Source organism: Pseudomonas sp. DE0157 (genome assembly GCF_007678615.1).
Classification (GTDB): Bacteria; Pseudomonadota; Gammaproteobacteria; order Pseudomonadales; family Pseudomonadaceae; genus Aquipseudomonas; species Aquipseudomonas parafulva_B.
Map to the genome: position 1 here is coordinate 1 of NZ_VEJN01000017.1, position 106,199 is coordinate 106,199.

The following is a 106,199-nucleotide window of genomic DNA, read 5'->3' on the forward strand; positions in this document are numbered from 1 at the left end:
CAGCGCTTGACAGGCATCCATGCCTGTCACCTCCCTCCGCAAGCCCTGCGCTCGGCCTCCTGAAGTCGCGATCTGCGACGCCTGAGCTACCGCGCACTTAGAAGCAAGAGCAAAAGCATGGGAACGGGGACGGGCATGGGATGAGGACAGGTATGCTGCGGGCTTGGCAGCAGCAAGCGCTTGCGCGATGGCTACGCACAAGTCCCTGACCCGCGGACCAGGCCACCTCCCGCGCTGCAAGCCGAACCACATCCTAATGTCGCGGTCTTCATAAACGAAGGATCCGCTTCATACCTTGGCCCGGTGGGTTTGCCACCGCGCTTGTGTCATCATGCCCCAACCGCCGGTGAGTCTCCTTATAAGCCCTCTATGAACAAACCCTACGCATTGCTGCTTGCCTTCGCCCTGCTCCAGGGCTGCCAGAGCCTGCCCGCGCACAAGGCCGAGCCTGCTGCTGACGTCGGTAAACCCGAAGCCGAGAAGCCCATGGTGTACGGCTCGTTCAAGCAGGATACGCTCTATAACCTGTTGGTGGCCGAGCTTGCCGGGCAACGCAATCGCTTCGACATCGCCCTGGCCAACTACACCGATGAGGCCGCGCGAACCCAGGATCCTGGCGTCTCCGAACGCGCCTACCGTATCGCCGAATACCTGGGCGCCGATGAACCTGCGCTGGACAACGCCCTCATCTGGGCCCGCAATGACCCGCAGAACCTCGATGCGCAACGCGCCGCCGCCATCCAGCTGGCCCGCGCAGGCCACTATGACGATGCCATGGCCTATATGGAAAAGGTCCTGCAAGGCCAGGGCGATACCCATTTCGATTTTCTAGCCCTGTCGGCTGCCGAAACCGACCAGAGCACACGTGATGGTCTGCTGCAGAGCTTCGAACGCCTGTTGGTCAAGTACCCTGACAACGGTCAGTTGATCTTCGGCAAGGCCCTGCTGCTGAACCAGGACGGCAAGGCCGAAGAGGCGCTCGAACTGCTCGAATCGCACGCGCCACAAAACGGCGAAATTGCACCGATCCTGCTGCGCGCTCGCTTGCTGCAAGCCCTGGACCGTGGTCCAGAAGCCCTCCCCCTGCTGCGCAAGGCGATTCGCGAAAACCCCGACGACAAGCGCCTGCGCCTGACCTATGCCCGGACCCTGGTCGAACAGGACCGCATCGCCGACGCCAAGGGCGAATTCGTCAGCCTGGTCCAGCAGTATCCCGAGGACGACGAGCTGCGCTATTCCCTGGCGCTGGTGTGCCTTGAAAACAAGGAGTGGGATGAAGCCGAAGGCTACCTGCAGGAGTTGGTCGAACGCGACAGCAACACCGATGCCGCGCACCTGAACCTTGGCCGCATCCACGAAGAACGCCACGACCCGGCAGGTGCCCTGCGCCAGTACGCCCTGGTAGGGCCAGGGCCCGACTACCTGGCCGCGCAACTGCGCCAGGCCGACATCTTGATCGCCAACGGCCGCGGCACCGAAGCCTCTCGCCTGCTCGCCGAAGCCCGCGAAGCCCAGCCCGACTACGCGATCCAGCTGTTCCTGATCGAATCGGAAAGCTACAGCAACAATAACAAGGACGCCCAGGCCAACCAGGTGCTGCAACAAGCCATCCAGCGCTACCCGGACGACCTCAACCTGCTCTACACCCGTGCCATGCTCGCCGAAAAGCGCGATGACCTGCCCCAGATGGAAAAGGACCTGCGCGCCATCATTGCCCGCGAGCCGGAAAACGCCATGGCCTTGAATGCCCTTGGCTATACCCTGGCCGACCGCACCAATCGTTACGCCGAAGCCCAGGCCCTGATCGACAAGGCGCATCAGCTGACCCCGGACGATCCCGCAGTGCTCGACAGCCTGGGCTGGGTGAACTATCGCCTGGGCAACCTCGACAAAGCAGAGGATTACCTGCGCCAGGCCTTCGCCAGCTTCCCCGACCATGAAGTCGCCGCCCACCTGGGCGAGGTGCTGTGGGCCAACGGCAAGCGGCGCGAAGCCCGCCAGGTATGGGCCAAGGGCTTCGAAGCCCAGGCCGACAGCCCTGTGCTGCGCAAGACCCTCCTACGCCTGACCGGATCCGAGACCCTTTAAGACCATGCTATTGCGCCATTTCGTAACCTTCACCCTCATCGCCCTCCTGGCCGGCTGTGCCGGCATTGGCAGCCGCGAAGCCTTGCAGGGCCACGGCGACCCACAGCAGTGGCGTGCCCACAAACAGCAGTTGAGCAGCCTCAACGGCTGGCAGATCAACGGCAAGGTGGGCATCCGTGCCCCACGCGACTCGGGCAGTGGCACCCTGTTCTGGCTGCAGCGCCAGGACTACTTCGACATTCGCCTGGCCGGGCCGCTGGGCCGTGGGGCCGCACGCCTGACCGGCCGGCCTGACGCCGTGGTGCTGGAAGTGGCCAACCAGGGCCGCTACGAAGCCACCAGCCCCGAAGCGCTGCTGGAAGAGCAACTGGGCTGGAAGCTGCCTGTTTCCCACCTGGTCTGGTGGGTGCGCGGCCTGCCAGCGCCGGACACCAAGAGCAAGCTGACCCTCGACGGCGACAGCCGCCTGGCCAGCCTTGAACAGGACGGCTGGCAGGTCGAGTACCTGAGCTATGCCGAGCATAAAGGTTACTGGCTGCCCGAACGCCTCAAGCTGCACGGCAAGGACCTGGACGTGACCCTGGTGGTCAAGGACTGGCAGCCCCGCCAGCTGGGGCACTGAGTCGATGCAAGCGCTTACCCTGCCCGCGCCGGCCAAGCTGAACCTGTGGCTGCACATCATTGGCCGCCGTGCCGATGGCTACCACGAGCTTGAAACGGTCTTCCAGTTTCTCGACCACGGCGACGAGCTGAGCTTCGCTGTGCGTGAGGACGGCATGATCCGCCTGCACAGCGACCTCGATACCGTGCCCCATGACAGCAACCTGATCGTGCGTGCCGCTCGCCAGCTGCAGGCCCAATCGGGCACGCCCCTGGGCGCAGACATCTGGCTGAACAAGGTGCTGCCAATGGGTGGCGGCATCGGCGGCGGCAGCTCGAATGCCGCCACCACCCTGCTTGGCCTTGCCCACCTGTGGCAACTGGATTGGGACGAAGATCGCCTGGCTGCCCTGGGCCTGGGCCTGGGTGCCGATGTACCGGTATTCGTTCGCGGTCATGCCGCCTTTGCCCAGGGTGTGGGCGAACAGCTCACGCCGGTCGATCCGGAACAACCCTGGTATGTGGTGCTGGTTCCGCAAGTGTCTGTAAGCACAGCAGAAATTTTTTCACATCCGCAGTTGACACGTGATTCTCTCCCCCTTAAGATGCGCCCCGTTCCCAAGGGAAACAGTCGAAATGACTGCCAACCGGTGGTAGAGCAGAATTACCCGGAAGTTCGCAACGCGCTGAACGCACTGGGAAAATTCACAGAGGCTCGACTAACCGGAACTGGAAGTTGTGTGTTTGGGGCCTTCCCAAGCAAAGCCGAAGCTGATAAAGTTCTGGCCCTTCTTTCAGCGACCCAAACAGGGTTTGTGGCGAAAGGAAGCAATATTTCGATGTTGCATCGCAAGCTGCAAAGTCTGGTCAAGAAGTCGAGTGCCTAGCGCTCGCAGCAACAGATACAGGGGCGTCGCCAAGCGGTAAGGCAGCAGGTTTTGATCCTGCCATGCGTTGGTTCGAATCCAGCCGCCCCTGCCATTTTCCTTATACTCATCCAGGTATACCCTCAGCCTTCAGGTACTGCGCGTGTCCAAGATGATGGTCTTTACGGGGAACGCTAACCCCGATCTGGCTCGGCGTGTCGTACGTCAGCTGCATATCCCTCTCGGTGACGTCTCTGTCGGTAAATTCTCCGACGGCGAGATCAGCACTGAGATCAATGAAAATGTCCGCGGTAAAGACGTCTTCATTATTCAGCCGACCTGTGCACCGACCAACGATAACCTGATGGAACTGGTAGTGATGGCCGACGCCTTCCGCCGCTCCTCAGCTTCCCGAATCACCGCCGTGATTCCTTACTTCGGATACGCCCGCCAGGACCGCCGTCCGCGTTCGGCACGTGTAGCCATCAGCGCCAAAGTCGTCGCTGACATGCTCACTGTCGTGGGTATCGACCGTGTACTCACCGTCGACCTGCACGCTGACCAGATCCAGGGTTTCTTCGATATCCCGGTCGACAACATCTACGGTTCGCCCGTACTGGTCGACGATATCGAAGACCAGCGTTTCGAGAACCTGATGATTGTCTCCCCGGACATCGGTGGTGTCGTGCGCGCACGTGCTGTCGCCAAGTCCCTGGGTGTCGACCTGGGTATCATCGACAAACGCCGTGAAAAGGCCAATCATTCCGAAGTGATGCACATCATCGGCGACGTCGAAGGGCGCACCTGCATCCTGGTAGACGACATGGTCGACACCGCCGGCACCCTGTGCCATGCGGCCAAAGCCCTGAAAGAGCACGGCGCTGCCAAGGTTTACGCCTATTGCACGCACCCTGTCCTGTCGGGCCGCGCGATCGAGAACATCGAGAAGTCGGTCCTGGACGAGCTGGTGGTGACCAACACCGTTCCGCTGTCCGCCGCTGCTCAAGCCTGTGACCGTATCCGCCAGCTGGATATCGCACCGGTTGTCGCCGAAGCGGTTCGCCGCATCAGCAACGAAGAATCGATCAGCGCGATGTTCCGCTAAGCGGAACGCTCGCTGACGAAAAGCGCCCCGCCCCAGCACATCTGCTGGGGCGGGGCTTTTTTGCCATCCCCGTTGGCGCTGGTCGCAAACGCCCTCGGGGGGCTATTTTGGAGAAACAAAATGACTGATTTCACTCTGAACGCCCAAGCGCGTACTGACCTGGGGAAAGGTGCGAGCCGCCGCCTGCGTCACTCCGCCAGCATCCCAGCCGTAGTCTACGGTGGTGATAAAGAAGCTCAATCCCTGACCATCGTGGCCAAGGAAATCACCAAGCTGTTCGAAAACGAAGCGGCCTTCAGCCACGTCATCGAACTGAACGTTGACGGCGTCAAGCAGAACGTCATCATCAAGGCCATGCAGCGCCACCCGGCCAAGCAGTTCATCATGCACGCCGACTTCATCCGCGTCGTTGCAGGCCAGAAACTGACCGCCAAGGTACCGGTTCACTTCATCAACGAAGAAGGCCCGGTCAAGAAAGGCGGCGAAGTTTCGCACGTTGAGTCGGAGCTGGAAGTTTCCTGCGAAGCTAAAGACCTGCCTGAGTTCATCGAGGTCGACCTGGCCAATGCTGAAATCGGCACCATCATCCACCTGTCGGACCTGAAAGCTCCGAAAGGCGTAGAGTTCGTCGCTCTGGCCCACGGTGATGACAAAGCAGTTGCCAACGTTCACGCACCACGCGTGTCCGCTGAAGCTGAGGAAGAAGGCGCTGCCGAGTAATCCACTCGCACGCCGGCGTTGATCGGGTTACAGTGCCGCGCGCCCTGTAACCCACCAACTCCAAGGAAGAGCCCCTGACGTGACCGCCATCCAGTTGATCGTCGGCCTGGGTAACCCCGGCCCCGAATACGAACAGACCCGGCATAACGCAGGGGCTCTTTTCGTTGAACGCATTGCCAGCGCCCAGCGCATCTCGCTGACCGCTGACAAGAAATATTTCGGCCTGACGGCTAAATTCAGCCATCAGGGCAACGATGTTCGCCTGCTGATCCCCACCACCTACATGAACCGTAGCGGCCAGTCCGTGGCGGCGTTGGCCAATTTCTTCCGGATTAAACCGGAGGCCATCCTGGTGGCGCACGACGAACTCGACCTGCCTCCCGGCGTTGCCAAGCTCAAGCGCGGCGGCGGCCATGGCGGGCACAACGGCCTGCGCGACATCATCGCGCAGCTCGGCAACCAGAACGACTTCCATCGCCTGCGGCTCGGTATTGGCCATCCAGGCGACGCCAAGCTGGTCTCCAACTTCGTCCTGGGCCGCGCACCGCGCGCCGAGCAGGAGAAGCTCGACGCCAGCATCGACTTTGCCCTCGGTGTGCTGCCGGACGTGCTCGCTGGCGACTTCGCCAAGGCGATGCGCGAGCTGCACAGCCAGAAGGCCTGATTTCCTTTAGAGAGGGGAATACCCATGGGTTTCAATTGCGGCATCGTCGGCCTGCCCAACGTCGGCAAGTCCACCCTGTTCAACGCCCTGACCAAGTCTGGCATCGCGGCAGAGAACTTCCCTTTCTGCACCATCGAGCCGAACAGCGGCATCGTGCCCATGCCCGATGCGCGCCTCAATGCGCTGGCTGAAATCGTCAAGCCCAACCGCATCCTGCCCACCACCATGGAATTCGTCGACATTGCAGGCCTGGTGGCCGGTGCTTCGAAAGGCGAAGGCCTGGGCAACAAGTTCCTCGCCAACATCCGTGAGACCGACGCCATCGCCCACGTGGTGCGCTGCTTCGAAGACGAGAACGTGATTCACGTTTCCAACAGCGTCGATCCCAAGCGCGACATCGAGATCATCGACCTCGAACTGATCTTTGCCGACCTCGACAGCTGCGAAAAGCAGTTGCAGAAAGTGGCCCGCAACGCCAAGGGTGGCGACAAGGACGCCCTGGCGCAGAAGGCCATTCTGGAACAGCTGATCCCGCATTTCACCGAAGGCAAGCCAGCGCGCAGCCTGATGAAGAACATGAGCGCCGATGAAAAGGCCCTGATCCGTAGCTTCCACCTGCTGACCAGCAAGCCGGTGATGTACATCGCCAACGTTGCCGAGGACGGTTTCGAGAACAACCCGCACCTGGACGTGGTGAACGCCATCGCCGAGGAAGAAGGCGCGGTGGTCGTACCGGTGTGCAACAAGATCGAAGCGGAAATCGCCGAGCTGGACGACGGTGAAGAAAAGGACATGTTCCTCGAGGCCCTGGGCCTGGAAGAACCTGGCCTGAATCGTGTGATCCGTGCCGGTTACGAGTTGCTGAACCTGCAGACCTACTTCACCGCCGGCGTGCAGGAAGTACGTGCATGGACCGTGCGCGTAGGTGCCACTGCCCCGCAAGCGGCCGGGGTGATCCACACCGACTTCGAGAAAGGCTTCATCCGCGCCGAAGTCGTGGCCTATGACGATTTCATCCAGTACAAGGGTGAGAGCGGCGCCAAGGAAGCCGGCAAGTGGCGCTTGGAAGGCAAGGATTACATCGTCAAAGATGGCGACGTGATGCACTTCCGCTTCAACGTTTGATCGACGCTTAACCGCAGCGTAAATAAGCAGGAGCGTTCAGCAGCCCAATTGAGGGTCTGCCGAACGCTCCTGTTTTTATTCAAGCCCGCAAAAAGCGGGAGCACGGCGCCAGTGCGTGCGGCTTACTCACCTCCCCCAGACCGCTGCTCGCCTGCCAGCATCACCAGCAAGACGATCACCATCACCGCGGCACCCAGGTTGTAGAGCATGCCGGACACAAACGCATGCACATACTGGCCGGCTTGAACGACCAAGCCTTCCCCTGGCAGCGCCGCCGCGAAGAAAATCCCCACCACGGCCACCCCCAGCGCCGCACCGACCTGCTGCACTGCCCCGCACCTACCACGATCAGTACCGGGATCAGCCAAACGGGCACCAACTGTGCGCCTGCCGCCTGGACCTGGGCAATCAGCAACCCGATCGACAGCGCGTACAGCAAGGCCCCTACCATGATCGCTCGTATTCCCCAGCCCGCAACCAGCCGCGGGGCAGCAAGCGATGCCAGTACGAAACCCACACTGCAGGGTGCGAAGATACTGCCCGCCATGAAGGGATCCAGACCCAGCCCGCTCTGCATCAGCAGGGCGAAGCACAGAAAGAAGGAACTGGATGTGGAATAGACCACCAGCACCAGCAGCGTGCCCAGTGCAAAGCGGCGCTGCGTCAACAGTTGCATGTCCACCAAGGGCAACCTGCCGGTCGCTCGTCGCCGTTGCTGCTGGCGCTTGAACAGCGCGAGCAAGCCCAATGCCAGGCCGAGCGCGAAGAAACTCCAGGCAGGCCACCCCTGCCCCGGTCCTTCGATCAGCGGCACGAGCAGCAATGCCAGGCCGACGCTGACCAGCGCCACGCCTGCCCAGTCCAGGTCCGGGCGCTGGGGCGCGCGGGTCTCGGGGATGTAGCGCGCCGCCACGAAAGCCAGCAACCCAATGGGTACATTGATCAAAAAGATGCTGCGCCAGCCTGATCCGAACAGGTCAGCATGTACCATCCAGCCGCCCAGCACCTGGCCTGCGATGGCAGCCAGCCCCAGCGTCATCCCTAGCAAACCGAAGGCGCGGCGGCTGTCCTGGGCGTCGAAGTTGACCCGAATCGAAGCATAGACCTGAGGGAACAGCAGCGCGGTGGCCAGCCCCTGTACAGCCCGTGCACCGATCAGAAAAGCAGCACTGGGCGCCAGGCGCCGCTGGTGAGGCGTTTGATGCACGACCTGCCGCACGCGGCCTTCGTCCTCAACCTGCGCTGGGATGTACTGGGGTTCAATGGGCTAGCCGACGCACTCTTCGGCTTCGCCGCGCACCCGCCTGAGCGCCGCAACCTGCTCTGGCTGCTGTTCACCGACCCGACGATGCATGGGCGCTTGCACGACTGGGACAGCCAGGCCCCGATTATGCTGGCAAGCTTTCGTCGCGACTTCGCCCGGGCCACGCAGGAAGCCGATATCCACGCATTGGTGGACGAACTGGAGCATGTCTCGCCGGCCTTCAAGGCCGGCTGGCGCTCCCACGACGTGCATGCATCCTGCAGCGGCGTACGCCAACTGGTCATCGATGGGCAGGCCCAGCTGTTCGAGCATACCTCGCTGACCGTCGATGAAGACCGGCACCTTCGGCTGGTGGTATACGCACGCCAAAATGGGCTGCCAGGCAGCCCATGATTCACGCGTCGTTTTCAGCTTCGGCCGGGCGTTGCCCGTCCTGCAACAGCACCATGCTCTGCGGCGCAGAGAGGGCGATACCTTCGTCGCGCAGGCGCCCCAGTATGGTGAACAGCAGGTCACTGCGGGCACCGCCCACCAACCGCGGCCCTGCCACATAACCACTGACGCCAATCACCATACCGGCATTGGTCAGGTCCTTGAACGACACCGACGGCGCCGGTGCTTCGAGGATGGCCTCGTGCTCCTGGAAGGCGGTCAGCAGCAGCTCACGGACCCGGTTGGCGTCGGTGTCCAGGGGCAAGGTCAGGGTAATACCGACCACGCCAAGGGCATTGCCCATGGTCACGTTGCGCACGTTCTGGGAGATGAACTGCGAGTTAGGGACGATCACGGTGGAGCGGTCCGACATCTGGATCTCGGTGGCGCGCACGTTGATGCGACGGATATCCCCCTCGACACCCGCCAGGCTCACCCAGTCACCCACCTTGACCGGGCGTTCGGTAAGCAGGATCAGGCCGGAGATGAAGTTCTGCACGATCTGCTGCAGGCCGAAGCCGATACCGACCGACAAGGCACTCACCACCCAGGTCAGGCTAGTGAGGTTGATGTGCAGGGTCGACATCACCAGCATGGCCAGGAACAGGAAGCCCAGGTAACCCACCAGGGTGACCAGCGAGGCGCGCATGCCGGCGTCCATGTCGGTTTCCGGCAGCAGGCGCTCACTCAACCAGCGCTTGACCACACGAATGGCCAGCATCCCGCCTACCAGTATGCCAAGCGCCAGCACGATGTCCTGGGGCACGATGTTCAGGTTGCCAAGTAGCTTGCCGCCCGTGCCATCCCAGTCACCCAGGCTCAGCAACAGTTCGCTGGGGCTGGTGCCCGACGGCATCAAGGTCAGCAGCAGGGCCAGGATCACCACGACGGTGCGACCAATGCCGGCGAGCACCGTGCTCGCCTGCGCCTGGTGCCGTGGTGCCAGGCCCAGCGTCGAGGCCAGCGCCAAGCCACCCGGTTGGCGAGGCGAGAGCAGCATTTCGCACAGATCACTCAGGAACGTTGTGAGCAAGTAGGCGCACGTGACGACCAGGCTTACCCATAGCAGCTTGGCTGTGAGGAAATAGGCCAGGGTGAGGTACCCGGTGATCAGCGATAGCAGGATCGCGGCTAGCCACACCACCATCACGAACGGGATCAAGCCGGCCAGGCCCGTCGCCCGGTCAATGCCATGCCGACGCCGAGCACGGCGGTAGGTCATCAGGGCGCCGGCGAAAATCAACGCCACCACCAGTGCAGTAAGGCCATTGACCGCCACGGTCAGGGCCAGGCTGACGCCGATCACACTGTTGATCCGCTCCAGGGTCATCATCACCATCAAGGCCAGCGCCAGCACCTTGGGGAACCAGCCCAGGGCCTCGGCCACTTCGTCGGCAATCGCCGGCAAACGCCAGGAGGGACGCTGCAACATCAACAGTGCCCGGCCAAGGCCGGTAATGAAGGCGCTGAACACCACCAGGGCAAGAATATGGTCGGTCAGGCTGGCCAGGTCCGAACCCAGTTGCGCACTGCTTTCAACGCCCCAGCGCAGCAGCGATACCGAGCCGGCAATGGTGCCCAGGGTTGCCAGGCTTACGCCCACGGCCAAGGCACTGCGACGCAAGCGTCCCTCCGGTAACCAGCGCACCATGGACCTTGCCAGCAGCCGCTCCAGCAAACCCCGCACCAAGGTCCATACCAGGATCGAAGCGATCAGGCTGGTGAAGAACAGCCAGCGGTGTTCAGCGCTCAGGGCACTGTCGAGCGCGTCGGTGATCTCGCCGCGCAGGTCATGCAGCCGTGCCACATCGTCCTGGGTCGGGCGGATCATGCTCTGCCAGAACGCAGGGCTCAACGGCGACGCTGCCCGGCTGGATATCTGCGAGTTGAACAGGCTGCGGCGCAGGTTGACGATCTGCGTGGACAGGTCCCGCGCCGACTGGGTCAGCTTGGTGGCCTGATCCTGCTGGGTCGCCAGGGTTTTCTTCTCGGCCTCCAGCGCCTGGCGCTGCTGGGTCAAGGTCGCAGGCTCGTCCGGCTGAGCGGGGCCGATGACCTTCAACTGATCGTCCACCTTCTGCGCATCGGCTGCACGCTGGGTGCTCAAGGCATCGGCCTGGCGCTGGACCTGCACGGCCGCCATGCGCAGTTGCGCCAGCAGGTCGTCGTTGGCATCACTGGTGACGCCCTGGCGAATCTGGTCCAGTCGGTCGCTAAGCTGGTCGACGCTCGCGGTTTCGTCCAGTGCCGGTGCGTCAGCGGCAGCCTGCGCCGTCGTCGCAGGGGCAGGTGCCGACCAGGCTGGGTTGGACACTGTCACAATCAGCGCCAGCAACAGCATCACGCTGTGACTAAAGCGGGAAAGGCTGACACGCCTCATCGAACATTCCTCTTTCCAATTCGATCTGGCGAGCGATTCTACGCCGCTTCGGGCCATCAGGAGAGGGCTGTTTCGCGCGCCAGCAATTGCCGTTTGCGCTCGATCCCCCAGCGGTAGCCGCTGATGTCGCCGTCCCGGCGCACCACCCGGTGGCATGGAATGGCCACGGCAATACGGTTAGCCGCGCAGGCCTTGGCCACTGCCCGCACCGCCTTGGGGGCGCCTATGCGCTCGGCGATGTCGCTGTAGCTGACCCGGCAGCCAGGGGGTACTTCACGCAGCGCTTGCCACACGCGCTCCTGAAAGACGGTGCCCTGCACATCCAGCGGCAGGTCCAGGCCGAGCGCCGGCGCCTCGACGAACCCGATGACCTGCGCCACGACCTGTTCGTACGCGCCATCGGCACCGATCAGCTCGGCGTTGCAGAACTGGTCTTCCAGGGCGTGCACCAGCGCCTCAGGATCATCGCCGAGCAAAATCGCGCAGATGCCCTTTTCGCTCTGGGCAACCAGGATGGCACCTAGTGAGCACTGGCCCACGGCGAAGCGAATGGTCACCCCGGCACCACCTGCGCGAAACTGCCGGGGTGGCATGCCCAGCCGCTGCTCAGCCCCGGCATAGAAGCGGCTGCTGGAGTTGTAGCCCGCCTCGAAAATGGCATCGGTGACCGAGCCCTGCCCATGCCCCAGGCTGCTCCTCAGGCGCTGGGCGCGGAAGGCCTCGGCGTAGGCTTTGGGTGTAAGGCCGGTTTGCGCCTTGAACAGCCGATGCAGGTGGAACGGGCTGACGGCCAGGCGCTCGCCCAACTGCTCCAGGCTGGGCGGTAGCTCGCACGCCTCGATCAGGCGACAGGCATCGCTGACCAGGCGCCGCGTACGCGCCGAAATGGCAGGCCGGCCCATGCAGCGCTTGCAGGCGCGGTAGCCCGCTGCCTCGGCCAATGCCGGGGACTCGAAGAACTCCAGGTTGCTGCGCAGGGGGAGCCTGGCCTTGCAGCCTGGATAGCAGTAGATGCCGGTGGTGCGCACGGCATAGACGAAATGGTCCGCCGCCTCGGCAACACGTGCCGCAACGGCCTGCCAGCGCTGCTCGGGAGTGGTGTAGGTTGTCATGTTCGTCTTCCAGACTCAGTGCAGTTCGGCAAGCGCTCAGGCCCGCCACAAGTACCAGGCGGCGACGGTGCGATAAGGTCGCCAGGCGCCGCCCAGCGCGCGCATCTGTGCAGGCGTCGGTGCTTTTTCCAAGCCCTTGAGCCGCCGATAGCCCTCCCGTACGCCAAAGTCATCGACCGGCAACACATCCAGACGCTCCAGGCTGTAGATCAACAGCATCTCCACTGTCCATCGCCCTACCCCGCGCAGCGTCACCAGACGCTCGATCAATTCGTCGTCGGGCATGTCCAGGGCCTGCTCGCGGGTTGGCACCACACCGTCCAGGCGGCCTTGGGCAATGTCCAGCAGTGTGGCCAGTTTGCTGGCCGAGAAGCCGCAGCTGCGCAAGGCGGCGGGGTCCGCTGTCAGCAGTTGCGTGGGGGTGGGGAAAGCCTCTTGCCCAAATAGCGCCAGCAGTCGCCCGAGGATGGCGTCGCCTGCACGGGCGTGCAGTTGTTGGTAAGCGACCGACCTCACCAGTGCTTCGAAGGGTTCACGCCCTGGGGTAGTACGGTGGCGGCAGGGGCCGACGGCGGCAATGTGCCGCGCCCAATCCGCATCCAGGCCACCCAGGTATTCGGCCGCTTGCCGGTAGGCGAGAGGTTCGGCGTCGATCAACATTGAAGCGGCTCCATCGATCAGTGGAGATGCCAGCTTAACCCAGCCACTCATCGGCCGACTGCCGGATCTTGCGCAAGTAATTCCTGAGGCAGCATTGCCCGCCATGGCCTGACCCGCATAGAATTGAGAACCATTCACAATCACATCCGACAGGAACCGACCGTGGCGACGATGCAGCTTCCCGACACGCTCAAACCGACCGAGGTCGCCCTGCTCTACCAATCCCACCATGCGTGGTTGCGCGGCTGGCTACGCAGTCGCGTCGGTTGCAGCGAACATGCGGCCGACCTGGCCCAGGACACCTTCGTGCGCCTGTTGCGCGCCCGGCAGACCTCGCCGTTGAAAGAGCCTCGCGCCTACCTCAGCAGCATCGCCCGCGGCCTGATGATCGATCAGTTTCGTCGCCGTGCGCTGGAGCGGGCCTACCAGGACAGCCTGGCGCACCTACCCGAAACCGATATCCCGAGCGAAGAACACAGGCTGGTCATTCTCGACAGCCTGGAGCGCCTCGATCGTGCCCTGCACCAGCTCAAGCCGCGTGCTCGCCAAGCCTTTCTGCATGCGCAACTGGACGGGCTGAGCATCATCCAGATCAGCTTGCTCCTGGGCGTTTCGAAAGCGACCGTGGAGCGCGACCTGGCCAAGGCGCTGAAGACTTGCTACCGGTTGCGTTATGCCGACGCCTGACCAAGCACCCGCCCAGGCTCGGGTCGACCAGGCCATCGACTGGTTGGTGAGGCTACGCTTCGGCAGCCCAGGGCCGGATGCCCAGGCGCAGTTCCAGCAATGGTTGTCGTTGCACCCTCACAATGGGTTGGCCTGGCAGCGCGTCAGCAACCTGGGCGATGAGCTCGCCGGGCTACCCAAGGACCTCAGCCGTCGTACCCTGCAAGGCAGCGAGCGCCAGGGCATCAGCCGGCGCGACCAGCTCAAGCTGGGGGCCTTGTTGGTGGTCGGCAGCGGCCTTGGCTGGATGGCGCGCGAGCCGCTGGGCCTGCCGGAGCTGCTGGCCGACAGTGCCACTGCCACCGGCGAGCGCCGACAATTGCAAGGCAGTGATGGCAGCCGCATCCAACTGAACACCGCCAGTGCCATCGACCTGCGCTTCACGGCGAGCCAACGCCGCCTGGCGCTTCTGCGCGGTGAAGTCAGCCTGGACAGCAATTCTGACGACAAACGCCCGTTCTTCATCGATACCCGAGTAGCCACCCTGCGCACCCTCGACGGGCAACTGCTGGTGCGCCAGAGCGATCACGGCTTGCTGGTGGCGGTGCGCCGGGGCGAAGTCACGGTGATGACCGGTGCTACGCCAGTGCGGGTGCATTCCGGCGAGACCTTGCGCGTGCAGGCCAATGGAAGCCATCAAGCCGTCACCCCGCCCAGTGACCCCTGGGGCTGGACGCAGGGTGTGCTCAGCGTTCGGCAAATGCCGCTGGCAGATTTCGTCGCTGAGCTGAACCGATACCGCCCCGGTCTGCTGCGCTGCGCCCCAGCGGTGGCGAAACTGATGGTTTCTGGGACCTACCAGCTGGCCGACACCAATCAGATCCTGCAGCTACTGGCCCGCAGCCTGCCAGTGCGCATCGATTACCACACCCGGTATTGGGTCAACATCGACGCCGCTTAGCTCACTGACACGGCTCAGTTGGTAACCACCGGAGCGAGCTGCAATGCCGTTCCTGCAGGCAAACCCGCTAGCTTTCAGAGGGGGTGCAGGACGGCTGCTCACGCCGATAAGACTGCCGTGCAAAGCACACGAAAAGCCCGGCCATCAATGCCAGTGCCATGGGCAGCCCGTGGGGCGCCACGTCCATGGCCGCGCCGCTGATCAGCGGCCCCACCAGGCTGCCGACGCCCCACAACAAACCGACGCTGGCATTGGCGGTGACCAGGTCCTGCCCTTTGAAACGCTGGCCTATCAACACCAGTGCCAGGGTATAGATGCCGCCCGCGACAGCACCCAGTACTACCAGCAAGGGCCACAACAGCCACGTCATGTTCAGCAACCAGGGCAACCCGATGCCAATGGCCATGGCCACTACCCCGCACGCCAGGTGCAGGCCGGTGCGCTCGACGCGGTCGGCAAGCCAGCCCAGCGGCAGCTGGAACAGCATGTCCCCTGCGAACACCACGGTCACCATCAGCGCCGCCACACCCACGGCGAAACCGTGGCTGCTGGCGTACACCGGCAAGAGCGAGAGCACCACGGCATCGAAAAACGAGAAAAACAGCACAGCCACGCACAGCGCCGGGGCCACGCGAAAGAAGCCGGCCAGGCCGAAGCTCTTGTCGTCTTCAGCGTGCAGCACCCGGTCATTGGGCACCGTCACCACGATGCACGCCAACGCCAGGCCATAGCAGGCCGTGACCACGCCGGTAATCCAGGGGCTGTGGGCACCAAGCACCGCCAGCATCGCCGGCCCAAGCACTTGGAAACCGGTAAAGCTGGTGGCGTAGAGGGCCATGATCTTCCCCCGGTTATGCTCCTGGCACAGCTCGTTGACCCACGACTCACCAAGAATGATCGCGATGCCCATGCCAAGGCCCAGCGCTAGGCGCAAGATGGCCAGACACCACAACGAGGCAAATGCAGGTTCCAGCAGGCCGATGCTCAGTGTGCACAGGCTGAAACACAGCAAATAGAGTGTGCGTCGCTTGAAATACCGGCAGCAGGCATCAACCAGAAAGGCCGACAGCATCATGCCAGCCGCCGGAATGGCGGAAATCATCCCGATTTCGAGGGTGCCTGCGCCAGCCTCGTGCAGGCGCAACGACACCAGGGGTAGGGTCGCGCCCAGGCTGAACCCCACGACCGAAACGGCGAACAGTAAGCCCGCCAGCAAACGCATGTTCATGAACCACTCCCAGCAAACCGATAAGACGTGCAGACAAAAACGCACCCACCAGCACGGCGGACGCTGTTCGAACGCTGATCAGTTCAGGTGTGGCGAGAAGGTGAAGGCAAACAGGACGCTGCGACGGCGCTTGAGCACGGTGTCGCTCGGCCAGGCACGGCGCAGCCCATCCGGGGCAGGCTGACGGCGACAGGGCAAGGACAGGAAACGGCGCATTGCTTTGGCTACTACGCAGAAAGTGAGCAAGAGGCGGCACTCTAGGCCAGAGCAGGCGATACCGTCAATTGCCTCAGTGCCTGTGGCGTCAAGGGGGCATCCCTGCCCCTTTCTGAGCATCAGCGCTTGCCCGTGCTCGGCAGCAATACCGCCAGCACTCCGAACAGGGGCAGGAACGAGCAAAGCCCGTACACGTATTCGATACCGCGCAGGTCAGCCACATAGCCCAGCAATGCCGCGCCGATGCCGCCAAAGCCGAACATCAGGCCAAAGAAGATGCCCGCGATCATGCCTACGCTACCGGGCACCAGTTCCTGGGCATACACCACGATGGCGGAGAATGCCGAAGCCAGGATGAAGCCGATCACCACGCTCAGTACCGTTGTCCAGAACAGGTCCGCGTAAGGCAGTGCCAGGGTGAACGGTGCCACGCCCAGAATCGAGAACCAGATCACCGCCTTGCGCCCGATGCGATCGCCGATGGGCCCGCCAAAGAAGGTGCCCGCCGCGACCGCGCCCAGGAACAGGAACAGGTGCAACTGCGAACTGGCGACCGATACGCCGAACTTCTCGATCAGGTAGAAGGTGAAGTAGCTGGTGAAGCTTGCCATGTAGAAGTATTTGGAAAACACCAGCAGCCCCAGCACCACCAGCGCGGCAACCACGCGCCCGCGGGAGATGCCGTGGGTAGCCTGTACCGCCTTGCGCGCCTTGGCTTGGCTCAGGTGCTCGATGTACCAGCGGCGCAGCATCAGGGTCACGGCGAGAAAGAACAGTGCAGCCACGCCAAACCAGGCGACATGGGTTTGCCCGAACGGGATGACGATGGCCGCAGCCAGCAACGGGCCCAGGGCAGAACCTGTGTTACCGCCTACCTGGAAGGTCGATTGCGCCAGGCCAAAGCGGCCCCCGGACGCCAATCGCGCAATACGCGAGGTTTCGGGATGGAATGTCGAAGACCCGATGCCCACCAGGGCCGAGGCGAGCAGAATCATCGGGAAGCTGCCAACGAACGCCAGCATCACGATACCGATCAGCGTGCACACCGTGCCCATGGGCAGCAGGTTGGGCGTAGGCCGGCGGTCGGTGAAAAAGCCCACCCAGGGTTGCAGCATCGAGGCGGTGATCTGAAACGTCAGGGTGATCATGCCGATCTGGGCGAAGCTCAAGTTGTAATTGGCTTTGAGCATTGGGTAGATGGCCGGCAGCACTGACTGGATCAGGTCATTGATCAGGTGCGCCAGGGCGCAGAAGCCGATGATGCGCATTACCAACGGCGTAGCGGTGCTCGCCTGCGCTTGGGTGGACGCCGGGGCGGCGCTGGGGATGGCCATGGCCTGGATCTCCGTCGGAAAGCTGGGCTCCGATTATCGGGATACAAATAGATACATAGCTACCTTTTTTTCTACATCAGGTCTGGCCAGCCCTTTCTTCCAAAGCTCTGTGGATGCTCCGACTGGGCCGAGAGCGTCCGGGGCTCGAGCCGGTAAATACCGAAATTGAAGCCGATCAACCATACGATTTGGGGTTTTCAGGGGATGGATAACGCTGCGCGCACCGCGATCGCTCGCTAAGTTTTTGAAAGCGTGCAAATTTTTTTTATAAAGCGTGTTGACAGGGGGGCCGTTCAAGAGAATAATGCGCGCCATCGGCTACATAGCTCAGTTGGTTAGAGCATAGCATTCATAATGCTGGGGTCCGGGGTTCAAGTCCCTGTGTAGCCACCAAACAAGACGAAGGGCTTACCGCAAGGTAAGCCCTTTTTCTTTGCCCGCCAGAAAGTCAGGTGGTCTTCGCGAGCCTGCGCAATCACCTCACACCGCTCATCGCCAAAAAGACAGCTACCAGGCTAACCACGCCCAGTGCGCGAGCGACATGGGCGCGCGATAGGCCACGTTAAGCCACAGCGGGATTGCTGACTCACCTGGGCTTGCTGCAAAAGGATGACGCCGCGCTGCCGTCACCGCCCCAGGTGCGGTAGCCGGCCGTGTCCAGATGAATGCGACCGCTTGGGTAGCGGCCAAGGCCCATGCCCCACGCCTGACCGTGCTGCTGCCAGAAACGGCACAGCGGGTTGGGGTCGGCCCAGGGCGCCAGCAGGACATCCACGGCGAATGCCTGGGTATGCGCACTGCCGATCGCCCCGCCGGCACAGCGGTTGAGGCCTGGATCACGGTAAGCGGAGACCACTTCGAAATCGGGCAAGGCCCCCTGCTCACCCAGCGTTCGGAGCAACGACAGCGTAGCGCGCACGGCCGGCCAGTTTTGCTTGGGCGGCACGGCAAACGGTGAAGCCCGGCACAATTTCCAGTCCGAGGCCGAGCGCAGCAGCTGATCAATGGGCACCACGCCGTAGACGCGCGCCTGCACGAGCATGTCCCGAAAAGGCCGTGTCGGGTGCTCACCCGCCCACTGGGCGAACATCCTCAGGTCGCGTTCATCGGCCAGGGCCCCGCTGGACGCCGAATTTACCGCCAGCAACAGCGCGGCAACCACACTCCGTTTCTTCGACATGGCACACCCCTGCACGTCTCGGCAGCGGCCCTGCCGCTGGCTCAGTCCGGGAACAACGTGCAGGCCATCACCAGCGCATCCTCGCGACCACCCGCAGCTGGATAATAGTCGCGCCGGCGGCCGATTTCATTGAAGCCGAAACGCTCGTACAGGCGATAAGCCGGGTTGCTGGCCCTCACCTCCAGGAAACACTCGCGACCGTTGAGCTGGTAGGCGCGCGACATCAGGTGTTCGAGCAGCCGCAAGCCCAGGCCGCGCCCCTGGTTTTCCGGCTTGACGGTGATGTTGAGCAGGTGAGCTTCGTCGATGATCACGTTGATCACGCCGTGGCCAACCTGTTGCTGCCCATCGAACATCAGCCAGACTTCATAGGATTTCAGGGCATCCAGAAAGATGCCGCGGGTCCAGGGGTGGCTGAACGCGGCATATTCGATTTTCAGCACGGCATCCAGATCCGCCTCGGTCATGGGGCGAAAGCTGATCGAGTCACTCATTCAACGGGTTTCCAGCGCGCCATCAGCTGGCGCATGGCTTTCCAGACGTCCGCTTTACGCTGCGGCTCGTCCATCAACAGTTCCAGGCCCGGCAAGGCCCACGCCTCGCCCAGGCCGTCGAGCTTGAGGGTTTGGTAATAAGCCTGGTCGTCGGCGCCGGCAGCAAAGCGCAGCGCCGGCGTACCCACCAGCCACAGGCAGGTGCAGGGCGCTTCTTCCAGACGCGCCTGGACAAAACCCTGTACAAAATCGCGGGCTGCGTCCGGACCCTGGTCCATGTTGCCGCGCATCAGCAGCGGCCAGCGCACTGGCTCACCCACGATCTGCGGGGCATCGGGTAGGCCAGCGGCGCGCAGCATGTCCTTGAGCAGCAGGTAGGACGGGTCACGGCTCTGGAAAGGCTGGCCGGTGGCCAGCTCGACCAGCAATAGGCAATCGCCAGCGCGCAGCAATTGCAAGGCAAAGCGCGGAGGCGGTACCGGCACTGGGCGAGGGGTCGCAGCCTGCTCGGGCGCCTCCACAGGCTTGGCCGCGGCCTTGGCGGAAACGCCAGGGCGCGGGACCTCGATCTTCGGCCGCTCGACGACCCGTGCCTGGGGGGCAACAGGTGATTTGTCGGCTATCTGGCGTGGCGGCGGCTCGAAATCGATGTCCTCGGGCGGCGCTAACGGCAGCAGCAGCTCGGGCCGCGACGGCGCGGCGAACGGCAGCTCGGCGCGCGGCAGCCAGTGCACCACTTGCATGGCGGACAGGTAGGCGCGACGACGTTGTTCGGTAAGCAAGGCGGTCATCCGAGGGGGTTGGGACAGGTGCGCATTCTAACGCCGATGACTCGCCAGTGCCGCATCAGCTCGGCGGTTTTTTACGCATCCCCTGCCTGCCTGGGCAAGCCATAGGAGGCGCGCGGTTCGATCAGCCTGTCGCACGACAGACCAAGCGGATAAGAACCAACCCGTCGGATGCAGTACAATCGCCCCCTTTTTCTTGGCCACGAGTCCAAGCCGATGATCGAACCCAAGCGCGTCCTGCGTGCCCTAGCCGAACACTGGGCCCTGATCGAGCCGCTGTGCGAGCGTTTCGACCAGGGCACCCTCAGCCTGGTGGAGCTGCGCCAGCATGTGGCCCGCCAGCAGATCGAGAGCACCCCGCAGGACATTACCCAACTGCTCGATGTGTGGATCCGCCTGGACATCCTGGTACCCGTTGCCAAGAGCCCGAACCGCTTCGAGCTCAATGCCCAGATCCACGATTTTCTCGCCTACCTGCGCCGTGAACATCGCCTCGGCCTGTGCCTGGAGATCGAGGCCTACCTGCGTCACCTGGAGCGCCTGGCCGGGCACATCCAGGATGCCTTCGACAACCGCGACAGCGACGACCTGGCGCGGCAACTGCGGTTGCTGGACATGCGCGTGCGGGATGTGCTGAAGAAGCTCGACAACGATGAGCAGGCCCTGGTGGCCGTCGCCGAGCGGGCCAAGACCAGCAGTCGCCAGATACCGCTGCGCCAGCGCTATGCCGAGGTGCTGGCCACCTGGGACGAATACGTCGAGCCGATGATCCAGCTGGTCAACGCCGACGGCGCCTTCGAGCAAGGTGTGCGCAAGGTCGAGACCGTGCTGCTGAAGCTACTCGGTGAACAGGCGCGCCTTGGCCACCTGGTCGACGACGACATGCTGCTGCGCACCCATGCGCGCATTCTGGAGATGCAGACCAGCGCCCAGCTTACCCTGCGTCATGCCCGTGAGCTGCTGCTGCCGCTGCGCGAGGAAGCACGGCGCCATAACGCGGTTACCCGTGGTGCAGCCCTGGCACTGTCGGTGGTGCGCCGCAAGGGCCTGGACGCGCTGCCCCAGGCGGCCATGCCGTTGTTTACCCGCCCGCAAAGCACCTTCCTGGGCAGCGCCAGCCAGGTCGAAGCCTATGTCTATGCCTTGGCACGCTTCGAGCCCAAGCCAGCGCGTTTCCCCAAGGCGCACAAGAGCACGTCCGACGCCAAGCCTCGCGCACCGCGCACGGTCAAGGAAATGACCGAACGCTGTGAACAGGCACTGCCTCTGCCAGACCTGATGGTGTGGCTGCTGGAGCAGGAGCCCGAAGGCGCCACCGACGAACTGCTGTACTGGTTCTCACGCCTGTCACGGGAAAAACGCTTCAACCGCGAGCGCCTCGAGCGGCGTGACTACGACACCCAGGAACACCGCGTCAGCCTGCGTTCGTACGCCCTGACTTCCAGCCGCGAAGACGCCGCCAGTGCGTCCCCAGAACCCCACGCGAGCCCAGCCCATGCATCTTGATCTTTCCGAACTGTCCCAGCTCGCACCGATCTTCCGCGAGCTGTTCAAAGGTTTCCACATCAGCCGCCGCGACCCGGAGCTGTACGCGCAGTTGTCCAACTTCCAGGACCAGTACCGCAGCCTGTTCAAGGCCCTGGGCTTCGAGCTGGTGTGCGACACCCGCGGTTTCTACTACTTCGTGCCGGACATGACGGCGGCGCAGGTCAACAAGACGGCGCAGCGCCTGTCGCTGTTCACCTTCATTCTGGTCGAGCACCTGGCCGATCAAGGCCGTGACCCGATCGCGGTGCTCGACGGCGGCAGCGTTGGTCGCGACGAACTGCCTTCGTTGCTCGACAAATACCGTGACCTGTTCCTGCAGGCCGAGGTGCAGACGGTCGAGGACTTGGAAGAAAAGATCCTGCGCCGCATGACCCAGCTTGGCTTCGCCCATGAAGAAGGTGGCATCTACCGTTTCCTGCCGCCGATGCACCGGTTCCTGGACGTTTGCCTGGCCGTGCAGCAGGACCGGGACTTGGCGGCGACGCTGCACAGCGCCCTGCCCTTGCCCACCCCAGTGCTGGCCGAAGACCACGCCGAGCCAATGCTCGAACACACGGACGATCCGCTCGACCTGACGCCGTTCGAGGCTGAGGAAGACGAGGAACAGGCCCTGGCTCGTGCCATCCGCCAAGAGCAACAGGAGATCGACGCATGAGCCAGGAACGCTACGGCATCCGCCGCTTCGCATTGCTCAACACGGCAGGCTACAGCCTGGGTTTGTTCCCGCTGGAGCACCCGCTGTCGGTGTACGGCGCCAACAACCTGGGCAAGTCGGCATCGATCAACGCCCTGCAGTTCCCGATCCTGGCCCGCATGTCGGACATGAGCTTTGGCAAGTACAGCCTGGAGCAGTCGCGCCGCTTCTACTTCGCCAGTGACACCTCGTACATCCTCTGCGAACTGAGCCTGCCCCACGGGCCGCACGTGATCGGGGTCGTCGGCCGTGGGCCGGGTGGCGGCTTCGGGCACCAGTTCTTTGCCTACCAGGGCGAGCTGGACCTGGCGCACTATCAGAAGAACGACACGTGCCTGCGCCAGAAAGAGCTGTTCACCAACCTTGAAAGCAAGGGCATCAAAGCCTACGAGCTCAAGCCGGACGAGCTGCGCCGCCTGTTGGTCGGCGGTCATACCTCGGTGCCCCTGGACCTGACCCTGATCCCGCTGCGCTCGACCAGCGAGCAGAGCCTCAAGACCTTCCGCGCGTTGTTCATCAACCTGCTGCACATGCGCGAAATCACGGCGGCCAAGCTCAAGCAGCTGTTCCTCGATGCCTTCGAGCACAGCCTGCGTTCTGGCAGTGTCGACTACATTGCCGCCTGCGAAGAAGCCTTCCGCGATGTGCGACGCATGGAACAGGACTACAACGCCCTGGTCGCCGCCGGCCCACTGGTCGAGGCACTGGCCGGCGGCGTTGCCCAACGCGACATCCTGCGCGGCAAGCTGCACCGTATTTCGCCGGTGCTCGACAACCTGCTGGGTACCTGGCAGGACTACGCCATGGCGCGCAAGGAAGAGCTGGTCATCCAGGCCGAGCATTACCGGGGTGAACAGGACCGCTTGCAAAACGATCAGCGCGGCGGCACCCAGGAGCTGATGCGCCTTGAGCGTGAAATCACCGGCATCCAGCGCTGGCTAGGCGAGCTGTCGGTGTTGCGCCATCGTTTTGCTTTGGTCGATGACGTCAAGGTGCTGGAGCAGCAGTTGCTGGCGGCCAAGGATGCCCATGACGAGCTCGCCGGCGCCCTGGCCCAGTCCCGTCAGTTCAGTGCCGAAGACCTCGACCAGCGCGTTGGCGACCTGGAAAAACGCCTCAGGCAGGTCAAGCAGCAGCTCGATCACGCCGACAACAACAGTTATGCCCGTTTGCGCGAAGAGTTCTCGCAGCAGGATGTCGACCGCCTGATGCGCCTGTTCAACGGTGCCCTGTTCAGCCTGCCATTGGGTGAGCGTGGCATCGAGCTGGACGACAGCGACCTGTGGGTGAAATCCCTTGAAGCGGTGCTCGACCGCTTCAAGGGTGAGCGTTTCGAGGTGCCTGGCCTGTCCATCGACCTGTCCCACATCGACCCACCGGCCTTGCAGGCGCTGGCTGACCGCGCCGCGCTGCGTGATCAGAAGGAGCGCCTGGACAAGGAGCTGCGCCAGCTCAAGACCCAGCAGGCAGTGAGCGCCGACCGCTCGGCTTCCAAGGCGCAGACCGAAGCGCTGTACCAGCAGGTACTCGACGCCCAGAAAGCCCTGGAAGACTACCGCCGCAGCCAGACCCTGGCCGCCGAAGAGCCTGCCAAGCTCGAACAGCTCGCACAAATGGAGGCCGCTCAGGATGAACTCAAGCGCTCCAGCGATGCGTTTACCGAGCGGGTACAGCAGCTGTCGGCCAAGCTGCAACTGGTGGCGCGCCAGTTGGGTGACCTGGAGTCCAAGCAACGCACCCTGGACGATGCATTGCGCCGCCGTCAGTTGCTACCGGCCGACCTGCCCCTCGGCACCCCGTTCATGGAAGCCATCGACGACTCCATGGACAACCTGCTGCCACTGCTCAACGACTACCAGGACAGCTGGCAGAGCCTGCAGCGGGTGGATAACCAGATCGAAGCGTTGTACGCGCAGGTGCGCCTCAAAGGCGTAGCCAAGTTCGACAGTGAAGACGACATGGAGCGCCGCCTGCAGTTGCTGGTCAACGCCTATGCCCACCGTACCGACGAGGCATTGACCCTGGCCAAGGCGCGTCGCGCTGCCGTGACGGACATTGCCCGTACCCTGCGCAACATCCGCAGCGACTACGACAGCCTCGAGCACCAGCTTGCCCTGTTCAACCGCGAGATCAACCGACGCCAGGTGTCGAACCTGGAAAGCTTCCGTGTGGTGCTGGCACCGAACAAGGAGGCGCTCAAGCACATCGACCAGATCATCCACAGTGCTGGCCAATATGAAGAAGGCGAAACCCTGTCGGTGTTCGACCTCACCCAGAACGCCGACCAGGACAACCGGAACGAGCAGGCCAAGGAATACCTGGCGCGCCTGGTCGCCGCGAACCATAACCAGCTGGGGTTGAAGGACCTGTTCGAGCTGGCGTTCGAGATCACCAAGGTCAACGGCCAGCCGATCATCCACGCCGACATCGACGGCGCGGCGTCCAACGGCACGACCATGACCATCAAGGCGCTGACCAACATGTACCTGTTGCTGCACCTGATGGACCGCGACTTGGCTGGGCGTGTGCGCCTGCCGTACTACCTGGACGAAGCGGCGGACATCGACGAACGCAACCAGGCGGCATTGCTGGAGACCAGCCTGCAGCTGGGCTTCGTGCCGATCCTGGCGAGCGTCAAACCGCAGGTTTCGGCACACGTGGCCATCGACCTGGAAGGCGGCAGCGGCCCCAACGGCATCTACATCGACGAATCGGACTGGAAGTTCATCAGCCCGCTGGAGGAGGTGAAGGTGGTGGTACGCGAAGATCAGGGTGAAGTGGTTATCTGACGGAGATCGTGGGGCCGCGTTGCGGCCCCGACAATGGATGTTGCGAAGCTGAGGTTCTGGGACTGACACGCCTCCCATCACCCCCACCTCAACACTCACAACGCATCCAACTCAAATCGACCCAGACCTGCCCGTCACTGAGCCCACGGCAGAATCGGAATCGCCGTCACGGCATTCTGCGGGCTGCCTTCGACGATGCGATCGCTGTACACCAGATACACCAGCGTATTGCGCTTCTTGTCCAGGAAGCGCACCACCTGCATGGTCTTGAATACCAGCGAGGTGCGCTCCTTAAATACCTCATCGCCATCCTTGAGTTCGCCCTTGAAGCTGATCGGTCCTACCTGACGGCAGGCAATCGAGGCCTCGGCGCGGTCCTCGGCCAACCCCAGTCCACCCTTCACACCCCCCGTCTTGGCTCGCGACAGGTAGCACGTCACACCTTCGACCTTGGGGTCGTCGAAGGCTTCCACGACGATGCGGTCGTTCGGCCCTAGAAACTTGAAGACAGTGGACACCTGGCCGATTTCCTCGGCGCCAGCCAGCATCGGCAACCCAAGGGCTGCCACGACAAACAGTTTCTTCAGCATGTTCATACCAGCACCAGATTGTCACGATGCACCAGCTCAGGCTCGGCGCTATAACCCAGGATAGACTCGATGACGTCGGAGGATTGCCCGATGATCTTCTGCGCCTCCAGGGCACTGTAGTTGGCCAGGCCCCTGGCCACTTCCAACCCATCAGGGCCCACGCACACCACCATCTCGCCACGTCTGAAGCTGCCCTGGATGGCCTTGACGCCCACTGGCAGCAAACTCTTGTTGGCCTGGCGCAGTGCCTGTACCGCACCCTCGTCCAATACCAGCGTGCCGCGGGTCTGCAAATGGCCCGCCAGCCACTGCTTGCGGGCTGCCAGCATGCCACGCTCAGGCGACAGCAAGGTGCCCAACCGCTCACCGGCCTTGAGACGATCAAGCACGCGCTCGATGCGCCCGCCAATGATGATGGTGTGGGCACCGGAGCGTGCCGCCAAGCGCGCAGCGCGCAGCTTGGTCTGCATACCGCCGCGCCCCAGTGCACCACCGGTGCTGCCGGCCACGGCGTCCAGCGCCGGATCATCGGCACGGGCCTCGAAGATCAGTTGCGCGTCGGGGTTGTTGCGCGGGTCGGCATCGAACATGCCATCACGGTCGGTCAGGATCACCAGCAGGTCGGCTTCCACGAGGTTAGCCACCAATGCCGCCAGGGTATCGTTGTCACCGAAGCGAATTTCGTCGGTCACCACGGTGTCGTTTTCATTGATCACCGGCACCACGCCCAGTTCGACGAGGGTGCGCAAGGTGCTGCGCGCATTGAGGTAGCGCTTGCGGTCGGACAGGTCGTCATGGGTCAACAGGATCTGCGCGGTATGCTTGCCATGCTCGCCAAAACTCGACTCCCAGGCCTGCACCAGGCGCATCTGACCGATGGACGCTGCTGCCTGCAGCTCGTTCATCGCACTGGGGCGTGACGTCCAGCCCAGCTGGCTCATGCCGGCGGCCACGGCGCCCGAGGAGACCAGCACCAACTCCACGCCCGCTTCACGCAGCGCGACCATCTGCTCGACCCACACGGCCATGGCGCCGCGATCGAGGCCTTTGCCATCGGCGGTCAGCAGCGCACTGCCAATCTTCACGACCCAGCGCCTGGCGCCCGTCACCTTGCTTCGCATCGTCTTCCAACCTATGTCGAATCTGTAGATACCGTGGATACAAAAACGCCGCTCAAGCGAGCGGCGTTTAGTGTACTGCAACCGATCAGTCGCGCACGTAAATGATTTCCGGGCCGTCTTCGTCGTCCTCGAAGTCATCATCCCAGTCATCGTCATCGCCGATGTCGTGCACGCTCTTGACACCGGTACGGCGCAAGGTGCGAGCATCGTCCAGGGCCTGCAACTGGGCCCGCGCCTCGTCCTCGATGCGCTGGTCGAGGTCGGCCAGTTCCTCGGCATAGGCCGGGTCGTTGGCCAGGCGGTCGGCACGGTCTTCGAGGTAGCGCATCAGGTCGTGGCTGAGCTTTTCGGTACCTTGCTTGGAGATGGCCGAGATCACGTACACAGGGCCCTCCCACTGCAGGCGCTCGACCACTTCCTTGACCCGCTCGTCGCGCTCGTCATCCATGACCATGTCGGCCTTGTTCAGCACCAACCAGCGCTCACGCTCAGCCAGTGACGGGCTGAAGCGGGTCAGCTCGTTGACGATGACTTCGGCGGCATCGGCCGGGCTGCTCTCGTCCAGCGGCGCCATGTCCACCAGGTGCAGCAGAACACGGGTACGCGCCAGGTGCTTGAGGAAGCGGATACCCAGGCCAGCACCGTCGGAGGCACCTTCGATCAGCCCAGGAATGTCGGCGATGACGAAGCTTTTCCAGCGGTCGACACTGACCACGCCCAGGTTCGGCACCAGAGTAGTGAACGGGTAGTCGGCCACTTTCGGCTTGGCGGCCGATACCGAGCGGATAAAGGTGCTCTTGCCCGCATTCGGCAGGCCCAGCAGGCCCACATCGGCCAGCACTTTCATTTCCATCTTCAAGTCGCGCTGCTCACCCGGCTTGCCAGGGGTGGTCTGGCGCGGTGCACGGTTGGTACTGGATTTGAAACGGGTATTGCCCAGGCCGTGCCAGCCGCCCTGGGCGACCATCAGCTTCTGCCCCGGCTTGACCAGGTCACCGATCACTTCCTGCGTGGAGGCATCGATCACAGTAGTGCCCACTGGCACACGCAGGAACAGGTCTTCGCCCTTCTTGCCCGTGCAGTCGGTGCTGCCGCCATTGGCGCCGCGCTGGGCTTCGTGGTGACGGGTGTAGCGATAGTCGACCAGGGTGTTGAGGTTCTCGTCTGCCACCATGAACACCGAGCCACCGTCACCGCCATCGCCGCCGTTGGGGCCACCGTTCTCGATGAACTTCTCGCGGCGGAAGCTCATGCAACCGTTACCGCCGTCACCGGCCTTGACCCGAATGGATACTTCGTCAACAAACTTCATTCAAAAACCGCCTCTCGCCTTCCGACGAGTTGAACACTGATAAACATGAGGCTCTTGCAAAAATGAGCGCGGCGGCCCCGTACGACCGTAGAAACCCACGCCGGCAACCCATACAAACAGCTTTGCAAGAGGCTCACCACAAACGAAAAAGCCCCGTCGCATGACGGGGCTTTTGGAGCGACGTCGCGATTAGGCTGCGACGATGCTCACGTAACGGCGGTTGAACTCGCCTTTCTTTTCGAACTTGATCACGCCTTCGATCTTGGCGAACAGGGTGTGATCTTTACCGATGCCCACGCCGTAGCCTGGGTGGAATTCGGTGCCGCGCTGGCGGACGATGATGTTGCCTGGCTTGATAACCTGGCCGCCATACATCTTCACGCCAAGGCGTTTCGATTCTGAGTCGCGACCGTTACGAGTACTACCACCAGCCTTCTTGTGAGCCATGGTTCAATTCTCCAAATAAATTCAGGGGATCTAGGGGATTAAGCCTGGATGCCGGTGATTTTGATCTCGGTGAACCACTGGCGGTGGCCCATGCGCTTCATGTGGTGCTTACGACGACGGAACTTGATGATGCGAACCTTGTCGTGGCGGCCTTGCGAAACGACTTCGGCCACTACTTTAGCGCCAGCAACAACTGGAGCACCGATGGTGACTTCTTCACCGTTGGCGACCAGCAGAACGCGATCGAAAGTCACGGACTCGCCAGTGGCGACTTCCAGTTTCTCGACCTTGAGGAATTCACCTTCAGCGACTTTGTACTGCTTGCCGCCGGTAACGATTACTGCGTAAGACATGGTATTTCTCCGATAATCCTGCTCACCCAGCGCTTTATATGATGAGTATTGGCTGGCATGGCTGCACAGGGCTGGAACGGCCCGGCGCAATTGCGTAAGGCAGGTGCTGCCCAGGAAGTTAGGGTGCGCGATTGTACGCAACACAGGTTTTGCTTGCAAGTGCAGCGCCCGACCGACCGGCACCGTGCCTTGACACACCGGGACCCGCAACCTAGCATGCCGCGCAACCTCACTGGAGCAGCCGATGCAACCCCAAACCTTCTACCGTGCGGTGGCTGACGATTTCAGCGCCGTCGACGAGATCATCAAGAAGCAGCTGACCTCGCGCGTGCCGCTGGTATCGAAGATCGGCGACTATATCACGTCGGCCGGCGGCAAGCGCCTGCGTCCATTGCTGGTGTTGCTGTGCGGCAAGGCTCTGGGCCACCGGGGCGACGACCTGCGGCTGCTGGCGGCCACCATCGAGTTCCTGCACACCGCTACCCTGCTGCACGATGACGTGGTCGACATGTCGGGCATGCGCCGCGGCCGCTCCACGGCCAACGCCCTGTGGGGCAATGCCCCAAGCGTGCTGGTCGGTGATTTCCTCTATTCCCGTTCGTTCGAGATGATGGTCGAACTGGGGTCGATGCCGGTCATGCAGATTCTGTCCAGGGCTACCCGGGTCATCGCCGAAGGCGAAGTGCTGCAGCTGTCGCGGGTACGCGATGCCAGCACCACCGAGGAGGTCTACATGGACGTCATCCGCGGCAAGACTGCCATGCTGTTCGAAGCCTCTACCCACAGTGCTGCGGCGCTGGCCCAGGCCTCCGATGCCCAGCGCGAGGCCTTGCGCATGTTCGGTGACCACCTGGGCGTGGCCTTCCAGCTGGTCGACGACCTGCTTGACTATGAAGGCGATGCCGAAGCACTGGGCAAGAACGTGGGCGACGACCTGGCCGAGGGCAAGCCCACCCTGCCTTTGATCTACACCATGCGCGAGGGCACTGCCGAGCAGGCAGCGCTGGTGCGTCAGGCCATTCAGAAAGGCGGCCTCGAAGACCTGGAGCAGATCCGTGCCGCCGTAGAGGCATCGGGTGCACTCAAGTACACCGCAGCCCTGGCGCAGGATTACGTCAAGCGCGCTATCGAGTGCCTGGAAGTACTCCCTGCCAGCGAATACCGGGATGCGTTGGTCGAGCTCAGCCAGTTCGCGGTCGCACGCACCCACTGACGGCACGCCCTTCCCCACACGCGGTTCGTCCCCGAACCGCTACGGACTTTTGTCCGGACATAATCACTTCTGAAACCAGACCTTCTACAATGGCGGCTTTTCCGCCTGTCTGTTCGAGGAACCGAAGTGAGTACGTTGCCACCCTGCCCCAAATGCAACTCCGAATACACCTACGAGGATGGCACGCAGCTGATCTGCCCTGAATGTGCCCACGAATGGTCGGCCAACGGCGAAGCCGAACCGGCCAATGACGATGTGGTGAAAAAAGATTCAGTCGGCAACGTGCTACAAGACGGCGACACCGTGACCGTGATCAAGGACTTGAAGGTCAAGGGCTCGTCCCTGGTGGTCAAGGTCGGCACCAAGGTCAAGAACATCCGCCTGTGCGACGGTGACCACGATATCGACTGCAAGATCGACGGCATTGGCGCGATGAAACTGAAATCGGAATTCGTGCGCAAGGTCTGATTTTACCCAGATCCGCCAATTGGTTCTTGCTATTTTGATAATAAGAATTATTCTCATTGGAAAGTTATCCAAGGAGAGTAGTCATGACTTATCTGATCGATGCCTGGCTGGACCGCCCTCATCCGTATCTGCGCATTCTCCATCGGGAGACCGGTGAAGTGTGCGCGGTGCTCGAAGCAGAGGCGCTGGACGAACTGCGCGACCAGGGCGATCTGGACCTGCGCGGGCTGAATTCGAATGAGCCGGGGGTGCTGAAGGAGCTGGTGCGCAACTTGTTTCTGTTCTGCTATGCACGGGCATTGCGCCCGGTGGGAACAGACTGGAACTGACAGTTCTAGCGAGCCGGGAAAGGGCCGCAACGCGGCCCCAGCGGTATTACAGAACGTCGAGCAGTTCGACGTCGAACACCAGCACGCTGTGCGGCGGGATGCTGCCGACGCCCTGGGCACCGTAGGCCAGTTCGCTTGGCACATACAGGCGCCACTTGCTGCCGGCGCTCATCAATTGCAGGGCTTCGGTCCAGCCTGCGATCACACCACCGACCGGGAATTCGGCTGGCTGACCACGATCATAGGAGCTGTCGAACACGGTGCCGTCGATCAGGGTGCCGTGGTAGTGCACACGCACCTGGTCTTCGCGCGATGGCTTGGCGCCTTCACCTGTGCTCAGCGCTTCGTACTGCAGGCCCGAATCCAGGGTGACGATACCGTCGCGCTTGGCGTTGTCGGCCAGGAACTGCTTGCCGGCTGCCGCTGCAGCCTCGGCCTTGGCGGCCGCCTGGGCTTGCATCACTTCACGGATAACCTGGAAGCTGGCCGACAGTTCGGCCTCGCTGACGCGGCTGTCTGCACCGTTGAAAGCGTCGGTCAGGCCGGCCACGATCGCGTCCAGGCTCACACCTGGCGGCGGGTTGTCACGCAGCTGGCCACCCAGCTGACGGCCGATGCCGTAGCTGACGCGGGTTTCGTCGGTAGACAGGGTGATCTCGGACATTGTCATGCTCCACTGCAGGGCGCAGCGCAGCCACGCCCTTGATGAAAAGGGCGAGCAGCCTAGCATATCGAGAGACACCTCGCTGCACGCGGCAGACCACCGCGTGCAGCTGAAGTTGTGGTTAGTGCTTGGTGAGCTTGTCCAGGTAACCCATGCAGAACGCCGAGACGACGAAGGTCATGTGGATGATGACGTACCACATCAGGTAATCGGTGGAGATGTTCTGGGCATCCATGAACACCCGCAACAAGTGGATGGACGAAATGGCCACGATCGACGCAGCCACCTTCATCTTCAGCGAGGAGGAGTCCATCTTGCCGAGCCAGTTGAGCTTTTCCTTGCTCTCATCGATATCCAGCTGCGAGACGAAGTTCTCATAGCCGGAAATCATCACCATGACCAACAGGCCGCCGACCAGCGACATGTCGATCAGCGACAGGATCACCAGGATCAGGTCGGCTTCGCTCAAGGCGAAGACGTTGGGCAGAACATGGACCACTTCCTGGAAAAATTTCAGCGCAAGGGCCAATAGGCCCAGGGACAGGCCGAAGTAGATGGGGGCGAGCAGCCAGCGGGAGGCATACATCGCATTTTCGAGAATACGTTCCATGGAGGATGGGGACTCGTAGGTGGCTGGAAAAACGACCGCGAGTATAGCCAGCCGCCTCATGCAGCAAAAGCTGGATGACTGCCCCAGCCTTTTCAGGTCTCAGGATGAAACTGATAATCGCCGAGGTTTTTGGTGCGCTCGCCGTTCATGCGCCGCAACTGCGCCTGCAGGTGCAGGCACCAGATGGGCGGGTCTTCGTTGAGCTGATACCCGTGCAGAGTCAGGCTGTCGACGATGGCATTGAGTATGGACTCGGCCACTTGCGGCCCGTGAAACGGCCCCTGGGCCTTTACCGCCGAGGGTTGTTCACCGGCCATGCCGGCGGCGAACAACAATGTCCACATACCGGTATCGCCAGCCAGGGGCCGAATGCTGCATTCGATGCGGGTCACAAGGCCCAGGCACTGACGTGTAAGGCTGAGGTTGCGCATGGCCGCGTCCTCTGAAAGCTCTGTTCAGCCCTGCGAATGGGCTGTCTTCATCCTGAACACTGATAGCGTCCTTGGTTCAGCATAGAAGAGCGCCAGCAAAAGATGGAAAACCGGCGCCGAACGGTAGCCATTGGCCGCCAGCGCCGGTTTATTGACTCAAGCAGGTTTAGCTTGCGCAATTACCTCTTCAAGACGTTCCTTCTCCGCCTTTTCGATATCTTCCTCGCTGATCATCTCGGCAATCTCGCGCAGCCGTTCGACCACGCGCGCATTGACGCTGCCTTCGGTAAACTGCCCTTTCTCGTCAGGCACACCCGCCTCCTCACCTACCAGCAGGCTCAGTGCCTCATCTGCCTGGCTGACCGCATACACGTGGAAAGTGCCGCTCTCAACCGCCTGCAGCACCCGTTCGTCGAGCATGAGCGTGGCCACGTTGGCACGTGGAATGATCACCCCCTGCTCACCGGTCAGGCCACGGGCTTCGCAGAGCCTGAAGAAACCTTCGATCTTCTCGTTCACACCACCGACCGCCTGCACTTCTCCGAACTGGTTGATGGAACCGGTGATCGCAAAGCACTGCTTGAGCGGGGTGCGCGAGAGGGCCGAGATCAACGTGCAGGCCTCACCCAGCGAGGCGCTGTCGCCGTCCACGTAACCGTAGGATTGCTCCAGAGCGATGCTGGCCGAGATCGCCAGCGGGAATTCCTGGGCATAGCGACTGCCCAGGTAGCCGGTCAGGATCATTACCCCCTTGGAGTGGATGGGCTGGCCCAGGTTGACCTCGCGCTCGATGTCGACGATACCGCTGCCGCCCGGGTACACGGTGGCCGAGATACGCGCGGGCATGCCGAATGCCGAGTCGCCCACCTCCAGCACGGTCAGGCCATTGCATTTGCCGATGGCCGCGCCCTGGGTATCGATCAGAATGATGCCGGCCAGCATATCGTCCAGCACCCGCTGCGAGACCCGCCCGGTGCGCGTCGCCTTGGCCTTGAGTGCACGTTCGATATGGCCAGCATCGGTCATTTCGTCGTTGGCCAGCTGACGGATGAAGTCGGCCTCGCTGACCAGCTGGAACAGATCGCCGATCCGGGCCGAGAGCCGTGCCTGGTTTTCAGCCAGTCGAGCGCTGTAGGTGGCCAGTCGGGCTACCGCGTCGCTGGTCAAGGGCGCCATGCCCTCCTCGTTGGTACGGGTGCGCAGCAGTTGGGCGAACTGCTCCAGATTCTCGTCGACCATGGGCATGTCTTCGTCGAAGTCCACCAGCACCCTGAACATCTCCTGGAAGTCCGGGTCGTGGTCCTGCAGCGCGTAATACAGCTGACGCGAGCCGATGATCACCAGCTTCACGTTGAGCGCAATTACCTGCGGGGTGAGGCTGACGGTTGCCACCCGGCCCAGTTCGCCCAGGGGTGACTCCATCTTGAGCTTGCGCGATTGCAACGCGCGTTTGAGCGCATCCCAGACAAAGGGCTCGCCCAGCATCTTCTCGGCTTCCAGGATCAGGAAGCCACCGTTGGCCCGGTGCAAGGCCCCTGGACGCAACTGCCGGTAGGAGGTGTAGAGCGCGCCCTGGTCGGTGCTGTACTCGATGCGACCGAACAGGTTGTCGTAGGTCGGATGCGGCTCGAACACCACCGGCGCCCCGCCGTCATGATGATGGCCCACGACCAGGCTGGGTGCGTACTGCTCTTCGAGCATCTTGCGCGCCACGGCGTCAGTCTTGCTGTCTTCGACCAGTTGCTCGACCACCGTGCGCAACAGGTTCAGTTGCACCGATTGCAGGTAGGCACATACGGCAGCGTTTTCGGCGTACTTTTCCGACAACGGTGCCAGCAAAGGCTCAAGCGCCAAGGTGATGGTTTCTTCGTTGAGCTGACGCAACTGGTTGTTCGATTCACGCTTCCATTGCGGGAGGCTGGCCAGCTCTTCGTTCAAACGCTCCTCGAGCAGGGCGATGTCTTCGTGAAACTGTTCGCGCACGTGCTCAGGCAACTGGGCAAACTCAGCCTCATCCAGAGCCTTGCCGTCTGCCATCGGCGTGAAGGCCACGTTGCTGGCATCGCGGTACAGGGCCACGTCCTTTTCCAGCGAAGCGCGCTCGATCACATCCAGGGCGCGGTCGTAGCGCTGGTTGAAGGCGCGGTCGATGGCGCCTTTTTTCTGCTGATACGAGGGGTGCTCGAACACGGCCGGGAACGTCGCCAGCAAGTTGTCGATCAACCCGTTCATGTCGGCGATGAAGTCCCCGGCACTGCCCGATGGCAATTCCAGGGCTCGCGGCTCGCGGGTGTCGTCGAAGTGATTGACGTACAGCCAATCGGATGGGGTCTGCTGACGCTTGCCCTCGGCCTTGAGGTAGCGTTTGACGAACGAGAAGCGGCCGGTACCGGGCTCGCCCATGACGTATACGTTATAGCCGGGGCGCGGCATGGCCACGCCGAATTGCAGGGCCTCGACAGCACGCTCCTGGCCCAGTACGCCGCGGAACGGCTCCAGATCGTCCGTGTTGGTGAAAGCAAACTGCTCGGGAGAGAAACGCCGGGTGAGGGCTTCAGGCGCAAGACGCAGGCGCGCAGCGACAGGATCGGGCATTGGGTTTCCTTACTTCGGCGGGGCAGATACGCAGCATTCTGGCGCTGCCTGCGCGCGGGTTGCAAGGCTCCTGGGGATTTATGTCGCAGGTGCGACGGTGTCTTGTACAAGCAAATTTTTCGCAATCAGTAACGCAACCTTTGGAACATGCCTAAACTCCAACTTGCGCGGGTGGGTGAAATGCTTTCCCGACCTGGCACCCGAGTTGCCAGAAACCTGACCCTTGGTTTAAGTCAAATAGAGAATAAATGCTATGAAACGGATTCTTCTGGGTACTCTGTTCACCGTCGCTTCGCTCAACGCCATGGCCGACGCGCCAGGCGGCCCGAACTGCGGCTGGGGCAACATGCTGTTCGAAGGCCAGCGCGGCACTCCGGCACACTTCCTGGCTTCCACCACCAACGGCACTTCCGGTAACGCCACTTTCGGCATGACCTCCGGCACCAACGGCTGCTCCACCAAGTCTGCACTGACCTACGGCGGCAAATCGTGGTTTGCCATGAACGGCATGATGAACGAGCTTTCCGAAGACATGGCCATGGGTCAGGGTGAAGCACTGACCACCTACGCCGTGGTACTGGGCGTGGCGCCGGAAGACCGTGCGCACTTCGCATCGGTTACCCACGACCACTTCAACCAGATCTTCAGCAGCGCCGACGTCAATGCTGAAACCGTGCACAGCAACACCCTGGCCGTTCTGAAGAACGACCCACGCCTGGCCAAGTACGCTACCGAAGCCTAAACGCGCGTTTCCCGCCCCGGTTCCGGGGCGGGTCTCTCTTTCTTCGGCATCGTCTGGAAGTAGTTGCCCGATATGCTCAAACGCCTTGCCTCTCTGGCGCTGTTGCTCTGCGCCCCTGTTCATGCTGCGCCGATGCTGGATCAAAGCCGTCTCCAGCAGTTGGCCAGTACCCCCTACTGGATTGCTTTGGGCCATTACGAAACCGGCAAGCTCGGTGGCTGGCGCAGCTACGTGGATGATGACGCCTTCTTCCTTGCCCAGGATGGCGCACACCATCCGGACCGAGAGCTGAAAGCGACTGTACAGGCGCTGTATGCCCCGGCAAGCCTGGGCGACAAGCACGCCCAATGTGTATTCCCGGCCCGTACACGCTGGCTCAAAGAGCAACTTGGCCTACAGGATTTGCCGCAACCCCAGTGCCAGGAATTCAAGACCTGGTACCAGTCGATCGACCCGCACAGCGCCGCGTTGATCTTCCCGGCTGCCTACCTGAACAGCCCCTCGTCGATGTTCGGGCACACGCTGCTGCGCATCGACCAGTCCACTACCCGCAGTGACGACACCACGCTGCTCAGCTATGCGATCAACTTCGGCGCGTACATCGAAGGCAGCGACAACAGCATTCTGTATGCCTGGAAAGGGTTGGCCGGTGGCTATCCCGGGCTGTTCGCGCTGATGCCCTACCAGGAGAAACTGTCGGAATACCGCAGCCTGGAAAACCGCGACCTGTGGGAATACCAGCTGGACCTCACGCCAGAAGAAACTGGCCGCATGGTCGAGCACGTCTGGGAACTGAAACAGATTCAGTTCGACTACTTCTTCTTCGACGAGAACTGCTCCTATCGCCTGCTGGAGTTGCTGCAGGTGGCTCGGCCAGGCCTGGACCTGACCTCGCAGTTCCCGCTGACCGCCATACCGACCGACACCGTGAAGGCGGTGAAGCAATCGGGCTTGGTCGCCAGTGAAATCTACCGGCCATCACGCGAACGCGAACTGCTGGCGCGTGCTGAGCCACTGGACCATGACGAGAAACGCCAGGTGCTGGCTGTAAGCGCCGACACGGCGCAATTGCAAAGCCCCGCATTCAAGGCACTGCCCCGTGAGCGGCAGGCCTTGGTACAAGACGCCGCCTACCGCCTTGAGCGCTACCGAGCCAATGGCCAGGAACGTGACCCCGGCCAAGCCAAGCGCAGCTTCGAATTGCTACGCGCGATCAACACCAACCCGCCGCCGCCGTTGGCCATCGAGCGCCCGGGCTTGCCCGAGGACGGCCATGATTCGCGGACCTGGCAATTGGGTGTGGGCACTCGCCAAGACCGCGCCTATGCCGAGTATGGCCTGCGCATGGCCTACCATGATCTCAACGACAACGCCTACGGCTTCCCATTGGGGGCGCAGATCGAGATCCTGCAACTGAAAGTGCGTCAGTACGAAGGCAATGACTGGCAAGTGCAACGCCTGGACCTGGCAACCATCCGTTCGCTGACACCGCGCAACGAACTGCTCAAGCCTTGGTCGTGGCAAGTGGCCGGCGGCCTTGAGCGAGTGCCGGGCAAACACGATGACGAGGTGCTGGTGAGCCACGTCAATGGTGGCGCCGGTGGCACCTGGCAGCTGGGTGATGACCTGCTGGGCTTTGCACTGGGCACGGTCCGTGTAGAACACCACAACGACTTCGCGCAATTCATCGCGCCTGCCGCAGGTTTCAATGGCGGGCTGCTGTGGCGCAATGGGCTTGGCAACATGACGCTGGAGGCCAAGGGCGATTACTTCACCAATGGCGAGGTGCGCCGAAGCGTCAGCCTGAACCAGCAGTGGGAAATCAGCCAGAACCTGGGGCTGCGCCTGAGTGCCTCGCGCCAGTTCAGCCACCTGTCCACAGCGCAGAACGAGGTGATGCTGGAAGTGAAGTGGTATCACTATTGATGGGCTGGTTTGTTGCGAAAGTGTTCATGTTTACAGCGGAACTGCGGCCAGTGGCCCGCCTCGACCAGTCTTTGACACGGTTTTGACAGCACGCCCACAACTGGCCTTCTAGACTTTACCTCGATGGCATGAGGGCAAGGTCTATGGGGCGGTTCTGGTGGGGTCTGTGCGTGGTGATGCTGCTGTCGGGGTGCGAAACGACTCACGAGCAGATGCTTGGCCAAGGGTTTCCCCCTGCCTACGCCGATGGCTTCGAGGACGGGTGCAGCAGCGGCCGTCAGGCCGCGGGCGTGCCGGCGGGTGATTTCCGCAAGAATGTGCCGCGCTATCTTCAAGACCGGCAGTACGAGGCTGGCTGGGACGATGGCTTTCGCCAATGCCAGGCCATGCAGGAGCGCGCCGAACAGCAGCGCTACCACGAGCGTTTCTGGGACGAACGGGACCGTCAGTGGCAGCAGGAGAAAGACCGCGGCGCCGCCCGCGCCTGGCGCTGAAGGTGTCGCAGCTGGACATCGCTTGAAACCCTGCCCCTGCCATGATGGTCTTCTGCACAAGGAGGCACTCATGAGCCGAGCATTCGTCAACGAAGACCAAGCCGCCGCCCAGGCCGACCAACCGGTCGAGCGGCGTGTCAGCGACCAGCGTAATTACGTCACCGCCAACGGCCTGCGCCAGCTGCAACGGCGCCTGACCGAACTCAATACGTTGCGCAGTGAATTGCAGGCTCAGGGCGAGCGTGCCGACAAACAGCGGTTAGCCGAAGTCGAGCGGGATCTGCGGTATTTCGCCGCCAGGGTGCAAAGTGCCCAGGTGGTGCCGGCAGCTCTGTCCACCGAAAAAGTGCAGATAGGCAGCCGCGTCAGGTTCATCGACGATCAGGACCAGGAACACTTGGTGTGCCTGGTTGGGGAAGATGAGGCTGACGCGGCACGTGGCCTGATCAACTGGGGATCACCTCTGGGCAGGGCCTTGCTGGGCGCAGCCCCGGGAGATGAAGTGACATGGCGCCGGCCTGTCGGTGAACAGGCCATCGAGATCATCGAGATCGAAGCGGCGGGCCAATAGCCCACCGCAGCCGGCCCGGCGAGGCCGCTCAATACCCGAGTAGCCGGCGATGGGCTGCGAAGCCTCACCCCATCAGACGACCCCCTGGGCCAGCATTGCATCAGCCACCTTCACGAAGCCCGCAATGTTGGCCCCTTTCACATAGTTGACCCGGCCATCGTCCTGCTCACCAAAGTGAACGCAGGCGTGGTGAATCGACTGCATGATGCCATGCAGCTTGCTGTCAACTTCGCCGGCAGTCCACAGCAAGCGCATGGCGTTCTGCGACATTTCCAGGCCCGACACCGCAACGCCACCGGCATTGGACGCCTTGCCGGGCGCATAGAGGATGCCCGCCTCGAGGAAGATGTCCACAGCCGCCAGGGTCGTCGGCATGTTGGCGCCTTCTGCAACGCAGATACAGCCGTTGGCCAACAGCGCCTTGGCATCCTCGATGTCCAGTTCGTTCTGCGTCGCGCATGGCAGCGCGATGTCGCAGGCCAGGCTCCACGGCGTCTGGCCCTTGCGGAACTCCAGGCCGAACTCCTCGGCCAGCTCGCTGATGCGGCCGCGCTTGACGTTCTTGAGGGTCATCACCGCTTCCCACTGCGCGTCGGTGAGGCCCGCTTCGGCGTACAACGTGCCTTCGGAATCGGACAGCGAGATCACCTTGCCCCCCAGGTCCATGACCTTGCGCGCCGCATACTGCGCGACGTTGCCCGAACCCGAGATCGCCACGCGACGACCGTCGATGCGCTGGCCCTGGCGCTTGAGCATCTCCTCGGCAAAATACACACAGCCATAGCCCGTGGCCTCCGGACGAATCAGGCTGCCGCCATAGGTCATGCCCTTACCGGTCAGCACGGAGGTGAACTGGTTGGCCAGACGCTTGTACTGACCGAACATGTACCCAATCTCACGGGCGCCTACCCCGATATCCCCGGCCGGTACATCGCAGTCGGCGCCGATGTGACGGTACAACTCGCTCATGAAGGCCTGGCAGAAGCGCATCACTTCGGCGTCGCTCTTGCCCTTGGGATCGAAGTCAGACCCACCCTTGCCACCGCCCATGGGCAGTGAGGTCAGGGAATTCTTGAAGACCTGCTCGAATGCCAGGAATTTCAGAACACTGAGGTTCACCGAAGGATGAAAGCGCAGGCCGCCCTTGTAAGGGCCAATGGCGCTGTTCATCTGGATACGGTAACCGCGATTGACCTGGACCTTGCCCTGATCGTCCACCCACGACACCCGGAACAGCACTGCACGCTCAGGCTCGACCATGCGTTCGAGAATGCCCGCTTGCAGGTAGTGCGGGTTGGCTTCCAGAAAGGGCCACAAGGTGCGCAGCACCTCTTCGACAGCCTGGTGAAACTCCGGTTGGCCAGGGTCCCGCTGTTGCAGGCGTGCAAGGAAATTGTCGACGGATTCGATCATGGTAGACATCTCACCAAGAGGATTGGACTTATTGGTTTTTCCCGAATGTACCAAGAAGCAATTGCCCTGCAACAGGGCGAAATGTCGTTTTATTGAAATAATTTGGTGCGTTTTATGTAAATGTATACAAACCATCGGGAAAAATGGGGGCGATCGTTCAACCATCACACGCCAGATCCCAGGCGCCTGAAGGTCTGGCGTAGGCTCTCACGACCTACCGAAAGAATCGCGCCAGTTGTGCTACACGCACGAAAATGGGGCCTCTGAAGGCCCCATTTCTGTGCAGCAAAATCTGGCTTATTGCGCCAGCTTCTTGTGCCGCACACGGTGCGGCTGTGCAGCGGCGTCGCCCAGGCGCTTCTTGCGATCGGCTTCGTACTCGGTGTAGTTGCCTTCGAAGAACACCACGTTCGAGTCGTCCTCGTACGCCAGGATGTGAGTCGCGACGCGGTCCAGGAACCAACGGTCGTGGGAAATCACGATAGCGGCGCCGGGGAAGTCCAACAGTGCCTCTTCCAGGGAACGCAAGGTTTCGACGTCCAGGTCGTTGGACGGTTCGTCGAGCAGCAGGACGTTGCCGCCCTCTTTCAAGGTCAGCGCCAGGTGCAGACGGCCACGTTCACCGCCCGAGAGGTCCTTGACGAACTTCTGCTGGTCGCCACCTTTGAAGTTGAAGCGGCCCACGTAGGTACGCGACGGGATTTCGTAGTTGCCGATACGGATCATGTCCGAGCCGTCGGAAATCTGCTGGAACACGGTCTTGGCACCGTCCAGGTCCTCGCGGCTCTGGTCGACACAGGCCAGTTGCACGGTTTCACCGATCTCGATGCTGCCCGAATCCGGCTGTTCCTTGCCCATGAGCATGCGGAACAGGGTGGATTTACCGGCACCGTTACCCCCGATCACGCCCACGATTGCACCCTTGGGCATGGCGAAGGACAGGTTGTCGATCAGGACGCGGTCGCCATAACCCTTGGTCACGTTCTTGAATTCGATGACCTTGTCGCCCAGGCGCGGACCGGCCGGGATGTAGATCTCGTTGGTTTCGCTGCGCTTCTGGAATTCCTGCGACTGCAGTTCTTCGAAACGCTGCAGACGTGCCTTGGATTTGGACTGGCGAGCCTTGGCGCCTTTGCGCACCCACTCCAGTTCTTCCTTCATGGCCTTTTCATGGGCGCTTTGCTGCTTGGATTCCTGGGCCAGACGGTCGGACTTGGCTTCCAGCCAGCCCGAATAGTTACCTTCATAAGGAATACCAGCGCCGCGGTCGAGTTCCAGGATCCAGCCTGCGACGTTGTCGAGGAAGTAACGGTCGTGGGTGATGGCCACCACGGTACCGGGGAAGTCGTGCAGGAAGCGCTCGAGCCAGGCGACCGAGTCAGCGTCCAGGTGGTTGGTCGGTTCGTCGAGCAGCAGCATGTCGGGCGCCGACAGCAGCAGACGGCACAGGGCGACACGGCGCTTTTCGCCACCGGAAAGGTGCTCGATGCGTGCATCCCAAGCCGGCAGGCGCAGCGCGTCGGCGGCCACGTCCAGCTGGCGTTCCAGGTTGTGCCCGTCGGCGGCCTGCAGGATGGATTCGAGCTTGGCCTGCTCGGCAGCCAGCTTGTCGAAGTCGGCGTCCGGCTCGGCGTAGGCCGCGTAGACCTCGTCAAGGCGCGCCTGGGCGTCCTTGATGACGCTGACGGCTTCCTCGACCACCTCACGGACCGATTTGCTCGGGTCCAGCTGAGGCTCCTGGGGCAGGTAGCCCACGTTGATGTCAGGCATCGGACGGGCTTCGCCGTCGAATTCCTTGTCGACGCCCGCCATGATCCGCAGCAGCGTCGATTTACCCGCGCCGTTGAGGCCCAGCACGCCGATCTTGGCGCCAGGGAAGAACGACAGGGAAATGTTCTTAAGGATTTCCCGCTTCGGCGGCACGACCTTGCTCAGCCGATGCATGGTGTAGACGTATTGAGCCAAAACCAAGCCCTCTAATTCAGATAGGTAAAGACATCGACGATCGCCCCAGCGGGTCGGCCAGGGTCGGGTGTCGTTGAACAAAGTGGACCATTCTACGCCAACGCGCAGTATTTGATAGGAGGCGCCGAGCGCAACAACGCGCCGGCATCACGGCGCTGTACACGCCTGGATCTGCCGGCGGTGCAGGCTTGGAACGGTCGTCGAGCAGCAGCGATCATGCCCTGCGGCCGCGCCTGGTGAGCAGCCCTTGCTCAGACGTGACGCTGGCGCACCTTGCCCCGTGGCAGTCGGCAACGGTCGCCTTGCTCGGCCAGGCGCGCCGCCCAGGCGGACTTGACGCAGAACCCGCCCGAGCGCGCAGGCTGCGCAGCGCCGACACGATTATCAGAGGTGCCGGACGTGACCGATGCCGCCGTCGGCGCATGTGGGGCGGCGCCAACCACTGCAGCTGGGACGGGAGCCTTGGCAGACTTGCGCAGCTCGGCCAGCGACGGCGCCTTGCTTTTGGTAGAAGTGGCCGCCTCGGGCTTGGCCAGTGAGCGCTGGCACGATTTGCAGGACACGTCCTCGGTCACGGCAGAGCTGACAAGGGTCTGACTGCTGCGCCCACAGGCGGAATCGAGGCCATTGATGGAAAAATGAGTAACCAAAACCGAACATCTCCCAAGCATTGTCATGTAAAGCGGGCGGTATTCTCGCACAGCAGGCATGCGCTTGCCGAATAGGGGCGGTCAGAAGCATGAATGGCACTGGCACTTTGCCATAATGCGAGGCATGCTAGCCGGTTTCGAGTGGTCGGCTTATAGTGCGCCACCGCGCATCGGTTACCTCATAAAAAAAGCATACGCCATGCCCGCCCCCTCCCTGCCATCGCCAGGCCCATCGCAGGATCGACGCTTGATCACACTCACTCCACCGCCGTCATCGCGTAGCGTGTCCAAGGCGCCCGCTGCCAGCCTGCGCGGGTCGATCAAGGGTGCGCTGGCATTGCTCGCCCTGATTCTGCTCGGGCTGCTGCTATGGCAGCTGTTCGCGCAGTTCAGCCTGACCCAGGCCGAACTGCGCAACAAGCGCCTGGAAGACACGACCGAGCTGGCGGACCACCTGGGTCTGAACATGGCGCTCAAGGCGCAGCAGGCCATCAACCTGCTCCAGCCCTACCCAACCGTGGCGGCATCGGCAGCTGGGCCCCTGGTGGTCACGCTGCGCGAGCGAGTGCCTGCGCTGCGCAGCGTGGTCTGGATAGACGATGCCGGGCAGATCGTTGCCGACAGTGCACCTGCCAGCGGCGACCACGCAGTCATCGGTGAGGTGCTGAGGCTCAACCAGGAGCGGCCGTATTTCTTTACCAATGCGCCCAGCAACGCCAACGTGTACCTGTTGCTGAGCCAATCACCAGGCCAAGGCCATTGGCTACTGCGCTTGTCGCCTGATTATTACCGCGCGCTTACCGGCCACCTGCACGAAGCTGACCATCTGCTATGGCTGCTGGAAAACAGCCGTACAGGCGAGGTGCTGCAACGCGACCTGGCCGCCGAGCGCCCCGACGCGCCCTTGCAGAGCGTCATGCTGGCGTTCATCGACAACAGTGCCTGGCAACTGCGCGGCCTGTTCGACGCTGACCGGGCGCGCAATGACCTGCTGCCTGCCTTGATAGGCAAATGCCTGCTGGTGCTGTTCTGCGCCCTGCTCCCAGTGCTGGCGCTGGTCAACATGCGCCGCCGGCAGCGGGCCTTGCAGGAAGACCGCAGGCGTTATCAGGAGATCTTCGAAGGCACAGGTGTGGCCCTGTGCGTGCTGGACCTGTCCAGTTTGCCCGGCCAACTGGACCGCTATCACGTGCGCAACCGCGCCGCGCTCAAGCACAGCCTGATGCTGGACCCTCACCTGCGCCGCTCGCTCCTGGCGCAACTGAAGATCACCGAAATCAACCAGGTAGCGCGCCAGTTGCTTCAAATCGAAGACCACCAGCAGGCCTGGCAGCGCCTGATCGACGACAGCGGTGACGGCCAGGACAGCGTTGGCATGCAACTGCTCGAGGCCTTGATCGACCAACGCCCGTCCCTGGAGCTCGAGGTGCGCCTGCCTGCTCCGCATGGCGACGCACTGCACTTGTGGCTCACAGCGCGCCTGCCGCAATTGCGCCGCAACTACCAGGCCGTGATCCTCAGCATCAGCGACATCACCAGCCGCAAGAAGGTGGAGCTGTCGTTGCTTGAGCGCGAGCGGTTCTGGTCGGACGTGGTGCGTACCGTACCGGATCAGCTCTACGTCCAGGATATCCACAGCCAGCGGATGATCTTCAGCAACCGCCACCTGGGCCAGACGCTGGGGTATGACCGCACGGAACTGGCCCGCATGGGCGACCGCTTCTGGGAGCTGCTGCTGCACCCCGAAGACGCCGCGCATTACCAGGACCTGCGCCAACAGCAGCTCGACAACGGCCATGACTTGCCGCTGCACTGCCAGCTGCGTTTCCGGCACCATGATGGCAACTGGCGCTGCTACGACATACGTGAGCAAGTGCTGGCTCGTGACGCCGACGGCCGGGTGACGCGCATCATCGGTGTAGGCAAGGACGTGACCGTACAGATCGAGGCGAGCCAGTCGCTGCGCGACAGCGAACAGCGCTATCGGATGCTGGCCGAAAGCATCAGTGACGTGATCTTCTCCACCGACAGCCAGCTCAAGCTCGACTACGTAAGCCCCTCGGTGCAAAGCGTGCTGGGCTATCACGCCGACTGGATCTTCGCCAACGGTTGGCATTCGATCATCGCCAACCCCGCCCAGCTCACGGGCATCTACGGGTTGATGGAGCGGGTAAGCAAGGCGATGGACGACCCGGCTCAACTGGCCGAACTGCGTGGCCAGTTGCCGACCCAGCTGTTCCTGTTCGACTGCCTGCGCGCCGACGGCCGCAAGATCCCCATCGAGTTGCGCCTGGTACTGGTCTGGGATGACGACCAGCGTTTCGAGGGTGTACTGGGAGTAGGTCGCGATATCAGCCAGCAGCGCCGTGCAGAGAAAGACTTGCGCATGGCCGCGACGGTTTTCGAGCACTCGACCTCGGCCATACTGATCACCGACCCTGCCGGCTACATCGTGCAGGCCAACGAGGCATTCAGCCGGGTCAGCGGCTACGCGGTCAGCGAGGTGCTGGACCAATTGCCGAGCATGCTGGTCATGAACGACCAGCAGCAGGCGCACCTGCGCTACATCCTCAAGCAGCTCAACCAGCGTGGCAGCTGGGAGGGCGAAGTGTGGCTCAAGCGCCGCGATGGCGATCACTACCCGGCCTGGGTAGGCATCACTGCCGTGCTGGACGATGAAGGCGACCTGGCCAGCTACGTGTGCTTCTTTACCGACATCAGCGAGCGCAAGGCCAGCGAACAGCGCATTCACCGCCTGGCCTACTACGACGCACTCACGCACCTGCCCAACCGTACGTTGTTCCAGGACCGGCTGTACAATGCCCTGCAGCAGGCCGAGCGGCAGAAGGCCTGGGTGGTGTTGATGTTCCTGGACCTGGACCGTTTCAAGCCTATCAACGACTCCCTTGGCCATGCCGCGGGCGATCGCATGCTCAAGGACATGGCGCTGCGCTTGCTGGCTTGCGTAGACGAGGACGATACGGTCGCGCGCATGGGCGGCGATGAATTCACGCTGCTGCTACAGCCCCGGCCTACCCGCGAGCTGGCGTTGAACCGCGCCATTCACGTGGCCGAAAACATCCTCGGCAGCCTGGTCAAGCCGTTCGTGCTGGAGAACCGCGAGTTCTTCGTCACGGCCAGCATCGGCATCGCACTCAGCCCGCAGGATGGCGGCGAGTTGAGCCAATTGATGAAGAACGCCGACACCGCCATGTATCACGCCAAAGAGCGCGGCAAAAACAACTTCCAGTTCTACCAGGCCGAGATGAACGCCAGCGCCCTGGAGCGTCTGGAACTGGAAAGTGACCTGCGCCATGCCATGGAGCAGAACGAATTCATTCTGTATTACCAGCCGCAATTCAGCGGCGACGGCAAGCGCCTGACCGGTGCCGAGGCACTGCTGCGCTGGCGGCACCCCACCCGCGGCCTGGTGCCACCGGGCGACTTCATTCCCGTCATCGAAGAACTGGGCCTGGTGGTGGACGTCGGTGATTGGGTGCTGCGCGAAGCCAGCCGTCAGCTGAAGGCCTGGCACAAGGCCAAGGTGCGTGTGCCGAAAGTGTCGGTCAACATCTCCGCGCGCCAGTTTTCCGATGGTCAGCTGGGTACGCGGATCGCCAACATCCTGGAAGAAAGCGGCCTGCCACCGGCGTGCCTTGAGCTTGAGCTGACCGAAAGCATCCTGATGCGCGAAGTGAACGAAGCGCTGCAGATTCTGGCCAGCCTCAAGAACCTGGGCCTGAGCATTGCAGTGGACGATTTCGGGACCGGCTATTCTTCGCTCAACTACCTCAAGCAGTTCCCGATCGATGTGTTGAAGATCGACCGTACCTTCGTCGACGGCTTGCCCGAAGGTGAGCAGGATGCGCAGATCGCCAGGGCGATCATCGCCATGGCCCACAGCTTGAACCTGGCGGTCATCGCCGAAGGCGTCGAGACTCATGAGCAACTTGAGTTCCTGCGTGAGCACGGCTGCGACGAAGTACAGGGCTACCTGTTCGGACGACCGATGCCGGCGCATCAGTTCGAGGCACAGTTCGCCAATGAGACGTTGTTCATGTTCAATTGAGCCGCCCTTGACCCTGCCTTCGCGCTGCGGTTGAAACGGCAGCGAGGCCCCTCACGCCTGGTCGCGCACCACACGCAGGCAACGCCAAAACCGGACCTGAAAGTCAACTCGAATGCCCGCCCAGCCCAGCAACGGCGCGGGATGCAACATGAGCCCCACTGGTCCGCGACTTGATGCCACTTCATATGCCAGCGGCGGGTCAATGGGGTAGAATGCCCACCCACTTCACCCCCGATCCTTGAGGACCGCCATGTTCAGCCGTGATTTGACCATTGCCAAGTACGACGCCGAGCTCTTCGAAGCCATGCAGCAAGAAGCCCTGCGCCAGGAAGAGCATATCGAGCTGATCGCCTCGGAAAACTACACCAGCCCGGCCGTCATGGAAGCCCAGGGTTCGGTACTGACCAACAAGTACGCCGAAGGCTATCCAGGCAAGCGCTACTATGGTGGCTGCGAATACGTCGACGTGGTCGAGCAACTGGCCATCGACCGCGCCAAGCAACTGTTCGGTGCCGACTACGCCAACGTCCAGCCGCACGCTGGCTCCCAGGCCAACGCCGCTGTCTACCTGGCCCTGCTGTCGGCCGGTGACACCATCCTGGGCATGAGCCTGGCCCATGGTGGTCACCTGACCCACGGTGCTTCGGTCAGCTCGTCGGGCAAGCTGTACAACGCCGTACAGTACGGCATCGACGGCAATGGCCTGATCGACTACGACGAAGTCGAGCGCCTGGCGGTCGAGCACAAGCCGAAGATGATCGTTGCCGGTTTCTCGGCGTACTCCCAGGTACTGGACTTCGCCCGCTTCCGCGCCATCGCCGACAAGGTCGGTGCCTACCTGTTCGTCGACATGGCGCACGTGGCGGGCCTGGTCGCCGCCGGCGTCTACCCTAACCCGGTGCCCTTCGCCGACGTCGTCACCACCACCACGCACAAGACCCTGCGCGGCCCGCGCGGCGGCCTGATCCTGGCTCGCAAGAACGAAGAGATCGAGAAAAAGCTCAATTCCGCGGTCTTCCCAGGCGCCCAGGGTGGCCCGCTGGAGCACGTGATTGCAGCCAAGGCCATCTGCTTCAAGGAAGCTTTGCAGCCAGAGTTCAAGGCCTATCAGCAGCAAGTGGTGAAAAACGCCCAGGCCATGGCCAGCGTCTTTATCGAGCGTGGCTTCGACGTGGTATCCGGTGGTACCGAAAACCACCTGTTCCTGCTGTCGCTGATCAAGCAGGACATCTCGGGCAAGGACGCTGACGCGGCCTTGGGCAAGGCGTTCATCACCGTCAACAAGAACTCGGTGCCGAACGACCCACGCTCCCCGTTCGTCACCTCGGGCCTGCGTTTCGGCACCCCGGCCGTGACCACTCGCGGTTTCAAGGAAGCCGAGTGCCGTGAGCTGGCTGGCTGGATCTGCGACATCCTCGCCGACCTGAACAACGAAGCGGTGATCGACGCCGTGCGCGAGAAGGTCAAAGCCATCTGCAAAAAGCTGCCGGTGTACGGCAACTGATCGCTGATTGCTAACTGGAAAGCCCGGCCAGGTGCCGGGCTTTTTTGCATCCTGCGTTAGGAACCCGTTCCGGTTATCCCCTGTGCGCATCAGCATAGATTTCTGAGTTCGTCCCTGAAACATTGGAGGCATGCGATGACCCACAGCGTGGAGACTCACATACGCGTCTAGCGGTAACACGTTTAATCTGGTCCAGCAGGAAGCTGGGCTTGTTGCGATGCGTGTTCAATCGTCTGCATGCCTGTGCTGACGGCCACGCACCCGCTTTCCAACTCCCCAAGCCAGGCACAGACCCTGGCTATTGGAATTGCCTGGATTCGATACAGTAAGTCAGCAAGTCCTGGTCACTGTCGACATTGAGTTTGCGCATCGCCGACACCTTCTGCGCGCTGACTGTCTTGTTGCTGCGCGACAGTTGCCGGGCGATATCACCTACGGTCATCCCAGTGACAAAGAGCCGGATGACCTCGAGTTCTCTGGGGGACAGCTGATTGAAGCGTGCCTCGACCTTCACGGCTTCGCGCACCACGGATGTGGGTGCCGGCAATGGGCTTCGGTACCGCCGCCGCTTGCGGATGGCACTCAGCGCTTTTTCGATTTCATCATGCAGGTGATTTTTCTGAATGACCCCTGCCACACCCAGTTCCTGAAGCCGGGACAGAATCAACCCGTTAGAAATCATGGTCAGAATGATGACCTGGGTGTCCGGGAAGTGACGCAAAATGTACTCGATAAGTTTGAAACCATCCCCGTAGGTGCAATCCCCCGGCATATTGAAGTCGGTGATCAAGGTGCGAGGGTTGTGCAGGCGCAGTTGATCGATCAATTCAGATGAGTTGGTGGCTTGACGGACGACTTTATAACGCCCGATGCGTTGAATGACTTCACGCACCCCCAGCAGAACGATGGGATGATCGTCAGCGATGACAACCTTGTGATGAGGCATGCAGAAATACTCCAATAGGGGACAAGGCTCATCCGGGAATCTCGTCTGACAAGCGTTGCGCGACCTGGGCAAGCCGCTCGCACAACGCACGGACTTGCCCGCCCAGGCGTGCGTCCAGCGGCAGTTCCTGCAACATGTTTTCCAGTCGCTGGCATGCGGTGTACAACGCGGTCGCGTTGATGCTGGCCAATGCACCGCTCAAACTATGCAACCGTTGTTCGACCAGAACTGCATCGCGCTCGATCACCCCCTTTTCCAACTGTTTGATGTCGCTTGCCAACGTCTGGGCAAGCAATTGGCGCATGGGCTGGGACAATTGAATCCAGCCTGAAAAATCCTCACTGCCCGGGTCGGTTGCAGCCTGAGTACCAGTCGATCCAGGGCAGTGGTTCATCAGTACCTGCCGCAGTGCACCAAGGCTCAGAGGCTTGACGATCCATGCGGTCATACCCGCTTGCAGGCAACGCTCACCTTCTTCGCGCAGCGCATTGGCGGTGATGCCGATGATGGGTACGTCCACGCCTGCCTCTCGCAGCGTGCGGGTCAGCGCGTAGCCGTTCATTTTGGGCATGTTGATGTCGGTGATGACCATGTCGAAACGCTTGGCGTGCCAGAGTTGAAGTGCCTGGTGGCCATCAGCCGCGACGGTTGGGTAAGCCCCGATGGCTTCGAGCTGCTCACGCATGACCGCCTGGCTGACTGGGTTATCCTCAGCCACCAAAACGCTCAACTTCAATGGTGCAGACGGCGCCTGCGACCCCTCTTTTTGCACAGGCACCACGGTCGACGAGGAGGCTACAACGGGCAGGCGTATGAACAGTGAGAAGCTGCTCCCAAGGCCAGGCTCACTGACCACGCGCATGGTGCCGCCCATCGACTCACTCAAGCGTGAACAAATGGAAAGCCCAAGCCCGGCACCTCCTCCTTCCTGCCCTGCCGATACCTGGTAGAACGGTTTGAACAGATGCTCCAGGGCCTTTTCGGGAATCCCTTTTCCGGTATCCGTCACCTGCCATTGCAATAACACATCCTGATCGCCGCGCTCTTGAACGATCAAGCGCAGGCGTACGCGTCCAGAGGGGGTGAACTTGATCGCGTTGCCTAGCAAGTTGTGCAGGATCTGCCTGATCCGCCCGGCATCCCCTTCTACCTGTGCAGGCACATGGGCGTCTATTTCAGCTTCAAGCTGCAGCCCTTTACTTTGAGCTGTGGCTTCGAAACTGGCCTGTGCGTCGTCGACCAGCTGACGCGGATCGAAAGCGGCATGCTCGAATGCCATCTGCCCAGACTCGATCTTGGTCACATCCAGAACGTTACTGATCAGCTGGAACAGCACTGTCGACGAGTTTTCGATGATTTGCAGGTAATGCCGCTGGCGCTTACTGAGCTCGGTCAGCGAGAGCAGTTCAAGATTGCCCAGCACACCGTAGAGCGGGGTTCTAATTTCATGGCTCATGGTAGCCAGGAAAACAGTCTTGGCCTCATTGGCAGCCGTTGCACGCTGGTGGGCCTGGTTGAGCTGCAATTGCTCGTCGACGTGGCGGGTGATGTCATTGCAGCCGCAGAGGAACACGTCTTCTCCGTCGTAACGGGTAGCGACCGCTACCACCTGGACGTAACGCCCGTCTACCTGCAGGCACAGTTCGCCCGGCGCCTGGTCGCCGTGGTTATCGCGCAGCAGTTGAAGCACCGCTGCGGTAACACCCAGTTGTACCGCGCATTCGTTTTCCAACAACACCCTGTGATCGTGGCGCCTCACAACGCACAGCCCGACCGGCACGTTGTGAAGGATGATGCGGCTGAAGGCCTCGCTTTCCGCCAGCCGGACTTGAGCTCGCTGAGCGGGTCGAACGATGCGCGACTTGTACCAGTGATTGACCCAGAGCCCCAGCAGGATCGCAGCGATGATTGTCAGCGCCAGGCCAAGCAGCGGCCATTTGGCGTAGCGCAGAAAGTCCCCGTAGCTGATGGCATACAGCCCAGTCCACGCGTCTCCCGACGACGACATCATCTTGAAACGCAAGCCGCTCCGGTTGAAGCTCAGGCCAAGCGGGGCCAGATCACCCTTGCCGCGCTCTCCCATCAAGACCTTGCCATCTGGGGAAATCAGGGTGAACTGGTTGTAGACCGATAGCCTGAGCACACGCTCGAATTCATCGACCTGCTCCGTATCCATTACCGCAGCCAAAACCATTTGCCTATCGCCCGTCGCACTCGGCTTGAGGGTGTGCTCGGGCGCCAACTTCAGAAGCGCGACCATGCGCAGGTTGTCGTTGTAAAGGCGTGCTGGCGCTCGCACCCAATGGACACGCTGGTCGGGCAGCACGTCGGGTTGAGCCAGCAAGTGCACCAGGCGATCGACCACGGTTACATAATGGCGAGGCAGCAGCGGCTGATGTTGACGCTGGTCGCCAGCAGCGGGCACGGCAATGCTTGCGCCCGCTCCCCGTTCGAGCACGAACAGTTGTGGCGATGCGTAGAACGAGCGGGCCCAGAACCCCCCGTAGTAGTCGGTCAGACGCAACCCCAACCCCAAGGCGCCGCGTATTTCCTGGTCCCGGAAATCGCCGGTGTAGGCCAGGGTGAAGGGTAAGGAAAGTTCGAATCCCTTCGCCTTGAGCAGTGTCTTGCCGTCGATGCTCGTTGAATCGAGCATTGTGACACCCTGCTCCACGGGTGGAGGAAGCTCGCCACCGGCTGGCATGCTGTTGGCCAGATTCTGCAGGAAGATCTCGTGCTCATGGATGATTTCGATCACCCGGGCAAAATGCAGCTCCAGCCGCTGCTGCTCCGATTCAAGCAGGCGCGACACTGCCCAGTAACACGTACTGGACAACAGCAGCATGAGCCCGCTGAGCAGCAGGATTGCCTTGTTCAGGCGCTGAGAGCTGCGCGCAAGTTTGTCCATGCGCAAGCTTGCATTTTTCATGGTGTTGATCGTCGACATCACTCTATGAAGGTGAGAGTGCTCCAACAGACACAAAATTCATGCCATATAGCGACATATTTACGTAGCTGAAACGTTTATTCGAGCATCCGATTCTTTATTCAACGCTCTGCCCGTTTAGCAAATAGAGCATGTTGTCTCGGTCCACGGCTGGAGAGATGATGAACCCCTGCACCTGGTGACACTGGGCCTTGCGTACAACTTCCAATTCCTCTCGCGTTTCAACACCTTCTGCTACTGTCACCAGCCCCAACGCGCGCCCGAGGTGGACGGCACTGGCCAAGGCGATGGCCATGTCGGGGTTGCATGCACAACCACTGACCAAGGAGCGATCAATCTTCATTTCGGTGAAAGGCGTGGAGATCAGGTTGGAATAGGAACTGTACCCTTTGCCGAAATCATCCTGTGCCAGGCCGAAGCCCATCATGCGCAGCCGGCACGTCCCTGCAAAGTAATCGCTGGAGCGCCGGGTGGTCGACGTTTCTGTCAACTCGAAGGTGATGGTCCTGGGGTCGGCGCCTCGTCCTCGAACCTTTCGGTGCAGCGTGTCGACCAGATCGGGACGGTCCAGCAGGTGCGTGGGCAGATTGATCGAGACCGGTAGCCTGTATCCTTCTGCGGCCCAAAGCGATTGAGCGCTAAGCGTTTGCTCAAGCATGTTGCACAGCAGCGGCAAATCAAGCCTTGCAGCCTCCAAATCGGGCAGAAATGCCCGCGGCAGCAAGAGACCTTCGGCTGGATGCAGCCATCTGGCCAGGGCCTCGGCACCGACGATCCTGCCGTCGAGCAGGGATTTCTTGGGCTGAAACCACGCCTGTATCTCGCCCGCCTGCAGTGCACGGGTAAGCGCGCTGGCCGAATGACCACCGGAACAGGATCGAGGTTGCAAGTGGCCTTGAGCGCAGGCGCTATCCATGTAGCGACGCAGTGCAGCGACATGATGCGCCTGCACGGGCTTGCTGATCATGCCGGCCAGGCGAATACCGAGGTTCTCGGCGACCTTGCCAACGCCGGCGAGCACGCGCGCAGAAGCCGCGGTCATCAGCCCCAGCGCCGGAGGCGTCGGTAGCAGGCTCATCTTCTGGATGAACTGTACGCCGTCCAATTGCGGCATCATCAGGTCAGTGACGACAAGGTCGTAGGCCTGGTTGCGCAACTGCTCGATCGCCAGGTTGGCATCGGCTTGCAGCGCGACGTCGAACCCACCGACGGACCGGAACAGCTGTGCCAGGTGCTGGTGTTGAAAGGGGTGATCCTCGACGATCAAGACGCGATAGATCATCAGGCCGCGCCCTTACGGTACGGCAGCAGGCACTGGTAGAGCGCGTGCAACGTGAAGGGTTTGACCAGAAACTGGTCCATTCCGGCGCCCAGGCAACGCTCCGCCTCATCGAGCATGGCGTTGGCGGTTGCGCCCACAATGGGGATGGCATGGCCCTGTTGCCGCAGGTGCTGCGCCAGCTGGTACCCGTTGATCCTGGGCATGTTCACGTCGGTCAGCACCAGGTCGAAGACTTCCTTCTGACACAGCGCCAGCGCTTGCTCGCCATCATTGGCAAGAGTGACCGTGCAGCCGAGCTTCTCCAGTTGATCCCGCAGGATCAGCTGGTTGATGACATTGTCCTCAGCCACCAGCACATGAATGCACAGTTTGGTTTCGATCATTGCTTGACGGGCTGTGGCGCTGTGTCGGGCCTCGATGCCCTGGGCCTGGCTCACCGCCTGGTTAAGGCACTGAAGATTGTTCAGCCCCACCTGCCAGTATTGAGTCGAAGGGCGAGAAAGCGCGTGCTCATCGGCGCAGGCCAATACCAATGGGCCAGGCCATTGCCTGATGACAGCCGAGCTGGCAGGCCCTGGACATAACTCGACCAGTACGATGCCCGGCTCATGACGGACGTCCGGCACGGCAATCGCCTGCGCCCGGGCACCCCAGCGACGCAGCCACCCAGCGGCATGATCGGCCAGTTCGGGAACAGGTGAATAAACCATCACGCCTTGGTTGAGCAATGGCTGGGCCCAGCTCTGATCTTCATCGAGCGCCAATTGCCCGAGCGGCAGCGTGAACGAAAAGCTGCTGCCCAGGCCCGGCTCGCTGAACACACGAATCGACCCGTTCATCAACTCGACCAGCCGCTTGCAGATGGACAGGCCCAGGCCGGTCCCTGCCACCGTGTTGGTACTGGGACCACTTTGAAAGAAGGGCTCGAACAGGTGCTGCTGGTCCTGCTCGGGGATGCCCTGCCCCGTGTCCACTACCTGCCAGCGCAGCATCATGCGCTCCCCTTCGACCCCAACCAGGTGAAGCCTGACCATGATTCGGCCACTGCGGGTGAACTTGACCGCGTTGCTGAGCAGGTTGCCAAGGATCTGGCGGGTACGCGTCGTGTCGCCCAATACCTGCTCAGGAAGCTGCGGGTCCATGCAACTGAGCAACTGCAACCCTTTGGTGTGCGCAGCCCCCATATAGCCCTGCATAACGTCCTGGGTCAGCTCGACGGGTGAGAACGCACTGACTTCCAGCGCCAGTTGCCCGGCCTCGATCTTGGACACATCCAGCACATCGCAGATCAGCTGCAGCAAGGTGGCCGATGAGCCTTCGATGGCATTGAGGTACCCCCTTTGCTGGCTATCGAGGTGGGTGCGCGAAAGCAGTTCGAGCGTTGCAAGCATGCCGTAGAGCGGTGTGCGGATTTCATGGCTCATGGTGGCCAGAAACAGTGTTTTCGCTTCATTGGCAGCATCGGCCAGCGCCCTGGCCTGTTGCAGCGAAAGCTCGGCGGTTTTTCGTTCGGTGATGTCGCTGAAGGCGCAGATCAGAACATCTTCGCGTCGATAGCGGGTAGGTGCATAACTCAGACACAGGTGACGACCATCGGCCATTTGCAGCTCTTCTGTGCAACTGGTCTGCGCAGGCTTGCCAAACGCACGGGTAATCCAGTCCTGACAGGCTCGGGTTCGCTCATCGCCCATTACAAGCCACTGCTCGCTCAGCCGATTGGCCAACACCACCGCACCGTCACGACGACGCAATACACACAGCGCAACCGGGGCGGTGCGGATGACGGCACTGCTAAACGCTTCGCTTTCGACCAATGCCTCGATTCGAGCAGCTGCCGGGCGGATGAGTCGCAAGTCGACCCGGCGGACCAGCCACAGCATCAGCAGTGTGACGGCGACACTGATCAATACTGCCAGCCCGAACGGCAGAATCAGCACTGGGACGATAGAGGCCAAGGGTGTGCTGTAGATGATCTGCCAATCCGAATGGTCGAGCTGTTTGCGAATGCTCAGGCGGTCTGGGAGCCAATAGCCGCCTTCCCAACCGAAACCATCATCCACGTGCGTTGCCGTATGGCGCTGGGAAGTCAATTGCTGCTCGCGGTCCTTGCTGGCGATGATCTGGCTTGCACTGTCGACCAGCTGGAATTCACCCGCCTGCTCATGGCGCAACGCTGCCACCAGCTGCGGGCCCTCTACTTCAAGCCCCAGCCAACCTGAAGCGCGGTCGCGCTCATCCATGGCAATGAAAATGTAGAGCGAGGGCGGTTTATCGTCTCCAGGGTCCGCCAGCCAGATTTGCTCGTTTCCTGGTTCGCCAGTCGATCCGCGCAGGCGTTGCAGCACGGCGCTGGGAACCTGGGGTGGGACCTCGGGCCGGCTGTAGAGCCACTGCACCGACGCATCCAAAGCGTGCGGCACGTATACCAGGTTGGTCTGCTTGGTGCGCAAAAAATCCAGCATGCGCGGCGTCAGCCACAAGCTCCAGGTACCGCTGGGCTGACGGAGAACAATATGGACTTCCTCGCCCGGGATGTAAGTTTCGCTATCGCTGGCAGTGGCAGCGTGCTTGACCGTCGAGAGCCCCAGCGACTTGAGCAAGGTCTGACGGCTGACAAAGAAATCCTGGGCGTTGAAGATGGCCTCGTTCATGTACCTGCGCCGGGACGAAATCTCCTCGTTCAGGGTCATGCGCATGTAACCGTAGGCGCCGACATAGACACCCGCTACGAGGGTGATCGCAAACAGGCGTAGAAGATTACGCGCCGCAATAGGCGTTGACAGGTTCCACTGGGCGGCAGGTAACAGGTTGGCTAGCTTCATGCAGCCAGCCTAGGGGCGGCACCGACAGACCTGAATAGGACGAATCTCAATCTGGCGATACGCCACGTGGCCTTGCTCAAGGGCTGATGGACACGGGGTGTGTGATGGGCCGCTCACCGCGTTGTGCGTTACCCTCGTCATCGAGCCATGAAAAGCGAAACGTCGCGTCGCTAGGCACGGTGGCCGGTGCCGTCTGCCGTTGCATACTGAACGGTGCCAGCAAAGGCGCATCCAGAGCGATCGAGCCCTTGCCTTCGCCGATCTGCGCGTGGGAGAGGGAGATGTAGAACGGCGTTGGATTGCGCAACTGGACACTGCGACCTTGGGCCGTGACCACCAGGTGCGAAGGTGCTAGCTCAGCCTTGCTCGACAAACCCTGGGGCCGGTAGATGACTTTCAACTGAGTGCGGAGCGTGATCGTCAGACGCGTCGCACCCTCGTCCAGCACCTCGGTTGGCCGAGGTGGAATCTCGTACACATTAAGCCAGTACAACGACTCTCGATCCTGGGCAAGCACCTGCCCGGTCGTGACGAGGCGCACGCTTCGCTGCTGTTGGGGTTCAAGCCTGAACATCGGGGGAAGCGGCATGATCGGTGCGCTCGCGGTGTCCGGCGTGACAGCCAGGTCCCCATTGTCGACCCAAGTCTGGACCACGACCGGATAGGCGTTTTGATTGACCAGTGCCAGTGAGGTTTCGCGCTGGCCTTCATGCACGATGACCCTCGTGCGCTCGGCAGTGACCCCAGCGTTGGCGAGCGTGCTGATCAGCATAGCGACCAGCAGCAGACGTTGCCCACAGCTACTGAACACGTATCACCACCTGCGCTGTGGCCTCGACCCGGCCAGGCCTTACGGTAGGCAGGGTGCCGGTGGAGAGTTTCTCCAGACGCGCTCGGAATGTCTCGGTGTATTGGCCGATGCCATTGACGGTACCGGTCAGGTTAGCAGCGCTGCTGATCACCGGGTACCAACCCCGGCTAGCCGCACCACTGCCATTGGCAGAATCCTCATTGGCCAGCAAATTGATGGGCGCACCGCCGCGCAGCAGCCGTATGCCTACGCCCTGCGCCACACCTGCCTGGCCATAACGGTCCGCCAGCAGGTAGGTCAGGCCGCCCTGGGCATTGACCAGGCCCAGGGAAGACGACGCAGCCAGGGCACCGGAGGAAACCTTGATGCCAATGGCCGTACCGTTGGCGCTGGTGCTGTTCACGATGTTGCTCTGGCAGCGAAAGTTGATCTGAAAGGGCATTTCGCGGCGGCCGCCCGCGTTGATTTCGCTCACGCTGATCGAGGGAAACACGACATAGGGGGTGACACTGGTGACGCTGCAGGTGGGATAACGCTTGAGCGTGACCTTGTTGTACAAGCCCAACGCACCAGGCCAGTTCCCGTACCAGCCACTCCAGTTTCCATAGTGCGTTTGACCCACTGTCGGATAGGCCAGCCCAGGCCCCTTGATGGCGATATAGGCCGCCGGCTGTGCGTAGCCGTAAAGCTGCGATGAAACCGTTTCGCTGTAGTAGTTGTAGCTGGGATCTTTGGGTGCACTGAACAGCTCCGCGCGAACGGCACTGAGGTTCTTGGCCTTGACCAGCTGATACCCGCGCGAGTCGGTGTCCAGCCCCGTGAGCCGCCGCTCCTGCCAGACGTCGGTGAACAGTTGGCCGGTTGCCAGGTGAGTCAGGCGCAACAGCACATTCGTCCAGGCTGTCCGGTAGGCGCTGCGCAAGCCCAGGGTGTTGCCGACGCTGTCGCCCCCCTGGAACCAGCCGCTGTAGACGTCGTCACCATTGGTGGAAAACATCTCGTAAACCGCATCCCGGGCCTCGCAGCGAAAAAACACGTATTCCGGGTTGAATCCGGCCGTAGCACCGTATTGGGTGAAAGGCGCTACCGAGCTGGCAATCAATGAACCGTAAGGCTGAAAGCTGGGGTCGCTGACGTTGATCACGCTAGGTAAGCCCAAGGAGCCATTGCAGGTATCACAGCCACCGGCCCACGCACCGGCAGTGCCCTCCCCGGGGCGGATGGCATCGTTGGCCGTGGTAGTGGCGGCGCCCACATAGGTGACCTTGTAACAAGTCGCCCAGGCGTTCTGAACGGTTGCGAACACAAAGGCTGCCAACAGCCAAGCCCTGAACGTCATGAGGGTTCCTCGTTAGGCGTGCATGTACTTTTCAGATGAATGAAGCCTTGGCTGTCATGGGCGTTGCTGCTGTTGACGTCGAAGGGCAACAGGCATGCCTGGTCGGGGCCTGAGCCCCAGCGGACCTGCAGGCGCCCGCTGTCGGCCTGGGCGCGTGCATACACCTGCCCGCCCTGTCCCACCATGCCAATGACGGTGCCCTGCTCGTCCAGCACATCGGCGCCCAGCGCAATGGCACCGCCGCCTGGCAAGCTGGCCTGGATCAACAGGGCATGGCCGATCAAGGTCTTGAAATCGACCAGCACCGCAGCACCGGCGTAGGGCGCGACCTTTCGTTCCGTTTCGATCAGCTCGGCCTGGTCACCCATGCCGCTGGGGTCGAGCCCTACCGGGTTGTACCGGTAGGGTGACAGCGAAGGCACCACCGCGTAGCCATCCGCGTTCACACGAGCCCCCTGCCCGCCCCGGATGATCGCGCCACCTGCGCCCTTGGCCCGCACCAGCGCGAAGGTGTCCCCCACATAGGGCCCCAAGGTCAGGCCGCCTCCATGCAGGACGGCTGCCCCGCGAATGCCACCATTGACCTGCCGGTAATCGGCGCTTTGCGAGTAACCGCCGTTGAATGTGGCAACGGCGCTTTGTGCCTGGAGATTGCCCGTCCAGTTCGTCCCGCGTCCGGCGCTGTCACGACTGGCCGCGATTGCGTAGCTCATGTCGCGCTGGGCTCCCAGGGTGCCGTTGATGCCCGTCTGGAAACTGCTGCCCTTGGTATCACCTGAGCGCTGCGTCAGCATCGAGCTGATACTCGGTGCCCGGGTCGAGCTGCCCAGGGGCATGGAGAGCGTCAGCGTCAGGGTATTGGTGCGATTGCTGGTGTCGTGCTGGTCTGCCTGGTTGGCGAAATCGGGCACGGCAGCACTGGTCACCGTGTCCCGGTACCACGTCGTGCGCTGGCGTGAATAGGCCAGGCTGTAATTGAGCTGCCGCCAGGTGTTGGAATAACCGAACTGCACCTGCGTATCACGGCTTTTGCCGTCGTAGTAGTCGCTGCTCGAGCCAGACAGATACAGATTTCCGTATCCCCCCAGCCCTTGGTTGACCAGCAAGGTCAGTTGATTGCGCTGCTTGAAACTGGTCGAGTCCCAACTGTCACCCCGCTCGGAGGCCTGCCGCGCACCCAGCGCATCAGCCAGATCCCGGTACCCTTGGGTTGAGTATCGATACCCGGCAAGGTTGAGGGTGGTGTTGGTGGGCTGAAAGGTACGGCTGTAGCTAAGCCCCATGCGCCAGCCTTGCTTGCGCTGTTGGTTTTCAACGGTGGCACTGGAAAACGTGCTGTTGACGCCGAAGGCGCCATAGGGCGTTGCCAGTACGCCACCGCCCAGCACAGCCAGGTAGTCCTGCGCTACCCGAGCGCCCAGGTTGGCCGAAATAGTATTGTTAAGGCCCCTTTGGTAAGTAGCCTCGGCAAAAGCCCCTTGGTTCGCACCGGTCTGGCGTACCTCACCCAGCGTGGCGCTGTAGCGAGAGATGCCCGGGCGGATGGAGTCGGGCACCGCCGCATACGGGACAGTGAAGCGTGTGATGCTGCCGTCAGCCTCGATTACCTGCACGTCCAGGTCACCGTTGTAGGCCGTACCGTACAGGTCGTCGATAACAAAAGGGCCCGCCGCCACCGTGGTTTCGTGCACCTTGCGGCCATTCTGACTGATCACCACGCGAGCGTTGCTCACCGCTGTGCCGCGCACCTGCGGAGCATATTGACGCTGTGAGTCGGGCAGCATGCGATCGTCGCTGGCCAGGCGCACGCCCCGAAAGCCGATGCTGCCGAACAGGTTGCCTTCGGTGAAGCTGTCGCCGACCGTCAGTTCGCTCTGCCAAGGGGCAATGGCACGCTGTGCATACGTGCGAATGCTGTTCCAGCGGCTGACCGCAGTGCCCCCAAAGCTTGAGTAGCTGTAGTTGGACTGGTGCCGCAAACGCCACAGCCCAACGTTCACGCCCGTGTTCAGACCCAGGTAGCCGTAGTTGGCCGCCTGGCTTGCTGATGCTTCGTAGCGAGAGTTGTAGAGGCTTGCGTCGTAGTTGACGAAGCCCATCGTGCCGCCTGCGTCCCAGTCCTGCGGATCGACGTAGCCGCGCGGCTTGATGTCGAGTAATGCCTGGGGCACGGAGAGGTCCAGGCGCAAGCGAGCTGAGTCGTATTGAAACGTTGCCCCCGGTAGCCGCGTGCTCAGCGCCAGGCACTGGGCTGCGTCGGCGGTAGGTGTTTCAAGCGTGCGGGCGTTCATGTGTTGATGCAGGTACCGTTCGGAAAAACAGGGTTCGACGACATCGTCTTGCAGTCTGAAACTCACTTCGCTTCGGTTGACGTAAAGCGTGTTCACGTACACATCGACCAGGTAAGTACCCGGGTCGATCTGCTGCGCACGATTGAAACGCTCCAGGCTGCCACCGGCCAGACCCGAGCCAAGCAACAGGCTGTCGTCGAAGCGGTACTCACCCTCGCCATGGGCCAGCCGGGCCATCATCCAGGCGAGGCCGCACAGCAGGACCGAGGTGCGCCGCAGATTAGCGCTGCAAGCCATGAGTGATGCCCACACGTGCACCGTAGTCGTTGATCAACTGCGCGTTGAGCTGCGCCGCTGTACCTGTGAGCGCTCCGGTGGCCTCTGGCGTCCACTGCACCGAACCGTAGGGCGGCACCATGGCAGCGCGCAGTTTCACCTGTCTGTTGCCGACAGTGATCGTCGCGGCCCCGAACGAGGCATGGAAGCCCGTCGGATTGTCGACGAGCACGTGCCAGCTGGCGCCGCTTTCGACCAGACTGAAACGTAGTTTTTCAGGCAACTGCTCGACCGTGCCGGCGATGCCAGTAGGGCGGTAGAACAGCTTCAGGCGATTACGAAGGATCAGCAGCATCTGGCTTCTGTCAGCCTGTGCGGCGTTGCGCGGGGGGATCTGGAGCACGTTCAGATAGAACACCGACTCGCGGTCCTGAGGGAGCGCCGCGCCGGTATAGATGAGCCTCAAGGATTGTCCACTGCCAGGAGCCACGCGTGACACGGCCGGATTGACCATGAACGGCGCCTTGGCGGTTTCTGGTGTAGAAGCAGGGTCATCGATATCCACCCAGGCTTGCACGACATTGGCGAAGGGGTCCTGATTGGTGAGCTGCAGGGTTTTTTCCTTCGCATTGCCGGGGTAAATGACCCGTGTACCCGTCACTACCACGCTGGCCTGGACGAGGGTCGCGCCCGTCATGCCGAGCACGAAGGCAAGCGCAATGGCGACCAGCCTGAGCCGGCCCACTGGCAAAGTTCTCATGCAGATACCTCGAAGGACTGCCGCCCTGGATACGAGCCCCCGGGCGGCAGTCGGAAAAAGTGGCGTGCGCCAATTACTCGTAACGCAGGGTGTAGGTAACCGCGCCAAGCACAGGGCCCGCAGTAACGGTGGCGGCCTCGGACACGTAACGCACGGCATAGTCGTGGCTTGTGGAGGTCTGGCCGGAACTCAGGATGATTTGTCCGGCGCTGACGGCCGCACCCCCTGCCAGGTTCACCGGGCTACCGCCGGGTGCGTCGAGCAACTGCAGTGCAACGCCGGTCGCGCCATTGGTGGCGGTGTTGGTCAGGTTGCCCAGCGATGTCGGATTGGTGGCCTGGAACAGCGTGGTGAATTGCTCGTTGGCGTCGGTCGGCGCGGCGCAGCCGGTCAGGCGCAGGGTGAATTTGGTCTCCCCGGTGTTTTTGCCGGTGCTGCCACTCAGCGCACTGGCTGGCACGCTTTGCATGACAACGGTTGGCTCGGTGTTGCCATCGACGACAGCAGAGCAGGTCTGATCGGTGACTTCTCCGCTGAAGGTGATGGTGTTGGCCGCGTTCGCCAGGCCGGGAACGGCCATGGTTGCAGCTGCAGCGAAAGCGATAGCGCGAATATTCATTACAGCGTCCTGTGGTTGTTATGTGGGCTGCGCATAGAATGCAGCCCTGGCGCTGTTGGATAACTCAGACGAGTCTTAAAACGGCCACACGCGCTCGATTGCCGCATCGCGCTACAGCGCTGCACTTTTTCCAAGCAGGTACGTTCTTGACCAGAGACCAACTCGAAACCCGGCAGACACCCCTTTATTTCGCCACCGTGCTGGTGGCCATCGCCTTCGGCCTTGTAGCCGATGCCAGTGCCTCTGTCCTGGAAGCACTGATCACGCCAGCCATCGCCGTGCTGATGTACGCCATGTTCCTGCAGATACCCTTTCTGCACCTGCGCGCGAGCCTGGCCAATCGGCGGTTCATGACTGCCTTGCTCCTGGCTAACTTCGTGCTGGTGCCCGTCCTGGCGTGGGCGTTGACCCGTGGGCTGACAGGCCACCCGGCCTTGCTGATCGGCGCGCTGCTGGTCCTGCTGGCGCCCTGTATCGACTACGTGGTGGTGTTCACGCACATGGGCAAGGGCGATGCACGGCTCATGCTGGCCGCCACACCCGTGCTGTTGCTGCTACAGCTGGTGCTGCTGCCGCTTTACCTGGCGCTCATGCTTGAAGACGGCGACCACATAAGCCTGGCGCTCGGGCCTTTCGTGCAGGCGTTCGTGCTGATGATCGTCGTGCCGTTGGCCTTGGCGGTGCTGACCAGTGCACACGTGGCCAAATCAGAGCGGGTCAGTCGCTGGAACGACGCCTGGGCCTGGATGCCGGTGCCGGCGATGGCACTCGTGTTGTTCGTGGTGATCGCTTCGCAGATCGGCATCGTGTTGCAGGCGCTGGATCAACTGCTGCCCGTGGTGCCGGTGTTTCTGGGCTTTGCGCTTTTGGCACCGGTGATTGGCTGGGCGACGGCACGGCTGATGGGCTTGCCTGTACAACAAACGCGCGCCGTGATGTTCAGTGCCTCGACGCGCAATTCGTTGGTGGTGTTGCCGTTGGCGCTCGCCTTGCCAGAGCAGATACGAACGCTGGCAGCGGCGGCGGTGATCACGCAGACAGTGGTCGAGCTGATCTGCGAGCTGGTGTACGTGCGGGCGTTTCCAGTGGTCGCCCGCACGTAGGCGGGTTCAGCTGACCACGTGCAGGTAGTGCAGGTGGCGCTCGTACTGGTCGAGGATGTCGCCGATCACATCTTCACGGCTCCAGCCCATGACATCGTAGTCCTGCCCGCCTTCGCGCAGGTACACCTCGGCACGGAAGTACTTGCGTGCATCGCTGTTGTCATCGGCATCGCGCATGACGAAGCTCGGCGTATTGAAGGCGCGGGGGCGAACCTCGTATTTGAAGCGGCCCTCACCGGCATGAGAAAGCTCCAGCGTGATGCGGCCGTCTTCGCGCTCCTCCACCGTCACTTCGTAGCCTTGTTTGCGCAGCTCCTGTGCCACTTCCTCGCACGCGGGCTTGACCACCTCTCCAATGAAGCGAGTGACATGAGCCCTGCGCGGCATCATCGCGATATTGCGCAACCGACGCTGCCAGCCGCCGTGGTTCTGACGGCCCTGCCGCTGGCCCGGCAACGCCTGGGTTCGCAGACCACGCCGCGTGGCGTCCAGCCCCAGTGCTTTGAACAGCCCCCAGATGGAAAACAGCAGAATGATCGCGAACGGCAGCGCACTGGCGATGGTGGCGGCCTGCAAGGCCTTCAAACCGTTGGCCAACAGCAGGGCAATGGCTACTGCGCCCATGCTGACCGACCAGAACACACGTTGCCAGAGCGGTGAATGTCCCCTGCCGGACGAAGCCAGCATGTCCACCACCAAGGCGCCCGAGTCGGCTGAGGTGACGAAGAACACGACGACCATCAGCACCGCCAGCATCGAAATGGCTGTGGACCAGGGGAAATGCTCGAGAAACGCGAACAAGGCTAACGAACTGTCCTGATCGACCACCGTGGCCAGGTCTTTGATACCCCCGTGCAGGATCATGTGAATGGCCGAATCGCCAAATACAGTCATCCACAGCAAGGTGAAACCTGCCGGTACGAACAGCACGCCACAGACGAACTCGCGAATGGTGCGGCCACGGGAAATCCGTGCAATGAACAGCCCGACGAAGGGCGACCAGGACAACCACCAGCCCCAGTAGAGCAAGGTCCAGCCACCAATCCAGTCGGTGGGTTCATAGGCGAACAGGTTGAACGTCTTGTTGACGATATCGGACAGGTACGCACCTGTGTTCTGCACATAGGCCTGGAGCAGGAAGACCGTAGGCCCGACTGCCAGGACGAAGAGCATCAGTACCACAGCAAGGCCCAGGTTGAGCTCCGAAAGAATCCGGATACCCTTGTCCAGGCCGCTGGCTACCGACAGCGTGGCCAGCGCACAGGTGACGGCGATCAGGATGACCTGGATCGTGGTGCTGATCGGAAGACCGAACAGCTGATGCAGGCCGCTGTTGATCTGCAGCACGCCGTACCCAAGCGAGGTCGCCACGCCGAACACGGTGCCCAGGATGGCGAAGATATCTACCGCATGGCCAATAGGCCCGTAGATACGCTCCCCGATCAGCGGGTACAGCGCCGAGCGCAGGGTAAGCGGCAGCCCGTTGCGAAAACTGAAGTAGGCCAGGATCAGCGCCACGATGGCGTAGATCGCCCAGGCATGCAGGCCCCAGTGGAAGAACGTGATGTTCATCGCTTCGCGGGCCGCAGCCACCGTATTGGGGTCACCCACAGGCGGGTTGATGAAGTGCATCACAGGCTCGGCCACGCCGAAGAACATCAGACCAATGCCCATGCCCGCCGAGAACAGCATGGCGAACCAGCTCTTGTTGGGGTAATCGGGCTCGCTGTGGTCCGGGCCCAGCTTGATATCGCCGTAGCGGCTGACGGCCAGGAAGACGACGCTGATCAGCACCAGCGCGACGGTAAGAATGTAGAACCAGGCCGCATTGGTGACGATCCATTGCTGAACATGCTCGAAGACGCTTTGGGCATGCTCCTGGAAAAGGGTGGCGTATAAAACCAGCAACAGCACCAGTATCGCACTGGTGAAAAAGACAGGTGGGTTGATGGTGCTCCTGCGTTGTTGTTCTTCAGGCATAGGCATTGCTCCTTCTGGCGTTCAGCGCTGCGCTCCATGGTTGGGCAGTCAGAACACGACTGCCCGTGGCGCATGATGAATGGAAGATGCTGAAACCTTACCGTCAGTTCCAGCATTTCCAAAACTTAAACGCTTCGCTTGCTTTTCAGATGCCCTTGAACCCGTCAGCCGAGGCGCTGTTTGAGCTCGGCAATGTGCTCAGGGCCAATGCCGCAGCAGCCACCCACCATGCTGGCGCCGCGTGCGCGCCAGTCTTTTGCCCAGGCCAGGTAGCCCGGTGGGTCCAGGTCTTCGCGCAGTTCGTCCAGCCCGTCGTTGGCGGTGGCTTCCTTGGGCTGGGGTGGGAAGGCGTTGGCATAGGCACCGATGGCGACTTCGCCACCTTGCTGATCGATGACCGAACGGGCGACATCGATGGCCGCGCCGATCACTTCCGGCTGGCTGCAGTTGAACAGCACCGCTGCTGCGCCCAGTTCGATCACCGCCTGCACGGCATCGGCCACCGGCTCACCGGAGCGCAGGCGCGGCACCGTATCGACGTCTTCATCCTGCAAGGTGAAGGACACCCAGAACGGGCGACCGTCCTCGGGCAGGTGGGCACGTATGGCGCGGACTTCAGCGATCGCGCTCTGGGTTTCGGCAAGCCACAGGTCAACGTGTGGCGCCAGGCCCTCAAGCAGCGGCCGCAGGACTTCCTCGACGCGCTCAGGCTGGAACAGGTCGGGACGATAGGACCCGAACAACGGCGGCAGCGAACCGGCCACCCTCACCGGGTGCGGGCCGGTGTCGGCTGCGTGGCGGGCCAATTGACCGGCAACATTGGCCAACTGCCGGCCTTCTTCGGCAAAGCGCGCTTCACCAATGTGGAAGGGGACGACCGCATAGCTGTTGCTGGTAATGACCTGAGCACCTGCGGCAATGAACGCCGCATGCACCCCCACCACCGCTTCCGGCGCCTCGGTCAACGCCAGTGCAGACCACTCTGGCTGGCGGAACGGCGCACCGCTGCGCTGCAGTTCGCGGCCCATGCCACCGTCGAGAATCACTATCGCTCGCTCTGTCATATAACTACTCTGAAGGTGCTTATGAATAAAATTCATTATGTGGGTTAGATATATAACTATTTAATACCCTAATACTCAATTGGCCAACACTTCAGGTATGAACATGCGTTTTTCCACATTGCTCGGTGCAAGCCTTGCGCTGCTTGCGACCGCCACCCAGGCCTTTGCCGGCGCCACGCTGGAGCGGGTCGAATCACGCAAGGAACTGGTCAATGTGCTGATGGAGAGCTATCCCCCGTTCTCGTTTCTCAATGACCAGAATCAGCTCGACGGCTTCGACGTGGATGTGGCCAAGGCAGTGGCGGACAAGCTGGGCGTGAAATTGCGCCTGGAGACGCCTTCCTGGGATGTGATCGCCGCCGGCCGCTGGAGCGGGCGCTACGACATCTGCATCTGCTCGATGACCCCCAGCAAGGCTCGCGCCCAGGTGTTCGACTTCCCTGTGGAATACTACGCCTCCCCGGCCGTCATCGTGGTCAATGCCAAGGATGACCGCATCCACGGTGCAAAGGACCTTGATGGGCGCAAGGTCGGCCTGACCAGCGCGTCGAGCTATGAGAGCTACCTGAACAAGAATCTGGTGATCGAGGGCGACGAGGACCGAACCCTCGACTACCCCTTCGACTTCGTGCAGATCGCCCCGTACGACACCGACAATGTGGCGTTCCAGGACCTAGGGCTGGGCGCGGGCGTGCGCCTGGATGCAATCCTGACCAACCTGGTCACGGCCAAGCCGCGCCTGGACCAGGACAAGCGTTTCAAGCTCGCCGGTGCGCCGTTGTATGAAGAACCCAACTCGGTCGCCATCGAGAAGGGCGACCCAGAGTGGGATGCGAAGGTTCGCCAGGTGTTCGCCGAGCTCAAGGCAGACGGCACCCTGGGCAAGCTGTCGCAGAAGTGGATCGGCGCCGATATCAGCAAATGAGCACGTTTCCGCCCTCCCCCAAGCCCGTGGCCAGTACCACGGGCACACGCCTGCTGGGCTTTCGCACACGGTTGATGCTCACCTGGCTGGTGATGTTCGCCCTGTTCGTCGGGTTCTTCCTGAGCTTCGACCTCAAGTTCTCGATCATCCTGGAGAAGTTTCCCAACCTGGCCGGTTTCAAACTGGGGCCCAACGGTTTTCTGCAGGGCGCAGCGCTGACGCTGTTTTTGTGCATATGCTCGATGGTGGTGTCGGTGGCGCTGGGCTTTGCCGCTGCGCTGGCACGCTTGTCCGGCAGCGCAGTGCTGGTGGGTGTTGCCAGTTTCTACACGTCGTTTTTCCGCGGTACACCGCTGCTGATCCAGATTCTGCTCATCTACCTGGGCTTGCCCCAGATAGGCCTGGTGCCCGGCGCGATCAGCGCCGGTATCATCGCCCTGTCGCTGAACTACGGCGCTTACCTCAGTGAAATCTTCCGCGCGGGCATCCTGGGTGTTGCCCGAGGCCAACGCGAAGCGGCGCTGGCGCTGGGCATGCGCCCGCCGCAGATTTTCTGCCACATCGTCCTGCCGCAGGCCATGCGGGTGATCATCCCGCCAACCGCCAACCAGTTCATCTCCATGCTCAAGGATTCGTCGTTGATCTCGGTGATGGGGGTGTGGGAAATCATGTTCCTGGCCCAGTCCTACGGACGGTCGAGCTACCGCTACCTGGAAATGCTGACCACTGCGGCCGTGATCTACTGGATGTTGTCGATCGCGCTGGAGCTGGTGCAGGCGCGCCTTGAGCGGCATTACGGCAAGGCCTATCAGCGCTGACGGTGCCTAGCGCCTGCCCCTGGCCAGGGGCAGGCGTTGCGTTCATCGGCAGCCGTGCTGCCGGATCGGACTAACGCCCCGCCTCCGCCACCAGTTTTGAAGAGAACTGGCCCACGGCGGTGACCACTTCCTGCGCACCTGACTGGATTTCCGTGATCACGGTACCCGCCTGCTGGGCCAGGCTCAGGCCCAGTTCAGCCTGCTTTCTGCTCTCGCCCATGCTGTGTACCGCCTCCTCCACCAAGGCGTTGTTCTTCTGCACCACCTCGACGATTTCCTGGGTGGCGGCACTGGTTCGCCCGGCCAACTTGCGAACCTCGTCCGCCACCACGGCAAAGCCCCGGCCTTGATCACCGGCACGCGCGGCTTCGATGGCCGCGTTCAGCGCCAACAGGTTGGTCTGCTGGGCGATGCCGCCGATGGTCGACACGATGGACGTGATCAGGTGCGACTGATGCCCCAGCGCCTCGACACCCGTGGACACGTTCGAGACCTGCTCGACGATGCGGTTCATGGTCTCCACCGTGTCCCTGACCGCCTCCGCGCCGCGCTGGGCGGAGCTGTCGGTCTTCATGGAGATCTCATAGGCAACGTCCGCTGCCGAGCTGACCTGTTTCTCGCTTTCGACCTGAGCGGTGATATCCACCGCGAACTTCACGACCTTGTACAGCCGCCCGCGGGTGTCGCGCACCGGATTGTAGGAAGCTTCGAGCCACAGCTCGCGACCGCTCTTGTCGAACCGCTGAAAGCGCTCAGCAACGAAGCGACCGTCGTTGAGGCTGGCCCACAGTCGCTGATAATCCGGCGACCGGGTGTAGGCCGGATCGCAGAAAATACTGTGATGCTTGCCGACGATTTCCGGGAGCGTGTAGCTCACCGTATCCAGGAAGTTCTGGTTGGCGGTGAGTATGGTGCCGTCCAGTGCGAACTCGATCACCGCCGTGGACCGGGAAAGCGCCTTGATCAGCTCGTCGTTTTCACGGGCCTTGTCGATGGCGGCGGTAACTTCGGTCCCGTAGGCCGTCATATGGGTCACCTCGCCGCTGGGGGCCTTGACCGGGCACCACGCCGCGCGCATCCACACCAGACGCCCATCAGCCGCGATGTAGCGGTAGTCGTCGCTCACCCCAGTGCCCTGGCTCATCGCGGTCTGGAAATCCTTGTAGCACGGCAAGTCCTTCACATAGTCGGGCGTGAGCGCGCCCATCGATGTACCGACAAGCTTCGAAGCGTCGATCCCCACGAAGCTGGAAAACCGCGGGTTGACGGCCGTGATCAGCAGGTCGCGGTCCACGGTGATTTCAAGCATCTCGCTGGACCTGCTCTGTTGCGCAGCCCTGAGCCCATGCAGCTCCCGTTTGAGTGCCTCGACCTCATCCCTAAGCGCTTTGTTGAACATGGCGATCCTCGTCATTGCGGATGACAACTGTTGGGATTGAACAGGCGCTGACAGGCAGCGCACACCGAGTGCTACTTCACCTAACGTCAGGCTTGCCGCGGCTGACGCAACCATGCAGCTAGGTCATCTGCCGGGAGGGGCCTTGCGTAATAATAGCCTTGCCCTTGATCACAGCCCCACCCCCGTAGCACATGATGGTGCAGGTCCGTCTCCACACCCTCGGCCACCACCGTCAAGCGCAGGTCGCGCAGCAGACTGACCAGCCCGCGCACGATGTGCCAGTCATTGCCGCCAGGCTGCAGTTCGGCCAGCAGGGAGCGGTCGAGCTTCACGCTGGTGGCGGGGATTTTACGCAGGTAGATCCAGTTGCTGTAGCCGCTGCCAAAATCGTCGATGCCGATCGAAATGCCCAGGGCGCGGAAGCGCTGGAGCTGCTCTTGCACGGCATCGAAGTCGGCTACCAGGGCGCTTTCGGTGAACTCGAGCTCCACCAGGCTCGGGTGCACCTGGTGTCGGGCCAGCGCTCGCGTGACATCTTCGTACAGCTGACCATCACCCAGATCGAGGGCCGAGATGTTCAACGAGACCTGCAACATCAGGTCGCTGGCCTGCCACTGGGCAATTTGACGGCACACCTGTTCCACCACCCAGCGAGTAATGCCGCGGATGGACGCGGTGGTTTCCGCCAGCGGAATAAACTCGGCCGGGCTGATCACGCCCAGCTGCGGATGCGTCCAGCGCAAGAGCGCCTCGACCGCCACGCAGCGGTTGCTGCCAAGGTCGATCCTGGGCTGGTACGCCAGGCTCAACTGGTCAGGTGCCAGCAATGCGGCTTCCAAGGCATTGAGTATGGCGGTGTTGCGCCGCAGGTTGGCGTCCACCACCGGGTCGTACGCCAACCAGCGCTGATCGCTCTTGCGAGCAGTGTCGGTCATGCTGGCCATCAGTCTCAGGATATCCGGCGAAGCGCTGGCGTCCACGCCCAGCGTCAGGACGCTGATGCCGACATCCGGCGTGACCGGTACGTGACCGCTGCGCAGTGGCCCACCGAGCGAAGCCACCAGCGTCTGAAGCCAACCAGCGAGAAAGCTGGTATCGCACGCCTCAATAACCGTCATGAAGCCCAAGGTACTGGCCCGATAAAGGCGGCAGCCGGGCGGAAGTGTTGTGAGCAGCACTTCTTTGACTGCCCGCATGAAATCGGTGAAAAACTCGATGCCCAGCGCCTTGAACAGTCGGTCCATACCCGCGGCCGACACCGGCTCGATGAAAACAGCCACCTGGCCGGCCGTGATGGCACCTTCCTTGAAGTCCGTCTCGAAGCGCCGCCGATTGGGCAACCCGGTCATCGGATCGTAGAAGTTCTGCCGGTGGATAGACTGCAGGCGGGCCACCACCACTTTGGCGGCGTTGGTCAGCAGATTACGGTCGCGCTCCGACAAGGCTTGGCGCGTGGCATGGTCGATGATGCACAGCCCACCCAGGCTGACGCCTGGCCGAACGATCAGCGGTGCGCCAGCGTAGTAGCGAATATGGGGGGCCGATTGCACAAGCGGATTATCCACCGTGCGCGGGTCCTGCAGCGTGTCGCAGATCTCGAGCACCGTTTCCTGGCGCAAACCAAGGGCGCAGATGGACATTTCGCGCGGCGTGCGGTCGTCGGCCATGCCGATCTTGGCCTTGAATACCTGGTAATCGCGGTCGACGATGCTGACCAGCGCGGTAGGGACGTCGAAGTGCGCACAGAGCATGTTGACGACGCCATTGAGCACCGGATCCTCTCCATTTGCCAGGTCCGATGTAAGGCGGTCCACTTCAACCAGGCGCAAGCGCTCGTCTCGAAGGGTCGTCAAGTTGTCCATGAAAGCTCCGGTCGCGGTAACAGCAAATTCTAGCCCAGAAGGCACATTGCCAGCTTAGCTGTGATCGGTTTCTCTCGACAATTGAGCACCCCCACCGGCGGTCGGCCAAAAAATCTATTGGACGCCTGCGGTCAGCTAGCCTAAAAGGCTGTCAGCCGCGCTTGGCACGGCAGATCGCGTAGATGATGCTCAGCCTGTTACGGAGTCAGCCTTGGCCTGGTTCAAAGAAAGGATTACCGCCATCCTGCAACGCCTGCGACGTGCCGAACCGAGCACGGCCAGCCGCTACGTGGGCGCCGCGTTGATCATCGCTGCGTGCTCCCTGGCGCGCGCGCAGATGTCGCCTGCCGCGCTCCCCTACCTGTTTTTCATTCCTGGCCTGATGCTGATCGGGTTCTGGTTCGGCGCAGGTCCGTCCCTGCTGGGGTGCATCATGGCCGTGCTGATCGCCCAGTATTTTTTCATCGGGCCGCTGGGTTTCGATGCTGACTGGGCCACGTGGGCCAACAGCCTGAGTTTTGGCGTGGTGACTTTCGCCATGGCGGTGGTGTGTGCTTCGCTCAGGCGTAACCTGAGCGCCGTGGAGCAGCTCAACGAAACGCTCGAGCAACAAGTGCAACACCGAACGGGGGAGCGCGACAGCCTGTGGAACGTGTCCCCCGACCTGATCTGCACGTTGTCCGAAAACGGCCAGGTGCTGTCGGTGAACCCGGCGTGGCAGGTAGAAACGGGCTTCACTGAAGAACAGCTCAAGACTGGGACGTTCTACAGTTTCATCTCCCCCGCACAATTGGCGAACGCGTTGCGCGAGCTCAACCACAAGCCCATCGTCGAGCTCGACACCCAGAGCGTGCGCAGCGATGGCCAACCCTTACTGCTCAACTGGCGCATTGCCGGGTTCGAGGGCCGTTACTTCGCCGTGGCACGTGATGTCACCCAGTACCGCGAGCGGCAGCAGGCGTTCGAGCAAGTCAGCCAGCAATTGCAGCAAAGCCAGAAGATGGAAGCGCTCGGGCAGCTCACCGGCGGCCTGGCCCATGACTTCAACAACCTGCTGACCGTGATCACCGGCACGCAGGACATGATCGAGCAACGCCTGGCGCAGGGCCGGCACGACGAACTGGGCCGTTACCTGGCGTTGGCCAGAGCTGCCACTCGCAAGGCCAGCACCCTCACCCACCGCCTGCTGACCTTCGCCAGGCGGCAACCGCTGGCCAGCACCACGGTCGATGTGGTGCTGCTGGTGGACGACATGAAAGAGCTGCTGGCCAGAACCCTTACACCCAAGATCGAGTTTCAATTCACCCCATTGCCTTCGCCAGCCTTGTGCTACTGCGACGCCCACCAACTGGAAAATGCGCTGCTCAACTTGTGCATCAACGCACGTGACGCCATGCCCCAAGGGGGCCGTTTGCAGGTGCGGATCAGCAAGGTCACCCGCAGCCCGGCTGAGTTGGAGCAGCTTGGGCTACGCACTGGCGAATACATTCAGGTAAGCGTCACCGATACAGGCCTGGGGATGCCGGCCAGCATTGCCGAGCGGGCCTTCGAACCGTTCTTCACCACCAAGCCGCTGGGGTCGGGCACGGGTCTGGGGCTTTCGATGGTCAGGGACTTCGCTCGCCAGGCGGGCGGCACGGCAATGATCGAATCGGTCATGGGCAGCGGCACCACGGTCAGTCTGCTGTTGCCCGTCCACCTTGAGCCGGCCCCGTCCAGCGTCACACCGATCACGCACGCCACCCTGGCAGCCCGTATTGACAACCGCGGCAGTGCACTGGTGATCGAGGACGAGGGCGCGATCCGGGAGCTGGTCGGCGAAGCGTTGCAGGTGCTCGGTTTCGAGGTGATCGAAGTCACCCATCCTGCCGACGCGCTGCACCTGATCGAACAGTGCCAAGACCTGCAGCTTGTGGTGACCGACCTGGTCCTGCCCGGCGGCCTGACGGGAGACAACATCGCCCAAGGGGTGCGGGCGCTTGTGCCGGCAGTGCGGGTGCTGTTCATTTCAGGGTTGATCGAGGCGCCGGCCAGCCTTACCGAGCAGCAACCACATTCGCGCTTGCTGCCCAAGCCCTTCACGCTCGGCCAGTTCAAGGCGTGCGTCGAAGGGATGTTCGGTGACCAGGATGCACCCCTGCTGCTGGACCAGGCCAAACGCCGCTAACGCCATGGCCGACAAGCGTCACATACCTCAGGGCTGCGAATCGATCGACGCCAGAAACTGACGCGTCTGCCTGTTGGAGCGCAGGTGCACGACCCGGCACCCCGCAGGCGCCGTCGCCATCAGGTGCTTGATCTTGTCCTGTGAAGAATGCCGCGTGGACCAGATGAACCGGATGAAGCCAGGCAAATTGCGCAGCGATTCGGGGCAGTCGCCTGGCAGGTCCGGGCGTGTGCGGCCCAACTGGGTCAGGGTCCTGACCAGCACACGCCACAATCGGACCGTCAGGGAACGGTCAATCCAGATAAGCATTTCGGCCCTGGCAAGACGGTTGTCCCAGGTCGCCGAATGCCCGCCCTCGAAGATCCACCGTTCGCGCGCCTCCACTTCATGGCACAGGCGGGTCTTTTCGTCCCGGCTGCGCTCGACCCAGCCGGGTAGCCAGTGAATGGTATCGATATGCACGACCGGCAAGCCGGTTCGCTCGCCCAGGTGGCGAGCCAGCGTACTCTTGCCGGCGCCCGGTTGACCAATGATCATGACGCGTTTCATGGGGGCTCCTTTTCAACCCGCCATTTTGTACAGGAGGCCGGAGTTGTAAAGAAGTCTCGAAGCTGCGTGCTGATTGCGCGCTGAGCGCTGAGCGCTGAGCGCTGAGCAGATTGTGACGCATCACAATGCGACGCTTGAGGGGGCGTTTTATGAGGTGGTGTTGGAGCGAGATTGGACTTTCAGGTGATTAGTACGGTGATGCCTGCTTGGGCGGGCGTTACGAGAGCGCACGTATCGCGTCGAAAGAGGCCTGGCATCGCGCCCTGTTAGCTGTAGAGCAGGCAAGCCGATTACATCTGATCTAGGAAAGCGCGAATCGGTGACCGTCTGGATCAATGAATACGTAGCTCGCGGCCTCTATCATCGGCCCCGAGTACGATCCAACGTGATGGTTGATGTGCGAATTTCTGATCGCTACAGCACGCCGTTAATATCTAACTCGAACCCGAACCACGGGACAATGCTGAATCTGATTCTGGACAAATAACGAGCACGGACAAAGCGCAACTGTTGTTGAATCAGGCAGGCAGCCTGGTAAGGGAGACAGAAGCCAAGCTCGCAGCAAGCGGTGAGCTTTTCAATATCTTCTCCATCACCCGAATCGAGCGGGCCGAGGTCAATACCCACTCTGCGATGATTGCAGAGCTCTTGGACCCCAAGGGCCGCCACGGTCAGGGTGAACGCTTTCTCGAACTGTTCCTGGCGACAATGGGCTTCGACTACGAAGGCAGCATCAGCGACGCCAAAGTCAATAAAGAGCAGTTTTTTGCGGGCTACGGCCGTGTCGACGTAGTGATCCACCTGCGGGACCACCTCATCCTGATAGAAAACAAGATCGACGCCCCTGACGGCAAACAGCAACTCAAGCGCTATAACGACATTGGCAAGGCCTCACGCAAGCCGTGGCAGTTGTGGTACCTGACAAAAAAAGGCACGCAAGCGCACGCAAACAGTCACTGCGGCGTGAGCTACCGCCAACTGTCCTACCAGGAGCACATCCTCGGCTGGCTTGAGCAGTGCATCAGCATCTCGACCGCAACGCCGGCGCTTCAGCACGCGTTAATCCAGTACAAGCATCTGGTCCAGAAAATCACCGGGCAAACCATGACGCATACGACACGACATGCACTGATCGAACTTCTCATTGCCGACGACAATTTGCGGGCCGCCGAAGCCATTGCCCAGGCACTGCCCCATGCGAAGGGGACGGTATTGTTCAATTTCTTCAATGCAGTACGACATGGGTTGTCGGCCCAGTGCAAACCGGTGTCAGCGCCGCTTGGCTTTTCTGGGCATGACTGCAGCGAGGAGAATTGCCGCAAATGGTTCTATCCCAAGGCGTCGAGATTGAAGCACGTGGGGCAGTTTTTCGACATTGGCGTCGATGGCATGCTGCTTAGAATTGAGGTTGCGTCTGAGGCGCTGCACTACGGGGTGGTGCTGATCACGGGCGGGAAGATGGCGAGCGAGGGTGAGTTATCTGAGCAGATGCTTTCATTGCCTTCATCGTTGATGTGGAGGAATTGGAATGCGTTTAAATGGTATTCCTGCCTGTATCAGGACAATGTTGCTAGCGGCATGGAGGGTTTGTCTGATGCTGGGCGGTTGGTCAGGGAGGTGCTGCGTGTGGTTGAGTTGATCAGATCGGGCGGGGTGGACCGGTCTGGATTGCAGCTTGAAGGTGCATTGAGCTGAATCGCTGTCGGAGTTTGGTAGACCCGTTAGATCGTTGGGGTCGGTCCGACGCCCTGGCAAGGCCGCTCCGGTGGTCGGGTGATGCCAGGGGGGACGGGATAGGCTGCTAGGCCGTTCTGAGTGAACAGCGTGGTGCCCTAAGGCGGCTTTTGCGGGGGTTCCAGAAATTTTAGTGGCCTTCGCTGGAATCTGAAGTGGTGCCGGAGACAGGAATCGAACCTGCGACCTTCGCGTTACGAGTGCGCTGCTCTACCGACTGAGCTACACCGGCGTGTAGCGCAACGTACCACTGCTGCACCCGTTACGCAAACCTCTGTTTCCATTCGTTTATTGCGTCATCCTTACGGCGCGGCGCAGCCGTTGGGGGCGAGGTCGGTTTCGATGTCGGTGGTGCAGGCCCAACCGGTGGCTGAGCGGGTCAGGGTCAGGGCCTTGCCCAGCACGGTCGCAGGGGCGTCGACCAGGGTGCAGACGATACGGCCACTGGCGTCGCTGGCCTTGCCGGTGGCGGTGATCGCGCAATGGGCGGTGCTGGGCTGGCCGCCGAGGCTGGCGACGTCGGTGACGTCGCGGCCTTCGTTCAAGCGCAGGTCCATCGCGGTTTTCAGGGCGCTGATCTCCAGCAGGCCGGCGGCGGCCTTGGAGCGGGCTTGGTGGTTGGTGTACATCGGTAAGGCGATGGTCGCCAGAATGCCGATGATCGCGACGACGATCATCAGTTCGATCAGGGTGATGCCGCGTTGCCCTTTCATGAACAATTTCCTTTTCGATACGCAGACTCAGTGAGGTCAGGCTTGCCTCGACCGGCAGCGGCGCAGTAGGCCTGAACAGACACCTTTTGTCACCCCTACCCGCTTGGGCTTTGCCCTCGCTGCACTACTCTAGTGACCATCGGAAAGGCGTGCCTTTCCAAGGACGAGGCAAGCTGTTTCCAGGCTTGTCACAGGGACGAAAAGGACATGTGCATGACGTCATCTACGCATCTCTATACCTGGCAGGGCACGGACGCCAGCGGCGCCCCCGTCAGCGGCCAGACCACAGGGCGCAGCCCGGCCTATGTACAGGCTGCGCTGATTCGCCAAGGCATCACGGTGGCGCGGGTGCGGCCAGCGGGTGGGCTGGCACTGACTTGGCCGCGTTGGCAGGCCAGGCCGGACACGGCGGGTTTCAGTCGGCAGCTGGCGACCTTGCTGCGAGCGGGTGTGCCGTTGTTGCAGGCGTTCGAAGTGATGAGCCGTAGCGGCTGCCCCGAGGGGCAGGCGGCAGTGCTGCTGGCGCTGAAAAAAGACCTAGGCGCAGGGCTGGGGCTGGCGGATGCCTTGCAACGCCATCCTCGCTGGTTCGATGGGCTGTACTGCAACTTGGTACGGGTGGGTGAGCAGTCGGGGACGCTGGATCGGCAGCTCGAACAGTTGGCGTGCATGCTGGAGCAGCGGCGCACGCTTGAGAAGAAGGTGCGAAAGGCGATGGCCTATCCCATCCTGCTGTTGCTCACAGGGTTGGGGGTTTCGACCATCTTGTTGCTGGAAGTAATTCCGCAGTTCGAATCGATGTTCGTCGGCATGGGTACGGCATTGCCAGCCCTCACCCAGTGGGTGATAGACCTGTCGGCGGGGTTCGGGCAGGTGGCGCCCTGGGTCGCGCTGGTGGGGGTGCTGTTGGGCGTCGGTGGGCGTCAGCTGTATCGCCAGCATGCACCGGCACGCCTGTGGTGCGCGCAGCAACTGCTAAGCATGCCGGTGTTCGGAGCGTTGTTGGGGCAGGCTGCGCTGGCGCGGTTCGCCCGCAGCCTGGCGACCAGTTATGCGGCTGGGGTGCCGTTGCTAGACGCGCTGGGCACGGTGGCTAGGGTTTGCGGCGGTGAGCTTCACGAGCAGGCGGTGTTGCGTTTGCGTCAAGCACTGGCGAACGGTCGGGCCCTCAATCAGGCGATGGCTGAGGAGCGCGTGTTCCCGCCCCTGCTGGTGCAAATGACGGCAATCGGTGAGGCCAGCGGGACCTTGGACCAGATGCTGGACAAGGCTGCGATCCATTATGAGGACCAAGTCAGCCAGGCCCTGGACCAGCTGGCCAGTCTGCTGGAACCGGCCATCGTGCTGGTGCTGGGAGTGCTTGTCGGTGGGCTGGTGGTGGCGATGTACCTGCCGATTTTCCAACTGGGTAGCCTGATCTGATATGACGGTCTGGACACTGCAGGGCATGGAGCCTGCGCACTTCATCGCCTGGGCCGCGCTGCTCGGTTTGCTGGCAGGAAGCTTCATCAATGTCGTGGCGCATCGTTTGCCGATCATGCTCAAGCGGCAATGGCGACGCACTGCGCAAGAGATACTGGAGCTACCCCCAACCTCGTCTGCGCGGTTCGATTTATGGTTACCCGGCTCCCATTGCCCTTTGTGCAAGCACGTCATCCGCGCGTGGGAGAACATCCCTGTGCTCAGTTACCTGGCACTCAATGGCCGTTGCCGGGGGTGCAAGGGACGGATCAGCGTGCGTTATCCCTTGGTCGAGGTGGCCAGTACCCTGTTGTCGATGGCAATTGCATGGCGCTTCGGCCCGTCGGAGCAAGCGCTTTTTGCGCTGCTGCTGACCTGGTGCCTGCTGACGCTGAGCCTGATCGATGCGGATCAACAGCTGTTGCCCGACGTACTGGTGTTGCCAGCAGTGTGGCTGGGGCTGATCGTCAATGCTGGCAATGTGTTCGCGCCACTTGGCGATGCGCTGTGGGGCGCCGTGCTGGGTTATCTGAGCCTCTGGACCGTCTACTGGGCATTCAAATTGCTGACCGGCAAGGAAGGCCTTGGGTACGGTGACTTCAAATTGATGGCGCTCATCGGTGCCTGGGGTGGCTGGCAGGTGCTGCCCCTGACCCTATTACTGTCCTCGGTGGCGGGCACATTCATAGGGTTGTGCCTGATCGGGCTGCGCCGGCATGCCATGGGGGCGGCAATGCCCTTTGGGCCTTATCTGGCTATTGCGGGGTGGATTGCCGTGCTCTGGGGTGATGAAATACCCCCCTCCTACATGCAACTGCTTGGATTCCAATGACCACAGCGGCCACAACACCCTGGATTCTCGGCCTTACCGGCGGCATCGGCAGCGGCAAGAGCGCCGCAGCCGAGCGCTTCGTCGAGCTTGGCGTGCACCTGGTCGATGCCGATCAGGCAGCGCGGTGGGTGGTCGAGCCCGGCCGCCCAGCCTTGGCGAGCATCGTCGAGCACTTCGGCCCTGCCGTGCTGCAGGCGGATGGGCAGCTTGACCGTGCCGCGCTGCGCCAGTTGATCTTCACCGACCCGGCGCAGCGCAAATGGCTGGAGCAATTGTTGCACCCGCTGATCGGCCAGGAGATTTTCAGTTACCTGGCCAAAGGGCAATCGCCCTATGCGGTGTACGTCTCGCCCCTGCTGATCGAGTCGGGGCAGTATAAGAAAACCCAGCGCGTACTGGTCATCGACGCCCCGCAGACCCTGCAGGTAGCACGCACCCTCGCCCGCGACCACACCAGCGCCGAGCAGGTGCAGGCCATTCTTCAGGCCCAGCTGCCGCGTGAAGAACGCCTGCGCCATGCCGATGACGTGGTGGTCAATGACGGCGACCTAGGTCACTTGCATGCGCAGATCGACCGACTGCACCACTTTTATCTGACTTTACGAGGAGGCCAGCCATGAGCCAGCCATTGACCGTCGATTGCCCGACCTGTGGCGCACCTGTGGAATGGAACGAGAAGAACACCTTTCGGCCGTTCTGCTCCGACCGCTGCAAACTGATCGACCTGGGCGCCTGGGCGTCCGAGGAGCACAAGATTCCCGGAGCCGAGGACTCGGAAGACGAACTGTATTCAGGGGATCTGGAGCCTCGTCACTGATCACTTTGGGAGATACACCAGCTAGATGCTGTGCAGCGAGGCATGGCTGTCAGCCACCGCCTTCCTTCCAGGGAGCCTGCAGGTATCGAGTACGGTTGAACGTCTCCAGCCATTCGGGGCAGAAGACCACCAGTGCGCTGATGACGGTTCCGTTGATAAACGCTTCGGGAAACATCATCAGCCACAGGTAGCCCACGAAATCACTCAGCCACTCCGGCATGGCGAACAACCCATCGAGCCAGAGCAATCCCAGCGCGGCACTAAGGCAGACGACCACCGTCAGTGCCGCCGGGAAAAACCCTGAGCAAAAGATGTACACGAAAAGGTTTCGCGGCCGCGCGCGTTCCACCGCGATGGCACAGACTTCGGTGACCAAGACCGGCAGGCCGACCAACAGCAGGCCGTTGACCCCTAATGCAGTCAACTCCTGACGCCCGAGCAGCAGCAGACCCACTTGCGCCATGAAGCCACCCAGTACTGCCAGCGGCCAGTCCAGCAGCAGGGTGACGGCGGTCATGCCGATGAAGTGGTAGGACACGCCCGTGTCGAAATCACGCCGAACCAACCACAGCGCGAACAACCCGACCACGGTGCCGAACAGCAAGTGCTGGCGCCGCCGGTCGGTGACCAGCTCGACCCAGCGGGCCTGACTGGTGGCCCAGGCGAGCAGCGGCACGTAGCCGAGCCAGCCAACGGTCAGCGTTGTTCCCGACAGCACTTGCGCGCTGATCATGTAGGAATAACCTCAATCAATGCATGGACAAAGGGAGTCTACACGTATTGCCCAAGTATCAGCGTGTCCCTACACCACAAGCATGCAATTCATTGATTCAAGGCGCGATCAACACCGGATCGTCATCAAATTACAGCTAAGCTTGCTTCATGGATGACTCCGATTACCTGCGCCTGCTTACCATCCAGGCCGAACAAGCCAACGCGTTCCTGTCCAATGCCCGCAAATGGGAGCGTGAGCGTTGGGTCTGCCAGCGCCTGCTGCAAGGCCTGAACATCGCGTATCGCAACGACGACTTCACGCCCGCCGGCCAGGAGCCGCCTGACGTATTGTTCCGCGATGCGGCCTTCGAGGTGTTCTTCGTGCTGGACGAGGGTCGCCGGCTTAACGATGAATGGCGAGAAGAGCTGCAACGCAGGCGCAGCGCCTTTTCACTGGCGCAACTGGTGCGACGCGAAGCGCGCCCTCGCCGCATCAGTGCCACCGAGTTGCTGGGCAGGCTGGCACCTACCCTGCGCAAGAAAGCGCACAACTACCGTGAGCGCGGGCTGGACCTGAACGAGTTGGACATCATTGCCTTCGCCAGCCTCAAGCGCGAGGTGCTGGACCTCAACACCCACTTCCCGCCGCCCACCGAGTATTTGCGCCAGGGCTGGCGCTCGCTGTCGTTGGTCGGGCCAACCTTTGCCCGGGTATTGTTCGCTCACCCGGATGCGCCGGATTTTCTACGCGGCAACCTGGGGCGCAGCATCGTCTTCGATGTGGGGATCAGTCTTTGATCCAGTGCAGCGATCGTTTGCGATGACGTACACTCGGCGGCGCGGATAGAAAGCATTATCATTTGTTACAGCCGCGTGAGCGACCACTGTAGCGTTTGCCCCTGCACGAACGTCTATCCGTAGAGGCCCAGCATGACCCACGCCTGAACCCTGCGTGTCAGCCAGTGTCGATGATGACCTGCAAGCCCTGCATACACTGGGGTCGAGCATCTCGCCACCCCCGCTGTCTTGGGTCTGGCGCCCGTTGAGTGGACCGGAGCTATGAGCTGCCTTGCGCTCGCCCTCCCCTCTTACCCCGTGCGGCCGGCCCGTTGGGCCAAGAATTCCGTAAACCTTATGAGATATTCCCATGACTCATCGCATCGTGATTGTCGGCGGCGGCGCCGGCGGCCTGGAACTGGCGACCCGCCTGGGCAAGACCCTGGGTAAGCGCAAGCAGGCTGACATCACCCTGGTGGACACCAACCTCACCCATATCTGGAAACCGCTGCTGCACGAGGTGGCCGCCGGCTCCTTGAACTCCTCCGAAGACGAACTGAACTACGTGGCGCAAGCCAAGTGGAACCACTTCAACTTCCAACTGGGGCGCATGAGCGGCCTGGAGCGTGAGAGCAAGCGGATCCAGTTGGCTGCGACGCTGGATGAAGACGGCCGCGAGCTGCTGCCCGCGCGCACCCTTGCCTACGACACCCTGGTCATTGCCGTGGGCTCGAACACCAACGACTTCGGCACCTTGGATGCGGCGCAGCATTGCCTGTTCCTGGACACGCGCAAGCAGGCAGAGCGCTTCCACCAGCAACTGCTCAACCATTACCTGCGCGCCCACGCAGGCGATGTGGCCAGTGAAAAGATCAGCGTAGCCATCGTCGGTGCCGGTGCCACGGGCGTGGAGCTGGCTGCCGAGCTGCATCACGCGGCCCATGAACTGGCGGCCTACGGCCTGGACCGCATCCAACCGAAAGACATGCACATCACCTTGATCGAGGCAGGCCCGCGCGTGCTGCCGGCACTGCCGGAGCGCATCAGCGTGCCCGTGCATCAGACCCTTGAGAAGCTGGGGGTGAAGGTAATGACCAACGCGGCCGTCAGCGAAGTGACGGCCGAAGGTCTCAAGACCAAAGACGGCGAAGTGATCCAGGCCAGCCTGAAGGTCTGGGCAGCGGGCATCCGGGCGCCGGGTTTCCTGAAGGAAATCGATGGCCTGGAGACCAACCGCATCAACCAACTGGTCGTACGGCCCACCCTGCAAACCACCCGTGATGACGCTATTTTTGCCTTCGGTGACTGCGCCGCCTGCCCGCAGCCAAACAGCGATCGCAACGTACCGCCCCGGGCGCAGGCGGCCCACCAGCAGGCGTCGATGCTGGCGCAGAGCATCAAGGCGCGCCTTGAGAACAAGCTGCTGCCGACCTACCAGTACAAGGATTATGGCTCGCTGGTGTCGCTCTCGCGCTTCTCGGCCGTGGGTAACCTGATGGGTAACTTGATGGGCAGTGTGAAGCTCGAAGGCTGGCTCGCAAGGATGTTCTACGTGTCGCTGTATCGTATGCACCAGATGGCGTTGTACGGTTTCTTCCGCACGGCCCTGATGATGCTGGGCAGCAAGATTGGTCGCGGCACAGAACCACGGCTGAAGTTGCACTGACCTGGCTGCTGGCTGGGTGCACTCGCAGGCGCCCGGCTAGCGTCGCGTCCGAACGATTTCCTCGGCTGCCAGACGGCCGAGGTGGGGCGCTAGCACGATTCCAGGATGTGCCACCAAGGCGTACACCCCCTCGACGCCAGGAAGGTAACCCATCACAGGCTTGCCTTCCGGGGTCATCGGTCGGTGCCCGATACTGACCGCGCGCAGCGAAAGCGCCGTGGCGCCGATGAACATCTGCCGGATGGCTTTTGTGGTGCGCTCGACCAAGGCTGGCAACCCTGCCTCACCCTCGGCAGGCGCTTCTTCAGCGCAGGCCACGCCCCCTTCCAATGCCGGACGTAACTCCAAGCCATTACCGTAGACCAGGTGCCGCACTACACCGGCTGGCGCCGCGAAGCGCATCAGTACAGCTGGCCGGGTAAGCAAGGGCAAGGGCAGACCGACACCTGCTGCAAGGCCGATTGCGGCACCAGCATTGGCCAGCACCACAGTATCGGCGGCGTAGGTTTGCGTTGCGCACCTGGCGGCCGTCACGCGTCCGTTGTGCGTCTCTATGCCATCGACCCGCCGGCCGTATAGAACCTCTGCCCCGGCTTGCTCGGCGCCGCTCAACAGCATTTTCGCCAAGGCAACAGGTTCCACGGCAAAATCGTCCGGCGCCCAAGCGGCCAGTGCGGGTGGCGTGATCATGCACGGCTCAAGGGCGCTTATCTGCTGGGCGTCCAGTGGTTGAAGGTTTACGCCGGCAGAGCGTTGCTGGTCGATGAGGGCGGCCGTTTGCGCATCGTTGTCCAACCACACCATGGCGCCACGGGCGGCAACCGGCAAAGGCCCGAGGTCAAGCGCCAGCCGGTTGAAGTCGGCGATGGCCTGCAATGTGGAGGAAAATGCAGCCGGGTTGTCCGATGCACTGGCGCTGGCAGTGCCTACCCAACCATATGACCAACGGGTAACGCCACTGGCGGCTCGAGACCCTTGCTCCAGAACAGTGACCCGAGCACCGAGCCTTGCAAGGTGCCACGCAATGGAAGCACCCATGATGCCTCCACCCACGACCACGACACTTGATGTGTTGGCTCCCATGCCAATAGGTCCCCAGACTGCGAAAGACACAGGCCAGAATAGCGGATTTGCGGGAAAATACAGGGCTTAGAAAAACCGAGGCAAAAGAAAAAGGGCATCTCATTCGAGATGCCCTTCTTACATGGTGGGTCGTGTAGGATTCGAACCTACGACCAATTGGTTAAAAGCCAACTGCTCTACCAACTGAGCTAACGACCCGGAAAATGGTCGGGGTGAGGGGATTCGAACTCCTGACATCCTGCTCCCAAAGCAGGCGCGCTACCGGACTGCGCTACACCCCGAGATTGGCTCCGCGACCTGGACTCGAACCAGGGACCCAATGATTAACAGTCATTTGCTCTACCGACTGAGCTATCGCGGAACTGAACTTCGGTACAACCTTACATCTTCGAAGCTTGTGTTAACTTCGGTCTCTTTAGCTATCCGCTTTCGCGTTATCGCTGCTGAGGCCGGCTATTCTACATTCTTCGTTTTGCTTGTCAACCACTTTTTTTCATTCAACTTACTGATTTCTAAGTTGTTTTGCGGTCACCGGTGTTGCTGGTGATTCGCTTAGTGCCTGACAACGCGGCGTATATTAGGGCCACTCGATTGATCATGCAAGCATAAATTTCAAAAATTTCAGCAAGTTATCTTGGATTAGCGCAAAGGCCCGGATTTACGGGGGTTGGCTGGGCTCGTCGATGACAGCATAAGGGTTGTCGGGGCCGCTTTGCGGCCCATCGCGGCACGAGGCCGCTCCTACCCTGACCGCATGATGCCTGATACATCAGGATTTGGAGCGACATTGCCGAGGCGCCGGACCAGCCGCGATGGGCCGCGAGACGGCCCCAACAACTTAACGTCACGCAAAGACGATCTCGTCGCCTTCCACCGTGGCAGTGATCGCCGTACCTGGCACGAACTTGCCCGACAGGATCAACTGCGCCAGCGGGTTTTCGATCCAGCGCTGAATCGCGCGCTTGAGCGGCCGCGCTCCATACACCGGGTCGTAACCCACGGCGATCAGCTTGTCCAGGGCTTGCGGGCTCAAGCTCAGCGAAAGCTCGCGCTCCATCAAGCGGCTGCGCAGCCGTCCCAGCTGGATCTCGGTAATGCCGGCGATCTGCTCGCGGCCCAGCGGTTCGAACACCACCACTTCGTCGATCCGGTTGATGAATTCGGGACGGAAGTGCGCGCCCACCGCATCCATCACGGCAGCACGCTGCGCCTCGCGATCGCCCACCAACTCCTGGATCTGTGCCGAGCCGAGGTTGGACGTCATCACGATGACCGTATTGCGGAAGTCCACAGTGCGACCGTGGCTATCGGTCAAGCGTCCGTCTTCCAGTACCTGCAACAGCACGTTGAACACGTCGGGGTGAGCCTTCTCTACCTCGTCGAGCAGCACCACCGAGTACGGCTTGCGGCGCACGGCCTCGGTCAGGTAACCGCCCTCCTCGTACCCCACATAGCCTGGTGGTGCACCGATCAGCCGCGCCACGGAGTGTTTCTCCATGAACTCGGACATATCGATACGCACCATGGCCTCCTCGGTATCGAACAGGAATTCGGCCAGCGCCTTGCACAGTTCGGTCTTGCCCACGCCGGTCGGGCCGAGGAACATGAACGAGCCGCTGGGCCGGTTAGGATCGGACAAGCCTGCCCGGGACCGGCGCACCGCGTTGGCCACGGCGGTAACGGCCTCGCTCTGGCCAATCACACGCTGGTGCAGCAGCGCTTCCATTTTCAGCAGCTTCTCGCGCTCGCCTTCCAGCATCTTGGACACAGGGATGCCCGTCCACTTGGAAACCACTTCGGCGATTTCTTCCTCGGTCACCTTGTTGCGCAGCAATTGGTTATCGGTCTTGCCGTGCTGGTCGACCATCTGCAGGCTGCGCTCCAGGTCCGGGATTACCCCGTACTGCAGCTCAGCCATGCGGCTCAGGTCGCCTTTGCGGCGGGCGGCCTCAAGTTCCTGACGCGCTTGCTCGATCTTTTGCTGAATCTGGGCCGAACCCTGCACTTCAGCTTTTTCCGACGCCCAGATCTCTTCGAGGTCGGAATATTCACGCTCAAGGCGCTCGATTTCCTCGGTCAGCTTCTCCAAGCGCTTCTTGGCAGCCTCATCCTCTTCTTTCTTGAGCGCCTGGGACTCGACCTTGAGCTGGATCAGACGGCGGTCGAGACGGTCGAGGACCTCAGGCTTGGAGTCGATTTCCATCCGAATACGGCTGGCAGCCTCGTCGATCAGGTCGATGGCCTTGTCAGGCAACTGACGATCGGTGATGTAGCGGTGGCTGAGCTTGGCCGCCGCGATGATGGCGCCGTCGGTGATGGCCACCTTGTGGTGCACTTCATAGCGTTCTTTCAGCCCACGCAGAATAGCGATGGTGTCCTCTTCGCTAGGCTCCTCCACCAGCACCTTCTGGAAGCGACGTTCCAGGGCCGCATCCTTCTCGATGAACTGGCGGTACTCGTTCAAGGTGGTGGCGCCTACGCAATGCAGTTCACCACGGGCCAGGGCCGGCTTGAGCATGTTGCCCGCATCCATGGCACCCTCGCCTTTACCGGCGCCGACCATGGTGTGCAGTTCGTCGATGAACAGGATCACCTGCCCTTCCTGCTTCGACAGTTCGTTGAGCAGGCCTTTGAGGCGCTCTTCGAATTCACCCCGGTACTTGGCGCCGGCAATCAGGGCCCCCATGTCCAGGGCGAGCAAACGCTTGCCTTTCAGGCCATCTGGCACTTCACCGTTGATGATGCGCTGGGCGAGGCCTTCGGCAATGGCGGTCTTGCCCACGCCGGGCTCACCGATCAGCACGGGGTTGTTCTTGGTACGGCGTTGCAGCACCTGGACGGTGCGGCGGATTTCGTCGTCACGGCCGATCACAGGGTCAAGCTTGCCTTCTTCGGCACGCTTGGTCAGGTCGACGGTGTACTTGTCCAGTGCCTGACGCGATTCCTCTGCGTTGGCATCGTTCACGGCCGCACCACCGCGCAGGTTGTTGATGGCGTTCTCCAAGGCTTTCTTGCTCACGCCCTGGCTGAGCAGCAACTTGCCCAGCTTACTGTTCTCATCCATGGCCGCCAGCACGACCAGCTCGCTGGAAATGAACTGGTCACCCTTTTGCTGGGCCAGGCGGTCTGCCTGGTTGAGCAGGCGTGCCAGATCCTGCGACATGTTCACATCGCCCGTGGGGTTCTGGATTTTCGGCAGTTGGTCAAGTTCCTTGACCATCGCCTGACGCAGGCTATTGATGTCGAAGCCGACCTGCATCAGCAGTGGCCTGATAGAGCCACCCTGCTGTTCGAGCAAGGCCTGGAGCAAGTGGACAGGCTCGATGGCGGGGTGATCCATGCCAACGGCCAGGGATTGCGCATCGGATATTGCAAGCTGGAGCTTGCTGGTCAAACGGTCTATTCGCATGATGTACCTTCCTGTAAAGGGCAGGTCGGAGCGATGGACAGCGCCTGTTTATGAAGAAACCTGCCTGAGATGTCTTATAGATAAGGCTGATTCTGGAAGATTCAAGCGTAGCGGGGTTGACGGAGGTCAAGCTGTTGGATTTGCACCGGTGTAAAGGCAGGTGCGGCCCATTGCTAGCGCGGCGCCAGCCACACCAAGGAAGCGAAACGCCCACCTTGCGGGGTACGCCGATAGGAGAAGAACCGCTCGTCGCTCACCGTGCATAAGCCGCCACCGTAAACAGCCGTGACCCCACGGGCTGCCAGGCGAATACGGGCCAGGGCGTAGATATCGGCCATCAGCTTGCCGGGTCGCTCACCGTCGACGAATGCCCGCGCGGCCTCCGGGTGCACCGCAGTGAAGGCATCACGCACTTCCAGGCCCACTTCGAATGCCTGGGGCCCAATCGCCGGGCCCAGCCATACCAGCACCTGAGCCGGTGGTACGTCCAAGCGATCCAGGGTGGCTTCCAACACGCCCCCGGCAAGCCCGCGCCAGCCCGCATGGGCTGCCGCCACCTGCGTACCGGCCTGGTCACAGAAAAGTACAGGCAGGCAATCGGCGGTCATCACCGTGCAGGCGATGCCTGGCCGGTCGGTCCAGCTGGCATCGGCTTCGACCACGCGGGAGGGGTCGGCATCGACGACGGCCAAGCCGTGCACCTGCTTGAGCCAGGCGGGCTGGATGTCGAACTCGCCGCTCAGGCGCAGACGGTTCTGGGCAACGGCCGCAGGGTCGTCCCCCACATGGTCACCCAGGTTGAAGGTATCGAAAGGCGGCAGGCTGACGCCGCCCTGGCGGGTGGTGACGCAGGCGCGAACCGAGGCTGGCGCAGGCCAGTCCGGTGTCAGCAGCGACTGCGTCAGGCCACTCATCCGATGAAACTCTCGCGATCCTGGTTGAGCAGCGACAGCAGCCAGACGAAATCATCGGGCAGTGGCGATTCCCATTCCATGCGCTCGCCCGTCGCCGGGTGCACCAGTGCCAGGAAGCGTGCGTGCAGGGCCTGACGCGGGAAGGTCTTGACCGCCTCGACCATGGTCGGGCTTGCCGCAGGCGGGATGCGGAAGCGCCCGCCGTAGGTCTGGTCACCGACCAGGGGGAAGCCGACGTGGGCCATGTGCACGCGAATCTGGTGGGTACGGCCGGTTTCGAGCTTGACCCGCACGTGAGTGTGCGACCGGAAACGCTTGAGCACACGGTAGTGGCTGACCGCTGGCTTGCCACCGTCTGTGACAGCCATGCGCTGGCGCATGCCGCCGTGGCGACCGATGGGGGCGTCGATCTTGCCACCGGCAGTGACCACGCCCACCACGATGCATTCGTAGATACGGCTGACCGAGCGCTTTTGCAACTGGTCCACCAGGTGGGTTTGCGCCTGCAAGGTCTTGGCCACGACCATCAGGCCGGTGGTGTCCTTGTCCAGGCGGTGGACGATGCCGGCACGTGGCACGTTGATGATGTCGGGCACGTGATGCAGCAAGGCGTTGAGCAAGGTACCGCTGGCATGGCCGGCAGCCGGGTGCACCACCAGGCCCGCAGGCTTGTTGATGACCAGGATCTGGTCGTCTTCATAGACGATGTCCAGCGCAATGTCCTCGGCCTCCCATTCGCCCTGGGCTTCCTGCTCGGCTTCCAGGGCCAGCACGGCACCGCCATGCACGGTGTCACGCGGGCGCAGTACAGCACCGTCGACCGTCAGACGGCCATCTTTGATCCAGGCCGTCAGCCGCGAGCGCGAATACTCGTCGAACAATTGGGCGGCGACCTGGTCGAGGCGTTGACCGCCCAGTTCGGACGGGACCTCTGCGCTAAGTTGAATGATCTCGGACATGCTCGATTCAGTGGGCGCACAGCCTTTGGTTTCAGCTGCGAGCTTGTGGTTAAATACGGCTTCTTTTGTCCCGGGGTTGGCCGGGGCGCTCATCATAACAGGACGGCCCCGCCCAAGACAGCGGCCGTCAAAGGGACGCAAGCCGCCATGCAAGTGAAACACCTGCTGCTGATCGCCATCCTCGGGCTCACCGCGGCCTGTTCCTCTAATAAGGAAGTCATCGACGAGAACCTCAGCGAGGCCGAGCTGTATCAGCAGGCCCAGGCTGACCTGGACAATTCCAGCTACACCAGCGCCGTGAACAAGCTCAAGGCCCTGGAGTCGCGATACCCGTTCGGCCGCTATGCCGACCAGGCGCAGCTGGAGCTGATCTACGCCAACTACAAGAACTCGGAGCCGGAGGCTGCCAAGTCGGCTGCCGAGCGCTTCATCCGCCTGCACCCGCAGCACCCGAACGTCGACTACGCCTACTACCTCAAAGGCCTGACCTCCTTCGACCAGGACCGTGGCCTGCTGGCGCGCTTCCTGCCGCTGGACATGACCAAACGCGACCCGGGCGCGGCACGCGACTCGTACAACGAGTTCGCGCAGCTCACCAGCCGTTTCCCCAACAGCCGTTACGCCCCGGACGCCAAGCAGCGCATGATTTACCTGCGCAACCTGCTGGCCTCCTATGAAATCCACGTGGCCGACTACTACCTCAGCCGTCAGGCATACGTGGCTGCCGCCAACCGTGGCCGCTACGTGGTGGAGAACTTCCAGGAAACGCCTTCGGTTGGCGACGGCCTGGCGGTGATGGTCGAGGCGTACCAGAAGATGCACCTGGACGACCTGGCTGCCACTAGCCTCGAGACCCTGAAGCTCAACTACCCGGACCACCCGAGCCTGGCCGATGGCGAGTTCCAGCCCAAGCAGACCGAGTCTGACGGTCGCGGCTGGCTGTCCAAGGCTACGCTGGGCCTGATCGAAACCGACACCCCGCTGCCACCGGGCCAGACCCGCGCCAACCAGGACGTGATCAAGCAGTTCCAGGATGCGCGTGACGAAATGCCCAAGGAGCTGCTGCCCAAGGACGAAAACGGCGACCCGATCGAGCCACCAGGGCCCAAGGAAGCCAATAGCAACCGCTCCTGGTTCAGCTACATGACCTTTGGTCTGTTCGACTGATTCGGGCGTTGCATGAAAGGGAGGTCCTGGACCTCCCTTTTTTATTGCCTGCGCCCTAGACTGTCATCCTCTTTCATTCGACAAGCTGAACACCATGGTTCGCCTACTTTTCTGGATCGTCCTGATCGCCGCCGCGTTCTGGCTGTGGCGCAAATTCAAACTCAGCCAGCAACCGCGTCAAGAGGCCAAACTCGACGCGCCTCTGAAAATGGTTCGCTGCGCGCATTGCGGCGTGCACCTGCCCACCGACCAAGCACTGGCGCAGGGCAACACCTGGTATTGCAGCCAGGCGCACTTGCAGCAGGGGCCTGGCCGCCAGGGCTGATCGGGCGGTTAGCCAAGACGCCCATGGGGGGCGTAGGGTGCCGGGTCGATGATGGGCTCGGCGCCATTGAGCAAATCAGCCAGCAGTTGGCACGAGGCTGGCGCCAGCACCAGCCCGTTTCGATAATGGCCGCAGTTCAGCCATAACCCATCAAAACCTGGCACCGGCCCGATAAACGGAACGCCTTCAGGCGAACCTGGCCGTAGCCCGGCCCAGTGGGCCACCACGGGCGCGCCATCCAGGCCGGGCAGCAGATCCACCGCCGATGCCTTGAGGCTTGCCAGCGCCTGATCGGTGGGGGTCTTGTCGTAGCCGGCATGCTCCAGCGTGCTGCCTACCAGAATGTGCCCATCCCGGCGCGGAATGGCATAACGGCCTTTGGCAAGCACCATGCTTGGCAGAAAATCTTCAGCGCATTTGAACAGGATCATCTGCCCTTTCACCGGCTCGACCGGAAGCTCAAGGCCCAGGTGGCGTAGCAGTTCGCCGCTCCAGGCGCCGGCACTGAGTACGACTTCGTCGGCGGCCAGCTCGCCTTCAGCGGTGCTCACCCCAACGATACGACCGTCCTGCTGCACAAAACCCGTGATCTGGCAGTGCTCACGCACACTCACATTGGGTAATGCCAGCAACGCTGCCTTCAGCGATTTGACCAGGCGTGGGTTGCGCACATTGGCCACGCCTTCCATGTAGAGGGCCCGCTCAAAGCCTGGCCCCAGCACAGGGACTGCGTCGTACACCGCCGAAATGTCCACGGCGCTCAGCGGGCGCTGCTCACGGCTCGCCCAAGCCAAGGCCTGGGCTTGATCATCCAGGTCGAGCCAGTAAAGCCCGGTGGTATGCACTTCAGGGTCCAGGCCCGTGCTGGCGAACAGGCGCTCGCCCAGCTGTGGATAGAAGTCTTGCGACCAATGCGCCAGGGCGGTCACTGCCGGGCTGTAGCGCCACGGATACAGGGGTGAGACGATACCGCCCCCGGCCCAGGATGACTCGCGGCCTACCTCGCCCTGGTCGCATATCACCACCTGGTCAACGCTCGCCGCCAGGTTGAATGCCGTCAGCAGGCCAATGACCCCGCCACCGACCACCACTACTTGCTTGCTCATCTGTCGATTCAACACCTGAAGTAAAAAACCGCGATGCACCGGGCACCTGTGACCGTTCAGCCTCCCCAGCAGCGCGCGCTGTCGCTGGCGCCGTGGTTGCGCCCTACCCCAGCTTGATCAAGCTCGAAATCGCCACAGCGGTCTTCGGCCATGAGCCCTGTGGGCAAACGTCGGGCACGCAGGGTGAAGGTCTGGTCCTCGCGCAGCGCTTGCAGGCTGTAGTAGCGGTTGCCCGAAGGCAGACTCGGGTCGCCTTCGGCATACTGGCCAGTAAGCAAGCGATGGCGTTCCAGGCGCAATGCGGCATCTTGCAACAGGGCGACCACCTCGTGGCGCGCTGCCTGCCGCAGGTGGTCGTTGTAACGGGGGTAGGCAATGGCTGCCAGAATGCCGGTGACGGCCAGCACAATCAACAGCTCGATCAGGCTAATGCCTTGCTGCATGTCAGTCTCCTCTGAATCTTTGTCGCCACGCCATGCGGACAAGCTCACCGCCATCGTTGGCATACACCGCTTCCACTGCCTGCCGCGGATGACTTCGCTGGCTGACCGCGGTGACCCGGAACACGGTCACTGGTCGCCCCATCGGGATAGCCACGGCGCGTTGCGTAGTACCCAGGTTCTGCACCTGAAAAAAACCTTCCGGCCCGGCTTGCCAGGCCCCGGCCAGGCGATGAGGCTGCTCAGGCGGCAGACACACTTCACACGGCGGTGGCGGCGCCTGCACGATCGATTGCTTGCCAACCGCCAATGTGGCTTCGGCCTGCTCGAAGGCCAGCTGACCTTCTTTGAACAGGCCTACCATTTGCGTTTCAACGGCGGCTGCACGTAGCGCCGAAGTGCTCAGCACCCCCAACAAAAGGCTCAGCCCCAACGCCAACAGCAGCACCACCCCCCGCTCACGTGTCATGGCTCGCCCCCGTTGCGGCGGGCCACACTGACAACGTACTGCTGCTCCAGCGCCAACAAAGGGTCGAACAGATTCAAGTGCAGGTCGATGCGCTGGCCATCGTCCGCAGCCACCACGTGTAGACGGCGTACATGCTCAAGCAGGGGCTGGGTGCTGCTGCCACGGGTGAAGTACAGGGTATCGTCCCTGACGGCGTAACGATGCCGGGTGATGGGGATGGCCATCAGCGGCGCGACGGCGTGGACATGTCCACGATGTACTTTGGCGTATCCGACGCAGTCAGTGAGCAGGGTCCATTGGGGCTTGAGCGAATGGCCCGGAAGGTCGGCCACTACCACCGTAAGGCTTGATTCCTCGACTTCCAGTGGTCGGCTAAAGGCGGCAAGGGTGTCGCCGTCCGGCAGATCAGCGGGCTCTAAGCGCAGGCAGCCGAACATGCCAGCCATACGGACGTCCTGGGCCATGCGCAATAGGGCCAGCCGTGCATCTTCCTGCATGCGCAGCGCAGCCGCTTGCAACTGCCACGCCCGGTGGGCAGAGGTGAACAACTGGCTGGCGCCGGCCAACAGCATCAACCCGAGTGCCAGCGCCAGCAGCAGTTCGAGCAATCCGACCCCGTTTTGCCGAAGCCTCATGGCAGCGCCTGCTCATGTGCACTGGCAGATGCCAGCACCGCCTGCGCCTGCTGCCGAGCGTCATGCGTGGCCTGCAAAGCCTGCATGTGCAGCGCCGCTGCGGCAAACATGCCCACGGCAATCACCACCATGGCCAACAGCGTTTCCAAGAGCGTCATGCCCCGTTGCGTTACCTGCATCCCTGCAGCTCCTGCGACTTTTCATGCGTTGTCGATGTACGCCTGCCACTGGAAGGGTGACCCCGCGTGCGTGAAGCTAAAGCCAAGCACGCCCAAGGAGAAATGCACGGTGAAGCAACAGGGAGTAACACTGATACAAACGGTGTCGGCGCTGGCGGTGCTCGCTGTCCTGACGCAGCTTGGGGCGCCTGCCTACGTCAAGCTCAGCGATGACCTACACCGTGCTGCCGTCACGCGGGACTTGGCGCAAACGCTGCGTAGCGCACGCGGGCACGCCATGCTGTTGGGTGAGGATGTGCGGGTGCAGGCGCTCGACGATGCGTGGGGCAACGGATGGCGAGTGATGCTGGTGCAGGATTCGCGGGTGCTGCGTGAACAACGCCTGCGCCGGCCTCTGCAGATCGCCGCGAACCTGGGTCCGACGATGACGTTCACGGCCATGGGCCTGCCAGTCAACCCTGCCGGCAACTGGCTGGCGGCGACTTTCGAGGTATGCACGCGCTCGGCCGGCACCAGCCAGCATCAAGTGGTGATGGCGTCCAGCGGCAGGGTCCGGGTATCGAATGAAATCCGCGATAGTCGAAGGTGCACAGATGCTGGGGCCTGAGCGTTTATGGATAAACGCTCAGGCCCGCTCAGGCGATCAGATCAATGAGCGCACACGCAGCTCTTTGGGCATCGAGAAGGTGACGTTCTCTTCACACCCGTCCAGCTCTTCGGCACCCGTAGCGCCCCATGCCTTGAGCTGTTCGATGACGCCGCGCACCAGCACTTCCGGCGCGGACGCGCCTGCGGTGATGCCGATGCGGCCAACCTGGTCGAACCAGGCCCGCTGCAGGTCTTCAGCACCGTCGATCAGATGGGCCGGGGTGCCCATGCGCTCGGCAAGTTCACGCAGCCGGTTGGAGTTGGAACTGTTGGGGCTGCCGACCACCAGGACTACATCACACTCGTCGGCCAGTTGCTTCACGGCATCCTGGCGGTTTTGCGTGGCGTAGCAGATATCGTCCTTGCGCGGCCCGCCGATGTTGGGAAAGCGCGCACGCAGCGCGTCGATCACGCGGCTGGTGTCGTCCATCGACAGGGTAGTTTGCGTCACGAATGCCAAGTGGTCAGGGTCTTTCACCTGCAGATTGGCCACATCGTTCTCGTCTTCTACCAGGTAGATGGCCCCGCCGTTGCTGGCGTCATACTGCCCCATGGTGCCTTCGACTTCCGGGTGCCCGGCATGGCCAATCAGGATGCACTCACGGCCATCGCGGCTGTACTTGGCCACCTCGATGTGCACCTTGGTGACCAACGGGCAGGTGGCATCGAACACCTTCAGGCCGCGCCCACCGGCTTCCTGACGCACGGCCTGGGAAACCCCATGGGCGCTGAAGATGACGATGACATCGTCCGGCACCTGATCGAGCTCCTCGACGAAAATGGCGCCACGGCTGCGCAGGTCTTCGACGACGAACTTGTTGTGCACCACTTCGTGACGCACATAGATGGGCGGGCCGAACACTTCCAGCGCGCGGTTGACGATTTCGATTGCCCGGTCGACCCCCGCGCAGAAGCCGCGCGGGTTGGCGAGTTTGATTTGCATGATCGGCTCCAGGCCTACAGGGCCTTCACCTCGAGGATCTCCACCTCGAAGGTCAGGGTCTTGCCAGCCAGTGGGTGATTGAAGTCGATGGTCACCTGATCGTCGTCGAAGGCCTTCACCACGCCCGGCAGTTCGGCGTTGGCGGCGTCCTTGAAAATGATCAGCAAGCCATCGGACAGCTCCATGCCTTCGAACTGGGACCTCGGCATAACCTGCACATTCTGTGGGTTAGGCTGGCCGAAGGCGTTCTCCGGGGCAACCTCCACGGTACGCTTGTCGCCAGCCTTGAAACCGAACAGCGCGGCCTCGAAGCCCGGCAGCAGGTTGCCGTCGCCCACCTTGAAGGTGGCAGGTGCCTTGTCGAACGTGCTGTCGACCGTGTCACCGTTTTCCAGGTGCAGGGCGAAATGCAGGGTGACTTCGGTGTTCTGGCCGATACGAATGTCAGTCATGGACCGGCTCCTCGGATTTCTTGCTCTTGAACACATCCAGCGCCAACATGATTGCGCCGACGGTGATGGCGCTGTCAGCCACGTTGAAGGCCGGGAAGTAGTGGCGGTTCTGCCAGTGCACCAGGATGAAATCGACCACATGGCCCAGCACGATGCGATCGTAGAGGTTCCCGATAGCACCACCCAGTACCAGGGCCAGCGCTACGGCCAGCCAGGTTTCATGACGACCGAGGCGCTTGAGCCACACCACCAGCACTGCGCTGACCACCACGGCGATCAGGGCGAACAACCAACGCTGCCAGCCGGCGCCATCGGCCAGGAAACTGAACGCAGCGCCAGTGTTGTAGGCCAGGGTCCAGCTGAAGTAGTCGGGGATGACGACAATTTGCTGGTACATGGTCAGGGCATTGTTGAAGTACAGCTTGGTGGCCTGGTCGACGACCAGGACCAGCACGCTCAGCCACAGCCACGCGAGGCGCCCGAAGCGCCCCCCTGCAAGGTTAGGCATAGTGGCGCACCTCGCCGGAGCCGGTCAGGTTTTCCACACAGCGACCGCAGATTTCCGGGTGCTCCGGATGGCTGCCGACGTCTGCACGGAAGTGCCAGCAACGGCCGCACTTGGTGTAGCCAGACTTGACCACTTTCAGCTTGAGGCCTTCCACTTCGGTCGCCACCGCCTCGGCAGGCGCCTGCGCGAACGGCACAACGCTGGCAGCCGAGGTGATGAGCACGAAGCGCAGCTCGTCGCCCAGCTTGTTCAGGTCGGCGCTCAGGCCCTCGTCCGCATACAAGGTGACTTCGGCCTGCAGGTTGCCGCCGATGACCTTGGCGGTCCGCTGGTTTTCCAGTTCCTTGTTGACCGAAGCCTTGACCGCCATCACCCGATCCCAATAGGCGCGATCGAGTTCGGTGCCTTCCGGCAGCTCGTTCAGGCCCTCATACCAGCCATTGAGCATGACCGACTCGTTACGCTCACCCGGCAGGTACTGCCAGATTTCGTCGGCGGTGAAGGCCAGGATCGGCGCGATCCAGCGCACCAGCGCCTCGCTGATGTGGTACAGCGCGGTCTGGCAGGAGCGACGGGCGACACTGTTGGCACCGGTGGTGTACTGGCGATCCTTGATGATGTCGAGGTAGAAACCACCCAGCTCCTGCACACAGAAGTTGTGCACCTTGGAGTAGACGTTCCAGAAGCGGTACTCGCCGTAGTGCTCTTCCAGCTCGCGTTGCAGCAACAGGGTGCGGTCCACCGCCCAACGGTCCAGGGCCAGCATGTCCTGCGGCGCGAGCAGGTCGCGGGCCGGGTCGAAGCCGGTCAGGTTGGAGAGCAGGAAGCGTGCGGTGTTGCGAATACGCCGGTAGGCATCGGCGCTGCGCTGCAGGATCTGCTCGGACACTGCCATTTCGCCGGAGTAGTCGGTGGCAGCTACCCACAGGCGCAGGATATCGGCACCCAGGGTGTTGTTGACCTTCTCGGGCTCGATGGTGTTGCCCAGCGACTTGGACATCTTGCGGCCGTTCTCGTCCACCGTGAAGCCGTGGGTCAGCAGCTCGCGGTACGGGGCGTGGCCGTCGATGGCGCAGCCGGTCAACAGCGACGAGTGGAACCAGCCGCGGTGTTGGTCGGAACCCTCCAGGTACAAATCGGCGCGGGGGCCGGTGGCATGGCCGATGTCGTGGGAGCCGCGCAGTACATGCCAGTGCGTGGTGCCAGAGTCGAACCATACGTCCAGGGTGTCGGCGATCTTGTCGTACTGATCGGCTTCGGCGCCCAGCAACTCGGCGGCGTCGAGCTTGAACCAGGCCTCGATGCCCTGTTGCTCGACGCGCTTGGCAACCTCTTCCATCAACTCGACGGTGCGTGGGTGCAGCTCACCCGTCTGCTTGTTCAGGAAGAACGGGATAGGCACCCCCCAGTTGCGCTGGCGCGAGATGCACCAGTCAGGCCGGTTGGCGATCATCGAGTGCAGGCGTGCCTGGCCCCACGCCGGGACGAACTTGGTGTCCTCGATGGCCTTGAGGGCACGCTCGCGCAGCGGTTCACCGTCGCGTGGCTGTTTGTCCATGCCCACGAACCACTGTGCGGTGGCACGGTAGATCAGCGGCGACTTGTGACGCCAGCAATGCATGTAGCTGTGGCTGATGGTCTCGGTGTGCATCAGCGCACCGACTTCGCCCAGTTTCTCTACGATGGCCGGGTTGGCCTTCCAGATGAACTGCCCGCCGAAGAACGGCAGCGATTCGACGTACACCCCGTTGCTCTGCACGGGCGTGAGGATGTCATCGTTGACCATGCCGTAGCGCTTGCAGGTCACGAAGTCGTCTTCACCGTAGGCCGGCGCGGAATGCACCACACCAGTGCCTGCGCCGAGTTCGACGTATTCGGCCAGGTAGACCGGCGAGAGGCGGTCGTAGAACGGGTGACGGAAGTTGACCAGTTCAAGGGCCGAGCCTGGAGCGGTGGCGATCACCGAACCCTCAAGTTCGTAGCGCTTGAGGCAGGACTCGACCAGTTCTTCGGCCAGGACCAGCAGGCGCTCGCCGATATCGACCAGAGCGTACTGGAATTCGGGGTGAACGTTCAGTGCCTGGTTGGCAGGGATGGTCCACGGGGTGGTGGTCCAGATCACGATGGCGGCCGGCTTTTCGAGTGCCGCCAGGCCGAAGGCTGCGGCCAGCTTGGCGTCATCGGCGACAGGGAACGCCACGTCGATGGTCTGCGACTTCTTGTCGGCGTATTCGACTTCGGCCTCGGCCAGTGCCGAGCCGCAATCGAAGCACCAGTTCACCGGCTTGAGGCCCTTGAACACGTAGCCCTGCTTGACCATCTCGGCCAGGGCGCGGATTTCACCGGCCTCGTTGGCAAAGTTCATGGTCTTGTAGGGGTTGTCCCAATCGCCCAGCACGCCCAGGCGAATGAACTCGGTCTTCTGCCCTTCGATCTGTTCGGCAGCGTACTCGCGGCACAGCTCGCGGGTACGGTCGGCGGTCAGGTGCTTGCCATGGGTGACTTCGACCTTGTGTTCGATCGGCAGCCCATGGCAGTCCCAGCCCGGCACGTACGGCGCATCGAAGCCGGCCAGGGTCTTGGAACGGACGATCATGTCCTTGAGGATCTTGTTCAGCGCATGACCGATGTGGATCTTGCCGTTGGCGTAGGGCGGGCCGTCGTGCAGGACGAACTTGGGACGATCCTTGCCAATCTCGCGCAGCTTCTGGTACAGGCCAATGCTGTCCCAGCGCTGCAGAATCTGCGGTTCGCGCTGAGGCAGGCCGGCCTTCATGGGGAAGGCGGTGTCCGGAAGGTTTAGCGTGGCTTTGTAGTCGGTCATTTCAGGCTCTTGGTTAGCGGTTGAGCGTGCCAATGTGCACGTGCGGCGGCGATATCCGCATCGATCGCCGACTTCAGCGCCTCCAGGGAGGCGAATCGCTGCTCTTCACGCAGCTTGTGGTGGAACACCACCGTCAGGCGGCGGCCATAAAGGTCACCGGCATAGTCCAGAAGATGGATTTCCAGGTGCGGGCGTCCGTCACCGGCAACGGTAGGACGCACGCCAATATTGCCGACACCCGCCCAGGCCTTGCCATCGATCTCGATACTGGCCAGGTAGACCCCGGCCAGCGGTACACGACGGCGCTTGAGTTGGATGTTGGCGGTGGGTGTGCCGAGCTGGCGGGCCAGCTTCTGGCCATGCAACACGCGGCCGGTGATGCTGTACGGGCGGCCCAGCAGGTGCTCGGCCAGCTCGAAGTTGCCTTGCGCCAGCGCCTTGCGCACCTCGGTACTGCTGACCCGCAGGCCGTCCTGGATCACGGTGTTGGCGGCTTCTACGGTAAAACCATACTGCGCGCCTGCCTGGACCAGGAAGGCGAAGTCGCCTTTGCGGTCACAGCCAAAGCGGAAGTCGTCACCCACTTCAAGATGCTGCACGCCCAGGCCATCGACCAGGATGGTCCTGACGAAGTCGTCGGCGTCGAGCTCACCCAGGCGCTGGTTGAAGGCCAGGCACAACACGCGGTCGATGCCCTCCCCGGCCAGCAGCGCGATCTTGTCGCGCAGCCGGGCCAGGCGGGCCGGCGCGGTGTCGGGCGTGAAGTACTCACGCGGCTGCGGTTCGAAGATTACCACGCAGGTCGGCAGGCCCAGGGCCTGGCCGCGCTCGCGCAGGCGCGCCAGGATTGCCTGGTGGCCACGATGTACCCCGTCGAAGTTGCCAATGGTGGCGACACACCCCCGGTGTTCGGGGCGCAGGTTGTGAAGACCTCGAACCAGCTGCATAACGCGCTTCTTGCTCATAAAGTGGCCGATTATAACCACACCCGGGCGCCGGTGACAGGCAGCAGCGCCCAAGGGCGGCGTGGATTGCGAAAAACCGACGCCTGACGCGCCCGCCGCCTCAGTGCAAGGCTTTGCGGGCGAACTGCCGAGGCCGGAAACCGCACAGGTACAGGCAACCAAAGTAGGTGACGACGCCCGCCATGATCAGCGCCATCAACCGCATCAGTCGTTCAAGCATGTTCCCCTCGACCCAGGCCGGCAGGTAGTGCATGCCGGCCAACAGGACACCGGACATCAGGCTTGCCGCCAACACCAGCTTGAGCAGAAAAACGGCCCAGCCCGGTTGCGGCTGGAACAGCTGCTGGGTGCGCAGTTTCCAGAACAGCAGGCCGGCGTTGAGGCAGGCGCCAAGGCTGATGGCCAGGGCCAGTCCGGCATGCGCCAGCGGGCCGATGAGCACTAGGTTGAACAGTTGCGTGCAGACCAGGGTGAAGACGGCAATCTTCACTGGCGTGCGAATATTCTGCTGCGCATAGAAGCCCGGCGCCAGCACCTTGACCATGATGATTGCCAGCAGGCCAACGGAATAGGCAATCAGCGCCTGCTGGGTCATGGCCGCATCGGTCGCGCTGAATTTGCCGTACTGGAACAGGGCCACGGTCAGCGGCTCGGCAAGGATCGCCAGCCCCAGCGTACACGGCAGCACCAGCAAAAAGCACAAGCGCAGGCCCCAGTCGAGGATGCGCGAGTACTCTTCCCGGTCCTTGTTGGCGTAGGTCTTGGCCAGGGTCGGTAGCAAGATGGTGCCCAAAGCGACGCCCAGGACACCAGACGGCAGTTCCATAAGCCGGTCTGCGTAATACATCCAGGAGACAGAACCTGCCACCAGGAACGAGGCGAAAATAGTATTGATGATCAGCGATATCTGGCTCACCGAGACGCCGAGGATGGCAGGGATCATCTGCTTGAGCACCCGCCACACGCCTGCATCTTTCAGGTTCAGCCGCGGCAACACCAGCATGCCGATCCTTTTCAGGGCCGGCAGCTGGTAGAGCAGTTGCGCCAGGCCACCGGCCAGCACGCCCCAGGCCAGCGCCATGATCGGCGGATTGAAATACGGCGTGAGCAATACGGCGAACACGATCATCGCCACGTTCAGCAAGGTCGGCGTGAAGGCCGGCACGCTGAAGCGGTTCCAGGTGTTGAGGATGGCGCCCACCAGCGATGACAGCGAGATCAGCAATATATAAGGAAAGGTGACCCGCAGCAGATCGGTGGTGAGCTGGTATTTCTCGGCGTTGTCGACGAAACCAGGCGCCGTGGCCCACACCACCCAGGGTGCGGCCAGTATGCCGATGCCGGTCACAACGGCCAGCACCAGCGTCAGCAAGCCGCTGACGTAGGCCACGAAAGTACGCGTGGCCTCTTCGCCCTGCTGGCTTTTGTATTCGGCAAGAATGGGCACGAATGCTTGGGAGAACGCCCCTTCGGCAAAGATGCGGCGCAGCAGGTTGGGTAGCTTGAATGCAATAAAGAAGGCATCGGTGGCAACGCCGGCACCGAAAATACGCGCCAGAATGGTGTCGCGGACAAAGCCCAGCACCCGCGAAATCATGGTGATCGAGCTTACCGCAGCCAGGGATTTGAGCAGGTTCATCGAAAAGATTCACGCCAATGACAGAGGACGCTGCCAGAGCGCGCCCGAATGTGCGATACTCCCGCGCCTTCGCAGGGGAGCCAAAAATTCCCGAGTGTACAGGTCGCGCAGCAGAAAGGAATCTTTCCCGCTTGTTGGCGCACCGCTCGGCGGAACCTTGCAAGTGGCCTTGACATCCGTCCGACTGATCGGCATGATTCGCGGCCTATTTTGTTTGCTATTTACCTAAAGTCTTTCGAGGAGCTCGACGGTGGCCAACTCACCTTCCGCCAAGAAACGTGCAAAACAGGCTGAGAAGCGTCGCAGCCACAACGCCAGCCTGCGTTCCATGGTCCGCACCTACATCAAGAATGTAGTTAAAGCCATTGACGCAAAAGACGCCGAAAAAGCGCAAGCCGCTTACGTTCTGGCTGTACCTGTAATCGACCGTATGGCCGACAAAGGTATCATCCACAAGAACAAGGCTGCTCGTCACAAAGGCCGTCTGAATGGCCACATCAAGGCGCTGAAAGAAGCTGCAGCTGCCTAAGCGACGCGCTAGTCAAAAAACCGACCTCAGGGTCGGTTTTTTTATGCCTGCGTTTTGTCAGTTTCCCGGTTCGTGGCTCAACGCACGCTCTGAATAGTTGCAGGGCCGCATGGCGGCCCTGCCCTGTATCACTTGGCGATCTGGATCTTGGGTGCCCACTGCAGCCATTCGTCTTCGGCTTTTTCGAACAGCGGGAAGGTTTGCCTTGGCCGAGCCGGGGTGCCCATGCGTTCACCCTCGGGCGTCGCGAAGGCGATACCGCCATCGATCAATGTTTCCAGCGACTCCGTGCGCACGGTGGCGCCCTTGAACAAGCCCCAATCGAAGCCAAAGCCGCTGCTGTTCCAGAAGCGGCTGCCGCTACGTACCAGGCTGGCATAACGTGGCTCGATCAGAATGTGGATCAACACCCTGTCGGCACTCTGCCCCAGCTCGACATCGGTCACCTTGCCCACCGCCACCTCGCGGAATGTCACGGGCACACCGGGCTTGATGGAGCCTAGCCGAGGTGCGCTGAGGGTCACTGGCAAACCCACTTCGGGCCCCGCAACCTCGGGCGCTTCGGCCAGTGCGATGAAGTCACGCTGAGGACCCCTGTCCTTGACCGCAGGCTGTACCTCCAGGTACTGCCCGCCTACCAGCGTGTCGAGGTTTTCGGTGCGCACCAGGCCGAAGGATGGCTTGACCACCCAAAACTGAGTGCCGGCACGAGCTATGCGCTCTGCCGCTTCGGTAATACGCGCCTTCAACAGCACTGCCTGCATGTCCTTGGTAAGGTCCACACTTTCTACACTGCCCACATCCAGCCCCCGGAAGCGGATGGCGGTGCCTGGCTTGAGCCCATCGGCACGCTCTACGCGGATGGTGATAAGGGTACCGGCACGATTGGCTGCCTCCTGGCTCTCATGCAAGCGGAAACGCGGGATATGGCGCTTTAGCGGCACATTGGGCCGTGGCGTGTCGAAGGCAATGCCGCCTGCCATCAAGGTCTGCAGGGATTCACTCTTGATCTTGATGCCGGACAGGCCACCGGTGAGGGTAATACCACTGGCGTTCCAGAACCGTGTCGAGCCGTTTACTAGTTTTTCGTATTCTTTCTCGATGTGAACACCGATCAGAATGCGGTTGCTGTCACGGGCGAACTGATAGCTTTGCACGCTACCTACCTTCACCTGCTTGAAGGTTACGGGGCTACCTACTTCCAGGGAGCCCAGGGTATCTGCGAACAGCACCATGTGCAGGCCCGGCGCCTTCAGGTCCAACGGCGGCGCTTTGGCGCGCGCTTCGAACTCGCGCTCAGGGCGAGCGCCTTTCTCGCCAGGGCGGATGGCAATGTAGTTACCCTTGACCAGCGCTTCCAGGCCCGTGATGCCCGCCAGGGAAATGGAAGGCTTGACCACCCAGAACTGGGTGCCATCAACCAGATAGTCTTCGGTCAATGGGTCCAGCGTCAGCTCGGCGGTGGCGCTGGATAGGTTGTCTTCCATTTTCAGGGTCTTGAGAGAGCCCACCTGGATACCTTTGTACATGACGGGCGTACGGCCTGCCTGCAAGCCCTCGTAGTCGCTCAGCTTTACCTTTACTCGAATACCGGCCTGAGCTGCATCGAAGTCCTCGTACAGGCGAAATGGCAGGCTTGGGTCAGTGGGCGGGCTGTCCTTGCGGTGCTCTGGCGTGGCAAAGGCGATACCGCCGGCGACGATGCTCGACAGCGACTCACTGCGCACCTTGACCCCCGACAGAGAGGCATCGATGCTGACGCCGCTGGCGTTCCAGAAGCGCGTGTGCTTGCGCACCAGACTCGCATAGGCCGGCTCAATGAAAATCTTCACCTCGACCGTGCTCTGGTCTTCGGAAAGCCGGTAACTCTTCACGCGGCCGACCTGGATTTGCTTGTAGAAGATCGGGCTGTCTTTATTGAGCGACCCCAGGCGCTCGGCCTTGAGGGTAAGGTGCAAACCAGGCTCGGAATCCGACAGTGGGGGTGCCACCTTGAGCGCGGTGAACCGCTTGGTGGGCTCCCCTTCTCCAGGGCTGACGGCAATGTAGTTACCAGACACCAACGTCTCGAGGCCGGATATGCCTGCCAGGCTGACGCTCGGCTTGACCAGCCAGAAACGCGTGCCCTTGTTCAGATGCCCTTCGGCCGCCTGGTTCATCTCGATGGTAGCGATGACACCCTGATTCTCGCCCTCTGCATCCAGCACCAGGCTCTTGACCTTGCCGACCGGCATGCCTTTGTAGATGACTTCGGTCTTGTTGGCGACGATGCCTTCGCCCGACTCGAAACGCACCTCGATCTGCACGCCAGCCTCACGGTAGGCCTGCCATGCGAGCCAGCCTCCGATCATCAGCGCGATCAGGGGCAGGATCCAGATGGCCGACCAATTGGAGGCAGGGCGGGTTTTAGCCGTTGGCAGGTCACTCATGGTCGTCATCCGACTCCGTGTTATCCCAAATCAGTCGGGGATCGAAAGTCAAAGCAGCAAGCATTGTCAGGATCACCACAGTTGCGAAGGCGACAGCGCCCAGATTGGCTTCGACATTGGCTATCCTGCCGAAATTCACCACTGCCACCAGAATGGCGATGACGAAAATGTCGAGCATGGACCAACGTCCTATAAATTCGATGAAACGGTACATCCAGATCCGTTGACGCGCCGACAGGGGCTGCCTGCGCTGCACGGAATACAACAGCAGGCCGATCCCCACCAGCTTGAACGTAGGCACCAGGATACTGGCCGTAAATACCACGGCCGCAATCGGTACCATGCCGTGCTTGAGCAGGGCAATGACGCCCGACATGATGGTGTCGGGCGTGCCTTGACCGAATGAGCTGACGGTCATGATCGGCAGCACGTTGGCCGGAATATAAAGAATGGAGGCAGCGATGAGCAGCGCCCAGGTGCGCATGATGCTGTTCGGTCGTCGCGGATGCACCCTGGCACCGCACCGCGTGCAGGTTTGGGATGCGTCGCCTGCGGCTTGCCTGTTCAGTTCATGACACTCGTTGCAGACAACGATACCTGCATCAATCGCCCGCATGCGGGTCCTCCCCCGATAATGCACTCCAGACCTGATGCGGTGACATTACGACCTCCAGCCAGACCTGAATCAACAGCAGACTGATGAAGCAGAACAGCCCAACCCCTACGGTAAGTTCCGCCAGGTCCACCAATTTGACGATAGCCACGAGCACGCCCATGAAGTAGACCTCGAGCATGCCCCAGTCACGCAAGTGGTGATAGGTCCTGTACAGCAACAACCCTAGCCTGCGCCCTGTGTTAAGCCGAATCGCCAGCAAAACGACCAGCTGACACATCAGTTTTGCCAGCGGTATGGCCATGCTGCACAGGAAAACCACGATGGCCACCCCCTGCATGCCCGAATCGTACAACCCCAGTACGCCGCTCCAGACGGTGTCGTCCGATGTCTGGCCTAGCAGATGCAACTGCATGATCGGCAGGAAATTGGCTGGGATGAACAGCGTGAGCGCCGTCAGCACCAACGCCAGGCTGCGATTGACCACATTATGCCGGTGCGCATAGAGCTCGTAGCCGCAGCGTGGGCAAAGCGCTTTTTCACCGGGGTGGATTACAGGTTTGCGTAAGAGTAGATCGCATTCATGGCATGCGACCAGGTCTTCGAGTGGCAGATCAGCCAGCGTTTCTGGCTCGACGGGGTTGGACATAGGACGCTTCTGAGTAAGTGCGTGGGGTTATTCTAGTGATCTTATGGAGGGCGGCATAGGCTGGAGATACAGCTTCGAATGGCCAGGCGACCTAAATTTGGATTCTTGCCGATCAGGGAGGGGTGCCTGAGCGACAGGCAGGCTTGGAAAATTTTTTGGACGCTCAAAGACAAAACCCCTACCTGCGTGCGCAGATAGGGGTTTTGCGAAATGAATCTTGACGATGACCTACTCTCACATGGGGAAACCCCACACTACC

Annotated in this window: 93 protein-coding genes, 6 tRNA genes and 1 pseudogene; 39 read left to right on the plus strand and 61 right to left on the minus strand. The window is 61.9% G+C overall.

The window, feature by feature from the left end:
• Positions 1-369: 369 nt before the first annotated feature.
• The 8 genes from FS777_RS17935 to ychF all read left to right on the plus strand — a co-directional run bounded on the left by FS777_RS17935 (position 370) and on the right by ychF (position 7,168).
• Entirely contained in the window at positions 370-2,088 is a 1,719-nt protein-coding gene (locus tag FS777_RS17935) for a tetratricopeptide repeat protein (RefSeq protein WP_058638599.1), read from the plus strand.
• A 4-nt stretch (positions 2,089-2,092) separates the two neighbouring features.
• Positions 2,093-2,710 carry a lipoprotein insertase outer membrane protein LolB gene (gene lolB, locus FS777_RS17940; protein WP_145256766.1) on the plus strand — a complete coding sequence of 206 codons (618 nt, stop codon included), beginning with the start codon at positions 2,093-2,095 and terminating at the stop codon, positions 2,708-2,710.
• A 4-nt stretch (positions 2,711-2,714) separates the two neighbouring features.
• Positions 2,715-3,575: a 4-(cytidine 5'-diphospho)-2-C-methyl-D-erythritol kinase gene (gene ispE / locus FS777_RS17945; protein WP_058638601.1), complete on the plus strand. Its 861-nt coding sequence runs from the start codon at positions 2,715-2,717 to the stop codon at positions 3,573-3,575.
• A 19-nt stretch (positions 3,576-3,594) separates the two neighbouring features.
• Positions 3,595-3,669: transfer RNA gene (locus tag FS777_RS17950), tRNA-Gln, on the plus strand.
• Positions 3,670-3,717: 48 nt separating this feature from the next.
• Positions 3,718-4,659, plus strand: a complete 942-nt coding sequence (locus tag FS777_RS17955; RefSeq protein WP_003247410.1) for a ribose-phosphate pyrophosphokinase — start codon at positions 3,718-3,720, stop codon at positions 4,657-4,659.
• Between the two features lie 120 nt (positions 4,660-4,779).
• A complete protein-coding gene (locus tag FS777_RS17960; protein WP_023533244.1) occupies positions 4,780-5,379 on the plus strand; it encodes a 50S ribosomal protein L25/general stress protein Ctc in 600 nt (199 codons plus the stop codon).
• Positions 5,380-5,458: 79 nt separating this feature from the next.
• Positions 5,459-6,043, plus strand: a complete 585-nt coding sequence (pth, locus tag FS777_RS17965; protein ID WP_016501511.1) for an aminoacyl-tRNA hydrolase — start codon at positions 5,459-5,461, stop codon at positions 6,041-6,043.
• A gap of 24 nt (positions 6,044-6,067) precedes the next feature.
• Positions 6,068-7,168, plus strand: coding sequence for a redox-regulated ATPase YchF (gene ychF / locus FS777_RS17970; RefSeq protein WP_058603088.1), 1,101 nt, complete (start codon positions 6,068-6,070; stop codon positions 7,166-7,168).
• Positions 7,169-7,349: 181 nt separating this feature from the next.
• On the opposite strand, the gene FS777_RS17975 is transcribed toward ychF, so the two are convergent.
• A complete protein-coding gene (locus FS777_RS17975; protein WP_256675194.1) occupies positions 7,350-8,387 on the minus strand; it encodes an MFS transporter in 1,038 nt (345 codons plus the stop codon).
• Between FS777_RS17975 and FS777_RS17980 the strand changes: the two genes are divergently transcribed.
• Positions 8,370-8,825 carry an XRE family transcriptional regulator gene (locus FS777_RS17980; protein WP_178091288.1) on the plus strand — a complete coding sequence of 152 codons (456 nt, stop codon included), beginning with the start codon at positions 8,370-8,372 and terminating at the stop codon, positions 8,823-8,825. The two genes, FS777_RS17975 and FS777_RS17980, sit on opposite strands and share 18 nt — an antisense overlap.
• Before the next feature lies 1 nt (position 8,826).
• On the opposite strand, the gene FS777_RS17985 is transcribed toward FS777_RS17980, so the two are convergent.
• Genes FS777_RS17985 through FS777_RS17995 form a run of 3 tightly spaced genes read right to left on the minus strand, consistent with a single transcriptional unit; the run spans position 8,827 to position 13,016 of the window.
• Complete coding sequence (locus tag FS777_RS17985) at positions 8,827-11,244, minus strand: DUF3772 domain-containing protein (RefSeq protein ID WP_145256769.1); 2,418 nt, start codon at positions 11,242-11,244, stop codon at positions 8,827-8,829.
• A 56-nt stretch (positions 11,245-11,300) separates the two neighbouring features.
• Complete coding sequence (gene ada, locus FS777_RS17990) at positions 11,301-12,356, minus strand: bifunctional DNA-binding transcriptional regulator/O6-methylguanine-DNA methyltransferase Ada (RefSeq protein ID WP_145256772.1); 1,056 nt, start codon at positions 12,354-12,356, stop codon at positions 11,301-11,303.
• Between the two features lie 36 nt (positions 12,357-12,392).
• A complete protein-coding gene (locus tag FS777_RS17995; protein WP_145256776.1) occupies positions 12,393-13,016 on the minus strand; it encodes a DNA-3-methyladenine glycosylase in 624 nt (207 codons plus the stop codon).
• Between the two features lie 171 nt (positions 13,017-13,187).
• Between FS777_RS17995 and FS777_RS18000 the strand changes: the two genes are divergently transcribed.
• Both FS777_RS18000 and FS777_RS18005 read left to right on the plus strand, forming a co-directional pair.
• Positions 13,188-13,703, plus strand: coding sequence for a sigma-70 family RNA polymerase sigma factor (locus tag FS777_RS18000; protein ID WP_027915459.1), 516 nt, complete (start codon positions 13,188-13,190; stop codon positions 13,701-13,703).
• A complete protein-coding gene (locus FS777_RS18005) occupies positions 13,690-14,643 on the plus strand; it encodes a FecR domain-containing protein (RefSeq protein WP_145256779.1) in 954 nt (317 codons plus the stop codon). Before FS777_RS18000 ends, FS777_RS18005 begins: the two co-directional genes overlap by 14 nt.
• Before the next feature lie 67 nt (positions 14,644-14,710).
• Here FS777_RS18005 and FS777_RS18010 read toward each other — a convergent pair whose 3' ends face one another.
• From FS777_RS18010 to FS777_RS18015, 3 genes are all read right to left on the minus strand, one after another.
• Positions 14,711-15,871, minus strand: coding sequence for an MFS transporter (locus FS777_RS18010; RefSeq protein ID WP_145256782.1), 1,161 nt, complete (start codon positions 15,869-15,871; stop codon positions 14,711-14,713).
• Between the two features lie 78 nt (positions 15,872-15,949).
• Positions 15,950-16,087, minus strand: a complete 138-nt coding sequence (locus tag FS777_RS21460; RefSeq protein WP_167338938.1) for a hypothetical protein — start codon at positions 16,085-16,087, stop codon at positions 15,950-15,952.
• Between the two features lie 119 nt (positions 16,088-16,206).
• Positions 16,207-17,421, minus strand: a complete 1,215-nt coding sequence (locus FS777_RS18015) for an MFS transporter (RefSeq protein ID WP_058638608.1) — start codon at positions 17,419-17,421, stop codon at positions 16,207-16,209.
• A gap of 316 nt (positions 17,422-17,737) precedes the next feature.
• On the opposite strand from FS777_RS18015, the gene FS777_RS18020 reads away from it, so the two are divergent.
• A tRNA-Met gene (locus FS777_RS18020) sits at positions 17,738-17,814 on the plus strand.
• Between the two features lie 193 nt (positions 17,815-18,007).
• Here FS777_RS18020 and FS777_RS18025 read toward each other — a convergent pair.
• The 3 genes from FS777_RS18025 to FS777_RS18035 are packed head-to-tail and all read right to left on the minus strand — an operon-like array spanning position 18,008 to position 19,877.
• Positions 18,008-18,601: a D-Ala-D-Ala carboxypeptidase family metallohydrolase gene (locus tag FS777_RS18025; RefSeq protein WP_178091289.1), complete on the minus strand. Its 594-nt coding sequence runs from the start codon at positions 18,599-18,601 to the stop codon at positions 18,008-18,010.
• A gap of 41 nt (positions 18,602-18,642) precedes the next feature.
• Positions 18,643-19,095 (minus strand): ribosomal protein S18-alanine N-acetyltransferase, encoded by a 453-nt coding sequence (gene rimI, locus FS777_RS18030; protein ID WP_023533216.1) that lies wholly within the window; start codon positions 19,093-19,095, stop codon positions 18,643-18,645.
• Positions 19,092-19,877, minus strand: coding sequence for an energy transducer TonB (locus FS777_RS18035; RefSeq protein ID WP_078479453.1), 786 nt, complete (start codon positions 19,875-19,877; stop codon positions 19,092-19,094). Before FS777_RS18035 ends, rimI begins: the two co-directional genes overlap by 4 nt.
• Before the next feature lie 222 nt (positions 19,878-20,099).
• Between FS777_RS18035 and mksB the strand changes: the two genes are divergently transcribed.
• The 3 genes from mksB to mksF are packed head-to-tail and all read left to right on the plus strand — an operon-like array spanning position 20,100 to position 24,914.
• The gene (gene mksB, locus FS777_RS18040; protein ID WP_058638609.1) at positions 20,100-21,389 is read left to right on the plus strand and encodes an Mks condensin complex protein MksB; all 1,290 of its coding nucleotides are present in this window, start codon (positions 20,100-20,102) and stop codon (positions 21,387-21,389) included.
• Positions 21,379-22,086: an Mks condensin complex protein MksE gene (gene mksE / locus FS777_RS18045; protein WP_100852240.1), complete on the plus strand. Its 708-nt coding sequence runs from the start codon at positions 21,379-21,381 to the stop codon at positions 22,084-22,086. The genes mksB and mksE overlap by 11 nt, the downstream gene beginning before the upstream one ends.
• The gene (gene mksF, locus FS777_RS18050) at positions 22,083-24,914 is read left to right on the plus strand and encodes an Mks condensin complex protein MksF (protein ID WP_058603096.1); all 2,832 of its coding nucleotides are present in this window, start codon (positions 22,083-22,085) and stop codon (positions 24,912-24,914) included. The genes mksE and mksF overlap by 4 nt, the downstream gene beginning before the upstream one ends.
• A gap of 134 nt (positions 24,915-25,048) precedes the next feature.
• Here mksF and FS777_RS18055 read toward each other — a convergent pair whose 3' ends face one another.
• From FS777_RS18055 to rplU, 5 genes are all read right to left on the minus strand, one after another.
• A complete protein-coding gene (locus FS777_RS18055) occupies positions 25,049-25,504 on the minus strand; it encodes a CreA family protein (protein WP_371259680.1) in 456 nt (151 codons plus the stop codon).
• A gap of 2 nt (positions 25,505-25,506) precedes the next feature.
• Positions 25,507-26,625 (minus strand): glutamate 5-kinase, encoded by a 1,119-nt coding sequence (gene proB, locus FS777_RS18060; RefSeq protein WP_058603097.1) that lies wholly within the window; start codon positions 26,623-26,625, stop codon positions 25,507-25,509.
• 85 nt (positions 26,626-26,710) lie between these two features.
• A complete protein-coding gene (gene cgtA / locus FS777_RS18065; protein ID WP_023533221.1) occupies positions 26,711-27,937 on the minus strand; it encodes an Obg family GTPase CgtA in 1,227 nt (408 codons plus the stop codon).
• A 189-nt stretch (positions 27,938-28,126) separates the two neighbouring features.
• Positions 28,127-28,384 carry a 50S ribosomal protein L27 gene (rpmA, locus tag FS777_RS18070; protein WP_023533198.1) on the minus strand — a complete coding sequence of 86 codons (258 nt, stop codon included), beginning with the start codon at positions 28,382-28,384 and terminating at the stop codon, positions 28,127-28,129.
• Positions 28,385-28,422: 38 nt separating this feature from the next.
• Positions 28,423-28,737, minus strand: coding sequence for a 50S ribosomal protein L21 (gene rplU, locus FS777_RS18075; RefSeq protein WP_023533254.1), 315 nt, complete (start codon positions 28,735-28,737; stop codon positions 28,423-28,425).
• A 244-nt stretch (positions 28,738-28,981) separates the two neighbouring features.
• Here rplU and FS777_RS18080 point away from each other — a divergent pair, with 244 nt between their 5' ends.
• The 3 genes from FS777_RS18080 (at position 28,982) to FS777_RS18090 (ending at position 30,747) form a co-directional block, all read left to right on the plus strand.
• Positions 28,982-29,950: a polyprenyl synthetase family protein gene (locus FS777_RS18080; RefSeq protein WP_058638612.1), complete on the plus strand. Its 969-nt coding sequence runs from the start codon at positions 28,982-28,984 to the stop codon at positions 29,948-29,950.
• Between the two features lie 126 nt (positions 29,951-30,076).
• Positions 30,077-30,418: a zinc ribbon domain-containing protein YjdM gene (locus tag FS777_RS18085; protein ID WP_058603098.1), complete on the plus strand. Its 342-nt coding sequence runs from the start codon at positions 30,077-30,079 to the stop codon at positions 30,416-30,418.
• 83 nt (positions 30,419-30,501) lie between these two features.
• Positions 30,502-30,747, plus strand: a complete 246-nt coding sequence (locus FS777_RS18090; protein ID WP_023533238.1) for a hypothetical protein — start codon at positions 30,502-30,504, stop codon at positions 30,745-30,747.
• Positions 30,748-30,793: 46 nt separating this feature from the next.
• On the opposite strand, the gene FS777_RS18095 is transcribed toward FS777_RS18090, so the two are convergent.
• The 4 genes from FS777_RS18095 to FS777_RS18110 form a co-directional block, all read right to left on the minus strand.
• Positions 30,794-31,411, minus strand: coding sequence for an FKBP-type peptidyl-prolyl cis-trans isomerase (locus tag FS777_RS18095; RefSeq protein WP_145256786.1), 618 nt, complete (start codon positions 31,409-31,411; stop codon positions 30,794-30,796).
• Between the two features lie 121 nt (positions 31,412-31,532).
• Positions 31,533-32,021, minus strand: a complete 489-nt coding sequence (locus tag FS777_RS18100; protein WP_003247486.1) for a TIGR00645 family protein — start codon at positions 32,019-32,021, stop codon at positions 31,533-31,535.
• A 92-nt stretch (positions 32,022-32,113) separates the two neighbouring features.
• Positions 32,114-32,452, minus strand: a complete 339-nt coding sequence (locus FS777_RS18105) for a hypothetical protein (protein ID WP_145256789.1) — start codon at positions 32,450-32,452, stop codon at positions 32,114-32,116.
• Positions 32,453-32,608: 156 nt separating this feature from the next.
• Positions 32,609-35,047 (minus strand): Lon protease family protein, encoded by a 2,439-nt coding sequence (locus FS777_RS18110; protein ID WP_058603100.1) that lies wholly within the window; start codon positions 35,045-35,047, stop codon positions 32,609-32,611.
• A 253-nt stretch (positions 35,048-35,300) separates the two neighbouring features.
• Between FS777_RS18110 and FS777_RS18115 the strand changes: the two genes are divergently transcribed.
• The 4 genes from FS777_RS18115 to FS777_RS18130 all read left to right on the plus strand — a co-directional run bounded on the left by FS777_RS18115 (position 35,301) and on the right by FS777_RS18130 (position 38,780).
• The gene (locus FS777_RS18115) at positions 35,301-35,789 is read left to right on the plus strand and encodes a DUF3015 domain-containing protein (protein ID WP_023533283.1); all 489 of its coding nucleotides are present in this window, start codon (positions 35,301-35,303) and stop codon (positions 35,787-35,789) included.
• Positions 35,790-35,861: 72 nt separating this feature from the next.
• Positions 35,862-37,715, plus strand: a complete 1,854-nt coding sequence (locus FS777_RS18120; protein WP_058638613.1) for a DUF4105 domain-containing protein — start codon at positions 35,862-35,864, stop codon at positions 37,713-37,715.
• A gap of 143 nt (positions 37,716-37,858) precedes the next feature.
• Entirely contained in the window at positions 37,859-38,209 is a 351-nt protein-coding gene (locus FS777_RS18125) for a hypothetical protein (RefSeq protein WP_145256793.1), read from the plus strand.
• 70 nt (positions 38,210-38,279) lie between these two features.
• Positions 38,280-38,780, plus strand: coding sequence for a GreA/GreB family elongation factor (locus FS777_RS18130; protein WP_058638615.1), 501 nt, complete (start codon positions 38,280-38,282; stop codon positions 38,778-38,780).
• Positions 38,781-38,852: 72 nt separating this feature from the next.
• Here the strand turns inward: FS777_RS18130 and gdhA are convergent, their stop codons facing one another.
• The 3 genes from gdhA to FS777_RS18145 all read right to left on the minus strand — a co-directional run bounded on the left by gdhA (position 38,853) and on the right by FS777_RS18145 (position 42,808).
• Positions 38,853-40,193 (minus strand): NADP-specific glutamate dehydrogenase, encoded by a 1,341-nt coding sequence (gene gdhA / locus FS777_RS18135; protein ID WP_145256796.1) that lies wholly within the window; start codon positions 40,191-40,193, stop codon positions 38,853-38,855.
• A 297-nt stretch (positions 40,194-40,490) separates the two neighbouring features.
• The gene (gene ettA / locus FS777_RS18140; RefSeq protein WP_023533201.1) at positions 40,491-42,158 is read right to left on the minus strand and encodes an energy-dependent translational throttle protein EttA; all 1,668 of its coding nucleotides are present in this window, start codon (positions 42,156-42,158) and stop codon (positions 40,491-40,493) included.
• A 251-nt stretch (positions 42,159-42,409) separates the two neighbouring features.
• A complete protein-coding gene (locus FS777_RS18145; protein WP_078479116.1) occupies positions 42,410-42,808 on the minus strand; it encodes a hypothetical protein in 399 nt (132 codons plus the stop codon).
• 199 nt (positions 42,809-43,007) lie between these two features.
• On the opposite strand from FS777_RS18145, the gene FS777_RS18150 reads away from it, so the two are divergent.
• Complete coding sequence (locus tag FS777_RS18150) at positions 43,008-46,877, plus strand: bifunctional diguanylate cyclase/phosphodiesterase (RefSeq protein ID WP_145256799.1); 3,870 nt, start codon at positions 43,008-43,010, stop codon at positions 46,875-46,877.
• A gap of 250 nt (positions 46,878-47,127) precedes the next feature.
• Positions 47,128-48,381, plus strand: coding sequence for a serine hydroxymethyltransferase (gene glyA / locus FS777_RS18155; RefSeq protein ID WP_023533265.1), 1,254 nt, complete (start codon positions 47,128-47,130; stop codon positions 48,379-48,381).
• 298 nt (positions 48,382-48,679) lie between these two features.
• Here the strand turns inward: glyA and FS777_RS18160 are convergent, their stop codons facing one another.
• The 9 genes from FS777_RS18160 to FS777_RS18200 form a co-directional block, all read right to left on the minus strand.
• Entirely contained in the window at positions 48,680-49,327 is a 648-nt protein-coding gene (locus FS777_RS18160; RefSeq protein ID WP_145256802.1) for a response regulator, read from the minus strand.
• Positions 49,328-49,355: 28 nt separating this feature from the next.
• Entirely contained in the window at positions 49,356-52,256 is a 2,901-nt protein-coding gene (locus FS777_RS18165) for an ATP-binding protein (protein ID WP_145256805.1), read from the minus strand.
• Positions 52,257-52,371: 115 nt separating this feature from the next.
• Positions 52,372-53,559: an EAL domain-containing protein gene (locus tag FS777_RS18170; protein WP_145256808.1), complete on the minus strand. Its 1,188-nt coding sequence runs from the start codon at positions 53,557-53,559 to the stop codon at positions 52,372-52,374.
• Positions 53,556-56,378, minus strand: coding sequence for an ATP-binding protein (locus FS777_RS18175; RefSeq protein ID WP_145256811.1), 2,823 nt, complete (start codon positions 56,376-56,378; stop codon positions 53,556-53,558). Before FS777_RS18175 ends, FS777_RS18170 begins: the two co-directional genes overlap by 4 nt.
• A 76-nt stretch (positions 56,379-56,454) precedes the next feature.
• The gene (locus FS777_RS18180; RefSeq protein WP_058638657.1) at positions 56,455-57,150 is read right to left on the minus strand and encodes a molecular chaperone; all 696 of its coding nucleotides are present in this window, start codon (positions 57,148-57,150) and stop codon (positions 56,455-56,457) included.
• Between the two features lie 28 nt (positions 57,151-57,178).
• Positions 57,179-58,528: a fimbrial protein gene (locus tag FS777_RS18185; RefSeq protein ID WP_145256814.1), complete on the minus strand. Its 1,350-nt coding sequence runs from the start codon at positions 58,526-58,528 to the stop codon at positions 57,179-57,181.
• Positions 58,525-61,116 carry a fimbria/pilus outer membrane usher protein gene (locus FS777_RS18190; protein ID WP_058638622.1) on the minus strand — a complete coding sequence of 864 codons (2,592 nt, stop codon included), beginning with the start codon at positions 61,114-61,116 and terminating at the stop codon, positions 58,525-58,527. The genes FS777_RS18185 and FS777_RS18190 overlap by 4 nt, the downstream gene beginning before the upstream one ends.
• Entirely contained in the window at positions 61,100-61,855 is a 756-nt protein-coding gene (locus tag FS777_RS18195; RefSeq protein WP_145256817.1) for a molecular chaperone, read from the minus strand. Before FS777_RS18195 ends, FS777_RS18190 begins: the two co-directional genes overlap by 17 nt.
• A gap of 73 nt (positions 61,856-61,928) precedes the next feature.
• Positions 61,929-62,474: a fimbrial protein gene (locus tag FS777_RS18200; RefSeq protein WP_078479122.1), complete on the minus strand. Its 546-nt coding sequence runs from the start codon at positions 62,472-62,474 to the stop codon at positions 61,929-61,931.
• Between the two features lie 146 nt (positions 62,475-62,620).
• Here FS777_RS18200 and FS777_RS18205 point away from each other — a divergent pair, with 146 nt between their 5' ends.
• Positions 62,621-63,577 (plus strand): arsenic resistance protein, encoded by a 957-nt coding sequence (locus FS777_RS18205; RefSeq protein ID WP_078479123.1) that lies wholly within the window; start codon positions 62,621-62,623, stop codon positions 63,575-63,577.
• 6 nt (positions 63,578-63,583) lie between these two features.
• Here the strand turns inward: FS777_RS18205 and FS777_RS18210 are convergent, their stop codons facing one another.
• Together FS777_RS18210 and FS777_RS18215 are read right to left on the minus strand one after the other, a co-directional pair.
• The gene (locus tag FS777_RS18210; RefSeq protein ID WP_058638625.1) at positions 63,584-65,557 is read right to left on the minus strand and encodes a choline BCCT transporter BetT; all 1,974 of its coding nucleotides are present in this window, start codon (positions 65,555-65,557) and stop codon (positions 63,584-63,586) included.
• A gap of 164 nt (positions 65,558-65,721) precedes the next feature.
• Entirely contained in the window at positions 65,722-66,621 is a 900-nt protein-coding gene (locus FS777_RS18215; protein ID WP_145256820.1) for a homocysteine S-methyltransferase family protein, read from the minus strand.
• Between the two features lie 103 nt (positions 66,622-66,724).
• On the opposite strand from FS777_RS18215, the gene FS777_RS18220 reads away from it, so the two are divergent.
• Positions 66,725-67,546 (plus strand): ABC transporter substrate-binding protein, encoded by an 822-nt coding sequence (locus FS777_RS18220; RefSeq protein WP_145256823.1) that lies wholly within the window; start codon positions 66,725-66,727, stop codon positions 67,544-67,546.
• Positions 67,543-68,364: an amino acid ABC transporter permease gene (locus FS777_RS18225; protein WP_145256825.1), complete on the plus strand. Its 822-nt coding sequence runs from the start codon at positions 67,543-67,545 to the stop codon at positions 68,362-68,364. Before FS777_RS18220 ends, FS777_RS18225 begins: the two co-directional genes overlap by 4 nt.
• Before the next feature lie 70 nt (positions 68,365-68,434).
• Here FS777_RS18225 and FS777_RS21960 read toward each other — a convergent pair whose 3' ends face one another.
• From FS777_RS21960 to FS777_RS18235, 3 genes and pseudogenes are all read right to left on the minus strand, one after another.
• Positions 68,435-68,938, minus strand: coding sequence for a methyl-accepting chemotaxis protein (locus FS777_RS21960; protein WP_235166502.1), 504 nt, complete (start codon positions 68,936-68,938; stop codon positions 68,435-68,437).
• 48 nt (positions 68,939-68,986) lie between these two features.
• Positions 68,987-69,877 (minus strand): annotated as a pseudogene (locus tag FS777_RS21965) (PAS domain-containing protein); the annotation flags it as partial.
• Positions 69,850-71,625, minus strand: a complete 1,776-nt coding sequence (locus FS777_RS18235; RefSeq protein WP_145256828.1) for a sensor domain-containing phosphodiesterase — start codon at positions 71,623-71,625, stop codon at positions 69,850-69,852. The pseudogene FS777_RS21965 and the gene FS777_RS18235, both read right to left, overlap by 28 nt.
• A 211-nt stretch (positions 71,626-71,836) precedes the next feature.
• Between FS777_RS18235 and FS777_RS18240 the strand changes: the two genes are divergently transcribed.
• Positions 71,837-73,792, plus strand: a complete 1,956-nt coding sequence (locus tag FS777_RS18240; protein WP_145256832.1) for an ATP-binding protein — start codon at positions 71,837-71,839, stop codon at positions 73,790-73,792.
• Between the two features lie 27 nt (positions 73,793-73,819).
• Here FS777_RS18240 and FS777_RS18245 read toward each other — a convergent pair whose 3' ends face one another.
• The gene (locus tag FS777_RS18245) at positions 73,820-74,341 is read right to left on the minus strand and encodes an AAA family ATPase (RefSeq protein ID WP_145256835.1); all 522 of its coding nucleotides are present in this window, start codon (positions 74,339-74,341) and stop codon (positions 73,820-73,822) included.
• A 510-nt stretch (positions 74,342-74,851) separates the two neighbouring features.
• Between FS777_RS18245 and FS777_RS18250 the strand changes: the two genes are divergently transcribed.
• The gene (locus FS777_RS18250) at positions 74,852-76,036 is read left to right on the plus strand and encodes a PD-(D/E)XK nuclease family protein (protein WP_178091290.1); all 1,185 of its coding nucleotides are present in this window, start codon (positions 74,852-74,854) and stop codon (positions 76,034-76,036) included.
• Positions 76,037-76,231: 195 nt separating this feature from the next.
• Here FS777_RS18250 and FS777_RS18255 read toward each other — a convergent pair.
• Positions 76,232-76,307, minus strand: a tRNA-Thr gene (locus FS777_RS18255).
• Positions 76,308-76,377: 70 nt separating this feature from the next.
• A complete protein-coding gene (locus FS777_RS18260) occupies positions 76,378-76,788 on the minus strand; it encodes a pilin (protein ID WP_058638634.1) in 411 nt (136 codons plus the stop codon).
• A 213-nt stretch (positions 76,789-77,001) separates the two neighbouring features.
• Here FS777_RS18260 and FS777_RS18265 point away from each other — a divergent pair, with 213 nt between their 5' ends.
• Genes FS777_RS18265 through yacG form a run of 4 tightly spaced genes read left to right on the plus strand, consistent with a single transcriptional unit; the run spans position 77,002 to position 79,898 of the window.
• Entirely contained in the window at positions 77,002-78,210 is a 1,209-nt protein-coding gene (locus FS777_RS18265) for a type II secretion system F family protein (protein ID WP_145256841.1), read from the plus strand.
• Position 78,211: 1 nt separating this feature from the next.
• Positions 78,212-79,081 carry an A24 family peptidase gene (locus FS777_RS18270; RefSeq protein WP_145256845.1) on the plus strand — a complete coding sequence of 290 codons (870 nt, stop codon included), beginning with the start codon at positions 78,212-78,214 and terminating at the stop codon, positions 79,079-79,081.
• Positions 79,078-79,701 carry a dephospho-CoA kinase gene (coaE, locus tag FS777_RS18275; protein WP_078479142.1) on the plus strand — a complete coding sequence of 208 codons (624 nt, stop codon included), beginning with the start codon at positions 79,078-79,080 and terminating at the stop codon, positions 79,699-79,701. The genes FS777_RS18270 and coaE overlap by 4 nt, the downstream gene beginning before the upstream one ends.
• A complete protein-coding gene (gene yacG, locus FS777_RS18280; RefSeq protein ID WP_023533231.1) occupies positions 79,698-79,898 on the plus strand; it encodes a DNA gyrase inhibitor YacG in 201 nt (66 codons plus the stop codon). Before coaE ends, yacG begins: the two co-directional genes overlap by 4 nt.
• Before the next feature lie 49 nt (positions 79,899-79,947).
• Here the strand turns inward: yacG and FS777_RS18285 are convergent, their stop codons facing one another.
• On the minus strand, positions 79,948-80,631 hold the full coding sequence (locus FS777_RS18285; protein WP_145256848.1) for an energy-coupling factor ABC transporter permease: 684 nt from the start codon (positions 80,629-80,631) through the stop codon (positions 79,948-79,950).
• A 149-nt stretch (positions 80,632-80,780) separates the two neighbouring features.
• Here FS777_RS18285 and FS777_RS18290 point away from each other — a divergent pair, with 149 nt between their 5' ends.
• Entirely contained in the window at positions 80,781-81,410 is a 630-nt protein-coding gene (locus tag FS777_RS18290) for a DUF1780 domain-containing protein (RefSeq protein WP_023533234.1), read from the plus strand.
• Positions 81,411-81,759: 349 nt separating this feature from the next.
• Positions 81,760-83,055 (plus strand): NAD(P)/FAD-dependent oxidoreductase, encoded by a 1,296-nt coding sequence (locus FS777_RS18295; RefSeq protein ID WP_145256851.1) that lies wholly within the window; start codon positions 81,760-81,762, stop codon positions 83,053-83,055.
• A gap of 36 nt (positions 83,056-83,091) precedes the next feature.
• Here the strand turns inward: FS777_RS18295 and FS777_RS18300 are convergent, their stop codons facing one another.
• The 7 genes from FS777_RS18300 to rluD form a co-directional block, all read right to left on the minus strand.
• Positions 83,092-84,138, minus strand: a complete 1,047-nt coding sequence (locus tag FS777_RS18300; RefSeq protein WP_145256854.1) for an FAD-binding oxidoreductase — start codon at positions 84,136-84,138, stop codon at positions 83,092-83,094.
• 122 nt (positions 84,139-84,260) lie between these two features.
• Positions 84,261-84,336, minus strand: a tRNA-Lys gene (locus FS777_RS18305).
• A gap of 6 nt (positions 84,337-84,342) precedes the next feature.
• Positions 84,343-84,419: transfer RNA gene (locus FS777_RS18310), tRNA-Pro, on the minus strand.
• 4 nt (positions 84,420-84,423) lie between these two features.
• Positions 84,424-84,499, minus strand: a tRNA-Asn gene (locus tag FS777_RS18315).
• Between the two features lie 483 nt (positions 84,500-84,982).
• Positions 84,983-87,547: an ATP-dependent chaperone ClpB gene (gene clpB, locus FS777_RS18320; RefSeq protein WP_145256857.1), complete on the minus strand. Its 2,565-nt coding sequence runs from the start codon at positions 87,545-87,547 to the stop codon at positions 84,983-84,985.
• Positions 87,548-87,720: 173 nt separating this feature from the next.
• Positions 87,721-88,461: a peptidoglycan editing factor PgeF gene (pgeF, locus tag FS777_RS18330; RefSeq protein WP_058638641.1), complete on the minus strand. Its 741-nt coding sequence runs from the start codon at positions 88,459-88,461 to the stop codon at positions 87,721-87,723.
• Positions 88,458-89,420: a 23S rRNA pseudouridine(1911/1915/1917) synthase RluD gene (gene rluD / locus FS777_RS18335; RefSeq protein WP_023533229.1), complete on the minus strand. Its 963-nt coding sequence runs from the start codon at positions 89,418-89,420 to the stop codon at positions 88,458-88,460. The genes pgeF and rluD overlap by 4 nt, the downstream gene beginning before the upstream one ends.
• A gap of 147 nt (positions 89,421-89,567) precedes the next feature.
• On the opposite strand from rluD, the gene FS777_RS18340 reads away from it, so the two are divergent.
• Entirely contained in the window at positions 89,568-90,587 is a 1,020-nt protein-coding gene (locus FS777_RS18340) for an outer membrane protein assembly factor BamD (RefSeq protein WP_058638642.1), read from the plus strand.
• A gap of 94 nt (positions 90,588-90,681) precedes the next feature.
• A complete protein-coding gene (locus FS777_RS18345; protein WP_023533255.1) occupies positions 90,682-90,912 on the plus strand; it encodes a PP0621 family protein in 231 nt (76 codons plus the stop codon).
• Between the two features lie 8 nt (positions 90,913-90,920).
• On the opposite strand, the gene thiO is transcribed toward FS777_RS18345, so the two are convergent.
• The 5 genes from thiO to FS777_RS18370 are packed head-to-tail and all read right to left on the minus strand — an operon-like array spanning position 90,921 to position 93,741.
• A complete protein-coding gene (gene thiO / locus FS777_RS18350; RefSeq protein ID WP_058638643.1) occupies positions 90,921-92,018 on the minus strand; it encodes a glycine oxidase ThiO in 1,098 nt (365 codons plus the stop codon).
• Positions 92,019-92,074: 56 nt separating this feature from the next.
• A complete protein-coding gene (locus tag FS777_RS18355) occupies positions 92,075-92,461 on the minus strand; it encodes a type IV pilin protein (protein ID WP_058638644.1) in 387 nt (128 codons plus the stop codon).
• Position 92,462: 1 nt separating this feature from the next.
• Positions 92,463-92,927: a hypothetical protein gene (locus FS777_RS18360; RefSeq protein WP_078479148.1), complete on the minus strand. Its 465-nt coding sequence runs from the start codon at positions 92,925-92,927 to the stop codon at positions 92,463-92,465.
• Entirely contained in the window at positions 92,924-93,562 is a 639-nt protein-coding gene (locus FS777_RS18365; RefSeq protein WP_145256863.1) for a PilW family protein, read from the minus strand. The genes FS777_RS18360 and FS777_RS18365 overlap by 4 nt, the downstream gene beginning before the upstream one ends.
• Entirely contained in the window at positions 93,559-93,741 is a 183-nt protein-coding gene (locus FS777_RS18370) for a prepilin-type N-terminal cleavage/methylation domain-containing protein (protein ID WP_078479150.1), read from the minus strand. Before FS777_RS18370 ends, FS777_RS18365 begins: the two co-directional genes overlap by 4 nt.
• Positions 93,742-93,850: 109 nt before the next feature.
• Here FS777_RS18370 and FS777_RS18375 point away from each other — a divergent pair, with 109 nt between their 5' ends.
• On the plus strand, positions 93,851-94,348 hold the full coding sequence (locus tag FS777_RS18375) for a GspH/FimT family pseudopilin (protein WP_058638648.1): 498 nt from the start codon (positions 93,851-93,853) through the stop codon (positions 94,346-94,348).
• Positions 94,349-94,384: 36 nt separating this feature from the next.
• Here FS777_RS18375 and ispH read toward each other — a convergent pair whose 3' ends face one another.
• The 6 genes from ispH to murJ form a co-directional block, all read right to left on the minus strand.
• Entirely contained in the window at positions 94,385-95,332 is a 948-nt protein-coding gene (gene ispH / locus FS777_RS18380; protein WP_145256866.1) for a 4-hydroxy-3-methylbut-2-enyl diphosphate reductase, read from the minus strand.
• A 14-nt stretch (positions 95,333-95,346) separates the two neighbouring features.
• Positions 95,347-95,784, minus strand: a complete 438-nt coding sequence (gene fkpB / locus FS777_RS18385) for an FKBP-type peptidyl-prolyl cis-trans isomerase (RefSeq protein WP_058603168.1) — start codon at positions 95,782-95,784, stop codon at positions 95,347-95,349.
• Positions 95,777-96,292, minus strand: coding sequence for a signal peptidase II (gene lspA / locus FS777_RS18390; RefSeq protein ID WP_145256869.1), 516 nt, complete (start codon positions 96,290-96,292; stop codon positions 95,777-95,779). Before lspA ends, fkpB begins: the two co-directional genes overlap by 8 nt.
• Complete coding sequence (gene ileS / locus FS777_RS18395; protein WP_058638650.1) at positions 96,285-99,116, minus strand: isoleucine--tRNA ligase; 2,832 nt, start codon at positions 99,114-99,116, stop codon at positions 96,285-96,287. The genes lspA and ileS overlap by 8 nt, the downstream gene beginning before the upstream one ends.
• Positions 99,113-100,063 carry a bifunctional riboflavin kinase/FAD synthetase gene (ribF, locus tag FS777_RS18400; RefSeq protein WP_027915689.1) on the minus strand — a complete coding sequence of 317 codons (951 nt, stop codon included), beginning with the start codon at positions 100,061-100,063 and terminating at the stop codon, positions 99,113-99,115. Before ribF ends, ileS begins: the two co-directional genes overlap by 4 nt.
• 118 nt (positions 100,064-100,181) lie before the next feature.
• Positions 100,182-101,720: a murein biosynthesis integral membrane protein MurJ gene (gene murJ, locus FS777_RS18405; RefSeq protein WP_058638651.1), complete on the minus strand. Its 1,539-nt coding sequence runs from the start codon at positions 101,718-101,720 to the stop codon at positions 100,182-100,184.
• A gap of 250 nt (positions 101,721-101,970) precedes the next feature.
• On the opposite strand from murJ, the gene rpsT reads away from it, so the two are divergent.
• Positions 101,971-102,249 carry a 30S ribosomal protein S20 gene (gene rpsT, locus FS777_RS18410; RefSeq protein WP_023533220.1) on the plus strand — a complete coding sequence of 93 codons (279 nt, stop codon included), beginning with the start codon at positions 101,971-101,973 and terminating at the stop codon, positions 102,247-102,249.
• Between the two features lie 128 nt (positions 102,250-102,377).
• On the opposite strand, the gene FS777_RS18415 is transcribed toward rpsT, so the two are convergent.
• The 3 genes from FS777_RS18415 to FS777_RS18425 are packed head-to-tail and all read right to left on the minus strand — an operon-like array spanning position 102,378 to position 105,940.
• Positions 102,378-104,678 carry a PqiB family protein gene (locus FS777_RS18415; protein WP_058638658.1) on the minus strand — a complete coding sequence of 767 codons (2,301 nt, stop codon included), beginning with the start codon at positions 104,676-104,678 and terminating at the stop codon, positions 102,378-102,380.
• Positions 104,671-105,294, minus strand: a complete 624-nt coding sequence (locus FS777_RS18420; protein WP_145256872.1) for a paraquat-inducible protein A — start codon at positions 105,292-105,294, stop codon at positions 104,671-104,673. The genes FS777_RS18415 and FS777_RS18420 overlap by 8 nt, the downstream gene beginning before the upstream one ends.
• Positions 105,281-105,940: a paraquat-inducible protein A gene (locus tag FS777_RS18425; protein WP_078479152.1), complete on the minus strand. Its 660-nt coding sequence runs from the start codon at positions 105,938-105,940 to the stop codon at positions 105,281-105,283. The genes FS777_RS18420 and FS777_RS18425 overlap by 14 nt, the downstream gene beginning before the upstream one ends.
• Positions 105,941-106,199 lie beyond the last annotated feature (259 nt).

Excerpts from the sequence above, each read along its gene's own strand:
- FS777_RS18245 (WP_145256835.1), bottom strand. The coding sequence starts at position 74,341 with ATGAAACGCGTCATGATCATTGGTCAACCGGGCGCCGGCAAGAGTACG.
- coaE (WP_078479142.1), top strand. The coding sequence starts at position 79,078 with ATGACCACAGCGGCCACAACACCCTGGATTCTCGGCCTTACCGGCGGC.
- FS777_RS18055 (WP_371259680.1), bottom strand. The coding sequence starts at position 25,504 with ATGCTGAAGAAACTGTTTGTCGTGGCAGCCCTTGGGTTGCCGATGCTG.
- FS777_RS18200 (WP_078479122.1), bottom strand. The coding sequence starts at position 62,474 with ATGAATATTCGCGCTATCGCTTTCGCTGCAGCTGCAACCATGGCCGTT.
- FS777_RS18265 (WP_145256841.1), top strand. The coding sequence starts at position 77,002 with ATGACGTCATCTACGCATCTCTATACCTGGCAGGGCACGGACGCCAGC.
- FS777_RS18165 (WP_145256805.1), bottom strand. The coding sequence starts at position 52,256 with ATGAAAAATGCAAGCTTGCGCATGGACAAACTTGCGCGCAGCTCTCAG.
- FS777_RS18185 (WP_145256814.1), bottom strand. The coding sequence starts at position 58,528 with ATGACGTTCAGGGCTTGGCTGTTGGCAGCCTTTGTGTTCGCAACCGTT.
- FS777_RS17985 (WP_145256769.1), bottom strand. The coding sequence starts at position 11,244 with ATGAGGCGTGTCAGCCTTTCCCGCTTTAGTCACAGCGTGATGCTGTTG.
- cgtA (WP_023533221.1), bottom strand. The coding sequence starts at position 27,937 with ATGAAGTTTGTTGACGAAGTATCCATTCGGGTCAAGGCCGGTGACGGC.
- FS777_RS18345 (WP_023533255.1), top strand. The coding sequence starts at position 90,682 with ATGGTTCGCCTACTTTTCTGGATCGTCCTGATCGCCGCCGCGTTCTGG.
- murJ (WP_058638651.1), bottom strand. The coding sequence starts at position 101,720 with ATGAACCTGCTCAAATCCCTGGCTGCGGTAAGCTCGATCACCATGATT.
- FS777_RS18360 (WP_078479148.1), bottom strand. The coding sequence starts at position 92,927 with ATGACACGTGAGCGGGGGGTGGTGCTGCTGTTGGCGTTGGGGCTGAGC.
- FS777_RS18195 (WP_145256817.1), bottom strand. The coding sequence starts at position 61,855 with ATGAGAACTTTGCCAGTGGGCCGGCTCAGGCTGGTCGCCATTGCGCTT.
- FS777_RS17995 (WP_145256776.1), bottom strand. The coding sequence starts at position 13,016 with ATGTTGATCGACGCCGAACCTCTCGCCTACCGGCAAGCGGCCGAATAC.
- glyA (WP_023533265.1), top strand. The coding sequence starts at position 47,128 with ATGTTCAGCCGTGATTTGACCATTGCCAAGTACGACGCCGAGCTCTTC.
- rplU (WP_023533254.1), bottom strand. The coding sequence starts at position 28,737 with ATGTCTTACGCAGTAATCGTTACCGGCGGCAAGCAGTACAAAGTCGCT.
- lolB (WP_145256766.1), top strand. The coding sequence starts at position 2,093 with ATGCTATTGCGCCATTTCGTAACCTTCACCCTCATCGCCCTCCTGGCC.
- FS777_RS18420 (WP_145256872.1), bottom strand. The coding sequence starts at position 105,294 with ATGCGGGCGATTGATGCAGGTATCGTTGTCTGCAACGAGTGTCATGAA.
- clpB (WP_145256857.1), bottom strand. The coding sequence starts at position 87,547 with ATGCGAATAGACCGTTTGACCAGCAAGCTCCAGCTTGCAATATCCGAT.
- FS777_RS18015 (WP_058638608.1), bottom strand. The coding sequence starts at position 17,421 with ATGGCCATCCCCAGCGCCGCCCCGGCGTCCACCCAAGCGCAGGCGAGC.
- FS777_RS18300 (WP_145256854.1), bottom strand. The coding sequence starts at position 84,138 with ATGGGAGCCAACACATCAAGTGTCGTGGTCGTGGGTGGAGGCATCATG.
- FS777_RS18000 (WP_027915459.1), top strand. The coding sequence starts at position 13,188 with ATGCAGCTTCCCGACACGCTCAAACCGACCGAGGTCGCCCTGCTCTAC.
- FS777_RS18340 (WP_058638642.1), top strand. The coding sequence starts at position 89,568 with ATGCAAGTGAAACACCTGCTGCTGATCGCCATCCTCGGGCTCACCGCG.
- FS777_RS18010 (WP_145256782.1), bottom strand. The coding sequence starts at position 15,871 with ATGAACATGCGTTTGCTGGCGGGCTTACTGTTCGCCGTTTCGGTCGTG.
- FS777_RS18260 (WP_058638634.1), bottom strand. The coding sequence starts at position 76,788 with ATGAAAGGGCAACGCGGCATCACCCTGATCGAACTGATGATCGTCGTC.
- rimI (WP_023533216.1), bottom strand. The coding sequence starts at position 19,095 with ATGAGTGACTCGATCAGCTTTCGCCCCATGACCGAGGCGGATCTGGAT.
- ileS (WP_058638650.1), bottom strand. The coding sequence starts at position 99,116 with ATGACCGACTACAAAGCCACGCTAAACCTTCCGGACACCGCCTTCCCC.
- yacG (WP_023533231.1), top strand. The coding sequence starts at position 79,698 with ATGAGCCAGCCATTGACCGTCGATTGCCCGACCTGTGGCGCACCTGTG.
- FS777_RS18210 (WP_058638625.1), bottom strand. The coding sequence starts at position 65,557 with ATGCCTGAAGAACAACAACGCAGGAGCACCATCAACCCACCTGTCTTT.
- gdhA (WP_145256796.1), bottom strand. The coding sequence starts at position 40,193 with ATGATCGAATCCGTCGACAATTTCCTTGCACGCCTGCAACAGCGGGAC.
- FS777_RS21960 (WP_235166502.1), bottom strand. The coding sequence starts at position 68,938 with ATGAAGACCGACAGCTCCGCCCAGCGCGGCGCGGAGGCGGTCAGGGAC.
- fkpB (WP_058603168.1), bottom strand. The coding sequence starts at position 95,784 with ATGACTGACATTCGTATCGGCCAGAACACCGAAGTCACCCTGCATTTC.
- FS777_RS18215 (WP_145256820.1), bottom strand. The coding sequence starts at position 66,621 with ATGACAGAGCGAGCGATAGTGATTCTCGACGGTGGCATGGGCCGCGAA.
- FS777_RS18090 (WP_023533238.1), top strand. The coding sequence starts at position 30,502 with ATGACTTATCTGATCGATGCCTGGCTGGACCGCCCTCATCCGTATCTG.
- rpmA (WP_023533198.1), bottom strand. The coding sequence starts at position 28,384 with ATGGCTCACAAGAAGGCTGGTGGTAGTACTCGTAACGGTCGCGACTCA.
- mksF (WP_058603096.1), top strand. The coding sequence starts at position 22,083 with ATGAGCCAGGAACGCTACGGCATCCGCCGCTTCGCATTGCTCAACACG.
- ychF (WP_058603088.1), top strand. The coding sequence starts at position 6,068 with ATGGGTTTCAATTGCGGCATCGTCGGCCTGCCCAACGTCGGCAAGTCC.
- FS777_RS18005 (WP_145256779.1), top strand. The coding sequence starts at position 13,690 with ATGCCGACGCCTGACCAAGCACCCGCCCAGGCTCGGGTCGACCAGGCC.
- FS777_RS18160 (WP_145256802.1), bottom strand. The coding sequence starts at position 49,327 with ATGCCTCATCACAAGGTTGTCATCGCTGACGATCATCCCATCGTTCTG.
- pgeF (WP_058638641.1), bottom strand. The coding sequence starts at position 88,461 with ATGAGTGGCCTGACGCAGTCGCTGCTGACACCGGACTGGCCTGCGCCA.
- FS777_RS18190 (WP_058638622.1), bottom strand. The coding sequence starts at position 61,116 with ATGGCTTGCAGCGCTAATCTGCGGCGCACCTCGGTCCTGCTGTGCGGC.
- ribF (WP_027915689.1), bottom strand. The coding sequence starts at position 100,063 with ATGCAGCTGGTTCGAGGTCTTCACAACCTGCGCCCCGAACACCGGGGG.
- FS777_RS18235 (WP_145256828.1), bottom strand. The coding sequence starts at position 71,625 with ATGGACAACTTGACGACCCTTCGAGACGAGCGCTTGCGCCTGGTTGAA.
- FS777_RS18270 (WP_145256845.1), top strand. The coding sequence starts at position 78,212 with ATGACGGTCTGGACACTGCAGGGCATGGAGCCTGCGCACTTCATCGCC.
- FS777_RS18150 (WP_145256799.1), top strand. The coding sequence starts at position 43,008 with ATGCCCGCCCCCTCCCTGCCATCGCCAGGCCCATCGCAGGATCGACGC.
- FS777_RS18355 (WP_058638644.1), bottom strand. The coding sequence starts at position 92,461 with ATGCAGCAAGGCATTAGCCTGATCGAGCTGTTGATTGTGCTGGCCGTC.
- FS777_RS18225 (WP_145256825.1), top strand. The coding sequence starts at position 67,543 with ATGAGCACGTTTCCGCCCTCCCCCAAGCCCGTGGCCAGTACCACGGGC.
- FS777_RS18125 (WP_145256793.1), top strand. The coding sequence starts at position 37,859 with ATGGGGCGGTTCTGGTGGGGTCTGTGCGTGGTGATGCTGCTGTCGGGG.
- FS777_RS18415 (WP_058638658.1), bottom strand. The coding sequence starts at position 104,678 with ATGAGTGACCTGCCAACGGCTAAAACCCGCCCTGCCTCCAATTGGTCG.
- FS777_RS18220 (WP_145256823.1), top strand. The coding sequence starts at position 66,725 with ATGCGTTTTTCCACATTGCTCGGTGCAAGCCTTGCGCTGCTTGCGACC.
- ispH (WP_145256866.1), bottom strand. The coding sequence starts at position 95,332 with ATGCAAATCAAACTCGCCAACCCGCGCGGCTTCTGCGCGGGGGTCGAC.
- FS777_RS17960 (WP_023533244.1), top strand. The coding sequence starts at position 4,780 with ATGACTGATTTCACTCTGAACGCCCAAGCGCGTACTGACCTGGGGAAA.
- FS777_RS18110 (WP_058603100.1), bottom strand. The coding sequence starts at position 35,047 with ATGCCCGATCCTGTCGCTGCGCGCCTGCGTCTTGCGCCTGAAGCCCTC.
- FS777_RS18370 (WP_078479150.1), bottom strand. The coding sequence starts at position 93,741 with ATGCAGGTAACGCAACGGGGCATGACGCTCTTGGAAACGCTGTTGGCC.
- FS777_RS18025 (WP_178091289.1), bottom strand. The coding sequence starts at position 18,601 with ATGTCGAAGAAACGGAGTGTGGTTGCCGCGCTGTTGCTGGCGGTAAAT.
- FS777_RS18425 (WP_078479152.1), bottom strand. The coding sequence starts at position 105,940 with ATGTCCAACCCCGTCGAGCCAGAAACGCTGGCTGATCTGCCACTCGAA.
- mksB (WP_058638609.1), top strand. The coding sequence starts at position 20,100 with ATGATCGAACCCAAGCGCGTCCTGCGTGCCCTAGCCGAACACTGGGCC.
- lspA (WP_145256869.1), bottom strand. The coding sequence starts at position 96,292 with ATGCCTAACCTTGCAGGGGGGCGCTTCGGGCGCCTCGCGTGGCTGTGG.
- FS777_RS17935 (WP_058638599.1), top strand. The coding sequence starts at position 370 with ATGAACAAACCCTACGCATTGCTGCTTGCCTTCGCCCTGCTCCAGGGC.
- FS777_RS18285 (WP_145256848.1), bottom strand. The coding sequence starts at position 80,631 with ATGATCAGCGCGCAAGTGCTGTCGGGAACAACGCTGACCGTTGGCTGG.
- proB (WP_058603097.1), bottom strand. The coding sequence starts at position 26,625 with ATGCGAAGCAAGGTGACGGGCGCCAGGCGCTGGGTCGTGAAGATTGGC.
- FS777_RS17980 (WP_178091288.1), top strand. The coding sequence starts at position 8,370 with ATGCACGACCTGCCGCACGCGGCCTTCGTCCTCAACCTGCGCTGGGAT.
- FS777_RS18130 (WP_058638615.1), top strand. The coding sequence starts at position 38,280 with ATGAGCCGAGCATTCGTCAACGAAGACCAAGCCGCCGCCCAGGCCGAC.
- FS777_RS18365 (WP_145256863.1), bottom strand. The coding sequence starts at position 93,562 with ATGAGGCTTCGGCAAAACGGGGTCGGATTGCTCGAACTGCTGCTGGCG.
- FS777_RS18180 (WP_058638657.1), bottom strand. The coding sequence starts at position 57,150 with ATGCTGATCAGCACGCTCGCCAACGCTGGGGTCACTGCCGAGCGCACG.
- FS777_RS18100 (WP_003247486.1), bottom strand. The coding sequence starts at position 32,021 with ATGGAACGTATTCTCGAAAATGCGATGTATGCCTCCCGCTGGCTGCTC.
- FS777_RS18290 (WP_023533234.1), top strand. The coding sequence starts at position 80,781 with ATGGATGACTCCGATTACCTGCGCCTGCTTACCATCCAGGCCGAACAA.
- FS777_RS18080 (WP_058638612.1), top strand. The coding sequence starts at position 28,982 with ATGCAACCCCAAACCTTCTACCGTGCGGTGGCTGACGATTTCAGCGCC.
- FS777_RS18095 (WP_145256786.1), bottom strand. The coding sequence starts at position 31,411 with ATGTCCGAGATCACCCTGTCTACCGACGAAACCCGCGTCAGCTACGGC.
- FS777_RS18175 (WP_145256811.1), bottom strand. The coding sequence starts at position 56,378 with ATGAAGCTAGCCAACCTGTTACCTGCCGCCCAGTGGAACCTGTCAACG.
- FS777_RS18295 (WP_145256851.1), top strand. The coding sequence starts at position 81,760 with ATGACTCATCGCATCGTGATTGTCGGCGGCGGCGCCGGCGGCCTGGAA.
- ada (WP_145256772.1), bottom strand. The coding sequence starts at position 12,356 with ATGACAACCTACACCACTCCCGAGCAGCGCTGGCAGGCCGTTGCGGCA.
- rluD (WP_023533229.1), bottom strand. The coding sequence starts at position 89,420 with ATGTCCGAGATCATTCAACTTAGCGCAGAGGTCCCGTCCGAACTGGGC.
- FS777_RS21460 (WP_167338938.1), bottom strand. The coding sequence starts at position 16,087 with ATGCGCCGTTTCCTGTCCTTGCCCTGTCGCCGTCAGCCTGCCCCGGAT.
- mksE (WP_100852240.1), top strand. The coding sequence starts at position 21,379 with ATGCATCTTGATCTTTCCGAACTGTCCCAGCTCGCACCGATCTTCCGC.
- FS777_RS18120 (WP_058638613.1), top strand. The coding sequence starts at position 35,862 with ATGCTCAAACGCCTTGCCTCTCTGGCGCTGTTGCTCTGCGCCCCTGTT.
- ispE (WP_058638601.1), top strand. The coding sequence starts at position 2,715 with ATGCAAGCGCTTACCCTGCCCGCGCCGGCCAAGCTGAACCTGTGGCTG.
- FS777_RS18105 (WP_145256789.1), bottom strand. The coding sequence starts at position 32,452 with ATGCGCAACCTCAGCCTTACACGTCAGTGCCTGGGCCTTGTGACCCGC.
- FS777_RS18115 (WP_023533283.1), top strand. The coding sequence starts at position 35,301 with ATGAAACGGATTCTTCTGGGTACTCTGTTCACCGTCGCTTCGCTCAAC.
- thiO (WP_058638643.1), bottom strand. The coding sequence starts at position 92,018 with ATGAGCAAGCAAGTAGTGGTGGTCGGTGGCGGGGTCATTGGCCTGCTG.